The sequence below is a fragment of the Haloferax marisrubri genome, assembly GCF_001469875.2.
Classification (GTDB): Archaea; Halobacteriota; Halobacteria; order Halobacteriales; family Haloferacaceae; genus Haloferax; species Haloferax marisrubri.
This window is the reverse complement of sequence record NZ_LOPW02000005.1, coordinates 1-108,407: the sequence shown is the minus strand read 5'-3', so window position 1 is coordinate 108,407 and position 108,407 is coordinate 1. Positions and strand designations below refer to the sequence as shown.

Here is a 108,407-nt window from a genome sequence, read left to right as displayed (position 1 = left end):
AGCCCGGCGAGGACGTACGCGAGGTACGTCCCGAGGAGGACCAGCACGATGAGACCCGCGTCGCCGCCCGGGATGCGGGCGGTGAAGTCGTCGCGGACGCTCATGCGGTCGCCCTCCCGCTGAACAGCCCGGACGGTTTCACGAGGAGGATGACGATCATGACGACGAAGGCCGCGGCCCGCGAGAACGCCGAGGGAATCCACAGGACCGACATCGACGCCGTCAGCCCGATGACGAGGCCGCCGGCGATGGCCCCGTAGATGGAGCCGATGCCGCCGAGGATGACCGCGGCGAAGATGAGAAGCAACAGGAGCCACCCGTCGTTGAACCCGAGGGTCCCCTTCCAGAGAATGAACATGTACCCGGCGACCCCGGTCAGCCCGCCGCCGATAATCCACGTCGCGCGGACGACGCGCTCGGTCGAGATACCGGTGATGAGCGCGAGGTCCTTGTTGTCGGCCATCGCGCGCATCGCCTTGCCGAGTTTCGTCCGCTGTAAGAGCACGTGAACCCCGAGCATCAGCGCCGAGGCGACCACGAGGAGCGTGATGTCGTGCGCGTTGATGAAGACCGTGCCGTCGATGAAGTACAGCGATACCGAGGGCGGCTGAGCGGTCGTGCCGCGCACGTCAGAGCCGAAGACGAACTGCATCAGGTAGCGGAGCGCGAACGCGACCCCGATGCTCGTGATGAGGAGCGTGATGCCGTCCTCGTTCCGAATCGGTTTGAAGATGGTGCGGTCGACCGCCAGCGACAGCGCGATGGCGAACGCACCGGAGACGACGATGCCGGCGACGACCGCGAGCGGCGTCGAGAGCATCCCGATACCGAGCGTCCCGCCGTAGACCGACCCCCCGGCCCCGACGAGCAGGAGCGCGCCGATGTCGGCGCGTCCCAACCCGGCGATGAGGTACGTCGTCGCCCACCCCGAGAACGCCCCGGCCGTGATGTAGTCGCCGTGCGAGAAATTAGCGAAGTTTAGAATGCTGTACGTCATCGACAACCCGATGCCCGCGAGGCCGATTACGAGCCCCCGCATCAGACCATCCCAGACGAGCGTGCCAATGTCGGCAAACTGCGTCTGCCCTGTTGCTAACCCGCGAAGCAAGTCACCGAGAAGTACGACTACGATGACCGCCAAGACGAGCGCGAACGGACGCTCGATGGCGAACTGCCTGCCACGGGAGTAGGTTTCGGCAATACCCATTGATAACTATCCTCATGATATGTGCGGACGATAAACATAGATAAATCTTTCTTCATCGGTCGTCTTTACTGACCCCGCTTGGCACCCCGCAGGACCTCGATTACTCGAATTCGGCCCAAATCGGCGACACTTAAAAGCGGATAGAGCCACGACAGACCCCCATGCGCGTCAGTTCGGCGGCGTTTTCGGACCTCGACGACCTCGACGACCTGTGGGTCGAACTCGCCGCGGACCAGCGGGCGTTCGGGTCGCACCTCCGCGCCGACGCCAACCGAACACCGATTCGGGAGGCGCTGGCGCGACACGTCGCCGCCGACGGCGTGCTCGTCGCCCGAGAGGGACAGGAGAACGACGCGACCGGAGAGACCGGCAGAGACGGCGGAGGCGACAGAAGCGGCGCGGAAGGCGTGGAGGACGCGGAGGCGGGCGACATCCTCGGCTTCGTCATGTTCGACATCGAGGCGGGGGCGTACGAACAGGACGCGACACGGGGGATGATTCGGAACCTGTTCGTCCGTCCGGCGCACCGAGACGCCGGTGTGGGCACGCGACTGCTGACGGCCGCAGAGGCCGCGCTCGAGGACGCCGGAGCCGATACCGTCGCGCTGGACGTGCTTGCGGACAACGCCGCCGCCCGTCGGTTCTACCGGCGACACGGCTATCGACCGCACCGCGTCGAACTGGAGAAATCGATGCGAAACGATACACACTCAAAGGAGGACCGGTAATCGACAGACGCGCCAGGAGAGCATGGGCGGTTCATGCACTCGACTTGTAATCGAGACTTCGTGGGTTCAAATCCCACTCCTGGCTTCTCTCGCCGTTTCGCTCGGGTTCCTACTTCGCCTCGTCCGTCACGAGCCACAGTCGCACCGAGAGCCGCGCCGACGCGCCGTCAGTTCCGGCGGGCGGGCGACCGCACGCGGATGAGAAGGAGCGACCCCGGCACGCCGAGGACGAGCGCGCGGAACGGGTTATGCTTGATGATAATGTCGGGGTCGAGCGGCTCCGACTGGAGGTCGGTGATGCGGATGCACGAGTAGTAGACGGTGACGTGGGTCAGTACGTACGCGAACGCCGCGGGGACGACGACGGGGTACCGAATGCCGCTCATCGCCAGTCCTTCGAACGCGAATGCGGTGAGCGCTGAGATGAACAGGAGATTGCCCAGTTGGAGCGTGACGCCGGTTAACGCCGTTATCGCGGTGTCGAACAGCGACGCGCCGTAGGGCGTGTACGTGAGCGCGGTCACGACAGCCACGGCTCCGAGAAAGAGCCCGGCGAACAACCCAGACAGCGCGTACACGAACTCCATTGGAGGACCGTTACGGGACCGACGGAGGCGAGGAATTTAGTTCTACCCCCTCGTTATCGTGGGAGAAAATCAGAGAACGCCGTCCTGCGTGCCGGTTGACGGCCGTCGAGACGGAATTTTATCTTTACCCGGAACGTCCTGTTCGGTATGAACGCGACCGACCAGTTCATGCTCGCCGTGACGCTTCTCATCTTCGCGCTCCTCCTCGTCGGCTTGATTCTCGCACTCGGGTAGGGAGAAAACTTATGTGATATTCATGGAGGATACTAGTTACCATGCCGGAATGTCAGAACTGTGGTTCGTTCGTGACGCCCGCATACGCCCGAGTCTTCACCCCCGATGGCATGGAGAATCCGCGCGTCTGCCCGAACTGCGAGGATATGGTTCGCGACGGCGCACAGGTGCGAGCGGCGCGTTCACCGAGAAATCACTAACGGACCGGACCGTTACTGAGCGACGTGGTAGTGTTCGGCGTCCTGTCGGACGAAGCCGCGCTTCGAGAGCGTACTGAGAATGCTGTAGAGAGCGATTTTCTTCATCTCCAGCCCGTTTTGCAGGTCGGTGATGGACGCGCCGTCGTTCGTGGTGAGATAGAGGTACACGAGTTTGGCCGAGGGCGATTCGAGTTCGCCGGGGACTTCGATGGTCGGAACCGTCTGTTGCATGGTCGTTGTCATCCTCTTTGCTTCGACGATAATAAAACTCTCTTACAACAATCGTCGAAGAACAGAGGACGAGAGTGAGGCTTCGAACGTCCCGAATTCGGGAGAATCGTTGTATCCGTCACGAATATACATTGTATGAAATGCGGCGTTCGACGCCGCCGACTTCGACTGTCGTCGAACGAAGCGAGTCGCGGTCCACTCGGCGCGCTCGCGCCTCGACGGCCCGCGGTTTCGAGACGGAAGGGGCGGGAGTCGAACCACGCGAAGCCATTGAAAACCACCGGACCGACCGTGAGGGCCTGTGCCGGTGTGCTCTACCACTGAGCCACCCTTCCGGTCGGACGTAAGGGTCGAGCGGGCAAATAGCCGTTGGTGGACTCGGTCGCAGTCTCACGGTTTGACGGGGTGAGCGCCGTCGGTGCGCCGCTCTGCGTCGGGTCGTGTCGGCGTCGAAAGAGAAGGTCGTCCGCGACTCGGACGGGCCGAGGTCGGCTCAGTAGCTCCGAATCTTCGGCTCGTACGTCTTGTTCTCGCCTTCGAGGATGACCGGCTTGTACCAGAGTTCCGGGCGGCCGTCGTTCCACGAGAGCATCGTGTGCTTGAGCCACTCCTCGTCGCGGCGCTCTTGGTACTCCTTGCGCCAGTGGGCACCGCGGAACTCGTTGCGCGCGAGCGCGCCGAGCGTGATTGCCTCCGCGATGTCGAGGATGTTGCGCGTCTCCAGCGTCTGGAGGAGGTCCGTGTTGAACGTCCGCGACTTGTCGCCGACGAACACGTCCTGGTAGAGTTCACGCGCCTCGCGGATGTCGCGGAGCGCGTCCTTGAGCGCCGACTCCTCGCGGAAGACGTTCACGTTGCGCGTCATCGACTTCTGGACGCGCTCGCGAATCTCGGCCTGCTGGATGCCGTCTTCTCGCTCCAGGAGGGTGTCGATGGTCTCGCGCTCGTCTTCGACGGCGCGCTGGACGAGGTCGGCCCCGGAGGCGGACGCGCCGGCGTCTGCCGCCGTCCCGCCGTCCGCGACGGCGTCCTCGCCGATACCGGCTTCGCCGAGTTCGACCGGCGAGTCGACCTCGCCGAGTTCGTAGTCGCCGACCTTGCCGGTCGTGATTTCGGCTTCCTCCATGTCCTTGCCCGCGGCGTGGTGGCCGGCGCGCTTCCCGAAGACGATGAGTTCGGGGAGCGCGTTGCCGCCGAGGCGGTTGCCGCCGTGGACGGACGCGCAGGCGCACTCACCGGCCGCGTAGAGGCCGGAGATGCACGTCTCGCCGTTCTCGTCGGTCTCGATACCGCCCATCGCGTAGTGCTGGCCGGGCTTGACCGGCATCGGCGCTTCGAGGGGGTTGACGCCCTCGAAGTCCTCCGAGAGGTGGACGATGTTCTCGAGGCGGTCGATGATGCGCTCCTCACCGAGGTGGCGCATGTCGAGGTGGACGTACTCGTCTTCGATGCCGCGGCCCTCGTTGACCTCCGTGAGTTCGGCCCGGGAGACAACGTCGCGCGAGGCGAGTTCGCCGAGGTTGTTCGCGTAGCCGTACTCGAACATGAAGCGCTCGCCGTCCTCGTTGTAGAGGATACCGCCCTCGCCGCGGACACCCTCGGTGATGAGGACGCCCGTCGAGGGGAGCGTCGTCGGGTGGAACTGGATGAACTCCATGTCCTCCATCGGCGCGCCGGCGCGGTAGGCCATGGCGACGCCGTCGCCGGTGTTGGCGACCGCGTTCGTCGTGTGGTCGTAGACCTGTCCGAGACCGCCGGTGGCGAGGATGACGCCGTTGCGGGCGCGGAAGCCCTCAACCTGTCCGGTCTGCACGTCGTAGGCGACGATGCCGTGACAGTTTCGGTCCTCGGGCTTCTCCTCGTCGGAGACGGCCAGTCGGGTCACGTGCCACTCGTCGTAGACCTTGATGCCGCGCTTGACGAGCTGCTCGTACATCGTGTGGAGCAGCTGGTGGCCCGTCTCCGCGCCCGCGTAGGTGGTCCGCGGGAACGAGAGCCCACCGAACGGTCGCTGACTGACGCGGCCGTCGTCGTCACGGGAGAACGCCATCCCCCAGTGTTCGAGCTTGATGGTCTCTTTCGGGCTGTCCTTACAGAGGGTCTCGGCCGCCGGCGCGTCTGCCAGATAGTCCGAGCCCTTCATCGTGTCGTACGCGTGGTCCTCCCACGAGTCGCCTTCGCGGAGCGCGGCGTTGATGCCGCCCTCCGCCGCGCCCGTGTGACTTCGGACCGGGTGGAGCTTCGACACGATGGCCACGTCGGCCCCTTCCTCGTGTGCCGCAATCGCCGCGCGCAGGCCCGCCCCGCCCGCGCCGACTACGATAACGTCGTGTTCGTACATGGTGTGTTTGGGTGTGTCGTAGGGTTGGTCGAACTTCAGGGTTTCACCGGGAAGTTCACCAGAACTTCAGGTTGTTCTTAATCGCCTCGCGCTTGAGTTCCTGGATGTGCTCCGTGAGGGGGATGTCCTTCGGGCACACCTCGGTACAGGAGAACTGGGTCTGACAGCGCCAGACGCCGTGTTCCTGTTCGAGGATTTCGAGGCGGCGCTGTTTCATGTCCTCGCCCTCGCGTTCGTCCATGGCGAAGCGGTAGGCCTTGTTGATGGCCGCGGGACCGAGGTACTCGTTGTCGCCGGCGGCGATGTTACACGAGGACATACACGCGCTACACCAGATGCAGCGGGTGGACATCTTGACCTTCTCGCGGTTCTCGCGCGTCTGGCGCTGCTCGTCGAGTTCGCCGTCCGGAAGCGAGTTCGTCTGGAAGTACGGCTCGACCGACTCCATCTGGTCGTAGAAGTGCTCCATGTCGACGACGAGGTCTTTGACCACGTCGGCGTGCGGGAGCGGCTCGACCCGAATCGGCTCCGAGAGGTCCGACAGCTGGGTCTTACAGCCGAGTCGCTGCGAGCCGTTGACGAACAGCGCGTCGGACCCGCAGATGGCCTGCCGGCAGGAGTGCCGGAAGGTAAGCGAGGAGTCGTAGTGGTCCCGCGCCCACATGAGGGCGTCGAGGACCGTCATCCCCTGCTTGTACGGGACGTGGAAGTCGTCGAAGCGGGGCTCCTGTTTCTCCGGCACCTCGGGGTCGTAACGGAAGACCTTGAGGTGGAACGTGTCGTCCGCGGAGCGCGCCTTCTCGGCCGCCTCGGCCTCGCGCTGCTCTTGGACTCGCTCGGCGCGCTCGCGCTTTTTCGCGTCGCGCTTCTGCTTGCCGGCGGACGCCGTCTCCGTGGTCGATTCCTCTTCGACAGATTCGGGAACTTGCGTGCTCATTAGATGGGAACACCTCCGGCCCACGCGAGGGCCGTGCGGACGCCCTGCACGATGAGGAGGACGCTCGCGAGACCGAGAATCGCCTTGACCGCCGTCTTCCGGGTGCCGGAGAGGCCCTGGTTGACGAGGGCGTTGTAGACGCCGTTGACCCCGTGGAACGTCGCGGTGACGAGGAACAGGATCATCAGCGAGAAGTACGTCAACTGCTCCATGCGCGCCTGTGAGAGGGCGAACGTCACTTCGTCGGCGTGGTTGACGAAGTGGAGCAGGAAGAAGTGGAACGCCAGCACCACGACGAGGAAGGCGGCTGTCAGCCGCTGCCAGAGCCACCGCCGGCCGCCGGGTTCGAAGGACGTGTATCGTTCTGCCATTAGATGCTCACCCCCGAGAGGAACGTGGGAACGCTCGCGACGACGATGACACCCGTCAGGATGAGCGACGCGTAGAAGCTCTTGTCCTGCGCTTCCAGCCCGACGCCCAGGTCGACGAACAGCAGTCGCAGTCCGTTGAGGATGTGAAACACCGCTACCGCGAGCAGTCCGACTTCGAGAATACGCACGACTAGGAGGCTCTCCAGCGCCTGAATCGTGTTCGTGTACGCCGCCGCGCCCGAGAGGGCCGTCGACAACACGGCGATGTGGGTAAAGAGATAGCCCACAAGCACCCAGCCGGTGAACTTGTGGAATATCCAGGCCCACATGCCGGCCGAGAACTCCCGCCATCTGCTGAAGTCCTCGATGAGGCCCCGATTGTAAGACTGACTCATGCTCTTGTGAGTGTCGGGAAGGGGAGGGTATAGAACTTACGTGTATGGAGTTTCGTGAGGGTTGGCAAGAATCGCCGGACCCCGTGTGTCTCAGTTCGGAGCGGCCGGTCTCAGAGCGTCGTCTCGGGAGCGCCGGACTGCTCGCGCTCGACGACGCGCCGCACCTTGTCCTTCAGTTCGACGAGGTGGCAAAGCGGGTTCCCGGGGTAGACGACCGGGTTTTCGAGGACGCCGACGAGCAGGCCCGTGAAGGGGGCGACGACGGTGACGTTGTCGTCCTTGAACGGGTTCGTAATCGTGCAGATGCGGTCGCCCTCGTGGACGAGCGCGCCGCGGTCGTGGTGCATGTCGACGATGCCGCCCGCGTCGGCGCGGAGCCACGTCTTCTCGTTTTCGTCCGAGATGACGGTCCGCCAGCCCGGCCAGTTGACCGTCGAGGTCCCCCGGAGGCCGTACTCGGCGAAGACGCTCTCGACGCCCGCGAGCGCCTCGTCGATGAGTTCGCGCTGGAAGCGGTGTGCCTCGCCCATCTCGACGGTGATAGCCGGCGTCCCGCTCGCCGACGACTCGGTCCGGAGCATCCCGCTGGACCCGGAACTGTCGATGATGACGTGCGAGCCGAAGGCGTTGGCGAGACGCGCGACGGCTGGGTCGGACATGTCCGCGCGGACGTGGAGCATGTTGGTCCGCCCCCGCGTCGACGTGTGGAAGTCGATCCCGAGGTCGCAGGGCGCGATGAAGTTCTGGTAGATGCGGTGGGCCATCCGCTTGGCCCCCGTGGAGGTCTCGGAGCCCGGGAACGACCGATTCAGGTCGCGGTCGTAGATGGGGAGGTACCGCTGTTGGGCGAGGAACGCGGGGACGTTCATCACCGGCATGCAGACGAGCGTGCCCGCGAGGTCCGCGAGGTCCCACTCGTACGCCACCTCGCGGACGACCTCGATACCGTTCAGTTCGTCGCCGTGGGCGGCGGCGGAGAGGAACACGGTCGGCCCCGGCCGCTCCCCGTTGATGATGGTGACGGGGATGCGAACCGGGTCGCCGAGATACGTCTCGGAGATGCCGTACCGGATGTCCTGTGTCTCGCCCGGCTCGACCTTCCCGCCGTTGTAGGTGAAGGCCTCGTTGTCGGCCATGTGATGCGATGGGAGGGCCGGGGTTATAAACGGTCGCGACGGACCGCCCGACGCCGTCCTCGCGCCCGCGAACCCCGGGCGGCCGGCTCTCGACCGTCATGTCTTTGAAACCCGGACAATATCAACTGAGTATGTCCACCACAGACGACACCGTACGTGTCGGCGTGCTTTCTCTGCACAACAGCAAGGAGACGAAGGCAATCCTCAACGCGGTCGAAGACCTCGGTCACGAACCGGTGTGGCTCCGTCGGGAGAACGCGGCGGTCAGCATCGAAGACGGCGAGGTGACAGTCGAGCCTGAGGTGGACATCATCGCGAACCGACTGCTCCTGTCGAACACCGAAGAACCCGCCGAACTGCTCGGGCTGGCGACGACGTTCAACCGCATCCGACCGATGCTCAACGAGCCCGACGCGGTCCTCGCGGCCATCCACAAGTTCGCCACGGCCGCGACGCTCGCCAACTGGAACATCCAGGTGCCCGACGCGCTCCTCGCGCTCTCGAACGACCGACTCAACAAGGGCCGCGAGCGCTTCGGCGACGTCGGCGTCTACAAGTCCGCCATCGGGACCCACGGCGGCGGGACGTGGAAGGTCGACCTGACCGAGCCCGTCAACCCGAAGGTCGGCAACCGACAGGCGTTCCTCCAGAAGCTCATCGACCGCGACGGCGACCGCCACCGCGACCTGCGCGTCTACATCGTCGACGGCGAAATCGTCGGCGCGATGTACCGCTACGCCCCGGAGGGCGACTGGCGGACCAACGTCGCTCTCGGCGGCGACGTGCTCGACGCGACCGACGAGATGCCCGAGGAGGCCAAGGAGACGGCGCTCTACGCCGCCGAAGTGATGGAGATGGACTACGTCGGCGTCGACCTCGTGGAGGGCGACGACGGCTGGTTCGTCCTCGAAGCGAACCCGACGGCCGGCTTCAAGGGTCTCTACCAGGCGACGGGTAAGAGCCCCGCGCCGCACATCGCGAAGCTCGCAATCGAGCGCGCGGGCGGCGAGGTCGACGAGACGCGCGTCGAGGAACTGTCGGCGACGCTCGACGACTCCGTCCCCTCGTGCGCCCCCAACGAGTCGCCCATCATCGACGGCGAAGCGCCCCTCATCGGCTACATCGAGGAGGTCGTCGTCAACGGGACCAGCGGCTCCCAGCAGACCCTCGCGAAGTCCGACACCGGTGCGACCCGGACGAGCATCGACACGAGCCTCGCCGCCGAAATCGGCGCGGGGCCAATCAAGAGCATGACGCGCGTGAAGTCCGGGAGCCTCAAGAGCGGGAAGGCCCGCCCCGTGGTCGACCTCGTCATCGGTATCGGCGGCACCCAGCACACCGTGACCGCCAGCGTCGAGGACCGCTCGCACATGGACTACCCGCTGCTGCTCGGCCGCGACATCCTCGAACACTACCGCGTGGACGTGCGCCGCCGCGCCAACGCCGACCGCAACGACAGCGACGACGAGGAAGAAGAGCTCCTCGAAGAGTAAGTCGGCCGACGCCGCGCCCGCGACAGACGCGCCCGCTGCTGTCGCGTGCGCTCGCGACCGTTCCCGAGACACGCGCACTTTTCTCCCCGACGGCCCAACCACGAGTCGATGAGCGACGACGCCTACCGCGAACTCCGTTCGGACCCGCACCTCGGCGATGTGGTCGAAGAACACGGCCCGCTCTCGCTCGACCCCGCCGACGACCCCTTCGAGCGACTGGTCGTCTCGATTGTCAACCAACAGCTCTCGACGACCGCGGCGGCGACGATTCGGGACCGCCTGCTCGACCGCGTCGAGGTCACCCCCGAGGGGATACTCGCCGCCGACGAGAGCGTCCTGCGCGACTGCGGCCTCTCGAACCAGAAAGTGGGCTACGTCCGCAACGTCGCCGACGCGTTCCAAGACGGCCTCTCGGCCGAATCCCTCCAAGCGATGGACGACGACGAGGTCGTCGCGGCGCTCACCGAGATTCGCGGCGTCGGCGACTGGACCGCGAAGATGTTCCTCATCTCCGTGCTCGCCCGCGAGGACGTGTTTCCGGTCGAGGACCTCGGGATTCGACGCGGCATGGAACACGTCTTCGGGTTCGAACGCGACGCCGTCTCCCGCGGCGAGATGCGCGAGCGCGCCGAGCGATGGGCCCCCTATCGGAGCTACGCCAGTCACTATCTCTGGCGGTCCGTGGACTAACGCTGGAAAGGTGGAAAGTAACGGAGCCCCGAATAATCGACAGACTGCGTCGATGTCTTCTGTCGATTGAATAAACGCCTGTTTCGTTTATATTTCGCGCGAGGGAAACGTTGAAACCGCCGCGCACTATAACGTTCGTCCATGAACGTAGATGACGTCAACAGTATCACCGTTCTCGGAGCGGGCAACATGGGCCACGGCATCGCGGAGGTCGCGGCCCTCGCCGGCTACGACGTCGTACTGCGCGACATCAAAGACGAGTTCGTTCAGAAGGGCTACGACCAAATCGAGTGGTCGCTGAACAAACTCGCCGAGAAGGACCGACTGTCGCAGGACGACGCCGACGCCGCGCTCGCCCGCGTCTCGACCGCGGTGGACCTCGGCGAGGCCGTCACCGACGCCGACGTCGTCATCGAGGCCGTCCCCGAGAAGATGTCCATCAAAAAGGAGGTGTACACCGAATTAGAGGAACACGCTCCCGACCACACGGTGTTCGCCACCAACACCTCCAGTCTCTCCATCACCGAACTCTCCGAAGTGACGGAGCGACCCGAGCGCTTCTGCGGGATGCACTTTTTCAACCCGCCGGTCCGCATGGACCTCGTCGAAGTCATCTCGGGCGCACACACCGCCGACGAGACGCTCGAACTCGTCGAGGACCTCGCCGAGGCGATGGGCAAGACGCCCGTCCGCGTCCGCAAGGACAGCCCCGGCTTCATCGTGAACCGCATCCTCGTCCCCCTGATGAACGAGGCCGCGTGGATCGTCCACTCCGGCGACGCGACGATGGCCGAAGTCGACTCCACGACGAAGTACGACATGGGCCTCCCGATGGGGAGTTTCGAACTCGCCGACTACGTCGGCATCGACGTGGGCTACCACGTCCTCGAATACATGCACGAGGTGCTCGGCGACGCCTACGAACCCTGTCCGCTCCTCTCGGAGAAGGTCGAAGAAGGCGACCTCGGACAGAAGACCGGCAAGGGCTTCTACGACTACGAGGACGGCGAGGGCGCCGAGGTCCCCCACGACGAGGGGAGCGAAGCGGTCAAGAACCGCCTGCTCGGCGTCATGGCGAACGAGGTCGCCGGCCTCGTCGGGAACAACGTCGCCGACCCGGCCGCCATCGACCGCGCGGTCAAACTCGGCGGGCGCTTCCCGGACGGTCCGGCGAAGATGGCCGACAACGCAGGCATCGCCACCCTCGTCGACGCGCTCGACAAACACCACGACGAGACCGGTGCGGAGCGCTACGAGGCCGTCGAGTACCTCCGCGACCTCACCCAATCCGGCGAGGGCTTCTACGGCGGCGAGGAGGAATCTGACGACGCCCCCGCGTTCGACGACATATCCGTCGAGGTGCGCGACGGCATCGGCCACATCACCCTCGACCGCCCGCACCGCCTCAACACTATCAGCATCGAACTGATGGACGAACTCTCCGAGGCGCTCGACACACTCGCCGACGACGACGAGGTTCGCGCCGTGCTCCTCACGGGGGCCGGCGACCGCGCCTTCTCCGCCGGGGCCGACGTAACGAGCATCGCTGCGGGCGGCGGCGACGCCGTCTCGGGCGTCGAAATCTCTCGGAAGGGCCAACAGACGTTCGGAAAACTCGAGGAACTCGACAAGCCGGTCATCGCCGGCATCGACGGCTTCTGTCTCGGCGGCGGGATGGAACTCGCCATGTGCGCCGACCTCCGCATCGCGACGGAGCGCTCCGAACTCGGCCAACCCGAGCACGACCTCGGGCTCCTCCCCGGGTGGGGCGGCACGGTCCGCCTCCAGCGCATCGTCGGCACCGGCCGCGCGAAGGAGATTATCTTCAGCGCCGACCGCTACGACGCCGAGACGATGGCCGACTACGGCTTCATCAACGAGGTCGTCGAGAACGACGGCTTCGAAGAGCGGGCCTTCGAGTACGCAAAGCGGTTCGCACAGGGCCCGCCGGTCGCCCAGCGCTACACCAAGCGCGCCATGCACAACGGCTGGGAAGACACCGACTCCGGGCTGGAAGTCGAAGCACAGGCGTTCGGCCTGCTGTTTACCACCGCTGACCTGATGGAGGGCATCGCCGCCTTCACGAGCGACCGCGACCCCGAGTTCACGGGCGAGTAAGCCGCCGTCGTGGGTGGGTTCCTCTCACTCACCCACGATGGAACGCAACGCTTAAAATAGTCCAACGACCACTCGTGAATGCAGACGCTCGGTTGGTGTAGTCCGGCCAATCATCTTGGCCTTTCGAGCCGAGGACAGGGGTTCAAATCCCCTACCGAGCACTTCTCTGCTGAACTATCCTCCAAGCGACCGCTCCGCGTGTCGCTTGGACTGTGAAGCAGGAACTGAGAGCCAAGGGGATTTGAAGCAGGGAGCGAACAGAGTGAGCGACTGAGGTTCAAATCCCCTACCGAGCACTTCTGTCGAACACAAATCTCCGAGAGACCTCCGTGTCTCTCGGTCTTGTGAGACTGAATGCACGACGAGGGATTTGAACTAGCGAGCAAATCTCTGATTTGCGATTGAGGTTCAAGTTCCCTCCTGAGTCAAATGGGTTCGTGATACCGGAACTCCGATTTAGACTATCAAGGATAGACTCCAATTTGCACAGCAATCAGCCATTTGTCGAGTGAACAGTATTAATCAGACATCAGCGGCGGTTGTTTGAAGTCAAGAGATCGGATCTGAGTTGCTCCGTAAAACGCAGATCGGAATGATATTTAACTGGTGTAGAATGAATTGTCTGACAAATGTCACAGAGTTGGTTTACTGAAAAAGGTGCATCTGGAAGGATTAGTCTGGAAAGAACCGATGATGGATGGTTCGTTGTTGATCCAGGTGAGGTCGGCAAGACAAAGTGTGTCTTAGAAGGTAACGATGACCTCGGGCACCTAGACTCCATTCGGGATTTAGACATCACCATCTCAAACTTCCGCTGGGGTACGGGAAACAACGTCAACTATCTGTACGGCAGAGTTCAAAAAATACCTGTTCAGGAAAAGAGCCAGAAGAGACCGAACAAGCGGACAGAATCAGAGAGTAATCAGACAAAACGACAGCAGGCATCAACTAACGAACTCTGGGAGCTTGACGACTTTAGTGGATCAGGAAAGTACGTTGACGTCGAAGCGACGATTGACGCGATATTTTTTATAAAAAAGAACACGGGTGAGATCCCAGATATGAAAGGAGAACTCACAGATGACAGCGTATTTCGTCCAGTCACGTTCATTGTTGAAGATGGTGTCAAGCATCCATATCTTGGTGAGGGGAAGAAATTCCGGTTTGAGGGTGTAAAAGATCACTACTATAAGAAAGAACATGAGATTCAAGTGGTCATCAATAAGAATACAGATTTTGTTGAGTTGAATTAAACCAAGAATCTGCGCGTGCTCGCCGACGTAAATAGATCCACACAACAAGTAATATCAAATACTTCGGCCATTTGATTAGCTTACACGTTTTTAACGATAGCAATTAAAATATACTCGATAGCATGGAACACGGACGTTCGGGGGTTCGATGATGCTCGAAGAGTTCGTCGCGCAAATCGACCCCGTCGTGGTCCGCCTGTTCGTCGCGGCGGCGTTGGGGATGTTCCTCGGGTTGGAACGCGAGCGGTCGAAAAAGAGCGCCGGCGTGCGGACGTTCACGCTGACGAGTCTCCTCGGGGGCGTCGCCGTCGCCGTCGGGAGCGACGTCCTCCTCGCGGCCGGCGGGTTGCTGGTGGTCGTGCAGGCGGTGTTGCTCGGGAGTCGCGGACTGGTCGAACATCGGTCGAACGCCCGGAGCGCCGACCGCGAGACCGACCCGAACCACGATTCCGACGCGGACTTCGATGTCGATTCCGACACCGAGGCCGGCGACGCCCGACGCGACGACGCCGGAGCCGCGCGGTTGGACGACCTCGGCGTGAGCCTCTCGCTCACCACGTCCACGTCGCTGTTGGTCGCGTACGCGGTCGGCGCGGCCGTCGTGAGCGGCTTCGTCATCGAGGGGGTCGTCGTCGCGCTCACCTCGTCGCTCCTGTTGGTCCTGCGGCGCGAACTCCACGGGTTCGCCCGTCGGCTGACGACCGACGAGGTTCGGAGCGCCGTCGAGTTCGCCATCATCGCGTTCGTCGTCTACCCGCTACTTCCCGAGGGTCGCGTCGGGCCGTGGGACGCCGTCAGCCCCCGAACCGTCTGGTTGCTCGTCGTCGCGGTGAGCGCAATCGGCTTCGTCAACTACGTCATCATCCGGCGATACGGCGACCGCGGCATCGCCATCACGGGGTTTTTCGGCGGGCTGGTGAACTCGACCGCCGTCATCGGCGAGATAGCCGGGCGGACGAGTCGAAACCCGTCGATTCGGCCGCTCGCGGCCAGCGCGATTCTCATGGCCGACGCGGCGATGGCGCTCCGGAACCTCTCGCTCGTCGTCGTGTTCGTGCCGGAGCTGGCGGTCGAGGTAGGGGTTCCTCTCGGCCTCGTCGCGCTCGTCGGGGTGAGTTACGCGCTGCACTCCCGCGAGTGGGGCGTCGACCTCGACGTGTCGTTCGAGTCGCCGTTCAGCCTCGAAAGCGCACTCAGGTTCGGCGTGTTCTTCCTCCTCGTGTTGCTCGCCTCCGCGGCGGCACAGGAGTACTTCGGCGCGACCGGGTTCATCGTGACGAGCTTCATCGGCGGGTTAGTGTCGAGCGGGTCGGTCGTCACGACCGCCGTCACGCTCTACGGCGGCGGTACAATCGGTGGGACGACCGCCGTCGTCGGCGTCCTCGCCGGCACCGTCGCGAGTATCGCGGTCAAGGTCGCGCTCGCGGCGAGCGTCGACCGCGAACTCTTCGGACCAGTCGCTCGACGGAGCGCACTCCTCGTGGCCGCCGGCGTCGTCGGCGTCGTCATCGTCGCCTTTCGGCCGTGAGTCTCGCGGGACGGCCCGTCGGACGCGAAACCCCGCCTCGGCACAACATTGATAACACCATACCGCGGCAATCAAATCGCACTGGTTCGGTGCACATCCCGTGACCGAGCGACCCACGAAGATTCGCCCGTCGGTCGTCCCCTGACGGGCGGGGGTCACTCCGCGCATCCGACGCTTCTGAGCGACTGCGCTCGTCTGACTCGACCGTCGAGCCGATGCCTTGAGGTACACCGGCGTCTATCGTGGCTCCACGTCCAACAAGCGATGATACGCGACCCGACCCGACGAGACGGTGGCGAACCGCGCGCGGAGCGACAGCAGTCGGCCCCGGAGCCGACCCCGGCGAGAAACACCCTCGGGAGCGCCTGACCATGTCGGACACGACGCGCGCCGTGCTCGCCGCCGGAACCCTCGTCGCCCTCGCCGCGACGAGCGGGAGCCTCTACTTCAGCCTCGGCCTCGGACTGACGCCCTGCGACCTCTGTTGGTATCAGCGCATCCTGATGTACCCGCTCGTCGTGGTGCTCGGGGTCGCCGCGGTCGAGGACCGGCCCGGCGTCTGGAAGACGGTGCTTCCCCTCTCGGTGGGCGGGCTCGCACTCTCGGGCTACCACTCGTATCTGCAGGTCGCCCCGGGTGCGATTTGCACCGTCGGCGGCCCGTGTACGTCTATCCAGTACCCCATGCTCGGCGGTCTCCTGACGATTCCGCGACTCGCGTTCATCGGGTTCGCGCTCGTGACGCTCCTCGCGGTCGCCGCCGCCCGCCTCGGCGGGTCGGCCGACGACGCGTGGGGGATGTGACCGCGGTTACTCGCTCGAATCGTCGAGGTCGACCATCGGTTCGGGGTAGTCCACGCCCAATTCGACCCCGTAGGTCGCCTGTTCGTCCTCGCTGAGTTCCCACGGTTCGTGGGCGTACTCGGCGGGCAAGGCGTCGAGTTCGGGGAGCCACGTTTTCACGTACTCGGCGTCCTCGTCGTAGCGGTTCGCCTGCCAGCGCACGTCGAACGAGCGGTCCCGCGAGTCGTTGCCGACGCCCGCGATGTAGGCCCAGTTGCCGTAGTTCGACGCGGGGTCGTAATCGACGAGTCGCGTCTCGAAGTAGGCCGCGCCGCGTCGCCAGTCCAGTCTGAGGTCGTTGGCGAGGAACGACGCGGCGTTCTGCCGCCCGCGGTTCGACATGTAGCCGGTCGCGTTCAACTCTCGCATGTTCGCGTCGACGAAGGGGACGCCCGTTTCCCCCGCCGCCCAGCGCTCGAACTGCGCGTCGTCGCTTCGCCAGTCGATGTCGGTCCGCTCTCGGATGCCCTCGCGGCGGAAGAAGTCGCTCCCGTGTTTGGCGAACTGGAACTGGAAGAAGTCGCGCCAGCGGAGTTCGAAGACGAGCCAGTACGTCGAGTCGTTTGCGACCCGCCGGTCCTCGTAGCGGTCCACCTCGGCCTTGACGTACCGCGGGGAGAGACAGCCCTCGTTCAGCCACGGCGAGAGCTTCGAGGAGTAGTCGGCTCCGAGCAGTCCGTTTCGCGTCTCCTTGTACTCCCGGAGGTGGTCGCCCGCCCAGATGTACGACTCCACGCGGTCGAGCGCGGCCGTCTCGCCGCCGTCGAAGGGGAGGACACCGCGTTCGTCTGGGGCGCTCCGGGACTCGGCGACCGAGTTCCCGACGAGGTCGGAGACCGCGGGGAGGTCGCCCGCGGCGGGCGCGTCCCCGGGGAGCGGCGGGACAGTCGGTTCGGGAAGCGGGTCGCGACCGGCGGGGTCGCCGGCGTCCGTGGACTCGTCGCCCGCGCCTCCGTCGCTCTCGTCGGTGTCTTCGGCGGCCGATTCGACCGCCTTCCGGAACGTCGTGTACGTGTCCGGGAGTTCCGAGAGCGCCATCGGGAGGTCGTCGAGGTGGGTGAGCGTGTGGCCCCAGAAGCGCCGGAGTTCGACGCCGCCGTCTCCAAGCGCCCGCTCGACCGCCGCTTCGACGCTCGACTCCTCGGGCGTCGGGTGGGTGTGGACCGTCACGAAGTCGGCGTCGACGGCGTCGGCCACCTCGGGGAGGACGGACTCGGGACGGCCCTCGCGGACGACGAGGTCGCTCCCGCGGTCTCGGAGCGACGACCGCAGGTCGGACAGCGATTCGAGGCGGAAGCGAGCGCGGTGCGCGCCGGTCTTCTCGAAGTCGAAGGAGTCGGACCCGCCGAACGGTCGGTCGCCGTACTCGCGGGGGTCGAGACAGTAGACGGGAACCACGCGGTCGGCGTCGCAGGCGGCCGCGAGCGCCTCGTTGTCGTGCAGGCGGAGGTCGCGGCGGAACCACGCGAGCGAAGTTGGCTCGGACATCGTCGGCGGCGCTTAGGATGGGGGTGACTTGAGTCGAACGGCGGATTCGGTGCTGACACAATAGGGCGTCCCGCGGTTGCTCCGCCCGACCTACGTCCGGCTTCGCGTCTGCAAGCGGAGTTCCGCACCGGCGACGACGGCGACGACGGTGAGCGCGAGTCCGGCGACGAGTCGCGGGTCCACGCGGTCGATGACGGGGACGCCCATCCAGCCGGCGAAGAGGAGCGCGAGTCCGGCCAGACAGGTCGCGAGCGTCAGGAGTGCGAGGGGAGCCTGCGTCGGGTCGTCGTCGGCCAAGAAGTGGTCGAGTTCGGCGGCGCTCGACCCGAGCGAGACGGTCTTCGCCCGCGAGTCGTACGCGACGATACGGAGCGAATCGAGTTTGGGCAGGTGAGTCTGGTGCAGCGAGATGTAGACGCTCTGACGAACGTTCTTCGGGGGCGGCGACTCGCCGGACTCTATCTCGGCGATGTGCTCCGCGAGGTCACCGACCGACTCCGGCCCGTCCCTGTCGCGAAGTCGTTCGAGCGCGAGCCGCCGCCGCTCGTTTCTGAGCACGTCGTGGATGTCGGCCTCGTCGAGCGAGTCGTCGGCCGACCCCTCGGACACGGTCGGCGGGTCAGGTTCGGCCATCGCCCCGTTCAGAGCCAGTCATCGGGCTTCGTGTCGTAGTCGACCTCGCCGGCCGCGATGCGGGCTTCCAGTTCGGCGTCGAGGTCGTGTTCCTCGAACGACTCTCCGTCGTATCGAATCCGAATGGCTCGCTCTTCGGGCGTCGGCTCGCGGCCCCGCCGCCGGGCGACTTCGACCTCGTGTTCGTCGAACTCCTTCGTGATGGTCATCAGGTTCACCGGGCGGCCCCACAGGTGATAGACGCGCTCCAAGACGCCCTTGGCCTGCTTCATGTCGAGGATGACGCCGTTGTACTGGTGGCCCAAGAGGAGCTCCCCGCGGTTGTCGAAGTTCCCGTCGTACACCGCGATGGTCGGCTTTCCGAAGTTGGTGAACTGGAACAGGAGCTTCTTTTTCACGTCCCGGTACTCCGACGAGGAGACGCGGAACTGCTGGGACGACTGGGAGTACTCGTAGGCGAAGTAGTGGTTCGCGCGGACGAACTCCTCGGTGAGGAACGCGTCGAGGAACGTCACGTCGTTGTGGCTCTCGCGAATCTCGCGCATCCGGTCCCAGCCGGCGGTCTTGTCCACGTCGGCGACGGCCGCCTCGACGCTGTCGTACACCTCGTCGTCGAACATGTACCGCGAGAGCTGTTCGAGCTCGGAGCGCCGAATCCGGCTGAGGAACCCGCGGTTCTGCGCTTTGACGAGCGAGTAGTGTCGCTCGGCGAGCCCCTCGTAGGTGAGGAGCTTCCACGGGTACGCCTCGAGGTCGAGCGACTCGTCGCCCGACAGCGCCCTGTCGAGCGTCTCGTGGTCGACTCTGGGGTCGTCGGGGCCGAGTTCGGACAGTTCGTCGAGGGAGTCGGCGCTGACCCCGTCGATAGCGGGGTCCGCCCGGAGGAGTTCCTGTACCTCGTCGAAGTCGACCGTCTCGTGGAAGTTGCGCCACGTGACGCCCTTCACGCGCAGGAGTTTGTCGGCGACCTCCGCGCGGTTCGTCGAGTTCTCGATGTACTCCCACAGCTCCTTGCCGAGCTTGTAGGGGTTGAGCCCGGGCGACCCGAGGACGCGCGACTGGTGGTCGGCGTAGGTGATGAACTCGTCCGTGCCCGCGAAGCGCTCGTCGCCCATCATGAGCGACTCCCAGTAGGCCGCCCAGCCCTCGTTCATCACTTTCGTCATCTTCTGGGCGGCGAAGTAGTACGCCTCCTCGCGGAGCATGTCGAGGACGTCCTTCTGCCACGGCTCCATCTCTTCGGCCTTGCCCGTCTCCTCGTCGTACCGCATGCCGTGTTCGCGGACGTACGCGAGCACGTCCTTCCGGGGGTCCGTGAGCTTCGCGGCCTCGCGTTCGGCCTCCTCGACCTCTTCGAGCCACGCGTCGTCGAACACCTCGCGGCGCACGTCGTCGGAGATGTCGAGGCTGTCCAACTGGGCGCGGATGTCACTGGGGATGCGGCCGTCCTCGTCGGCGGCGGCCTCGCGGATGGTCCGGTGCTGGTCGATGGTGTCTTCCAGACAGAGGACCGCGTCGATGAACTTCTCCACGTCGTCCCGGCTGATTTCCGGGTTCTGCACGTACCGGTCGATGGTCTGGGCGTGGCGTTCGAGCATCGCGGCGGCCGCGAACTGCCCCTCGTCGGAGAACAGCCCGAACCACTGGTTGTTCTTGAAGAAGTCCGAGTGGGCCTCGACGTGCGTGATGACGGCCTTCTGGTCGGCCAGCGAGTTCGACTCCTGGAGGAAGGCGTTCGCCGGGTCGTCGTTGTTGACGATTTCGAACGCCTTGCCCATGCCGAACTGGTCGGTCTTCCGCTGGCGGTCGTAGGTCATCCCCCACCGCCAGTGCGGATATCGCTCTTGGAAGCCGCCGTAGGCGATGAGCTGGTTCATCTCGTCGTAGTTGACCACCCAGTAGTTCACCGGGTAGGGGTCGAGTCCGAGCTTCTTCGCGAGCGCGCCGGCCTCCCGGACGGGCTCGTCGAGTCTGGCGGCCTCGCGCTGTGCGTCTCTGCGGTGTCGTCTGAAACTCATTCTGCTGTCGCCTCCGTGCTGAGGATGGTGTAGATGGCGTCGATGACGTCGTCGGGCTCCGAGACGTACGCGACCACGACGTTACCCTGCTCGCCGAGGCTCCGTTCGACCTCCTCTGCGTGCGTGGCGTTGATGGCGGTCCCGCCGGGCTGGGTCTCCACGTAGGCGTGGAGGTTCGCGTCTATCTCCTGCATGAGCGGGACGACCCGCTCTTTGGTGTCGTTCGAGGAGTTCTCGGAGTCGCCCGCGGCGAAGACGTAGCGGTTCCACTCGCGCCACGGGTAGCGCTCGTCGAGGACCTCCTTCGCCAGTTCGTAGGCCGACGAGATGCGCGTCCCGCCGCCGGAGCGGATGCCGAAGAACTCGTCGCGTTCGACCTCCCACGCCTCCGCGTCGTGGGCGATGTAGACGAACTCGGCGTGGTCGTACTTGCCCGTGAGATACCAGTCGAGCGGGGTGAAGGTGCGCTCGACGAGTTCGCGTTTCGTCTCCCGCATCGACCCCGACACGTCGCGGATGTTGACGACCACGACGTTCGACTGCTTCTTTTCGATGACTTCGGGGTGGCGGTAGCGCTCGTCCTCGCGGCGGAACGGAATCTCGCGGAGCCCCTCGCGGCGGATGCGCTGGATGGCCGTCGTCCGGTCGACGCTCTCTTCCATCTCCTCGAAGGAGGCCCACGTCCCGCGTTCGTCGTCCGGGATGCGGTTCCACTCGTCTTCGATCCACGCCATCGAGACGAGGATGTTTTGCTCGCGGCACCACCGGAACACCTCGCGGGCCGAGGTGCCGTCGACTTTCATCGCCTCGCGGACGAACTCCTCGTCGAAGTCCATCGCGAGCTTTCGCTTCAGGCCCTCCTTGAACAGGCGCTCGAAGTCGAGGGTGCTGTGGGGGCCGCTCCGGGTGATGTCGGTGAAGTCGCCTTCGACCTCCTCGATGACCTCCTTACCCTTCGGTTCGAGTTCGAGGCCGAGTTCCTCGTCCAACGCCTCGGCGAACTGCTCGGGGTCCATCTCGTAGTACTCGTGTTCGGCCCCCTCCTCGCCGGGTTCGCCCTCTTCGCCCTCGCCGTCACCGGGCTGTGGCTGCCCGAGCGGCTGGCCCACGTCGGGCGTGCCGCCTTTGCCCTGTCCGACGCCGCCCATGTCGAGGCGGTCGTACTTGAACTCCGGCAGGTCCACGACCTTGATGGGTATCTTGATGTCTTTCGAGCCGGACGCGCCGAGGTCGCCGTAGGAGATGAACTCCTTGAGGTCTTCGCGGCGCTCTTCGCCCACTTCGCGGAATCGTTCGAGGTCGTCTCTCAGTCCCATGTGTGGCTCACCTCCTTCATCACGGCACGGCTGGTCAGTTCGGCCGACGCGGCGGTGTAACCGCGGTCGACCAGTTCGTCGATGGTGCGGGCTTTCACCCGCGCCGTCTCGGTGTTCGCCGGCGGGTCGTCCCACTGACGGGGGTCGAGGTCGGTGAACAGTCGGCGCACGTCCTCCCAGTCGTGGGTTTCGAGCACCGTCCGGATGACCGGAATCTCGGTGAGGTCCACGTCGGAGACGGTAAAGCCCTCGTCGCGGTTCTCCCACGCGTAGCGGTTGAGCGCGGTGATGACCTTCTCGTTGCGGAAGTTCTCGACCGACTCGGAGGGCTCGTTGCCCTCGTAGTCGTCCGGCGAGAAGCGGCCGAGGTGCTCGGTCTCGAACAGTTTCATGAGAAGCGGGTCGGGGTCGACCGGCCCGCGCTCGGTCTCTATCTGCCCGTCGGACGCCCACGCGTAGACGTGTTCGACGTACTCCTCGACCGTCTCGCGCTCGACGCCCTTGTCGGCGAGGAGCGCGTCGAGCACGTCCGCCTCCTGCTGGTCGAAGATGTACGCTTTGACGATTGCGATGCGGCCCTCGTACTCCGAGGACTCCGCCCGCGAGAACACGGGGGCGTCCGAGAGTTCGGCGACCATCTCGTCGAGCACGTCGGTCGGCATCACCACCGACGACACGTCGAGGTCGGGGTGTCTGCGGTCGATGCGGTCGTGAAGCAGGTCGGCGATGACGTCGCGGGTGAACGTCACGGGAATCCCGTGGGTCCCCTCGGAGTCGCCGATGAACTCGAACGCGGACACCTCGCGGCGCTGGTCGCCGACCTGCAGGTAGCCGCGGTCGAACAACAGCGCCTTGTCCACGAGGTTGAACTCGATGTCCGGGTCGCGCGGCACGTCGTCACCGTCGAGGCGGGTCACGACGCTGTAGAGCGCCGCGGCCTCGACCGCGTGGGGGGCGAGTTCGCGGGTGCGGACTTCGCCCGGCCCCTCGCGCACGTCCAACGAGATGGCCTCGGCGACGCGTTCGGCCATCGTCTCGGGGTCGTCCGTCCAGACGCTCGTCTCGTTGGTCAGCTCTCGGCGGATGAGTTCGGCCTCGAGCGAGAGGTTCGTCAGGTAGCGGAACTCGTGTTTGTTGAGCCGGCGCTTGAGCGCCTTCAGCGGGTCGCGGCCGTTCCTGTCGGCGTACTTGTCGAGTTCGGCGTCGAGGTCCGGGTTCGAGATGATGACGAGCTGGGTGTCGATGTCCATCCCGATTCCCTTGTCCAGTTTGACGTGCCCCTCGTCGGGGACGTTCAGGAGCTTCTGGAGCAGGTCGGCGTGCTGGGTGGCGTCCTCGACGATGGTGAGGAGGCCGTTGCCCTGCGACAGCACCCCGTCGTAGCTGAACGCCTGCGGGTTCTTCCGCCCGCGGGAGTTCAGTTCGCGGAGCATGCTCGGCATCCACGACCCGACCAGTCGCTCCTTGGGCGAGCCGTCGTCCTCCGAGTGGAGGACGCCGACGCCGCGGCCGACGTCGACGACGTAGTTCTTCACCCGGAGGTGTTTCGGGTCGGTGACGGCGCTGAAGAGGTCGCTTTTGCCTGCTCGGCGGAACTCCTCTTCGAGGTAGGTGTACGCCTCCAGACAGAACGGGTCGAGGTCCTCGTCGACGTCGACGGGGATGTGGTCGCCGTTCCTGCTGTTGAGGTCGGCGAGCAGTCGCTTGCGGACCTCCGCGGGGAACACCGAAAGCGGGTGCGACTGGACCGGACTCTCGTACCAGTCCTCGTCGGCGGCGTCGACCTCGCCGCCGTAGGACAGCCCGCGGGTGTCGTCGGCGTTGGCGACGTTCCACTCGACGGTGTAGCGCCGCCCCGCGTCGGTCTTCGAGTACTCCCGAAGGCCGTTGATGAGACAGCGTTTCAACTCGGATTTCCCGGTGGCCGTCGGGCCGTCGAACCAGACGATTTTCTCGGCCTTGCCGCGGTCGGCGGCGATGGTCCGCAGGTCGTCGACGAAGGCGTTCAGCACTTCCGTGTTGCCGAGGACCGCGTGCTCGCCGTCGTTGGCGGGGTCGTCGAAAAAGCGGTAGCGCTCTTTCTCCTCGCCCTGTTCGACCACCTGTCTGGTCCCCATCGACTCGATGGCTTCCAGGAGGTACTTCGACGCGTGGGAGGCGATAGACGGCGACTCGAACGCGGCATCGACGTACTCGCCGAGGCTCATCGGCTCCTCGTAGGTGCCGCGGAGCGCCTCGTCCGCCTCGCGGATGTAGTCTCGCATGGTCACCCTTCGAGTTCGGTCTTCGCCACCTCCGCACCGGCGAACTCGAGCACCTCCCGTGCGCCGTCGCGCGAGTAGCCCTGGTCGACGAGCGCGTCGATCCACGCGTTGCGTTCGTCGTCGTCAAGCTCGTTCGCGCTCACGAGCGCCGAGAAGTTGATGTTGTGTTTCTTGTCCTCCCAGAGCTTGCGTTCGAGGGCGCGGCGGAGGCGGTCGTTGTCCTGCGGGTTGAACGACGTGCCCTCGCGGGCGCGCCGGGAGACCCAGTTGGAGACCTCCTGTCGGAAGTCGTCCTTGCGGTCCTCGGGGATGTTGAGTTTCTCCTCGACCGCGCGGAGGAACTTCTCGTCGGGGTCCTGGTCGCGGCCCGTCAGTTCGTCTTCGACCGTCGCGTCGTCGATGTAGGCCATGACGTGGTCCATGTACTTCTCGCCCTGCCGGCGAATCTCGTCGATGTCGTAGGCGAGGGCGTGGCGCACGTCCTCGATGGCGCGCTCTTTGTACTCCTCGCGGACCATCTCGAGGTAGCGGTGGTAGCGTTCGAGGTTCTCCTCGGGAATCGACCCGTGGTTCTCGAGGTTCTCTTCGAGGTGGGTGAACGAGGACAGCGGCGAGAGGTAGCCGCGGCCGCGGTGGGTCGCGTCCATGATGGCCTCGGCGATTTCGTCGCCGATGAACCGGGCGGAGACGCCGTCCATGCCCTCTGCGATGTCCGCTTTCTTCTCGCCTTCCTCGCGGAGTTTGCGCACGTCCACGTCGTCGCCGTCGTCCAACTCGCCGTTGTAGGCCTTCGCCTTCTGGACGAGCGAGATGGTGTCGGAGTCGGGTTCGACGATACGCGTCAGGACGCCGAACAGCCCGGACATCTCCAGCGTGTGCGGCTCGACGTGGATGTCGGGCACGTCGGCGTTGCGGAGCATCTTCCGGTAGATTTCGGCCTCCTGTTCGTACTCGAGGACGTACGGGAAGTCGATGCGCTTGGTCCGGTCGTTGAACGCCTCCATCTTCTCGTCGCCCTTCTTCTCGCGGTATTCGGGCATGTTCGTCCGCCCGACGATGACCTGGTCGATGTCGATTCGGGGGTTGTTCTTCGGCTTGATTGTCTGTTCCTGCGAGGCGTGCAGGAAGTCGTAGAGGAACTCGCGCTGGAGCTTCAGCAGTTCCTCGCCGGAGAAGATGCCGCGGTTTGCGTTACAGAACGCGCCGGCGTAGTCGAACGCCCGCGGGTCGGACTCGCCGTACACCGCGAGTTTCGAGTAGTTGACGTCGCCGGTGAGTTCCGTCTCGTCTTGGTTCTTCTTGTCCTTCGGCTCGAACGTCTCGATGCACTGGCGTTTGTTCTCGGAGGCGACGAGCCGGATGATTTCGATGTGGTTCTCGACGACCTCCTCTAAGTCGTCGTCGTAGTGGGCGAGCAGTCGGTCCATGTAGAACTCCGAGGCGGGGTCTAACGCCTGGTCGTTCCGGATGGTGTAGGGCGCGTCGAGGTTCTCGTTCAACTGCTCGACGACCACGTCGCGCTGTTCCTGCGGGAGCAACACGAGCGGGTCCTGATTCATCGGCGATTGGACCACGTCGTCGGACGGGTCCTGGTCGCGGATGACGTCGCCGAGGTTCGTCCACCGGAAGGTGTACATCCGCCCCTCGTCGGACATGGTGTAGTCCTCGAAGTAGCGGCGGGAAATCCAGTCGAAGTGCGACTTCCCGGAGCCGACGGGGCCCAAGAGGAGTTTGATGCGTTTTTCGGGACCGAGGCCGCGGGCCCCCGATTTCACCTTGTTGACGAACTCGTGAATCGACTCGTGAACTTCGCGGCCGTAGAAGACGTTTTCACCGTCGTGAAGGGGGTCTTCGGAGGCCATGAGGTACTCCACGACGCCCGCGTCCTCGTCGTAACGGGTGCCGTAGAAGTCGAACATGTCCGCCACGCGTTGGTGGGCGTTGCGAGCGATCTTTGGGTGAGCGTAGACCTCTTCCAAGTACCACTCGAAGCTCTTCGCCTCGCGGAGGTCCGCGGGCACGGAGTCTTTGTAGTGCTTGCTCAGGTCTGCGAGTGTTTCAATTTCGCCGGTCATTGTTCGTGGAGCCTCGTCGGACCAGCCGTCCGGAGACGACCGAGGGCGACGCGCCCGCGTTCGCGGGTCGCAGACGACACACCACGAGCCACGGACCCGCGGCGACAGACCGCGGGCGGTGAGTCAAAGTGCGTCGCCGCCGCTGCGCGCTTACGACGGGTCGGCGACGGGCGACAGAATCGGCGATTTGCAGACGATGCGCGACGGCTCGCTCGGCCCGGGGACCGAGACTACCAATCAATGAGAGACGTTAACATATAACGCTTTCTGTGAAAGTAGTCAAATGACTGTCTCGAACGCCGACCAATCCAGATACGTACCACATCGTGTGACCCTCCAACTGGCCGACGTGTGTCGATTTAATCGGCGATTCATTCGGTTGACGGTCCCGTTAATCGGGTCGGCTGGGATTCATGTCGTCTGCGTCGGATCGCTTTCGAGGGGGAAACCAGCCCCTGTCGAGTCGGCGTCGCGGCGACCGACAGGAGCGGCGGAAGCGGGAAGGCTTAGGACGCGCGGCGGACTAGCACGCCCATGACCGACCTGCCCGACGGGTGGACCCTCTGGAACGACGAACACGAGGGGCGGCGCATCCTCGCGTTTCGCCCGGACGTGTTCAACGAGAGCGCCTTTCCCGCCGAGTGCATGCCGACCGTCTTCGTGTGGAACGGGTCGCGGGCGAAGCGACCGGGGGCGACGCAGATACGCACCGAGACGTGGCACGCCGTACTCTACCTCGAACCCGAAATCGAAGCCGTCGTCGAGGAGTTCGACTCCCGCGAGGCGGCCGTCGAGGGCGCGACCGACATCGCCGGGCGCTTTTCCGACGGCGAGATAGACTACCGGAGCGCCTACCAAGTCCCCCGCGAGGAGTACTTCGAGAAGCTCGACGAGCTGACCGGGCGGGAGCCTTAACCACCTCGCAGGAGAACCACCGCTATGACCTCCGTTACGCTCGTCGGTGCCCGCCTGACCGACCCCGGCACCGAGTTCGTCTACCACGGTGAATCGAGCGCCTGTGAGGGCTGTCCGTACCGCCGGCAGTGTCTCAACCTCACCGAGGGCGTCCGCTATCGGGTCCTCGACGTGCGCGAGAACACGCAGGTCCTCGACTGCGCCGTCCACGACGAGGGCGTCCGCGCCGTCGAGGTGGAACCGGCCCCGGTCACGGCGAACGTCCCCTCGAAGGGCGCGTACGCCGGGAGCAAGGCCAGCCTGCAGGGCCCCTGCCCGCACACCGAGTGCCCCAGCCACGAGTACTGCGTCCCCGAGGGCGCCGAGTTCGACCAGGAGTACCGCATCCACGACGTGCTCGGCGACCCGCCGCACGACCACTGCCACCTCGACCGGAACCTGACGCTCGTCGAGTTCGAACCCGCAGACGAGTAGGGGTTTTTGTGGTCCCCGGCCGCTGGCTGTGACATGACGACCGCCGTCTTCTTCGACCTCGACCTGACGCTCCTCCGCTACACCGCCGAGTTCGAGACCATCTTCGACCGGGCGGTTCCGGACGCTCCCGAAGGTGCCTACGACCGGTATCTCTCCGTCTTCTTCGACGCCTTCGAGGACCTCGCAGTTGACCCCTACGCGGTCGGCTTCGAGGCGCTCACCGACGAGTTCGACATCGACGACGACCCGGAGGCGCTCGTGGCGCGCTACGCGGCGGCCGAACTCGCCGCCACGACGGTTCCCGCGTCGGCCCGCGAGGCGCTCGTCCGCGTCGCCGACCGCCGACCGACCGGGATTCTCACGAACGGCGCGCCGGCGGTCCAGCGGGCGAAATTCGAACGTCACGACCTCACGGACGTCGTCGACGCCGTCGTCGTGTCGAACGACCCCGCGGTCGCCTCGCGGAAGCCCGATTCGGGCATCTTCGAGGCCGCGGAGACCGCCCTCCCGGCCGACGACTACGTCTACGTCGGCGACACCTACGACGAGGACGTGGTCGGGGCGAGAAACGCCGGGTGGGAGGCGTACCACGTCGGCGGCGAGGGGCCCGACGGCGACCCAACCGACGACGCCCCGGACGACCCGGCGTCGGTCGAATCGGTCGCCGACGCGGTGGCTCGAATCCTCGGTGAAGACGGCGCGTAGCGCGGGAGAAACGAGAGAGCCGACCGACTACGGGAGCGTGCCGACCTTCTCGCCGGCGTAGCCGAAGATGTCGGCGTAGCCGTACGCGGAGAGGAGAATGGGGTAGAAGTCGCGGTCGGCGACGAACTGCTCGGCGTCGGCGCGGGCGAACGTCTCGCCGGCGGCGACGGGTTCAAAGTTGGTCGCGTGGACCTCGTACTGGTCGGCCGGTGGCTTGGGAAGCCGTTCGAGCAGGCGGAACACGTCGAGGCTGTTCTCCTCGGGGATGCCGAGTTTCAGGCGGTCGTCCTCGGTCTGCGAGTCGGTTCCCTCGGGGTCGTCGGTCTGGCTTCCCCCGTCGCTCGCGACGGCCGGCGCGGGGAGGACGTTGGTCGCGGTGAGGAACGCCCGGATGAGCCAGTAGGCGTTGTCGGCGGCTTCGTCGGACTTCTGGAGGCCGGCTTCGACCTCGATGGTGTGGGCGTGCTCGATGAGGCGGCCCTCCGCGAAGTGGTTCGTCTCGACGGCCACGTCGACCGGGAGCCGGGGGAGAATCGACCGGGAGATGGCGTCGACGGAGTCAACGATGGCGAACGGTTCGGCGTACGACTGGGTGGAGTGAAGCGAGAAGGCGGTGGTCCCGCGGACCTCGCGGCCGAGGTCGTGGGCGAGGCGTCGCTCGTGGCTCTCGGCGTTGGGGTCACCGGGGAACGCCCGGTTGAGGTCCTCGTCGAGATAGCGCTCGTCCGCCGCCAGCGCCTCCTCGTTGGCGACGATGAGTTTCACCGGGCGCTCGACGTCGGGGTCCTCCGCGACGAACCGCTCGATGGCGCGAGCGCCGCACGGTTCGTCGCCGTGGATAGACCCGACGACCGACACGTCGGGCGTGCCGTCACCGAGTTCGTAGATTCGCATTGCCGGTTCCTAGAACTGGACGCTAAAGGACTTTTAGATTCTCCCGGTTCACGCTGCTTTCGCTGACGTGTCAGCGGGAACTACTGATTCGGAGGGCGGGGAACCGCGCCCCGACGCGGTTAGTGGTCGAGTCCCTCGACGTACTCGTAGTCGGCGGGGTAAGCGGTCGCGCGGTGGCCGTCGAGTTCGATTCGCCAGTCGTGGAGCGCCGTCGGGTCGTCCAGCGCCGCCCGGAGCGTCTCGCGCACGTCGTCCACGTCGACGCCGTAGAAGTCGCTCGGGACGCCGCGGATGTACTCCAGCGCCGTCTCGAACAGCGACCGCATCCCCGCGTCGTTCTCGAAGTCGAAGTGCTTGTACGCGCCGGCGGCGACCTGCACCATCCCGTGGAGGAAGGCGCTTTCGGCGGTCCCCGCGCCGTAGTTGTACCACTCGTCTTCGAAGCAGTCGTGGCTCTCGTGGAAGTCGCCGGCGTTGAACAGGCGGACGCCGTGTTCGACCGCCCGCCGGAGCGTCGCGTGCTCCCACATCCGCAGGTCGTCGTTCCACCCCGTGGGGTTGCCGAGCGGCGGGGCAACGCTCGGGTCGCGGGTGTGTTCGTCCATGTGAGTCAGGGCGACCGGAAGGCCGGTAACTCCATCGGTGGCGACACCCGTCGCGCGGCTTTTTCGCTCGGGCGCGCCAACAGTCAGACATGCCGGACACGATAGAGTCCACCCACTGCGGGAGCGACGTTCGGCGTCACGACCCCGTCTTCGTGGCGGAACTCGAAGCCGGCGAGCGCGTGCCGGCGGGCGCGTTCTGCAACTACGCGTGCCTCTCGTCGCACATCGACGCGGCGGGGCTGACGACCGGCGCGTCCTGCGAGTGGCGACCGGAGTAGGTCCCGTCCGGGTTCCGACTACCCGCCGCGACCCCTGACCTATTTACCCTGCTTGGTCCTTTCGAGCGTATGGCACTCGCATCAGCACTCGTGGCCGGCGGGGTCATCGGCGTCCGGCACGCGCTGGAAGCCGACCACCTCGCCGCCGTCGCGACGATGGTCGAAGACGACGACCGACCGAGCATCGTCGGCGCCTCGTGGGGCGTCGGACACTCGATTCCGATTGCCGTCGTCGGTCTCACCTTCGTCGCGCTCGGCGTCCGCCTGCCCGAGTCGGTGACGCACTTCTTCGAAGTCGTCGTCGGTGCGATTCTCGTCCTCCTCGGCGCGCGGATGCTCCTCCGGGCCGCCGGCGTGTCGGTGCCGACGCTCCGCGGCCACGACCACGACAGCGGCGTTCACCGGCACCTCTCGCTCGGAAGCGTCGCGTTCGGGACCAAGCACACGCACGTCCACGACGAGTCGTTCGGGGTCGGCGTCCTCCACGGCTTCGCCGGGAGTGGCGCGCTCGTCATCGCGATGGTCTCGACCGCGCCCGCGGTGGGGCAGGCCGTCGCGTTCCTCGCGGCGTTCAGCCTCCTCACTATCGCCACGATGGCGACCGTCTCGTTCCTCTGGGGCCGCTCGATGGCGGTCGGCGGCACGCGCGTCCTCCGCGCCGCGGCCGGCGTCGTCGGCATCGCCGTCGGCGGCCTCCTCGTCGTTGAGCAGTTCGGCGGCCTCGTCTGACGTTTCGCAACGTTTTAGCGGTCCCCCTGTCGTACTTGAGTACGCGCGAGGGTAGCTAAGTCAGGAAAAAGCGGCGGACTCAAGATCCGCTCCCGTAGGGGTCCGTGGGTTCAAATCCCTCCCCTCGCACTTGTCCCGAGAGACAACGTGACGAGTGGCACGTTCGTCCAGCGGGATTCGAGTCAGGGAGCGTAAGCGACCGCGATTCAGCCCTCCGTTCCGCGGGCGGGAAAACGGACGCCGAGACGGCACGCCATCCAATATAAACCCGACCGCGCTGTCGCCGATGCGCTCGCTTCTGGTCTCGTCGTGTTCTCTGTCGCACCGCCGCTTCAGCGCCGCGACACACATCCCGAACAATTCATCATGAACAGACCACGTTTCCGGTGAAAACCGCCGGATAGGTCCCGACCGAGGGCGACATTCGGCGACGGGCTCGACTCATCAGTCGGTCAAGTTGACTATCAGTCTTCCCGGACGGTCCAGAATTTATCAGAAACATTCATTATGTTATCGAGCCTACTGTAGTGTTGCCGGAAGCGCAAGGACGCACCGGATGACCAAACCGAATCTGTCGGGCGACGTGAAAGGCGTCGACGATGGTACGCATCGCAAGATGCGGAGGAATGGAATCGACACGAACACCGAGTCTTTCGTAACAGGAAGACGAGGTCAAAGTGCCGAAGAGGAACCGAAGCAGCCCCGTAACCGCTCTGCGAGCGAGCGGCGGGAAGACCAAGTACCGGACCACGAGGAATCGGAGTTCGGGAAGTCGGCGCAAGCCGAAAACGGTCGTGAGGGCTGTGGAAAACGTCTTCCGTCCGGGTTCTAATTGCGGGTTCTGGCTTTTCCGTTATTCGCCCTTCGAGCGGGCGGGCCGTCTCGTGCGGCGCAGTTCACGACGCGTCGAGTCCGGCTCGAACCGGCAACGACGCTATGGCCGGACCAACTGACTCATCAGCCGGAGGTACTCCGAGGCGACGAGCGGTTCGTCGGCCGCGGTCCGCTCGACGGCCGCCACGCCGTGTTTCAGTTTCTCCTTGAGCGGGCTCGGCGGCACCTTGTGGCCGAGCACGCGGGACGCCGTCTCGACGTGTTCCAGCGCGGTTTCGGCGTCGCCGGCTCTGACCGCCGCTCTGGCGTCGTCGAAGGACGCCGCGAGCGACTCGCGGACTCGCACCGGGAGGTCGATAGCGTCTGACACGCCACGAGGTAAACCGTCCATCGACATAAGCCACCGGGCCGCGTCGGCGTCGGGTCGGTGGATATAGGCACCTGCCGGTCCTGTCACGCCCATGAACGAACTCGACGCCCGGGCGGACCGGGCACAGCGCGCGGCCCGCGACGGCGGCGCAGTCGCGCGACGCGCCTTCAGAACCGGCATCGCCGTCGAGACGAAAGACGGGAAGACGGACGTGGTCACGCAGGCCGACAAGGACGCCCAGCGCCGCGTCGTCGAGCGAATCCGCGGGGCGTTTCCCGACGACCCCATCGTCGGCGAGGAGGAAGACGAACTCAAATCGGTGCCCGAGACGGGCCCGGCGTGGGTCGTCGACCCCATCGACGGGACGAACAACTTCGTCCGCAACGTGCCGGTGTGGGCGACCGCGGTCGCCGCCGTCCGCGACGGCGACCCGGTCGCGGCGGCCAACTACCTCCCCGCGCTCGACGACTGCTACGCGGCCGACGACGAGACGGCCTACCGAAACGGCGAGGAAATCTCGGTGAGCCAGCGCGACGACCCCGAGACGTGTACGGTCTGTCCGACGTTCTGGTGGGATTACGACGCCCGCGACGAGTACGCCGCCGCGGCCCGAGCCATCGTCACGCGCTTTGGCGACCTCCGTCGCTACGGGAGCATGCAGGTCGTGCTCTCGTACGTCGCCGACGGCTCGCTCGACGGCGTCATCACGAACAAGCGGGCGAACCCGTGGGACTCGGTCGCCGGCGTACACCTCATTCGGATGGCTGGCGGGACGGTCACAGACCTCGACGGCAACGAGTGGCGGCACGACTCGGAGGGTCTCGTCGCCTCGAACGGGCGCGTCCACGACGTCGTGCTGGAGGCGGCCCGCGAAATCGACGGACGGTAGAACCGAGATCCCGGCGTCGTCTGACGGTCGCGGGCGGGGCCGTCACTCCCTCGCGGACGCGGGCGCATCCCCATCCGCAAGTGCGAAGTTACCCCCCATCAGTAGGGATAGCATGGACCTCGACGCGACGGACCGGGCGATTCTCCGGATTCTGATGGAAGACGCGCGGACCCCGTTCAGCGAAATCGCTCGCAGAATCGATATGTCGAGTGCGACGGTTCACGACCGGGTCGGCCGGATGGAAGACGCCGGCGTCATCGAGGGCTACCACGCCCACGTCGACCCGCGGCAAGTCGGGCTGGGTACCTCCGCGCTGGTCGGCTTCCGAGTCAAGCAGGGCCGCGAGAAGGAGGCGCTCCAACAGCTCCGCGACATCGACGGCGTCCAAGAGATCAACCTCACCACCGGCGAGTGGGACGTGATGCTCCGGGTGTACGCCGAGGACACCGACGCCCTGCGCGAACTCATGTTCGACCACATCGCCGAACTCGACGGGTTCTCTCGGTCCCAGACGATGGTCATCCTCGGGACGGAGTACGACGACCCGGTGTTGCCGATTCGCGAGCCGGACGACGAGGACTGAGCCCGCCCGTCGCGGAACTGATTCGCCCCGCCGAGGCGTGCGCGGGGAGTGCGAGAGACCGGAACCCTAAACAGGCCCGCCGTCGGGGTATCGGCTATGGCAACGGTAGCAGAGCGAATGGGTCTCGACTCCGAGCGCCTCTGGGGGCTCGGCGTCGTGGCCATCCTCGTCGCCCTCGTCGGCGGGTCGCTCGCGTTCCCTCGCGTCGTCTACGACGGCTTCATCTGGCACTACTTCTGGGGCCCCGTCCAAGCCGACGCGAACTCGGCCGTCTGCGCGGTTCGGGCGAACGGCGTCACGCAGTATCTCGACACGGCGTCGGCCTGCGCCGCCGCGGCCGAACCCGTCGCGTACCCCGGCTACACGCTCGTCTCCGAGGTCGGGTACATGGTCACGCTCGTCATCGCCCTCTCGGGCGTCGTGTTCCTCCTCCGCCGTCTCGACATCGGCGAGAGCCCGCGGTTCTTCTACGCGCTCTTCCCGTTCATGTTGTTCGGCGGCGCGTTCCGCGTGGTCGAGGACGCTAACGACTCGCCCGGCGTCGCCGACGCGCTTATCAGCTACCCGCTGAACACGCTCGTCATCAGCCCGGTCATCTACGTGACCGTCTTCGCAATCACCCTCGTCGCCGTCGTCGGGAGCGTCCTCGCCGAGCGGCGGGGGCTCGTCGACGACTACGTGAAGCCGCTGTTCGGGGCCGGCCTCGCGGTGCTCGCGGTCACGCTCGGCTACCTCCTGTGGGCCGGCCTCACCGGCGCGCAGGGCGCGACGTTCTACCCGCAGGTGCTCGCCGTCATCCTCGTCGGCGCGACGCTCACCGCCGCGGCGACGTGGTGGCTCGTCGAGCGCTTCGCCCCCGAGGTCAACGAGGGGACCGGGTACATCGGCCTCGTCGTCATCTGGGGCCACGCCGTCGACGGCGTGGCGAACGTCATCGGCCTCGACTGGATGGTCGCGCTCGGCGCGGGGAACAACCTCGTCCCGAAGCACCCGGTGAACCAGGCCGTCGTCGACTTCACGGCCTCCACGCTCCCCGAGTCGGTGCTGGCCGTCACGGGCGACGCGTGGCCGTTCCTGCTCGTCAAGCTCGTGGCCGCGACGGCCGTCGTCTGGGTGTTCGACGAGCAGATATTCGAGGACAGCCCGCGCTACGCAATCTTGCTTCTCATCGCCGTTCTCGCGGTCGGGCTCGGACCGGGGAGCCGTGACATGCTCCGCGCGACGTTCGGCGTCTAACCGGCCCGCCGCCTCTTCCGCTCCGACCGCTTTTCAGGTCGCACTCCCGACGAAGCTTCAAGTACCGAGCCGCGGCCAACGCCGCTATTCTGTGACGCAGGCCGCGCGGCGGCTCGCGGGTGTCCGGCACACCGGCGCGCGGACTCGATTCGGCCCGCCTGCCACGCGGCCGCCCGTGCCGGCTGTCAGCCACGACGCCCACGAACCACGAGACACGCCAGCTACGGGAACGGGTGGAACTCGCGGTCCAGCCGCGGTTCGAAGCCGAGGTCCCGCGGCACCGACTCGGCGCGGTCGGCGAAGTACGGCTCGCCGATAAACAGCGGCTGGGCCTCCGGAACGACCACGCGGACCGCCTCGAAGCCGAGTCGCTCCACGTCGCGCGGGGTGGTCCGCGCCGCGTACGCGTCGAGGCCGGCGTCGGCGACCGCCGAGACGACCGCGTCGAGTTCGGCCGCGCCCTCTGGAGGCTCGTCGGGACCGACCGAGTCCGCGGGGATAGTCGCGTCCGGCGAGACGAACGTCCGTGCCGGCTTCGGGAAGTCGGCGTAGGTCGCAATCGCGCCGCCCTGCGTCGCGGCCTGTTCCGGTCCCATGGCGCGCAGTTCGGTCCAGTTCTGAAGCGCCTCGGCCAGCGCGGAGCGAGCGGCGCGGTTCGCGTCGAGGTCCGCGCCGGAGCCCATGGCGAACTTCGGCCACTCACCGTCGCGGTGGACGGCCACCGCCACGACCGGCACGTCCACGTCCTGCGTCACGAGGAGCGCAGTCACCTCTAGGGACTCAGAGCGGGCGCGGGCCGCCAGCGTCTCGAACGTCTCGTCGGTCACGTCCAGTCCGAGCGGGTCGAACGTCGAGTACCACGCGAGCATCGTCGCGTCGCGCTCGACGACCTCGTAGAGCCCCGAGAGAATCGCCTCGGTCCCTGAGTTGCCGAGACCGAGCCCGGTCGTAATCGACGGTTTGTGTCGCTCCGACGGCGGCGGGTAGTGGACGAACTCCGCCGGGAGCGAGACGGTCGCCCCGGTGGCGAGGTCCTCGCCTTCGACCCACTGAATCGGCTCTTCGGGGTCGGGGTCGCGGAACGAGTCGGGTCTGACGAAGCGACTCGGCGGCACCGCGGCCGGCCGGGACGCCGCGGGCGCGACGGCGAACTCGCTGGTTCGGTAGACGCCCGCCGAATAGCGTTCGAGCGCCTCGCCGAGCGCCTTCATGTAGGCCTCGTCCCAGCCGGCGGCCGCACCGCCGGCGAGTTCGGCCGCCCGAGCGTCGGCGTAGACCGTCGTGTCCGCCGTCTGCGCGACGTAGTACGGCAGCGGGAACGACTCGCGCTCGCCGACCTGCGTGACGATGCCGACGCGGTCGTCCACGGCCGACTCGGCCCGCGCGAGCGCGTCGTCTAACTCCACGGCGCGGAAGTCGCGGTCGAGGGTTCGGTCCCGCTCCGTCGGCGACGGCGCGGGGAGGAACGACCGTTCGGGCCCCGGAACTTCGACGACGGTCCCGGCCACGTCGTCGCCCGAGAGGAGCGCGATGCCGCGTCGCCCGGCCACCGCGCCGGCGAGTCGAACGGCGGCGCGGTCGCCGCCGGGGCGACCCTCCGACTCCGTGGTGGACGCGACGCGCGCTCGGAGGTCCGTGAAGTCGGCGCTGGCGGGGCCGAACGCCGACACGGCCGCGTCGAGGTCGGGGACGGCGTGTCCGCCGACACCGCCGATTTCGACCGCGAGCCATCGCGAGGCGGCGTCGTCGGCCGCTTCGAAGGCGTCGCTTCCGGCCGCGGCGACGACGAATCCGAGGTCGAACGAGCCGAGCGAGTCGGGGGCCGTCTCCGCGACCGTCGCGTCGATATCGGCGCACGCCGCGCGAATCGACTCGGCGGCGGGACCGCTCCCGACGAGTCCGATGTTCATGCGCGCGACGAAGAGAGGCGGAGGGAAAAAGCGAGGGGGTCGCGGTCGGTTACGCGTCGAGCAGTTTCTGGGCCTCGTCGGCCAGTTCGTCCGCGCTGGCGGCGACGAGTTCGTCCGCGCCGAGTTTCAGGCGGAGCCGCGGGCGGCCGACGTCGATGGGGACCTTCTCGGTGTCGATGAGGCCGAGTTCTTCGAGCTTCGTCTTCGTCCGGGAGAACGTCGCCTTGCTGGCGATGCCCACGTCCTCGCCCCACTTCGAGATATCGTAGAGGAGGACCTCGTTGCGGGCGGCGACGAGAAGCGAGATGGTCACCTCGTCGAGACCGTCGCCGTCGCCGCGAGCCGACGACAGCGAGGCGAGCACGGCGTCGAAGTCGGCGAGCGTCTCCTCGCCGATGTCCTCGCCGAGCGTCTCGCGGACACGCGAGAGCGGCGGGGTCCGAAGCTTGAACTCGGGGGCGTCCTCCCAGTGAGCCTGGTGGGCCTCGAACGCCGTCTCGACGAACGTCTCGTCGTCGGTGACGAGGCCGGCGACCTTGTCCCCGGCGGCGACGAGCGCGACGACCGAGTTCGGCGTGACGAACAGCGTGTTCTCGACTTCGTCGGCGGCGGTCCGCATCGAGAGCGCGCCGTCGGCGACGAGGTTCGCGGCGTTCGAGGCGACGATGAAGTCGTCGAGCACGTCCTTCAGGACGCCCTCGTCGGCGACGAGACGGATTTCCGGCAGGTCGCCGTCGATGTCTGTCGCCACGGCGACGAGCCCCTCGATGACCTCGGCTGTCGGGTTCGCGACCAACACCTCGTCTTCCGACGAGGAGAGCACGGACTCGATGATGTCTTCTACCCCCTCAGCGAGTAGATTAGAACGAATAGCCATAGCTTGAATATCGCCAGTAATATATTTAATATTAACGCAAGACGACCGGCAGAACGTATTCGAAATCGAGTTGTACCAACGCTGTATCGCGCGAATTGAGCATTACGTTTCAGAAATTTTACCGCTAGCGACGAGTGGGAAAATCGGTTGCGAACCGAGCGGCCCGCCCGTCCGGGAGTTGCCGGCCGCGAGAGTCGGCGTCGGCGGTCCGTTCGGCTCGGAGACACGTCGGAGGCGGTCGATACCGCGCGTTCGTGTATCTGTTCACGGTAGCACGCCACATGAATGTACACGGGCGTGCAACACAACACCGGCAGGCGTAGCCAAATGGGACACATTTATGCCGTAATTGGACCGGATACTACGTATGGACTACAGCCACGTCCGCGACGTCGACCCCGCCGTGGCAGACGCCCTCGACGGCGAGGTCGAACGCCAGCGCGACACGCTCGCGATGATCGCCTCGGAGAACCACGTCAGCGAAGCGGTCCTCGAAGCGCAGGGGAGCGCGCTGACGAACAAGTACGCCGAGGGCTACCCCGGCAAGCGCTACTACGCTGGCTGTGAGTACGCCGACGACGTGGAGAACCTCGCCGTCGAACGCGCCAAGGAACTCTGGGGCGCGGAGCACGTCAACGTCCAGCCCCACTCCGGCACGCAGGCCAACATGGGCGTCTACCTCGCCATGCTCGAACCCGGCGACAAGATTCTCTCTTTGGACCTGACCCACGGCGGCCACCTGAGCCACGGTCACCCCGCGAACTTCACGGGCAAGCTCTACGACGTCGAACAGTACGAAGTCGACGCCGAAAGCGGCTACATCGACTACGACCAGCTCGCCGAGAAGGCCGCGGAGTTCGAGCCGGACATCATCGTCTCCGGCTACTCCGCGTACCCGCGCGCCGTCGAGTGGGAGACGATTCAGGAGGTCGCCGACGACGTGGACGCGCTCCACCTCGCCGACATCGCCCACATCACGGGCCTCGTCGCCGCCGGCGTCCACCCCTCGCCGGTCGGCGTCGCCGACTTCGTCACCGGCTCGACCCACAAGACCATCCGCGCCGGCCGCGGCGGCATCATCATGTGCGACGAGGAGTACGCCTCCGACATCGACTCCGCCGTCTTCCCCGGCGCGCAGGGCGGTCCCCTCATGCACAACATCGCCGGCAAGGCGGTCGGCTTCAAAGAGGCGCTTCAGCCCGAGTTCGAGGAGTACGCCCAGCAGGTCGTCGACAACGCGAAGGTCCTCGCCGAGACGTTCCAGGACCACGGTCTCAGCGTCGTCTCCGGCGGCACCGACACGCACCTCGTGCTCGTCGACCTCCGCGACTCGCACCCCGACCTCACCGGCGGCACCGCCGAGGAGGCGCTCGAATCGACGGGCATCGTCCTCAACGCGAACACCGTCCCCGGCGAGACGCGCTCGGCGTTCAACCCGAGCGGTATCCGCGCCGGCACGCCCGGGCTCACCACCCGCGGCTTCGGCGAAGACGAGATTCGTGAAGTCGGCGAACTCATCGTGAAGGTCGTCGACGCTCCCGAGGACGACGACGTGCTCGCGGAAGTCTCCGAGCGCGTGCAGGAACTCTGCGACGCGAACCCGCTGTACGAGTAAGCGACGCTCGCGGGCGACCGCCGCGGCCCGAGTCGTCCGGTTTTTCGAACCCCTCTCCCAAGTAACACTATTAGCCGCGCCGCCGTATCGCCGTCCGATATGGCTCCGATTCGTCGGCTCGTTCTCGACGTGCTGAAACCGCACAGCCCCTCGACGGTGGAAGTCGCCCGCGAGGTCGCCGACGCGGCCGGCGTGGCCGGCGTGAACGCGACGCTCCTCGAAACCGACCGCGAGGTGCAGAACCTCAGACTCGTCGTGGAGGGCGAGGCCATCGACGCCGACGAGGTCGAGCGTCGCGTCCGCGACCTCGGCGGGACGGTCCACTCCGTCGACGAAGTCGTCGCCGGCGAGGAACTCGTGGAGTACCGGAACCAGCCGCAGGACCCGTCGGCCTCGTGATGTTCGGTCGGCTCGGCGCGCTCCTGCGCGACGACCGCGTCCGCGCCATCTCCCGCCGGTACTTCGTCTCGAACGGCTTCGACGGGGCGCTGACCTGCATCGGCCTCGTCATCGGCGCGTACCTCACCGGCGTCACGGAGGGGCTGACGGTCGTGAAAATCGGCGTCGGCGCGGCGGTGGGGCTGACCACCTCCGGCGTCTGGAGCGTCTGGGAGATAGAGCGCGCCGAGAAGCGGGCCGAACTGGGCCGCATCGAAGAGGCCATGCTGACCGACCTCGGCGGGACCGCGGTCGAACGCGACAAGGTCGCGGCGCGGGGAATCAACGCGGCCGCCAGCGGACTCGGCCCGTTGGTCGGCATCGTCGTCCCGCTGCTCCCGTTTCTCGCGGTCGGCGGACTGCTGTCGATGACGTGGGCGACGCTCGCCTCGGTCGGCCTCGGGACGGGCATCCTGTTTTCCTTCGGCGCGTACATGGGGTCGATATCGGACCAGCGGTGGTACGTCGCCGGCCTGCGGATGGCGCTCGCGGGCGTCGCGGTGGCCGCCGTGAACCTGCTGTTCGGGTGATTATTTTAGCCACATTCGTGCATATTTTGACCTCATTGAAGCCCAGAATACGCACGAATCCGAATCTTTGAAATGGTCGCGGCGCGCTGTCTGAGACAATGACGACCATCATCGACGGCAACGCCGTCGCCGAGGAGATTCGAGACGGGCTGGCCGACGCCATCGACGCTCTCGACGAAGCCGGCGTGAAACCGGGTCTCGCCACCGTGCTGATGAGCGACGACCCCGCCAGCGAGACGTACGTCTCGATGAAACAGCGCGACTGCGAGGAAGTCGGCATCGAGGCGTTCGACTACGAACTCGACCCCGAGACGCCCGCCGACGAACTATACTCGCTCGTCGACGACCTCAACGACGACGACGAGGTCCACGGCATCCTCGTCCAGATGCCCGTCCCCGACCACGTCGACGACCGGACGGTCCTCCGCCGCATCGACCCCGCCAAGGACGTCGACGGCTTCCACCCCGAGAACGTGGGTCGCCTCGTCGCCGGCGACGCCCGCTTCAAGCCCTGTACGCCCCACGGCGTCCAGAAGCTCCTCGACGCCGCCGACGTGGAGACCGAGGGCGCTGACGTGGTCGTCGTCGGCCGCTCGGACATCGTCGGCAAGCCGATGGCGAACCTGCTCATCCAGAAGGCCGAAGGCGGCAACGCCACGGTCACGGTCTGCCACTCGCGCACGGACGACCTCGCCGCGAAGACCCGCGAGGCCGACATCGTCGTCGCCGCCGCGGGCGTCCCCGAACTCGTCACCGGCGACATGCTCTCCGAGGGCGTCGTCGTCATCGACGTGGGCGTCAACCGCGTCGACGCGGACAACGAGAAGGGCTACGAACTCGTCGGCGACGTGGAGTTCGAGTCCGCAAAGGAGAAGGCCAGCGCCATCACGCCCGTCCCCGGCGGCGTCGGCCCGATGACCCGCGCGATGCTCCTCTGGAACACCGTGAAGGCCGCCGCCGAGGCCGAGGGCGTCGACGTGGACCTCCCCTGAGTCGGGTCGAAAACTGTGAGTCCCCCGCCAGACGCCGGTATCGACGGCGAGTGGGCGTACGACCCCGACGGCGTCATCCGGCGTCGCAACCGCCGCGACCTCGACGCCGAGGCGTTCGCCCGCGCGGTCGAGCGCATCGAAGACGGCCTCGACTGGGGCGTCGGCGCGCTCTGCGAGCGCGAACACGACGGCGCGGTGCTTCTCGTCCGACAGGACGGCGAGTGGGTCCTCCCCGGCGGCGGGGTCGAAGCCGGCGAGTCGAGACGCGAGGCGCTGGTCCGCGAGGTCGCCGAGGAGACCGGCCTCGACGCCGACGTGGGCACGCTCCGGGTCGTCACCGAACAGTCGTTTCACCACGGCGACGACGCCGCGAGCTTTCGGTTCGCGATTTACGAGGCGACCGTCGCGGGCGACCTCACGGACGACCCCGGCCTCGAAGACGAGTCCATCGCCGACGTGTCGTGGTTCGAGACGCTCCCCGAAGACACGCTGGACCGCGAACTGCTTCGGTTCCTCCTCGGGCGCTGACGCGCGTCCGACCGCCTTCTCTCACTCGTGAGTCGCCACGAGTAGCCGGTCACCGTCCCGCCGGACGCAAAAGCGGGTGCCGGCGTCCACGTCGAAACTGTGCGCAGTCCGGTCGGAGATGAGCAGTTGCGAGAAGTCGTCGCCGCAGGCCGGACAGGCCACGCCGTCGCGGTTTTCGATGAGCGTGGTCTCGCCGTCGTCGCGGAGCAGTTTCACCCGGTGGCGCACCTCGTGGATATCGAATCCGGCAGTCATCGTCGGCGAAGGGTGGCCGCGGGGCAAAAACGTTCGGTGGCGTCAGAACAGCGCCGCGAGGGTGTCGCGGGCCGACGCGAGCGCGTCGAGGTCGTCGTCGACGAGCGCGGTGTGAAGTTCGCGGGCGGCCTCGACGAGCGACTCTGATTCCGAAAGGGAGACGGCCCCGGCGAGCGCTTCGACGCGCTTGCGGTGGTTCGAGAGGGTTTCGAGCGTCGTTCTGACCTCGGGGTTCGGGTTGTCGTCGAGCCACGTCGAGAGGTCGCGGCAGTAGGCGTCGATGGCCTCGGCGTAGGCGAGGCCGCGGGCGTCAGTCATCGAGTCGGGCACGGCGTCGGTGTCGGGGCGCTCTCCCTCGTCGGCGCGGCGGAGCAGGGTGATGACGTAGAGCTGTTCGTCGTCCGTGGGTCGGTTCGACCGGGCGACCACGTCGACCGCGTGGAGGAGTTCGTGGGCCGCGAGCGGGGTGTCTTCGAGGGGGAGCAGTTCGCCCCCGCGGATGTAGCCCGTCTTCCGAATGTAGTCGCGGAGGTCGGACTTCAACGCCGGGGCGGCGTCCCGAATCGACCCGTCGCCGACTGCGGAGCGGTGCGCCGAGAGGTCGAGGTCGACCTGCATGGCGGTGTGGCGCGCTCTGTCGCCGACGCCGACGCTCCGGAGGCTCCCGCACTGCGGGCACGATACGCTTCCCGTCTCGTAGTACGACCATCGGTGGTCGCACTCCTTGCACTCGCGCTCGCCGCGTATCTCCATGCGACTGGGTTCGCCCCGACGGCGCAAAAGCACGGCGACCCGACGCGAGGGAGTCTGGCCCACGACGGGGTGACGCGCCAGCGAGCGGTCGCCAGCCGAGACGACCGCCGGGCTACATACGTTCGGCGACCCACCATCGACGCATGCGAAGCGAATCCGAGGTCCGAGAGCAGTACGAGTTCCTGAAGGACGAACTCGACTCCGAGGAGATGCGACACGAAGGGGTCAGAAAGCTCATGACGCACTACAAGCGGGCGCTCGGCTGGGTGCTGGAAGAGGAACACATGTGATTTACCTAACATAAATTGCAGAGTCGAGCGAAATCGCCGAGATTCCGGAATTCGGCGCGTGCATGCCACTCAGCCGGACTGTTTGCCGCGTTGTCAATGTTTGGCACGCGTCGTTATCTTTAAGTGAAACCGAACAGTAGCCGATAGTGACGCTTCGCTTTGGAGGGCCGAAGCGTCAGCGGGGACCAATTCAGGGCGGCATGCCGTGCCGGAGATTTCCGGCACGGCTTGCTTTCCTTCTGCGCGAATCTACGACCCGAGAGCGACAGGTTCGGCTACGTCGCGTTGGCGTCCCAACTGAGTTCTAACTGTACCCGCTGGCTATCGTCCGGACCGGTCGGTCTGTCGGCATCGCTGGCGTCGCTGTCGGCGTCGCCCCCGCGAGCGACGCGCACGGCGAGTTCGAGGTTCTCTGGAACCGGCAGCGAAACGTCCTCGTCCCCGTCCGAGAACTCCACCGTTCCGTTTTCGAGCCTGTCGGCGACGTTTCTGAGGAAGGCGGCGACACCGCCCCGGCCGTCTCTGATTTCCGTTTCGAACAACCAATCCATGCTCATTGATAACAATAACCACTCATCTCGCATAAACCACGCGAGTCGTCCAGTTGTGGACATATCCGGTCACCGAAACGGACACCTCGACAGATTAGTAATTTGAACAACATAACCGCGGCCGTGAGATTTCGGAGACAGGCGCGTTTTCGAGGGAGAATCGTCGGTCGAGGCCGATATGCTTATCTGAATTAGACAGTAACATACGAGTCGAATTTACCGATGTACGACCTGACAGGATTCCAGCGAGACCTGCTGTACGTCATCGCGGGTCTCGAAGAGCCGCACGGACTCGCCATCAAAGAAGAACTCGAAGCCTACTACGAAAAGGAGATTCACCACGGACGGCTCTACCCCAACCTCGACACGCTCGTCGAGAAGGGGCTGGTCGACAAGGGCCAGCGCGACCGCCGGACCAACTACTACACGCTCACCCGCCGCGGTCGCCGCGAAATCAAGGCCCGCGACGAGTGGGAAGCGGAGTACGTCCCCGAAGACTTCGAAGCGTGAACGAACGACTCGGGCTACCCGTCCACGCCGGCGTCGGACGGCGACCGTGAGTCTCGACTTGACCTCGTCTCGTCTCGGTCGGTAAACGTCTCCGGAACGTCCGATTCGCCCTCCGAGGACCGTTCGGTTTCGGCTGTTTCTCGCGGCGCGTCGTCCGCCTCGTCAGCGGTTAGCTCCTCGACCGGCGGACCGTCCACCAGGTGCGCCGGGTCCACCATGTACGGCCGAATCGGCTTGCCGGCCAGTAGCTCCGGCAGGACGAGCCGGACGAAGTTCACGAACAACACGAGTATCATCGGCATGAGGAAGATGCCGTACCAGCCGAACAGAAGCGGACCGAACGTGTAGGCGAGCATCACGGCCCCGACGTGGAGGCTCCGACCGGAGACGTACGGCCGGAGCACGAGGTCGGGAATCGTGTCCACGATGACGAACGAGACGGCGGCGAAGAGCAGGACGAACCAGAAGCCCGGCGGGTTGGCGACCGCGGCTTCGGCCCCCATGTAGAGTGCGACGGGGACGTAGACGAGCTTCATGCCGACGACGGGAATGAGGCTGGCGACGCCCGCGAGCAGGCCGATGAGCGCCGGCGCGGGGATGCGGACGCCCATCGGCGCGAGGACGTTCAAAAGCGAGTACGCGATGACGCCGATGGTGCCCGTGAGGATGGCGTTCAGGATGTTGCCGAAGAAGATGTTGTTGAAGTCGCGGTCCACGCCGCGCATGTAGGCTTCGAGGATGCCGTGGTCGTCGGCGAACATCGACTGGCCCCACCGGCGGAGTCGGTGGCCGTCGCGGAGGAGGTAGAACGCGAACGCGATCATGACGAACAGGTGAATCGCGCCGACGCCGAGGAAGGCGAAGGTGTTGGCGGCGACGCTCAGCGAGTCGAACACCGACCCGACCGCCTCGGGCGTCAGCACCGAGCGGAAGTCGTACTCCAACAGCGCCTGCGGGCTGGCGATTCCCTCCAGCAGGGTCGGGTCGATGCCGTAGGCCTCGAGGTCGATGGGCACCTCGTCGGAGGAGAGTTGGTCGGCGTACCGCAGGAACTCGCGGAGCGCGATGGTCGCGGCGTAGACGACGAGGCCGAGCACGGGCAGTGCGAGGGCGAAAAGCGCCACGGCGGCCGCGAGGCTCGGGGGCTTCACCCGGCGGCGAATCCGCCGGTAGATGGGCCGCGTGGCGTAGTAGATGAAGAGACCGAAGACGAACGTCCCGATGAAAGAGTAGACGACGTAGGTGAGCGCGCCCGCGAGGACCAACGCGAGCGCCCACCACATCGCCCGGGAGCGCTGAATGTCGGGGAGAGCCATACCCAACCACGGACGCGGAGGCGTCAAAAGCCTATCGCGGGAGCGACAGGTCACGACGCGCTACCGTCACGTTCGGCCGACGAACCCCTCCGTTCGCGGGGTAAAACCGACCGACTGGACCGCGGCCCGGCTGATATTGCACCATTAATAACGAATATCTTAACACACGGGTCTTCGTACCGAGCCGCATGGACCGAGAGACGGCGGTGCCACGCGTCGATTCGATGCCCGGCGAGAAAGCGCGCGAGTGGGTGGAGTACCACCACGAACACGCCGCGCCGAGCACGTACGTCTACGACTTCGTCTGGGACATCACGGCGGAGTCCGAAGGCCCCTTCTGCACCGACGTCGACGGCAACGTCCTCCTCGATTTCACGAGCCACGTCGCGGCCGCCCCGCTCGGCTACAACAACCCGAAGCTCATGGACCGCATGGCCGAGTTCGACCTCGTCGACCCGACGAAAATCGCCGGGCAGGACTTCTACGTCAGCGACGGCTCCGCGCCCGGCGAGGAGCGACTCCCCGGCCCCGCCGCGCTCATGGACAAACTGACCGACCTCACGAGTCACTACGGGATGGACACGGTGTTCCTGTCGAACTCCGGGGCCGAGGCCGTCGAGAACGCCATCAAAATCGCCTACGACCACGCCGACGGCGCGAAGTACGGCGTCACCTTCGAGGGCGCGTTCCACGGCCGCACCCTCGGCGCGCTCTCGCTCAACCGCTCGAAGTCCGTCTACCGCCGCAAGTTCCCCGAGATTTCGGGCGTCCTCGACGTGCCGTTCTGCGACGACCGGACCTGCTCGCCCGAGACGTGTTCCTGCGGCTTCTTCCCCGACGCCGACTCCGCCGTCTCCAAACTCCGGCAGAAGCTCCACCCCAAGAAGGGCCACATCGACGCCGACGAGGTCGCTTACGTCATCGTCGAACCGATACAGGGAGAGGGCGGCTACCGCTTCCCGTCGGACGCCTTCGCCGAGGAACTCGCCGCCGTCGTCGACGACTACGACCTGACGCTCATCGCCGACGAGATTCAGACCGGCGTCGGCCGCACCGGCGAGATGTGGGGCTCCGACCACTACCCGCTGGAACCCGACATCATCACCGGCGCGAAGGGCCTCCGCGTCGGCGCGACCGTCTCGAACGACGAGATATTCCCCGACGAGACCTCGCGGCTCTCCTCGACGTGGGGCGCTGGCGACATCGTCTCCTCGATGCAGGGCGTGTTCACGCTCGAAGCCATCGAGGAGTACGACCTGCTCGACAACGCCGTCGCCCGCGGCCGGCAGTTCACCGAGCGGATGCGCGACGACGCGCCCGACAGCGTCGTCGACGTGCGCGGCAAAGGTCTGCTTCTCGCCGTCGAGTTCGACACCAAAGAACGCCGCGACGCCGTGCAGGAAGCCGCCCTCAAACGCGGCCTGCTCACCCTCTCGTGCGGCTACAAGGTGCTTCGAATCCTCCCGCCGCTCGACGTGACCGACCGCGAAATTGACCTCGGCGCGACGATGCTGTTGGACGCCATCGAAGACGTGTCGTAGTCGAGGGGCTGCCACAAGCGGTCGTCTCGGCGTCACGTTCTCCGCCCGCGTGTGTCGCGTCAGAAGTCGTCGATAACCGTCCCGTACACCTCGTCGAGTTCGCGCATCTCGCCCTCGCCGACGAGGTAGTACGTCGTCGCGTCCACGCGGTTTCGCCACATCGGGAACGTTCCGTCAGCCAACTCGATGCCGACTTCGCCGGAGTAAATCAGGTTCGCCGCCTCCTGCGCGAGTACGCCCGCGAACGGCGAGTCGTATGTGTCTCTGACCGACCGGAACCGACGGACTGCGCTTCGCTTCGCTCGGAACGTCCGACCGGAGTCGTAGCCGGTCTCGCCGGGTGAGACGCCGAGTTCGTCGAGGGCGAACTCGTGGCCGCGCCTCCCGAGGAGGGCGATGGCCGCCTCGACGACCTGCTGGACGGTGTGGCCGTGTCGGTGCCCGTCGGGGCCGTAGTTGAGCCGGTAGTCGCTGTCGAAACATATCGTGAGAAGTTCCCAACGGGCCGCGCCGTACGGCGTCTGTCGGGCGGAGTCGTACTCGTCGCTGAGTCGGTCCCGCATCTCACTTGCCGTCGGAAACGTCGCTATCGACTCGGTGAGCGTCGTCAGCGCCGAGTCAAGGACGTCCGCGTACGAGCGCGTCTCGTCGCCGAGCCCATCGCGGTAGCGGTCGCGGTAGTATCGGGCGTTGGCGAGGCGCTGTTCGGCCTGCAGGTAGGACGCGTGCGCGTCCGCGACGGCGCTAGCGGTGAAGTCGTCGCTGGCGGTCGTCGTCTCGCCGGCGAACCGCTCTCGGTACCGCGAGTTGAACCGGGCGAACGCGAGTTCGCGCTCGACGAAATACAGATACGCGAGGTCGCGGGAGGGGTCCGAGACGGCGTAGTCGCCGACTGAGTCGAGGACGGCTCCGGCGCTCGACCGGATTGACCCCCCGCGTTCGGCCAGTCGTTCCGGGTCGGCCTCGTCGAGGAGGTACGTCGCGGCACCGACGGCCTCACCCGCGAAGGACATCCCCATAAGTGCGTACTGCACGCGCTTGTGCGGGTCGGACGCCGATTGGGCCGACTCAAGCCACCCGCCGGAAGGGTCGCGGTGGTTGAACGAAAACTCCAACTCCCGCGGAACCGAGTCGGTATCGACCCTCGGTTTGAGCGTCTGCGCCCGCTCGACGGTCCGTTCGAGTCGGGCGACCGCTTCGTCGGCGTGCGCGTCGGAGACTGTCGGCCGCCACACGTGTGCCGGCGGATTGGGATACAGCGTCGTCAGCCAGTCGGTAATCGGGTCGGGGAGCCACGTCGGCCTGAACCAGCCGATACTACCGACCGCGCCCGCGCCGCCGACGAGGCCGAGCAGTTGGCGACGCGAGAGCGAGGAGGGTTCGTCGGAGGGAGAATCGTCTGTGGGAGGGGCGTCGTCGGGGGACACACGCCGGAGTTCCGAACCAGTCCGTGTAAACGTGTCGGCGGATTGTTGTCTCGGTGCGAACGCGGCCTACGTCCAGCGGTCGAGACCGGTCTGCGTGACCGACTCCTCGATGCGCTCGAAGCCGCGGCGGATCTCCTCGGGGTCGACCTCCCACGTCTCGGTGACGAACTCGCGGGCGGCGGCCACGTCCGGGTCGATGTCCGTGTCGTAGTCGTAGTCGTCGGTGACCGGCGGGTCCAAGAAGAACTCCCGCACCCGGTCGGCGTTGGGGATGGTGTCGCCGCGGGCTTCGAGGACCGACCAGAGGTCGCCGTGTTCCGTGACGACTTTCACGGCCGTCTTCGGTCCGATTCCGGTGATGCCCTCGTTGAAGTCGGTCCCGCAGAGCATGGCGATGTCGACGAGTTGCTCGTAGGTGATGTCGTGTTTGTCGAGCGTCGCGTCGAGGTCCATCAGCTCGGGGTCGCCCTTGCTCGTGAGCTGTCGGAGCGTGTAGGGCGCGCCGAACAGGAGGGTGTCGTAGTCCTCGCTCCCCACGTAGTCGGCGTCGCCCTTGCGGGCCATGTAGGACGCCTGTGCCTCGCCCTCGGCGGGCGCTTCGACCACCGGCACGTCGAGCAGCGAGAGGAGTTCGCGGCTGGTGTCCTGAATCGTCTCGGTGAGCCGCTGGGTCCGGGCTTCCATCCGGGCGGCTTCGACCGCGTCGCCCGCCTCACGAGCCGCTTCGAGCCGCTCTTCGGCCTTCTCGCGCTGTTCGCGGCGCTTCGCCACCTCGTCGTCTTTCATCTCGGTGACGCCGCCGTCGAAGACGAAGACGGGCGTTAGGTCGTGTTCGAAGAACTTGGGGAGCCCCTGGACGATGCCGACGAGATTGGCGACCTCCTCGCCCTCGCTCGTCGTGTACTTCTCCGAACTCGTCCACTTGACTGTCGTCGTGAGATAGCGGTACAGCCAGTTGTGGGCGTCCACGGCGACGACGCTCCCGGCCACCTCGTCGAACGACACCTCGGAAAGCGCGGCGAGCGTCCGCAGGTCTGCGTTTCCCATTTGCTCGGCCTTCGGGGGCCGAGGGTTTCAATCGTCCGAGTGAACGCCGTCGGCTCCGGGCGGCTCCGCCCCCTCGCGCGCCGCGAGGAACGTCCGCTCTGGGTCGCCGAGGTCCCGGGCGCGGTAGCGGTCGAGTCCCGACTGGTACGTCTCGCGGGAGACCGCGGCGGGCGCGCCGGCGGGGCGCTCCAGCACCAACTCGGCGACGCCCGTCTCGCGGCCCGTGAAGCCGAACCCGGCCTTGTGGCACGCCTCGTAGGCGAAGGGGTTGTTCGCGGCGATGCGGACCGTCTCGTAGCCGCGGTCGGCGGCGGCCTCGCAGGTCCGGCGGAGGAGGTCGGGGCCGAGTCCGTCGCCCCGGCGGTCCCGCCGGACCGTGACGTACCGGAGCCAGAGCGTCGTCGGGTCCGTCCGGTCCTCGTTGAACGCGACCGCGGCGACCACGTCCTCGGCCAGCGACGGCAGGGAGTCGGGGCCGCCGGTCGGCGCGGGTCGGTCGTCGTCGAGGGGCGGCAGGGACTCGTCGGGGTCGCGGAGGACCGTCTTGCCCGTCGCCGCGGTGACGAACTTTCCCGCGTAGGCGAACCGCCGGTAGTCGAGGCGGAGCCGCGGCCCGTCTTCGGGCCACCCGAGCAGGTCGAACTCCATGGCCGAGATGGGACCGCCGCGCGCAAGAACCTTCCCCGGCGGGGGCGTGGAGTCGGATATGCACGGCGCAGGCGACGTTCGGTTCTTCGACCGCTTCGCACCCGTCTACGACCTCGTGATGCCGCCCGCCGACCCCGGCGCGCTCGGCACGGCTCTCGACCGCGCCAACCGGGATGTCGAGCGCGTCGTCGATATCGGCGGCGGGTCCGGGCGGGGGACCCTCGCGCTCGACGTTCCCGAGCGAATCGTCCTCGACCGCTCGGCCGGGATGCTCCGCCGGGCGCGCGAGCGGGGCCTCGACTGCGTCCGCGGCGACGCCCGGGAACTGCCCTTCGCCGACGACTCCCTCGACGCCGTGACCGTCGTGGACGCCTTCCACCACATGCCGAACCAGCGAGGCGTCGCCGAGGAGGTCTTCCGCGTCCTCGCGCCCGGCGGGGTCTTCGCCGTCAACGAGTTCGACCCCGAAACGCTCCTCGGGCGGGGGCTGGTCGCCGCCGAGCGGGTCGTCGGCTTCGGGTCGGCGTTCGCCGCGCCCGACGAACTCGTGCGCTTTCTCGAACGCGTCGGGTTCGAGGCCGACGTGGTCGAACGCGGCTTCGAGTACACGGTGGTCGGAAAAAAGCGGGAAAGCCATTAGGGGGGCGACGAATCCTCGCCTATGGCAACCTCGACTTCGTTCTTAGAGGAGCGACTCGATGCCGGCGCGTTACCCATCGCCGTGGGCGACGTGCTCGCCATCTTCCTCCTCGTCACCGTCGGCGTGGTTCAGCACAACGGGGTGTCGTACCTCTCGGCCGACCCGGTCGGGTGGGTACTCACCGCGGTCCCGTTCCTCATCGGATGGCTCGTCACCGCCCCGCTGTTGGGCGCGTACTCGCCCGGCGCGGCCGAGTCGGCGAAGTCGGCCGTCCCGCTCGGAATCCGCTCGTGGCTCGCGGCGACCGTCATCGGCATGGCGATTCGCTGGACGCCGCTTTTCGAAGGCGGCGTCGAACTCACGTTCGTCGCGGTCATGCTGGTGCTCGGCTCCGTCGCGCTCGGCGTCTGGCGGACGCTGTACTTCAAACTCGTCTGAGCGTCGAACACCGCCCCCCGCGAACCGAACCGAAGAACTGACCGAAACCGTATTTTCTGCCGCCGTCCGCGCCTGTCCCCGACCGTCCCGGAGTCAGGCGGGCGTCGGCCGCCGTCGCAACAGCGTCACGCCGAGGAGCGTCGCGGCCGCCGCGAACCCGGCGAGGACCACGAACAGCGCCGTCGAGTCGGCGACGGTGAGGATGTAGCCGGCGATGGCACCGCCGAGTGCGCCGACGCCGAACACGCCGAGATAGGTGAACCCGTACGAGAGCCCCCGTAGACCGGCGGGCGTGTACTCCGCGACGGTCGCCTGGTAGAACGGCTGGACCATGAACAGGAAGAAGCCGAGGAGCGCACAGATGGCGAGAAGCGGGACCACACCGAGGCTCGCCACGGGAAGGAACGCGACGGCGATGACGGCGAGCGCGCCGAAGCCGGCGACGATGCCGCGTTCGGTCCTGATGCGGTCTGTGAGTTTGCCGCCGACGTACTGCCCGAAGACGCCGACCGTCAGGAGGCCGGCGTAGACGAACAATTCCACGTCGAGCGTCGGCGCGCCCCCGGCCGACCCGGACGCGAGGGCGGCGGGGAGGAGCGCCGAGACCGGAATCGGCTCGATGCCGATGACCGAGCCGAGGAGGTCCGGCAGGAACGTCGTGACGCCGCGGTAGTAGAGCCCGGAGAACATCACGAGCGCGAAGACGAGCGCAAATCCGCCGGCGAAGAGGTGCTTCGACTGCGAGACCAGTTCCGCGAACGAGGAGACGCCCGCGCCGGCCTTGCTGTCGCCCCCGGCGTCACCGTCGTCGTCGGTGTCGCCCACCTCACCGCCGTCGGTCGCGGTGACCGCCGCCTGCTCTTCGAAGTTGGCGCGGGTGGCGAGCGCGGCCGCCGCGAGCGCCGGGAGCGCGAGCACGCCGGCGACGAGGTGCCAGTCGAAGAACAAGAGCAGGAGCGCGGTGAGGAAGGGCCCGAAACCGATGCCGAGGTTGCCGGCGATGCCGTGGTACGCGAAGCCGGTTCCGCGTTCCTCGACGCCGGTGCTGATGAGTCGGAGTCCAGCGGGGTGGTAGACGCTGGCCGCGGCACCCCAGACGACGAGCGCGAGGGCGACGACGACGAGGTTCGGCGACAGCGCGAGCAGGACGAACGACCCCGCCATCCCGAGGAGACAGGCGACGATGAGGCGCTTGGAGCCGACGCGGTCGACGAGGATGCCGCCGGGGAGCGCCCCGAGCCCGAACAGCGCGAAGCCGAGGCCGGTCATGACGCCCAGCGAGGCCGTCGTGACGGGAACCGTCGCGAGACCGAGGTCGATGCTCGCGAACTCCCCGAGCCAGATGGCCACGAAGATGGGGATGGACAGCTCGTACGTGTGGACCATCCCGTGGGCGAGCATCACCAGCGCGACGATGGAGCGGTCGTTACGGTTCACGTCTCCGGCCACGGCACCGACTCCCATAACCGTGTGGAGTTCCGGCAGACGACGCGAGCCCCGACCCGACTGTTCGAGCGGGAGGCACAACCCACAGTATCGGATTTGTGATGTTCTCAGCGACCGACGTACCCGATGCCGTCCAGCGGTTATCGACTCATAAGTTATGAGAACGTTATACAGAACCCACGAAAACAGTATCAGTCATCTATGGGAAAGAATTATACCACTTACGTCCGTAGTATGGTACATATTATGACCGGATATTACGACTACATTCTTGGGCTCATCCCGCTCGCACTCCTCGGCATCACCGGCACGCTTACCGTCGCCGGGTTGCAGTTGACCACGGCAGTGCCGATGGCCGCGGGCGTGGCCGCGCTCCTCACCGGCCACGCGCTCTTCGTGAACGGGCCCTCGTCGCCGTCCCCCTCTCGATTCGACGAACACGCCGGTCCCAACGCTGCTGACGCGCCTTCTCCGTCGGTCCTCGACGCCGACTAATCCCCATCGCACGCCCGCCTGGCCGGTTCGCCGGCCCGCAGGGTTTTGACCGCAGGTCTCGTTTTTCCGACCATGACAGCGACGTTGTTCCTCACGAGCGACGAGGTTAGCGGACTGGCGACGCCGGCCGAGTACGTCGAGGCCGTCCGCGAGGGCTACAGACAGCGCGGTGAGGGCGCGCCGGCCGAGCCGCGGACGAAGCTGTTCAACCGCGAGCCGCCGGGCATGCTCACCTCCTACGCGGCCGTGCTCCCCGAGACGGGCGCGATGGGCGGGTACATGTACTCCGCCGGCTTCGGCGCGGAGGACGCGTGGTTCATGACGCCGCTTTTCGACGCCGAGAGCGGCGAGCCGCTCGCGCTCCTCGACGGCGCGAGCATGAACCCCTTCAAGACCGGCGCGGCCGGGGGTGTCGCGGTCGACGCGCTCGCCCGGGAAGACGCCTCAACGCTCGCACTCATCGGGAGCGGCGCGCAGGCCCGCGGCCAGCTTCGAGCCGCCGCGACCGTCCGCGACCTCGACACGGTCTGGGTCTACTCGCCGACGAAAGAGAGCCGCGAGTCGTTCGCGGGCGAGATGGACCGCACGCTCGACGCCAGCGTCGCCGCCGTCGCCTCCAGCGCCGCGGCCGTCGAGGGCGCGGACATCGTCGTCACGGCCACGACCGCCACGGACCCGGTGTTCGACGGCGACCTGCTCGAACCCGGCACGCACGTCACCGCGATGGGCCAGTACCACCCCGAAAAGCGCGAACTCGACGAGACGACCATCGAGCGCGCGACGTACGTCCCCGACCTCCGCGAGCGCGCCACGATGGACGCCGGGTCGTTCCTCGCCGCCGTCGAGGCCGGCGTCGTGGACGAAGACCACATCCACGCCGAACTCGGCGAGGTCGTCGCCGGCGTCGCCGCCGGGCGCGAGGACGACGAGGAGATAACCGTCTTCGACAGCGGCGGCACGGGCATCGAGACGGTCGCCGCGGCGCACATGCTCTACGAGAAGGCGCGCGACGAGGGGCTCGGGACGACCATCGACTTCTCGCCGGCGAGCGAGTCGCTCACCGGCCAGTAAGCGTCCGCGCGCCCGTCAAATCGTCAGCCGCGCGACCCGCTCGGTCCCGACGAGGACGACCGGGACGAGCGCCAGCGCCCCGACGCCGACGACCGCCGGGACGACGACGCCCGGCCAGAACGACCCCAGTTCGGTCTGCGCGAACGCGCCGAGCAGGGCCGTGCCGCCGACGACGAGGCTGTAGTACGCCGAGCGAATCGGGAGCGTCGGCAGGTGGCCGGGCCGCGGCCACGACCCGGTTCGGACGTAGCCCCCGCGGAAGGTGCCGACGGCGACGGCGCTCGCCGCGAGAGCGGTGAGGCCGGACAGCGACACTTCGGCTCTCGGGGTCGCGAAAAGCAGGAACCAGAGGGTCGGAATCGCCAGTACCGACACCTCCCACGCGGCGAAAAACACCTGGTCGAGCCAGCGGTCGACCCGCTTTGTCGTCTCCGAGAGCACGCGTTTCCCTCGGTGAACTGTCGGTCTCTGGAAGCTAAACCGTTTCTCCGGCGGTGGCGGCGAAGGTGGTCTACTGCAGTCGGTACCGGAGGACCGCCGCGATGCCCCCGAGGTTCTTCAACTGCTCGCCGGGCTGGAACTCCGCGGAGAAGACGGTGACCTCGCCGCCTTTCTGTTCGACCGAGTCGATGATGTCGTTCACGTCCACGTCCCAGTCGCCGTCGCCCTGTCGCTCCGCGCGGAGCCGGGAGTCGAGGAGAAGCAGGTGTTCGACCGCGCCGAAGTCCGCGGCCTCCGCGACCTGTTCGACGCCGTAGGCCGCCTTCGCGCCCGTCGAGATGTTCTCCATCAGTTCGTCGATGAGGTTGGCCTCCTCGGCGATGCGGGTCTGTTTCTGCACGTCGTCGACCGCGCCGCGCTTGAGCACCTCGTGGACGCCGCGGTCGCCGACGCCGGCGGTGTCGACGGTCGTGACGATGGTCTCTGCGACCGCGGGGAAGTTGTTCTCGAAGTAGTCCATCGCGTCGTTCTTCGTGAAGCCCGGCCCGGCGAGGATGATGGCGTCCACCTCGAGGTGCGACAGCGCGGAGCCGAGTTCGTCGAACAGTTCGGACCGCGGGCGGGCGTACTCGCCCTTTCCGGTCGGCTTCGTGAGCGAGGCGTACTCCTCGGTGCCGTACTGGGCGACGGTGTGGATGTAGGCCGCGCCCTCCTCGACGGTCGCGATGGCCACGTCGGGGTTCTCGGCGGCCTGTTCGGCCGTCTCGATGCGGTCTATCTGGTCGGCCTTGAAGTGCTTCTCGATGGTTATCTCGGCGCGCTCCTCGACGTTGAGCGTGTGGTGGTGGCCGAGTTGGTCCTCGCGGGAACAGGAGACGATGACGCCGCCGACGCGGAGGCGGTTGGCGAAGCGGGCGAACTCCACGTCGTCGACCTCGATGGTGACGTTGAGGTGCTCGCGCTCGCCGCCGGTGTCCCGCATCTGCTCGTCGTCGCGCTGGATGCGGCGGGTGGTGTCGCCGGAGACGAGGTCACCCGGTTCGAGGACGTACGAGAGGTGCCAGAGGTCGTCGACGTTCTCGGGGACGAGCGTGATTCGCTCGCGCCCCTCCTCGCCGCGACCGCGGCTCGAAATGCGCATACACGTCCGGTCGTCGGGGAACGGAAAAGAGTCCTGCTATCGCGGTCCTCCGCAATCGCCGTCGACTTACCACCCAGTCGACTGCTGGCCCTTGCCGGTGGCGTCGGCGAAGCCGCGAGCCCACAGGTAGTACGTTATCACCTGCACGTAGAACAGGACGAAGAGCCCGACGACGATGACCGAAAGGAGACCCCCGATGAAGCCGAGCACGACCGCGACGACGAGCGCGAGCAACCACGCGACGGCGTACTCGCCGGTGAACGCGCCCGAGAGGATAGTGCGCACGTCGAAGCCGGCAGCGAGGTTCCCCTCGATGGCGAAGTTCGCCCCGGCGGCCGGCCCGAGGTAGGCCGCGAGTAAACTGAGTACGAACACGAGGAGACCGAGGACGACCGAGACGATACCGAGCCCGACGCCGCCCGCGGAGGACGCCGCCGCGCTCCCCGTCGCCGCCTCGGAGACGGTGAAGGTGCCGATGCCGATGATGACCGAGAGCAGCATCGACGGGACGATGGCCACCAACGCCCAGACGAACGTCACCACGAACAGTTTCAGGCCGTCGACGAACAGTCCGCCCCAGTCCGTGAACGAGGGCGCGGCCCGCTCGCCGTTCGCGGCCGCCTGCATCGCCCTGACGAAGTAGCCCTGCAGGATAATCCCCGGGAGTATCAGCACAGAGAGCAACGAGAGAACCCCGCCGATAATCGTCGTCGCAACCCAGTCGTCGCTTCGCTTGAGAAACCACAGCGCGTCGGAGAGCATACCGTTGGGGTGTCGCGCCGCTACCGGCTTAGATATTCCGTCGAAAATTCGAATTCTCGCTGATAGTTCAGACGGCGGGCTGTTCGCCCGGCGTCTCGCCTTCGTCCATCATCTCGATGTCGTGGAGTTCGCCCCACGTCTTGCCGATGATGTAGTAGGCGGCGACGGCCGCGTAGAACGTCACGAACGCCCCGACGACGAAGCCGAGAAGCGGGATGACGTTCAGGACGCCGACCACGATGGACGACGCGAACAGCACCGCGAAGGACATGAGCCACGCGGTGGCGTACTTACCCGAGGTCAGGATGGGCCGGAGCGTGCCGAAGTCGAACGCCGCGCCCATGCGGTCGGTCTCGGCGTAGTTCGACAGCGCCGCCGGGATGAGGTACGCGGCGAGCAGGCCGAGGACGAACGCGAGCAGGAGGCCCACGAGCGCCACGATGCCGCCGAGTGCGCCCGAGGCGTCGGAGCCGCCGGCCGCCGCGCCGAGGATGCCCGCGAAGCCGAACACCAGCGCGATGATGGCCGGGACGAGCGCGTACACGAACGCGATTGCGAAGCCTTTCACGCCGTCTACCGCCATGTCACCCCAGTCGTCGAACTCCGGGGGCACCTCGTCGCCCTTCATAGTCGCGCGAACGACCCGAAGGAGATAGCCGATGACGAGGAACGTCGGGACGATGAGGAAGCTCAACAGGCCGAGGACGCCGCCGATGAGGACCGTCTTTACCCAGTCCTCACCGTTTCGAAGGTAATTGAGTGATTCTGAAATCATGATGTTTCACCGAGCGCCACCACCCACCCACCGGCCGTCGGGCCGAGTGAGAACCGCGGGTTGACACGCGCGCTCGAAGCAACATTACGACGAGAAAGTATATAATCTTGTACCCGAAGCGCCCGAATAATTGAATATTAAGCCGTCTAGCGGCCGATTACCGCGGGACGGCGGCGACCTTCACTCGTCGACGATATCGCTCCCGCCCGGCGGGAGGAACTCCTGAATCTGGTCGGGTGATGCGATTTTTCTGACGAACGACTTGTCGGCGAAGCGCTCGCGGAGCCGGCGATAACACAGTTTCGCGGCGTCGTTCTGGGCGTACTGCCCCGGCGTGAGCGTCAGCGTCGTCTCCGCGCGCGTCTCGATTGCCGACGGCGGGCCGCCGATGACCCGCGTCTCGTCCTCGCATTGGATGCCGACCGCGACCTTCGCGGCCACGTCCTCGAAGTACTCGCGGTCGCCGCGGATGACGAAGCTCCCCTTTTCGATGTACTCGCCGGACTCGGGCGTCTTCGACACCTGCGAGGGCTCGACCATGTAGGCGTCGTCGGCGAAGCGGCCCTCCTTCCAGATGGAGGAGTACGAGACGGCGAACTGCGCGGCCTCGCGGAGCGTCTCGTCGGAGAAGTCGACCGCCTGCGCGGGTTCGCTCGGCCCCGTCGCCTTCAGGAGCGTGACCGGCCCCCCGTGGGCCTGCGTGTGGAAGAAGCGGTCGTGCTTGCTCATGTACTTCTTCACTAGCTCCTCGTTTTGGTCGGCGTTGCGCCCGCCGACGACGAGGTAGCCGCTGGAGGTGTGGAACCAGCGGAACCGCTCGAACCAGTGTTCCGTGGACTTGACGGGCACCGAGTCGAGCGCGAGCCAGTCTGTCTCCTCCGGCTCTTCGTCTTCGTCGTCCTCGTCGTCCTCGTCGTCGTCGGCCTCCCACTCGTCGCGGCGCTTCTTTACGGCCTCTAACTCCTCGCGGGTGTCTTCGATGGCCGCCAGCGCGCCCTCCTTTTTCTCCTGGATGCGCTTGGCCTCGGTGTAGAGGCGGTCGGCGTTCTTCTCGACACCCATCGACACGTCGAGGGTGACGGTCGCGTCGTCGAGTTCGATGGTGACCGTGCCGTTCGCGCCGTCGACGTTCGTGACGGCCTCGGCCTCGGGGATGCCCTGTTCGGCTCCCTCCTCCAGCGTCGTGGCGATGTCGTCCCACGGGACGCCCTCCTCGCGCGCGCCGCGGACGGTCGAGAGCACGTCGTCGACGAGGTCGTAGTTGGCGTACAGCAGTTCGGCGCGCTCGCGCTCGTCTTCGGCCTGCTGTTCGAAGCCCTCTATCGCGCCCTCCTGCTGGTCGATGATGCGCTGTTGTTTGGCGATTTGCTCCTCGAAGTCCGGGCGGTCAGAGGTCGCCTCCTGCTCGTCGGCGGTCAGGTCGAGCCGGAAGAAGTACTCGTCGAGCGCGTCGTTGAACGTGTCGTAGGCCTCCTCGTCCAGCCCGGCGTTCTGGTGTTCGCGCAGGGGGAAGGGCGTCACGTCCACGACCTCGCCGTCGTCGTCGAGGTAGAGCCGTGGGTCGAACTCCCCGGAGCGCACCTGCTGGCGGAGGTCGAAGATGGCGTCGTAGATGTCGTCGTAGTCGTCGGCGGTGGCGTCGGCGATGTCGAGCGTCTTCTCCACGCCGGCGCGGGTACACAGTTCCTCGGCGTAGAGGCCGCCGAGGTTCAACTGGGTGGCGAGCGTCCGCACCACGTCGGTGTCGGACTGCTCCATGTTCCGGCCGAGGGCGTCGCGGCTGACGGTGAGGGGGTCGAGCCGCGAGGCGGGGTACTCGTACTGCGACCCCGGCGCGACCGTCCGCGACTTGAGCCGCACCGTCTCCAGACTGCGGACGACTTCGCCCGTCTCGTCGAGCACCGCGATGTTGCCCTGTCCGAACAGCTCGACGACGATTTTCGTGTTCTCGTCGCCGCGTTCGAACGTGAACGTGAGGATGCGGTCGAACTCGTACTGCTCGACGCCCGCGAAGTCGGCCCCGTTGAGCCGGTTTCTGAGCATCATCGCGAAGTTCGGCGGCCGACCGGGGGCGTCCGGCACGTGCTCCTGTGCGGCGAGGTGCGCGCGCTTTATCTCGCCCACTTCGAGGAGGAGTTCGAGCCGCCCGCGGTCGAAGTCCCGCATCTTGAGGCGAAGCAGGTCGTCGCCGTAGAGGTACGCCTTGTCGACCTTCGCGCCCTCGTACCGGTTCAACTCGGTGACGAGGGCCGCGAGGTCGACGCTCGTGAGTTCCCGCTTCGGGTCCATGGACTCGCTTTTTGTCGGCGAACGAAAAGGGGTGTCGTTTCCGCGAATGCGACGCCCGCCCGAATCGGGGAGAAGATACTTATCAGCCAAACAGAATTTATTCGGTGAATGCGTCTCCGAGCCCTCGCTCTCGCCGCGCTCGCCCTCCTCGTCGCGTTTGCCGCGCTCCCCGCCGGGAGCGTCACCGCCGAAGGGCGACCCCCGCCCGAGGCCGTCTGCGGCGTCTGCGGCGAGACGTTCGAAGAAGCGGGAGACGACGCCGGCGTCCCGCTCACCGTCGAATCGAGCGCGCTCCGAGTCCGCGTCGGCGACGACGGCGTCGGCGCGTGGACTGCCCGCGTCGAACTCGACGGCGAGTCGGCCGCGACGTTCCGCGAGAACCCCGAACAACTCGACCGCGTCGTCCGCCGGACGTTCGACGACTACCGCGTGTTCACCGACGACCGCAGACGCCTCGAAACCCGGATGGACGGCGACACCGCGGTCGTGACCTTCGAGGTGCCCGAGATGGCGCATCGCGGCTACGGCGACGTGCTGGTCGTGGACTACTTCCACGACGACGGCGTCAGAGGCACCGTCTACGTCGACGCCGACCGATTCACCGTGACCGGCCCCGAGAGGTCGGCGCTCCTCACCGCGCCCCCCGGGATTCGGGCCAACGAGACGGCCGCCGTCTGGAGCGCCGACGACGGGGACGCGTCGAGCGTCGGGAGCCAGACGTACCTCACGTTCGGCCCCGACGCTGGACTGGCGACTACGGCCGCGGCCTACGCCAGCCTCGCCGCCGACTCGGGGCCCGGCGTCCTCACGAACGTCGCGTGGGTCGCGTTCGTCCCGACGCTCGTGCTCACCATCGGCGTCCTCCTCATCCGGCACTTCGACCGCCGGTTCGACGGCGACCGGGGCGCGCGGCGCTTCGGCCCCGTCGTCGCGGGACTCGGCGTCATGTGGGGCCTCTGTCTCCTCGTCGTCCGGGCGCTCTCCGGGAGCGTCGCCGCGATGGCGTGGCTCCTCGCCCTCCAACTGGTCGCGTTCGGCGTCGTCTCGGCGGTCCGGCCCGGGGCGCTCGGGTTCCGTCGCCTCGTCGCCGCGACCGTCGGGCCGCAGGTCGCGCTCGCGGTCGCCACCGCGATTGCGATGCCGGGGGCGAACCCGTGGTTCTCGCTCAGCGCGCTCGCGTTAGCGGGCGCAGTCGTGCTGTTTCTCCCCCTCGGCTACGCGGCCCGGCGCGACGGCGACACGCGCCCGCTGTCGCTCGCCATCGTCGCCGCGCCGGTGGTCTTCGCGCTTCCGCTGGTCCCCTTCGGCGGCTACGGTGTCCTGTTCGTCGGCCTGCTGCTCGTCGTCTGGGTGCTGGTGACGCTCGCGACCGGATCGCTCGTCTACCGACTCGGCTGGGCGCTCGGCGGCGAGGCGGCGCGGAGTCAGGCCGACGACAGTACGCGAGCGACGGTGTAGCACCCGCCGAAGCCGAGCGCGAAACGAGCGCGAAGCGAGCGCAAACCCGAGGCTCGCGAGTCCGACATGAGAAACTCGCTCCGCAATCGTCAGGTAGTCGCCCGCGGAACTGCCCTCATGAGCGAATCCGATGTCCGCGTGGCGGTCACCGAGGGCGAACGTGACGACGCCTTCGCCGTCCGAAAGGCCGTCTTCGTGGACGAACAGGGCGTCGACGAGGAACTGGAGTGGGACGAGCACGACGACCCCGACGCCGAGGCGGTCCACTTCGTCGCCTACCGCGACGGCGACCCGGTCGGCGCGGCCCGCCTGCGCGAGTACGAACCCGGCGTCGGCAAAGTCGAGCGCGTCGCCGTTCTCGACTCGGCCCGCGGCGAGGGCTGGGGGCGGCGACTCATGGACGCGCTCGAAACAGAGGCGCGCGAGCGCGGGTTCGACTCGCTTCTCCTCCACGGCCAAACTACGGCAGAAGGGTTCTACCACGGCCTCGACTACGAGACGACGAGCGACGAGTTCGACGAGGCCGGCATCCCGCACGTCGAGATGCGGAAGTCGCTGTAGCCGACGCCTAGTCCTCCGAGACCGACTTCTCCACCGGCCGACTGCGACGGTCCTCCCGCAACTGGAAGCCGTCGGCCTCCTCGCGGGCGAGCAGTTCGCGCTGGGGGTAGGGAATCTTGATTCCCTCGCGGTCGAACGCGAGTTTCACGCTCCGAAGCACCTCGGCTTTCGCCTGCGCCCGGCGCGGGGCCGAGGGGTTCGTAATCCAAAACCGGAGTTGGAGCCCGATTGACGAGTCGCCGAACGTCGTCGGCATCACCTGCGGTTTCGGCACCTCCTCGACGAACTGGAGACCGGAAAGCGCCTCCTCCGCCACCGACTCGGCGTGTTCGATGTCCGCCTCGTAGTCGATGCCCACGTCGAGGCGGAGCCGGAGACGGTTGCGCTTCGTCCGGTTGGTTATCTTCGCGTTCGTCACGCGGTCGTTGGGGAAGACGACCGTCTCACCGTCGGCGTTGCTCAGCCGGGTGTTGATGATGGTGATGTCGGTGACGATGCCCTCGGCGTCGTCTATCTCCACCCAGTCGCCGAGTTCGAACGGCCGAGAGAACATCAGCACGAAGCCCGCGATGAGCGACCCGAGGGTCTGTCTCGCGGCCATGCCGACCACGATGCCGAGGAATCCCGCGCCGACGAGCAGGCCGCCGATTCTGACCTGCCAGACCGTGAGCGCCGCCATCCCGACCGCGAGGAGGACGACCAGTTGGAGGACGCGGAAGACGATGCCCTGCTGGTGGGCGTTGATGTTGTCCGATGCGGTTGCGTAGGAGTCCAGTTTCTCTTCGAGGACGTTCGTCCCGACGAGCGCCCCCGCGAACAGCGCGACCGTAGCCCCGAGTTTCGCGGCGTTCGGCACCGCGACCGCGAGGACCTCGGTGAGGTCCGCGGCGAGGCCGGTGTACCCCCAGAGGAGCAACAGCGACAGCGTCGCGACGACGAACACGGCGAGTTGGAGCGTCCGAACGATGACCGTCGCGGGGAACAGCCACGCCGCGTCGGTGACGGCGTCCGGTACCCGCGGGTGGGCCAGCACCCGCGTTCGGAACTCGGCGGTCGCCCGCGAGACGAGCCGCGGCGCGAGAAAGACCGCGATACCGAGCGCGAGCGCCACGAGCGCCGCCGAGATGCCGAGTCGTTCTTCTGTCGAAACGAACTGTACGAGCGTCGAGCGGAGGTCCTGAAGCCACGTCGCCACCTGCCCCGAACCCGCCGCACCCCCCTGTGGTGCCATCCTACCGTGTGCGGTGGGCCAGAAAGTAAAAGCGTGACGGAGCGACACTCAGGAGTGAGAATCAGTCGACGGAGAATTCACGTCGGCTACAGCCGCTTCGAGACGTACGGCCCAGTCCCACCTTTTTCCGAGACTCGCTTCGCTCGTCTCGCAAAAATCTGTCTTCGGGAGCGACTGCGACCGAAGGCTCGTGAGGGTCAGCCTCACGGTGGACCAAAAATCCAACTATTCCTTACAGCCGCTTCGAGACGTACGGCCCGTCCTGATGGTAGCCGAGTTTCTGCTTGTAGTACTGCCGGACGCCGATACCCGAAATGACCGAAATCTTGTCGTAGCCGGCGTCTCGGGACAGTTCCTCGGCGTGCGCGAGGAGCTTCTTCCCGTAGCCCTTGTGCTGCCAGTCGCCGTCGGCACCGATGCCCGCCTCGGAGCCGTACACGTGGAGTTCGCGGACGAGCGCCGCGTCCTGAAGCTCGCGGCGGACCGGGTTGCCGGGGAAGCGGAGGCGACAGAAGCCGACCAGCAGGTCCTCGACGGGGTCCTCGAACGAGATGAAGTGCTCGGTCCCGCCGGCGACCTCGTAGGTCATCACGTCGAGTTCGATGCGCTCTGGGTCCGGGTCGGCCTCGTTCATGCCGACCTCGCGGGCGCGGATGTCCCGCTGGACGATGCCTCGTTCCTCGGCGCGCTGGGCGGCCAGTTGCCGGAGGTTCGACTTCCAGACGCCGGCGTCGATGAAGTCCGCGGGGATGTCCCGCTGGACGCGCTGGAGGCGGGTGTACTTCGGAATCATGCCCATGACCTCCGCGACGATGTCGGCGGCCTCCTCGTTGTTCAGCGGTTCGTACTCGTCGCGCCGCCACATGTCGTAGGTGATGGTGTCGCGGACGATGAGCGTCGGGTAGATTTTGAGGTAGTCGGGCCGCCAGTCGCTGTTTTCGAACAGCTGACGGAAGTCCTCCAGACACATCTCCTTGGTCATGCCCGGCTGGCCGGGCATCATGTGGAAGCCGACCTTGAACGCCGAGTCGCGGAGGCGGCGGTTGGCGTCGATGGAGGCCTGCACGCCGTGGCCACGGTGCATCTCGCGGTTGATGCGCTCGTAGGTGGTCTGGACGCCGACTTCGACCTTCGTCGCGCCCAAATCGAGCATCCGGTCTATCTGCTCGGGGTCGCACCAATCCGGCTTCGTCTCGAAGGTCGTCCCGATGTTGCGGATGTCGTTCGTCTCGTTTTCCGCGATGACGTCCTCGATGTACTTGAACTCGACATCCTCGGGGTCGGGCTTGAACGACCGGTCTTCGGCCGGTTCCGGTTCCTTGTCGAGGTCGTAGTCGTTCATGGCTTCGAGCGCCCGCTTGACGAACCACTCCTGGTAGTCGTGGCTCCGGGCGGTCATCGTTCCGCCCATCAAGATGAGTTCGACCTTGTCCACGGGGTGGCCGATGTGTCGAAGCTGTTCGAGGCGGAGCGTGACCTGCCCGTAGGGGTCGTAGTCGTTCTGGACGCCGCGGGCGGCCGCGGGCTCGTGACCCGTGTACGACTGCGACGAGGAGAACTCGCTGGCTGGCCCGCCGGGACAGTAGAGGCACTTCCCGTGGGGGCACATGTGCGGCGAGGTCATGATGGCGACCGGCGAGACGCCGGAAGCGGTGCGGACGGGCTTGCGCTGAACGACCTCTTTGACCTCCTCGCGGCGGTCCTCCGGGGCGTACTGCAGAATCTCGGCGTTCTTCGGGACTTTCGGCGAGGAGTGTTCCGAACAGGCGTCGAGCTTTGCCGATTCGAGGTCGTCGCGGTCGACGTCGCCCGCGAGGATGCGCTCAACGAGCGCCTCGCAGGTCCGTTCGAACGCCTCGGACTCCGTCTCGGTCTCGGCGCTCACGGACACACCTCCCGTTCGGCGACGTGGTGGCGGTTCATGGGCGCGAATCGGGTCGTTTCGTGGATAAGCGTGTCGCTCGGGAGGCTGGAATACAGCCCTCCGTCGAACCGCGCGAGGAGGAGTCTGGATTGCGGCTTAGAACTGCTCGGCGGCGGCGTCGAGGACGGCTTCGAGCGCCTCGTCGCGCGCGCCGGTCAGGAACTCGATACGACCTTCGCGGATGCCCGCGGCGGCAAGGCCGGCGGCGGGCGCTTTCTCGGCGGCCGATTCGACGACCGCGCGGAGGTCGAGGTCGCCCGTCGAGCGCAGGTAGAGTTCGTCCATGCCGAGCGCGACGGTCACGAAGGCGTCACCCTCGCGGGTGCGGCGGTGGAGTTCGTCCACGAGCAGGCCCGTCGGCGGGAAGTCGAAGCGGTGACTGTAGGCGTCGGAGTCGAGGACGGCCGCGGAGATGGCACCGACGTCGCGGCGTTCGAGGTTCGCCTGCGCCGTCTCGATTTCGTCTTCGAGCTTGATGCGGAACTGCTCGGAGACGTGGCCGGCGAGGCCCTCGTCGGCGTCGAACAGCAGGTCGGCGATGAGTTCGCGCTTGTCCTGATAGGATTGGTAGTAGGCTTCCAGCGCGACGGCCTCACGGAGTTCGCGGACGCGGTCGGCGTCGAAGCCGTGCGACTCGGCGAGGTCGAGGTACTGCTGCGGGCAGTTCTCCCAGTAGCTGACGGCGGGGAGGTGCGACACGTCGTCGCGGATGTCCTCGTTGACGGCGACGGAAAGCGTGGAGGCGAGCGCGCCGACCGAGAGGTCGCGGGCGTCGGCTCCCTCGCGGGCGGGGTTGACGAGCACGTCGACTTCCTCGGCGACCTCGTCGTCGGCGGGCGCGGCGTCGACGACGACGCGCTCGGAGCCGTAGACGCCGAGCAGGCCGAGACCGTCGAGGGACTCGGCGGTCGAGCCGGCACCGAGGAGAAGCACGAGCGGGAGCTTCTCGTCGTGGCGGTCGCGGTCTTCGAGCATCCGCGTCACGTCGTTCGTGGCGGCGTCCATACCGTAGACGGCCTCCTCGAGCGGGCGACGGGTGAAGTAGTGGTACTCGGCGTCGTCGCGGGGGTGCTCGGCGCGGATGAGCGGGAGCACGGCGCGCTCGACGGCGGCACCGGCGACGTAGCCGTCGGCGGTGGCCGTGTGGCGAACGACGATGGGGCGCGATTCGAGGACGGCGCGGCGGATGGCCTCCGCGGCGTCGAGCAGCGACTTGCCGACGGCGGCGACCGGCTCGTGGGCCGCGAGGGGCGCGACGGCGTCCGGACGGGCCTCGTCCGAGAGGGCGTCCGCGAGGCGCTGGGCCACGGTGTCGGCCTCGTCGCCGTCGAGAATCGTCAGCTCCTCGGTCTCTATCTGGAGTTCGCCGCGGCGGCGCTCGACCTCGCCGTCGATGCGGACGTAGTCGCCCACTTCGACTTCGGGGTACGCGCGGACGCCGGCCTCGACGAAGGCCGCGCAGTCGGCGATGGCCGTCTCGTCGCGGAGTTCGAACACCGTCGGGCCGCCGGTCTGGCGGACGCTTGCGATTTCGCCCTCGACGCGAATCACGTCGCCGACGCGGTCGTCGATGCTGGCGAGCGTCACGCGCTCTGCCTCGTCGTCCTCGGCGTCAGCTTCGGTCTCGACGTCCTGCTCGGCGTCGGTGTCGTCCTGTTCGGGCTCCGATTCGGGCTCGGCCTCGCTCTCCGGTTCCGCTTCCGCTTCGACGTCCTGCTCGGACTCGCCGTTGGCGGCGATGTCGTCGACGACGTCCCCGGCGGTCGGCGCGCGGTCTTCGTCTCCGGCGTCGGACTCGGACGCGGCGTCCTGCTCGGGTTCGGGTTCGGCTTCCTGTTCGGGCTCAGATTCGGCTTCCTGTTCGGGTTCGGACTCGGTCGTCTCGGACGACGTGCTCGCGCCGACGGGCTTCGTCGTCTTGCCCGTCTTCGGGCGCGTCTTGACCGTCGCCGGTCCGCTGCTCTCGGCTTCCTTCTCGACCGGCTGGCCGTCGGCGTCGCCGTCGGGGTCGTGGATGCGAGCGCCGCGGAACTCCGAGTCGGACTGGCGAATCGACCAGCCGAGGTCGATGTTGCCGTTGTCGCGGACGTTCTTCACCTGGACGAACACCTCGTCGCCCGGCTCCCATTCGAGGGATTCGAGGCGGCGGTCGAGTTCGCTGCGGTGCAGTAGTCCGGTCACGTTCGAAGCGAGGTCGACGAAGACACCGAAGTCGGCGTACCCGTCGACGGTGCCTTTGTAAAATCGGCCGGGGACGAGCTGGTGGGGGCTATTGCCCCGGAATTCGAACCAGACGTCCTCCTCGTGCGTAATCCAATCCATTGCGTTGAGCAAACAACCCCTAACTAAAACGATTGTCGAAAAACGCTCAGGCGAGATTGGCGCGTGCGCGGGCGGGAAAACGGCGCTCAGTCGGTCGAAACGGCGGAAATTCGGGTCGCGTTCGGCTCAGACGAGCGCGAGCGCCGCGGCGAGTTCCGAGAGTGCGCGGAAGCCGCCGAAGGCGTAGCCGAACACCACGCCGGCGGGGACGGCCGCGGCGAGCGCCGCCTTCGGAACCGTCGTCTGGTGGACCTCGCTGATGCCGACGACGAGGAGGACCGCGCCGTAGACGGCGCACAGCGCGCGGACGCCGGGAATCGGGAGGCTGGCGAAGGCGCACGGCGCGGCGGCGTAGGCGATGACCTGCACCGTCTCGCTCACCCCCGCGCGGCGGGACAGAAGCGGGATGAGAAGCGCCGTCTGGATGGCCGCCGTCAGGTGGAGGAGCGCCGGCGCGACGAACAGCGCGACGACGAGCAGGGCGACGAGCGCCGAGACGAGCGGGCCGCCCTCGATGGCCGGAATCGTCGCCGGCGCGAGGGCATACCCGAGGCCCTGATAGACGAGCGCCACCGCGATAGCGAACACGAGGCCGGGCGCTTGGTCGCCGGGAGCGACGCCATTGCGGAAGAACTGGCGGGGGCGAACGACCACGGCGACCCACGCGCGGAGGAGGCCGGTCAGCCCGCGGTCGCGGCCCTCCCGTGGGGTTTCGACCCAAGTAGTCACGCTAGCCTCTAGTCCCGCCGGAGGGTATGACAGTTCCGGCACCGCGCCTCGTAGGACTCCTCCGCGCCGACGAGGATGGTCGGGTCGTCGACGTGGGCCGGCTCACCGTCGATGAGTCGCTGGTTCCGGGTCGCCGGCTCGCCGCAGATGGTGCAGATAGCTTGGAGCTTGTCGACGTACTCGGCGAGCGCCATCAGTTGGGGGACTGGCTCGAACGGTTCGGCGCGGAACGTCTGGTCGGTTCCCGAGACGACGACGCGCTTGCCGTCGGCGGCCAGCGCCTCGCACACGTCGACCAACTCGGCCGAGAAGAAGTTCGCCTCGTCGATGGCGACCACGTCCTCGCCGTTGAGTTCCTCGGCGATTTGCCAGACGCCCTCGCCCTCGGAGGGGACGACGCTCGCCTCCCACGAGCGCCCGGCGTGGGAGCCGACCGTCGTCTCTCCGTAGCGGTCGTCGAGTTGGGGCTTGAACACCGAAATCTCCTGCCCGGCGATTTCGGCCCGGCGGAGGCGTCGGAGAAGCTCCTCCGTCTTCCCCGAGAACATCGACCCGGAGATGACCTCTATCCATCCGCTCTGCGTGATGGCGTGCATATCCTGACTGGGGGACGAGGAGCGTCAAAACGATTGTTCATCTGCCGCGACGGTCGGGCGTCGGGACGGGTCGGCTCCGCGGAACGTTGACGGGGTCGAGACGGCGCAGTCGGGGCGGCGCGCGACGGCGACTCAGTCGTCCGCGCCGACGTTCTCGCCGCTCTCGAACGTCGGTGGCTCCGGCTCGATGTTGGCGTAGACGACCGCGTCGCGTCCGAGTCGTTCGACCCGCTCGCGCAGGTCCGCGTCGGCGATGTCGTCGCCGTCGAACGACGAGGAGACGCGAGGCATGGCGACCTGATGGGGGAGCACCCACGAGTTCAGCGACCGGCAGACCGACCGGAGGTGTTCGAGGGCGGTCACGGGGAACGAACCGCCGGCGACGGCGAGCAGGCCGACGGTCTTCTCGCCGAACTCGTCGAAGCCGCAGTAGTCGAGAGCGTTCTTGAGGACGCCCGAGTAGGAGGCGTGGTAGACCGGCGTTCCGAGGATGACCGCGTCAGCGCCGTCGACGACGCGGCGGAGTTCCGCCGAGTCGCCCTGTTCGTCGTAATCGGCGTCGAGCGGCGGGAGGTCGTACTCGCGGAGGTCCACGAGTTCCGTCGTGCCGCCGGCGGCCGACGCGCCGGCGAGGGCGGATTCGAGCGCCAACCGGGTGTAGCTGTGGTCGCGGAGACTGCCGCAGATGGCGACCACGTGTGGCTGCGTCATATCCTGTGTCTCCGCGAGCGCCCTGAAAACCTCGTCGGCCGCACTCGGGCGTGGCTGGCGGGCGCAACACACACCACGCCAGGACGCGAACACCGTCCGTGAACGTCGTTTTCCACGTCTCCAGCGCCGACCTCGGCGACTGGCGACACGCCATCCGCAACGTCCGGAACCTGCTCGACGACGAGACGGTCGAGACTGGCGAGGTCACCCTCCTCGCCAACGGCGACGCGGCGCTCCTCTTTCTCGCCGACTCGCCCGTCCGCGACCGCCTCGACCCGCTGTTCGAGGCCGGCGTCCGCTGTTGCGTCTGCCAGAACTCTCTCGACGGCCGCGACATCGACACCGACCGACTGGCCGACGGCGTGGCGGTCGTTCCCTCTGGTGTCGGCGAACTCGTGACGCGACAGGCGGCGGGCGACGCCTATCTGAAGGTGCCGTAGGAACTGCCTGGGTGCGACGTTACTTCGCCAGCGAGACGCGGACGCCGTCGTCGCCCTCCGCGACATCGACCAACCCGTCGGATTCGAGGTCGTCTACGAGACCGCGGAGCCACTCCGCTCCCGTGTTGCCGCCGTAATCGACGCGGACTCGCGGCCCTAACTCCGAGAGGCCGAGTTCGTCGTACTCGCCGAGGATTCTGACGACCCGGCCGCGGAACTGCCGCCTGCTCCCCTCGAAACTCGGCTGGGTCGGCACGTCGGGCGCGGTGAAGTCGCCCGTCTCGTAGGCGTGACAGAACCGTCGCCACGGACAGCCGGACTCGTCGCAGGTGGGCGTCTTCCCGCAGGCGACCCCGCCGAGTTCCATGATGGCGTTGTTCCAGACGCGGGACTCGCCGTCGGGCATGAGTTCCGAGGCGGCGGCCTCGAACGCCGCGTCGTCGTCGGGGACCGCGAAGGCGCGGTGGAGGACCCGCTTGACGTTGGTATCGACCACCGCGTCGCCGTTGTTGAACGCGAAGGAGGCGACTGCGTTGGCGGTGTAGGGGCCGACGCCCATGAGTTCCGAGAGGCCGTCGGGCGTCCGGGGGAACTCGCCGCCGTGGTCCTCTTCGACCTGCCGGGCGGCCTCGTGGAGGTACTTCGCGCGGTTGTTGTAGCCCAGTCGGTGGTTCGTCCAGAAGCCCACCACGTCGGCGCGGTCGGCCGCCGCGAGGTCGGCCGTCGTCGGCCACTCGTCGAGGAACGCCTCCCACGCCTCGACCACGCGGCCGAGTTGGGTCTGCTGGCTCATCACCTCGGAGACGAGAATCTCGTAGGGGTCGTCGGTGCGCCGCCACGGGAAGTCCCGGTGGTCGGCCTCGTACCACTCGGTGAGTGCGGACTGGACTGCTTCGCGGTCGAGGTCTGCGGGGAGTTCGGACGGCGCGTCGCTCATCGCCCCGGCTTGGGACGGCCCGCGTTTAGCCGTGGCGATGCCGAGTGGTTATCAGACGACCGCGTTCATGAGCGTCACTTCGTACGTGGTCCCCTCGTACGCCACGAGTCGGGCACCGTAGCGGCCCCCGCTCCACCCGGGAGTCTCGTCAAGCCGGTCTTTGAGCGCGGCGAAATCGTCGGAAAGCGGTTCGCACTCGTCTATCTCTCCGTCGATTGCGCGCTCGAACACCGCGCGCTCGCCGTCGGAGAGGTCGTCGAGCGGAACGACGAGTTCCTCGTGAACGAACGCGACGAACGCCGCTCTGTCTTCGCCGACCTGTTCGAGCGTGTATCTGTCGGTCTGTTCTTCGACGGTTCGCGTCTCGCCCACGGCGACCTCGAACGGTCGCCCATCGTAGCGTACCCAGACGGTTCCGGCGTCGATGAGTCGAGAGTCGGCACCGTCGGGATAGACGTACGCGTATCCAGTTGCGAACCCTTGCGGGCCGTCGCCGTTCTCGAAATCTTTGCTCGGATACGCGGCGAGGAACGCCTCGCGGTCGGCCTTCGGGAGTTCATCGAAGTCGAAGACCGTCGCCCCGGTCGGCGGCGACTCGTTTCGGTCGTATTCGATTTCGACCTCGCGAGCGGTGCGTTCTCGCGTCTCGATTCGCTCGCGTTCGACGCGGTAGTACGCGCCGTCGTGTTCGACGTAGTCGCCCGAATCGAGCGGGAAGTGGTCGTACGTACTGTACGTGGCCTCGCCCTCGCTGGCCGCAGTTGCGACGAGGCGCGACACCGTCTCAGCGTGCTCGTGGAAGTCTTGGATGACGGTATCGACCAGTTCCGGGTCGGAGAGTGCCGTCGCTTCGAGCGAGTAGCTGGAGGTACAGCTATTGCCGGGGAGCCCGCCGAGACAGCCCGAGAGAAGGGTAGAACCGGCCACGAGGCCGCCGAGGAGGGAGCGTCGGGAGAGTTCCGGAGACATGCGCGGAAATTGCCGAATCACCAGTAAGTGTCTTCTGTCGGGGACCGCCGACCGAACGGCGGACACGCACAACGGACCGCTACCGCGGTCGAAACGCGTATCCCCGTGACGGCCCCATCGCCGGGCGATGACGCTCGACGAACTCACAGACGACGTTGACGCGGCCTACGGAGACCTCGGCGACAGCCTCGACGTGTCGCTCGACCGCGAGACGCGACACGAACTCGCCATGCTCGTCGCCCTGTTCGACCCCGACGACGCGGACGAACTCGTCCGCCGGGCGGTCCACGCGCTGTTCCAGTCGGAACTCGACCGCGGCCAACTCGACTTCCACCTCCGGCAGGGCTACGACGTGACCTACGACGAGTACCTCGCGGGGATGACCTACGAGGAGATGACCGGACAGTCGCAGGCCCCGCCGCGGGACGACGTGCGCCGCTACCAGATGTAACCGCGGGCGAGAGCGACCCGACTCAGACGATTTCGGCTTCGATTTCGACGCCGTCGATGCGGCGGTAGCGGTGGGAGCCGTCGTCGCCGTCGCGGACGACTTCGAACGCCCGGAGGAGCACCACCAGTCGCTCCTCGCCGAGGTTGGCGCGGAGGACGACGCCCTCGCCGGTGACGACCACGTACGGCGGAGACGCGACGGGCGGGGCGGCCATCGGTCGGCCGGTGGCCGTCACCGCGTCGGCGAGGGCCCGCGGCAGTCGGGAGAGCGCGCCGGAGCCGTCGAGCGCGCGCCTGAACGGCGGCATGACGCGGTCGCGGTCCGCCACCGAATCACCGTCCCACTCCGCGGCGACGGCGGTGGCGCATTGGCCGACGACGGTCAGCAGTCGCTCGTGTTCGTCGCGGAGCACGCGAGCGGCCTCCTCGGCGAGTCCGGCGTGAGATGTCACGTCAGTCACGAACCGAGGTGGGTCGCCACCGGATAAAAACCTCCGCGAGTGCGCCCGGTTCCCGGACGCTTTTTGCCGGCGCGGGCCGCCAGTACGCACATGGAACTCGCCGCCATCGAGGAACTCATCGAATCGCACATCGAGGACGCCGACGCGACGGTCTCGCGGCCGCGAACGGTCGACGAGAACCACGAGGACGACCACTACGCCGCCGTCGTCGTCTCGCCCGCCTTCGAGGGGAAGACGCTCGTCAAGCAGCACCAACTCGTCTACGACGCCCTCGGCGACCACATGACGACGGACATCCACGCGATGGAACTGAAGACGTACACGCCCGAGGAGTACGCGTCGCTGGAGGAGTGAGCACCGCCGCGACCGACGAACTGAGGAAAAGGGACCGGACCGAAAAGCGACCGGACCGAAAAGCGACCGACTGACTGAACCCGACCGAATCTGAACGGCCCGCTCAGAGGTTCGCTTCCGGCGCGTCGAGGTCGGCCGATTCTAACGACCGATTCTGGAGCGTCTCGCCGGTGGTCGCGTCGAACAGGTGAACCGCGTCCTCGGGGATGCGAGCGACGACGGACTCGCCGGCTTCGACCCGGCGCATGCCGCCGACGGTGGCGACGAAGCGACGCTCGCCACCGAGTTCGAGGTAGACCGCGTTCTCGTTACCCATCGGTTCGACCACGTCGACGGTCGTCTCGTAGGCGTGGTCCGCGGCCGCGTCGCCGATGACTTCGACGTCTTCGGGGCGGATGCCGAGCGTGACGCGCTCCGAACCCTCGACCGCCTCCGCGGACTTCGCGGAGAGGTCGTAGGAGAAGGCGTCGCCGACGAGTTCGTCGCCCTGCACGTCCATCTCGAAGAAGTTCATCGACGGCTCGCCGATGAAGCCCGCGACGAACCGGTTCGCCGGGCGGTGGTACGCCTCCAGCGGCGTGGCGACCTGCTGGAGTTCGCCGTCGTTGAGGATGGCGATACGGTCGCCCATCGTCATCGCCTCCGTCTGGTCGTGGGTGACGTAGACGGTGGTGACGCCGAGGTCCTCCTGCAGGCGCTGGAGTTCGGTCCGCATCTGCGAGCGGAGCTTGGCGTCGAGGTTGGACAGCGGTTCGTCCATCAGGAACACCTCGGGGTCGCGCACGATGGCGCGCCCGAGGGCGACCCGCTGTTGCTGGCCGCCGGAGAGTTCGCCGGGCTTGCGGTCGAGCAGGTCGGCGATACCGAGCATGGACGACGTCTCCTCGACGAGTTCGTCGATGTCGGCGTCGGCCATCTCGGTCGACTCCTCCAGTCCGAAGCGCATGTTCCCGCGGACGGTCATGTGCGGGTACAGCGCGTACGACTGGAACACCATCGCGATGTCCCGGTCGCGCGGCGGGCGGTTGTCCATTCGGTCGTCGCCGAGGCGAATCTCGCCCTCGGAGACGGTTTCTAACCCCGCAATCATGCGGAGCGTGGTCGATTTGCCGCACCCCGAGGGACCGACGAGGACGAGGAACTCGCCGTCCTCGATGGTCACGGAGGCGTCGTCGACGGCGACGACTTTGGAGCCGCCGTCGTCGAAGAACTTCGATACGTGGTCGAGCGTGAGGTCAGCCATGGGTCTGTGTGCGTGTCGTGGTGGTCGTCTGCGATGCGACGAGAGGGGTGCGACGGCGGCGGCGGCCGACCGCGACGCGTGCGAGTCGGTTCATGTGTTGCCTGCGACCCCCTTCGCGAACTTGTCCCCGAACAGAACGTAGACGAGCAACGTCGGCAGGGCGGCGACGAACGCGCCGGCCATCTGCGTGTTGAACGTCTGGATGATGCCGCCGGTGAGTTCGTTGAGCGCGATGGTCGCCACCGCCGCGGGGCCGGACCCCGAGGGGATGATGATGAGCGCGAACAGCAGGTCGTTCCAGACCTGCGTGAACTGGTAGATGAGCGTCACCGCGAACATCGGCATCGAAAGCGGGAGCACGATGCGGCGGTAGATGGTGAACGCGCTCGCGCCGTCGAGGCGAGCGGCCTCCAGCATCTCCGTCGAGAGCTTCTTGTAGTAGCCTCGGAACAACAGCGTCGTGATGGGAATCCCGTACGCCGTGTGGGTGATGATGAGGTTGATGATGCTCGCGTAGTGCGGGTGGGTGGCGAGTTCGACCGTCCCGAGGACGGGCACCTGCGCCGAGAACACCGTGATGTCGAGAACCGGCGCGAGCAACTCCTGGGTGTCCACGATGGCCCAGAGCCGCGACAGCGGGATGAGAACCGCCTGGTACGGGATGAAGATGCCCGCGATGAACAGCGCGACGACGCCGAGTTGGCCGCGCCACTCGAAGTTCGTGAGGCCGTAGGCGGCGAAACTGCCGAACAGCGCCGACAGCACCGTCGCCGGCACGGCCAGCATGATGCTGTTGAGGATGGCCGACGACAGCGTGTTGAGGGCGACGCCGAACGGTTCGAGCGTGAAGCCCTCGACCGTCGGCGGCACGAACGGCGGCGACGTGGCGAACTCGGCTTCGGTCTTCAGCGCGGTCATCAGCCCCGATTCGAGGGGCGACAGGTAGAACGCCACCAGCCCGACGAGCGTCGCGTAGAGGGCGACGCGCAGCGGGTCGATGGCTTCGAGGTCGACGCCGACTCGCTCTGCGAGGTCGTCGCGGACGCTCATAGTTCACCCCGCCGGTACTCGCCGTAGAGGTACGGCGCGACCACGGTCAGTGCCACGAGGAACAGGATTACGGCGATTGCGGAGCCGTAGGCCCACTGGTTGGCGGAGAACGCCTGTCGGTACATCATCGTCGAGAGGATGTCCGCCGTCGGTCCGGGGTTGCTCCCGAACAGGACGTACAGGAAGTCGAACGCCTTGAGCGCGAACACCATGAGGACGACCGCGGCGCTCACCGTCGAGGCGCGGAGTTGCGGCAGGATGACCCGCCGGTACATCCGCAGGATGGACGCGCCGTCGACCCGCGCGGCCTCGTACTGGTCGTTCGGAATCGCGCGGAGCCCCGCGAGGTAGACGACCATCGCGTAGCCGCTGAACTGCCAGAGCAGCGCGAAGATGACCGCGAACAGCTTGAAGTAGAACGTGTCGGGGACGAGCGGTATCGCCCCGAGCGCGCCCGTGTCGATGCTGCCGGTGAGCCACTTCGACGCGACGAAGTCGAGGCCGATGCTCCGCAGGAAGGCGTTGATGAGCCCCGAATCGAAGTTGTACATCCACCGCCAGAACACCGCCGTCACGACGAACGACAGGCTGAACGGCAGGAGGTAGATGGTACGGAACCAGTTTTCGAACCGGATGCCGCGGTCGACGAGGATGGCGAGGCCGAGCCCCCCGGCCAACGAGAGGCCGGTAAAGGAGATGAGGAGCACGAACGTGTTCCGGGTGGCGATCCAGAACTGGCCGTCAGAGAAGGCCCGCCGGTACATCTCCAGGTCGAACGTCGAGGGGTCGTACGTCGGCAGTTGAAGCCCGCCGAAGTCGGTAAAGGAGATGACGATGTTCCAGCTGATAGCGCCGTAGACGAAAAAGCCCATCAGCAGGAACGGCGGGAGCCAAAACGGCGCGGAGCGGACCGCGTCGCTCTCGCGGAGCGACGACAGCGTCGACCCGAGGTCGAAGCCGCTCCCGGCCGTTTCGCTCCCCGCGGCGGCCGTCCCGCCGTCGGTTCGAACCGGCTGGCCGTCGTCTCGCAGACGGTCCAGGAGTCGCTTGAGGATGTGTGGTGACATAATCGGAAATGGGGAAGTGCTCCCTTACTGGAACGCCGACTGGATGGCGCTGTAGGCCGCCTCCACGTCGTAGCTGGAGATGAACGAGGCCATCGCGTCCTCGAACGCGGTGAGCGCGTTGGGGGCGACGGCGAGGCCGTGCTGAATCGACAGCGGTTGGGCCTCGGAGTTGGAGAAGTCGTCCATCTGGTTCTGGAGGAACGGCCCGAAGGCGTCCTGCGGCACGTCGGTCCGCGGCGGGATGGAGCCCTTCTTCGGGTTGAACCGCTCTTGGGCGTCGACCGAGCCGACGTAGCGGAGGAACGCCTTCGTCGCCTCGGGCGACGGGTTGTTGGTCGGCATCGGGAACGAGTCCATGTTGAGCGAGTAGAGTCCCTCGGTGCCCGGGAACGCGACGTGGTCCCAGTTGGTCTCGTACTCGAAGTCGTCCTGTGCGCGGTACATTCCGGCCGCCCAGTCGCCCTGGTGGAAGAACGCCGCGTCGCCCGAGATAATCTTCGAGTTGGCGTCCTGCCACGAGATGGAACCGGCGTCGTTCGGGTAGTACTCGGAGTACTGCTTGACGATGTCGAGCGAGTCGCGGACGGCGTCCGCGTTGGCCTCGACGTTGCCGGCGGTCACGTCGGCGTACACGTCTGCGCCGTACTCGCCGAGGAGCACCTGCGCCCAGAGCTGGCCGGTCGACCACGCGGAGTTCGTCTGCTGAGCCATCCCGACGTAGCCCGCCTCTTCGACGGTCGCCATCGCGTCCACGAGGGCGCTCGGCGAGTCGATGCTCGCGGGGTCGACGCCCGCGTCCTCGACGACCTCGACGTTGTAAAAGAGGTTGTTGAGGCGGTGGATGTTCAGCGGGACCGAAACGTAGTTACCGGCCGGCTGAGCCGCCTCTTGGGGGCCGTCGAGGTAGGCGTTCTTCATGTCGTTGTGGCCCCAGACGGACTCCTCGATGTCCTCCAGTTTGTCGGCGTCCGTGAAGGGCTGAAGGTTCGCGCCGGGCCACGCCTGCCACGTGCTCGGCGGGTCGTTGTTCAGGATGCGCTTTTTGATGACTGCGCGGAGGTTCTGGCCAGCGCCGCCCGCGACGGGGTTTTCCGTGAGTTCGATGTCCGGGTACTGCTCGTTGAAGCCTTCGAGGAGCGCCTGCGCCGCCGCACCGCCGTCGCCGCCGGTCCACCAGTGCTGCACTTCGAGCGCGTTGTACTCCGTCGAGGAGTCGGAGTCGTCACCGCTCGTCTCCTCGGTGCTCTCGGAGTCGCCGGAACCGTCCGTGGACTCCGTCGTCGACTCTCCGCCGCCGCCGGTACAGCCTGCGAGGAAGGTCGCGGCTCCGGCACCGCCGGCGAGTTTGAGATACGTACGTCGAGAAACGTCGTCCGAATCAGGTGTGTCAGTCATGATTGTTGGTCCGTGACAAGTCCGGCCAATGAATTTTACACGATTTACTTAAGACTTTCCAAATCAACAATTCGAAATCGAGTAAATTTTTTAATCATCACAAAACTGTCTGGTCACAATCGCTAGACTGCGTTTGCATACGACGAAGATTAATAATAATTCAAACATGAGTAAATTTTCATGAACGAGAGTCGGACGCACGGACCAATGGATTTTACCCCCTGCCAAAACGACCCCCGAACCATGGGCGACGATGATTATCGAATCGAGCGGGACAGTCTCGGCGAGATGGAAGTTCCTGTCGACGCCTACTGGGGCGCACAGACCCAGCGGGCGGTCGAGAACTTCCCCATCTCCGGTATCACCTTCGGGCGGCGCTTCGTCCGCGCGCTCGGCGTGGTGAAGAAGGCCGCCGCGCAGGCCAACCGCGACCTCGGCATGATAGACGAGGACGTCGCGGCCGCCATCGTCGAGGCCGCCGACGAGGTCATCGCCGGCGAACTCGACGACCAGTTCCCCGTGGACGTGTTCCAGACCGGCTCCGGGACCTCCTCGAACATGAACGCCAACGAGGTCATCGCCAACCGCGCCGCGGAGATTATGGGCGAGGGCATCGGCGACCGCGTCGTCCACCCGAACGACCACGTCAACTTCGGCCAGTCCTCGAACGACGTGATTCCGACCGCCATGCACGTCGCCTCCCTCGAAGCCGTCGAGAAGGACCTCCTCCCCGCGCTGGAGACGCTCGCCGAGGCGCTCGGCGACAAGGAAGACGAGTTCGACGGCGTCGTCAAGACCGGTCGCACCCACCTGCAGGACGCCACGCCCGTCCGACTCGGACAGGAGTTCGGCGGCTACCGCACGCAGGTCGAAAAGGGAATCCGCCGCGTCGAGAACGTGCGCGAGCACCTCGGCGAACTCGCGCTCGGCGGCACCGCAGTCGGCACGGGGCTGAACACGCACCCCGAGTTCCCGGCGAAGGCCGCGGAGTACATGACCGAGGAAACCGGCGTCGAGTTCCGCGAGGCCGACAACCACTTCGAGGCGCAGGCGGCCCACGACGCGATGAGCGAGGCCCACGGCGCGCTCCGCACGGTCGCCGGCTCCCTCAATAAAATCGCCAACGACCTCCGTCTCTTGGCGTCCGGCCCGCGCAACGGCCTCGGCGAACTCGAACAGCCGGAGAACCAGCCCGGCTCCTCCATCATGCCCGGAAAAATCAACCCGGTCGTCGCGGAGGCGGTCAATCAGGTCCACAAGCAGGTCGTCGGCAACGACGCCGCCGTCTCCGCCGGTGCCGCCGAGGGCCAAATCGACCTCAACCTCTACAAGCCCGTCCTCGCGCACAACTTCCTCGAATCGGCGAAACTGCTGGCGAACTCCTCCGAGGTGTTCGCCGAGCGCTTCGTCGCCAAGCTCGAAGCCAACGAGGAACACTGCGAGACGCAGGTCGAACAGTCGATGGCGCTGGCGACGGCGCTCAACCCCGCAATCGGCTACGACAAGGCCTCGAAGGTCGCCAAGAAGGCGCTCGCGGAGGACAAGACCGTCCGACAGGTCGCCGTCGACGAGGGCTACCTCACCGAGGAGGAAGCCGACGCGGTGCTCGACCCCGAGAAGATGACCCATCGGGGCATCCTCGGCGACGACTGAGCAGGCCAAAAACAGTCCACTTTTTGATACGTCCGGTCGAGCGGGCGAACCGCCCGGTTCGAGTCGCGTTCGCGGCGGTTTCGGTCAGTTCAGTCGTTGAGACGGTTATATTTACTCGGCTCTCGGTAGCAATCGCACACCGGCTCCGCCGTGACAGACACTCCCGAGAGAGGAACTGTCACGAAATCTCTAAAATCGGTATTTTGAAGCTTGGTTTTGACGATTATACCAGTATGGCCGGACTGCAAAAGCAGCGGGCCCGCGGGCGAGACATGTTGGAGTGTCGAGGTTGTGGGGCCGTATTCCCGGAGGGACGAGCGACGAACGACGGGTGGACGTACGTCTGTCCCGAGTGTGAACAGGTGGAAGGTATCGGCGACGGTCTGCGCCGTCTCTGACGGCAGACTGAATCCTTTTTTACTCCCCCCGAACGCAGGGAGTACCAATGACCGAGTACGACTACGACTACGAGGACCTCGGCCTCGTGGCTGGGCTGGAGATTCACCAGCAACTCGACACCGAGACGAAGTTGTTCTGCGGGTGTCCGACCGACCTCCGCGAGCCTGACGAGGCGGCGCGCACGTTCACGCGCTTCCTCCACCCGACCAAGAGCGAACTGGGCGAACTCGACGACGCCGCGCTCGAAGAGAGCCGCGTCGAACGCGAGTTCGAGTACCTCGCCTACGACTCGACCTGTCTGGTCGAAGAGGACGACGAGCCGCCGCACCGCCTCGACCACGAGGCGCGCACGGTCGCCATGCAAATCGCCGAACTGCTCGACATGAACGTCGTCGACGAGGCGCACGTCATGCGCAAGCTCGTCATCGACGGCTCGAACACCTCGGGCTTCCAGCGCTCGTCGCTCATCGCGCAGGAAGGCGAGATTCAGACCAGCGACGGCCCCGTCTCCGTCGTGGACCTCATGCTCGAAGAGGAGTCCGCCCAGCGCGTCGAAGAGCGCGACGACGGCGTTCTCTACAGTATCGACCGCCTCGGCATCCCGCTCGTCGAAATCGGCACCGGGCCGGACATCTCCTCGCCCGAGCAGGCGCGCGAGGCGGCCCAGACCATCGGCATGCTCCTGCGCTCGACCGGGAAGGTCAAACGCGGCCTCGGCACCATCCGGCAGGACGTGAATGTCTCCATCGCGGACGGCGCGCGCGTCGAAATCAAGGGCGTGCAGGCGCTCGACCAAATCGACGAAATCGTCCGCTTCGAGGTCGGCCGACAGGCCGAACTCGTCGAGATTCGCGACGAACTCCAGTCGCGCGACGCGTCCGTCGGCGACGTGGCCGACGTGACCGGCGTGTTCGAGGACTCGGACTCCGGCGTCATCCGCGGCGCGCTGGACGCCGGCGGGAAGGTCACGGCCGTCCCGCTGTACGGCTTCGACGGCCTCGTCGGCCGCGAACTCCAGCCCGACCGCCGCCTCGGCACCGAACTCTCCGACCACGCCAAGCGCCACGGCGCGGGCGGCATCTTCCACACCGACGAGCTCCCGGCCTACGGCGTCACCGAGGCCGAGGTCGAGGCGCTCCGCGAGGCGGTCGACGCCGGTCCCGAGGACGCGGTCGCCATCGTCGCCGACGACCCCGAGACGGCCGACCTCGCCATCGACGCGGTCGCCGAGCGCGCCGAAGTCGCCATCGAGGAGGTCCCCGAGGAGACCCGCGGTGCCAACGACGACGGCACGACGCGCTACCTCCGTCCGCTCCCCGGCGCGGCCCGGATGTACCCCGAGACGGACGTGCTCACCGTCGACCTCGACCCGAGCGACGTGGAGACGCCCGAACTCCTGACCGAGAAGGTCGACCGCTACCAAGCCGAGTTCGGTCTCGACGCCGGCCTCGCAGAACAGGTCGCCTACGGCCGGAAGATGCCGCTGTTCGAGGAAGCCGTGGACGCCGGCATCGACGCGACGTTCGCGGCGGGCCTGCTCGAATCGACGCTGACCGAACTCCGCCGCGACGACGTGCCCGTCTCCGAACTCACCGACGACCACCTGCTCGCGGTCATGCATCTCGTCGAGGACGGCGACCTCGCCAAGGAAGGCGTCAACGACGTGCTCGCCACCATCGCCGAGGACCCGAGCCTCACGGCCGAGGAAGCCGTCGAGGAGGCCGGCCTCTCCGGCGTCTCCGAAGACGAGGTCCGCGAGGCCATCGCGGAAGTCGTCGAGCGCAACGCCGACCAGGTCGAAGAACAGGGCATGGGCGCGTTCTCGGCGCTCATGGGCGAGGCGATGGGCGCGCTCCGCGGCAAGGCCGACGGCGGCGTCGTCAGCGACGTGCTCCGCGAGGAGATTCAAAAACGGGCCTGAACGTCGAGCCTTCGGACCACATCCAGTTTTCTCTCCGTTCTCACGTCGTCGAGCGCCCGCCACCGCGGACGAACCGCCGCCAGCCCCACCGGCCCGCGTACTCGACGCCGGCCGCGACGAGGAGAAGAACCAACAGCGCCGGCCCGACGAAGAGGAACATCCCGAGCGCGTCCGTCTCGCCGCGGACGTGGAGGAACGCCCACCAGACGAGTTCCGTGACGCCGAACAGGCCGACGAGCGGCGCGACCAGCCCGCGGCGGGCGAACAGCAGGGCCGCGACGACGACGAACCCGGCGAGCAAGAGGAACGAAAACCCGAGGAAGCCAGCCGCGGCCAGCGGGTCCTCGACGAAGCCCGAGGGGAACGCGTCGGTGGCGAGTCGCGCCGCGGTCCAGACGGCGAGCGTGGCGAGGGCGTAGCCACCGCCGAGGAGCGCGGGCGTCAGGAAGCTTCGGGCGCTCCGAGCGCGGGTCGCGTAGACGACGCCGACGGTGACGAGGGCGGCGGCGACGGCGACGACGTGGGTGAGAAGCCAGTTACCGAGCACCGGGTCGGGCGAGCCGGGCATCTCACCGCACCTCGATTCGCGTCATCGACTCGTCGGCCATGGCGGCCAGTCGCTCGACGCGCTCGTCGGTCGAGGGATGGGTCGAAAGCAGGTCAGACACCGGGTCTTCGACCTCGACCTCGCCGTACACCCACAGCGGCGACAGGCCGAACCCCGGCCGGGCGGCCCGCTCTAACTTCCGCAGGGCCGACGCGAGCGCCATCGGCTTGCCCGTCACCTCGGCCGCCCGCGCGTCGGCAGCGAACTCCCGCTTTCGCGACTGCGACCGGACGAACACGGTGAGGCCGAAGCCGAACAGGCCGACGAACTCGTCCAGTCGGAGGCGAATCCGTCCGGCGAGCGTCTCGTGCCACGACCCCGGCCGGCCGCGCATCCACGCCGAACCGAGGGCGACGCCCGTCGTCAGGAACGTCACCGGCGAGACGAACAGGTAGCCGACGCCGACGACCGTCTGGAGGACGCTCGCCACCAGCGACTGGACCAGCCCGTCTTTCCGTTCGAGGTGTGCGAGTTCGTGCGCGAGGAGCGCCTCGAACTCGTCGGCGTCGAGGAGGCGGAACAGCGTGGCGTCGAGGACGACCACGTCGCGGCCCATCGGGTCCAGCGCCATCGCGTTCGGCGCGGAGAAACGCGCGAGCTTCAGCGTCGGCGGATCGAGGTCCATCCGCTCGGCGAGGCGGTCGCGCAGGCGGTGGACCGACGGCGACTCCGCGGGCGACATGTCCCGCGCGTCGAGTTGGCTGAGCAGTCGTACCGTGCCGAAGCGGAAGCTCAGGTAGCCGAGGACGACGGCGACCGCGACGCCGACGACGGCGGCGGTCACGGGGTCGGGGCGAAGCCGCCAGAGCGTCACCACCGCGAACGCGCTGAGCGCGCTGAGCGAGAGGTAGAACGCGAGGACGACGACGCCGACGACGACCATCGGGAGGCGGGAGCGGCGCGGGGGCGATGCCATCTCGCGTGAGGATACGGCGTCGGGTCGCAAAAGCGGTCTGGCGCGTCGGGGGAACGAACTCGTCGGGCGCGGCCGGGCGAGCGCGCCGCCCGGACCGCCGGCACCGCTACTTTCTCCACGGGGCCGGCCGAAGGGGGGCCATGCAGTTCTTCGAGGATTTCGCGGTCGGCGACACCCACGAGTTCGGCGAGTACGACGTGACCGAATCGGAGATTCTGGCGTTCGCCGAGCAGTACGACCCGCAGTGGTTCCACACCGACCCGGAGCGCGCCGAGTCCGAGTCGATGTACGGCGGCGTCATCGCCAGCGGCTGGCACACCACGTCGATGACGATGCGCCTGCTCGTGGACGGCTTCCTCGCCGATTCGGCGTCTCTCGGCGCGAAGGGCGTCGACGAACTTCGCTGGTGGAAGCCGGTGTACCCGGGCGACACGCTCGTCGTGGAAAACGAGGTGTTGGAGACGACCGCCGAGACCGACAGTCGCGGCCTCGTGGAGATTCGGACGACGACCCGCGCCGAGCGCGAGTCGGGCGAGGTAGAGAAGGTCTGTTCGTTCGTGAGCTACGTGATGTTCGCCCGGCGAGACGGCGACGGGGAGTAGCGCGGACGCGTCAGTTCTCGTCGTCGCGGAAGCGGTCCGGGTCGCGGACGGCCTCGGCGGCGCGGCGGAACACGCCGGTTAACGTCGCGGCCTCCCGCTCGGTCGGGTGGGCGCGACCGAGCAGTCGGCGCATCATCCGCGAGGTCTTGGTCCGCTTGTGCTCGCGGTAGTCCACGGCGTCCAGCAGTTCGTCGAAAAAGCGGTAGACGACCTCGATTTCGGCCTCGGAGGCGCGCTCGCGCTCCACGTCCGGGAGTTGCGTCTCCTCGACGGTGAACCGGCGAAGCTCGTACATGAGAATCGTCGCCGCCTGCCCGAGGTTGAGCACGGGGTAGCGGTCGTCGGCGGGGATGCAACAGACCTCGTCGAGCATGGCCAACTCCTCGTTGTCGAGGCCGGTCCCCTCGCGGCCGAAGACGAGCGCGGTCTTCGTCTCCACCGACTCCAGCGAGTCGGCGATTTCGACCGGCGTCTTGAACGGGTAGCGGATGTGCCGGGTGGAGTCCTCGTGGGAGACCGCGGTCGTCCCGATGGTGTGGAACTCCTCGACGACCTCCTCCAGGGTCGTCTCGGTGGCGTTCGGGAGCACGTCCTCGCGGGCGTGGCCGGCGAAGCCGTAGGCCTCGCCATCGGGGTCCAGCTCCGGCGGGTCGACGAGGCGGAGGTCGTACATGCCGAAGTTCTTCATCGCCCGCGCGATGGTCCCGACGTTGCCGGGCGTCTCGGGTTCGACGACGACGACGACGAACTCGCGGTCCCCGGCGGAACCGGCGTCTGGGTCGTCGCTCATTTCGTCGGGTAGTCCGTGTCGAGGTCGACACCGTCGAGGTCGTCTTCGGTCAGGGGCGTCGCGTCCTCGTCGTCCGCGTCGGGGCCGTAGTCGCGGAGGTTGATGCGCTCGCCCTCGACGAAGTTCTCCTCCAGCCGGCGCTGAATCTCGTTCGCGTCCGGCGGCGACGGCAGTTCGTCGGGTTCGGTGTCGACGTACTCCAGTCCGCCGTAGCCGTCGGGTGCCCGGCCGCCGGCGGCGAACCACTCGTGGAAGGCGTCGGCGAACACCGCGTCGCCGACGAGGTCGCGGCCGTCCTCCTCGCGGAACCAGTAGAGGAAGTCCGGTTCGTGCTGCTCGCAGAGGAGCACCTCCTCGCGGGGCTCGCCGTAGACGATGGACGCCTGTCGGCAGTTCTGAATCTCCTCGTCGCCGTGGACCAGATAGCAGGCGTCGCACGGCTCCTCGACGAGCGAGACGAGGCGCATGAGTCGCTCCCGGGGGTCCTCGGGAATCTCGTCGAGCGGTTTGAACTCGCCCTCGTCGGTGAATATCTCGGACTCTTCGAACCGCCATCCGCGGAGTCCGACGCTGACCTTCGCCATGGTCCGAGGTAGCCGAGCGGCGGATAAAAATGGCGTGATGCCGGTCAGCCGTCCGCGAGAGACGGCGAGCCGCCACCGCGGGGCGACTCGACGCGTCTTCCGCGACCGGTCGGCATATGTTCGTGTGGTCCAACCGGCGGGTATGCGAACCGTCGATGCGGCAGGACTCGAAATCGGCGACGACCACCCGCCGCGAATCATGGGTGTGCTGAACGTCTCCAAGGAGTCCCCGTACAAGCCGAGCGTGTTCAACGACCCGAGCGAGGCCGCCGAGTACGTCGACCGCGAACTCATCGACGAGGGAGCCGACATCGTCGACGTCGGCCTCGAATCGGCGAACAAGCGCCTCGACGTGCTGTCTGCTGAAGACGAACTCGACCGGCTCGACACCGCGCTTTCGGTCCTCGACAGCGTCTCCGGCGACGCCGTCTTCTCCATCGAGACGCGATACCACGAGGTCGCCGAAGCGGCGCTCGACGGCGGCTTCGACATGGTCAACGACATCTGCGGCTTCGCCGACCCGGAGATGCCCCGCGTCTGCGAGGAGTTCGACGCCGCCGTCGCCAAGATGGCCAGTCCCCCGGACCTCACCCGCCCCGGCGCAATAGAGGAAGTCGACGACATCTACGACGCCCTCGAACTGAACGGCTTCACCGACAAGACCATCCTCGACCCCGCCTTCGGCGGCTGGTCGGAGGCGAAGACGCTCGAACACGACCGCGAGACGTTCGACCGCCTGCGGGAGTTCCGCGGCTACGGCTACCCCATCTTGGTCTCCATCAACCGCAAGAACTTCCTCCGGGACGTGGCCGGCCGCTCGACCGAGGAGGCCCTGCCCGTCAGCCTCGCCGCCACCTCGATGGCGGTCGAACGCGGCGTGCACATCGTCCGGACCCACGACGTGAAAGAGACCCGTGACGCCGCCCTCATCGGCCACGAGTTCAAGCGCCGCCGCGTCCGCGAACCCGGCGACGTATCGGTCGAAGAACTCGACGTGACGACGCCCGGCGAGGCCGCCAGACACCTCGACCGCGTCGGTGCGAACCGCGATGTCGCCGCCGAGAGCGTCACGCGCGTCTTCGAACTGGAGGGGCTCGGGGCCGACGACCGAGAGGCTCTCGCCGCGGCGGCCGGCGATGCGGGAGCCGTCCTCGCCGCTGGTGACACCGGCGCGCTTCTGGTCGGGAGTCCCGCCGCGCTCGCCCGGGTTTCGACCCTCGTCACGGACGCCTCCGACGCCCTCGAAGCCGCCTTAGAGACGGTCGAGCGGGCGACGAACTGACTGGTACGGTATCGCGTACCAGACCCGTCTATTCGTCTGACGTTCGGCAGACGTTGACCGTTCTACTAAGAGAAAACTTATACCATCCGACTCTAAAACGGTCCTGTGGACGCCGGAAGGGCACGCGGGTAGGGGTACACGAGTGCCATTCCGGCCCATACAGTTACATTCTGAGCGACAGCTACACCATGGATTTCACCACGTGGGAACCCGTCTACGAACGGATTCTCGACGATTTCGGCTTCGACCGAACCGGCGATGAACGCGCCAGAGACGCGCTCGCGGACCTCGTGAGCCCCTTCGACCGCGACCGACTGGACTGGGCGGGCGCGACCGTCGCCGTCTGCGGGGCGGCCCCGACGCTCGACGGCGAACTGGACCGACTCGACGACCCCGACGTGGACGTGGTCGTCGCCGCCTCCACCGCCGCCGACGCGGTCCGAGACGCCGGATTCGACCTCGATTTGATGGTGACCGACCTCGACAAGAACCCCGAGACGGCGGTCGAACTGACCGAGTCCGGGGTCCCCGTCGCGGCCCACGCCCACGGCGACAACCTCCCCGCGGTCCGCGAGTGGGTGCCGCGGTTCGACGCCGACCACGTCCTCGGGACGACGCAGGCGGCCCCGGTCGGCCCCGTCGTCAACTGGGGCGGCTTCACCGACGGCGACCGTGCGGCCTTCATCGCCGACGAACTCGGTGCGAAACGGCTCGTCTTCGCCGGGTGGGACTTCGACGACCCGGCCGTGGACGCGATGAAAGCACAGAAACTCCGGTGGGCAGAGCGCCTGCTCCGGTGGCTCGAACGACGCCGCGGAGAGCGTTTTTCGGTTCTCGATGGTCGGCGCGACGGCATCGACTCGCTCCCCTGAGAGTCCCGTTCTCACGCCCGCTCGTCGGTGTGGTCCCGCCTGTCGGTGCGGCGTTCCTCGCGCTCGCGCCTCGCTTACCGCGTGTTCTGCGGGTGCACGCCGGCACCCTCGTCGGACCCGGACTGTTCGGCCGCCGACTGCTCGACCACGCCGTCGAACAGCGAGGCGTCGCACCCGCGGCAGGTCGCCGAGACGCGCCGTTTCGTCCCGTCGCGCTCGGAAGACCCCACCTGCTCGGTCTCGACCGTGACCGCGCCGTCGCAGGTCGGACACGTGCGGAGACACAGCCGAAGGGCACCGAGGACCCGGTTTCGGTCCGCCGTCGAGAGCCGCCACCACTCGGGGTAGTACCGGCGGAACGTCGCGACCGCCGTGAGGTCGGCGACGAACGCGGCGCGGGAGGCCCACTGGCCGACGGTTCCGCGGTCGAGTCGTGCGAACAGCCCCCGCTCGTTCCACCCCATCTCGACTCTGTCCGGGTCGACACCGAGGAGCCCCGCAAGCGCCTCGCGGTCGCGGCTTCTGCCCTCGGTTTCGAGCATGCGGGTGCGCCAGTCGTCGGCGAACTGCGGCGACAGCGAGAGGCTGTCGTCCGCGTCGGTCGCGAAGACGCCCGCGCCGTGCAGCGCGGCGGTGAGGTCGACGCGGCCGTCGAGCGAGAGCGGCGGCGACGGGCGCGCCGACGGGAGCATCGGCGGCGACGACGAGGTAGACGAGAGTTCGACGAACGCGACGCCGAAGACGACGACCGGTGGGAGCACGCCGAGGAACACGCCGTACGGCACCCAGACGAGCCACCCGAGCGTTCCGCAGACGAACGTCAAGAGGAGAAGCGGAAACACGAGCGGGGAGCGGAGACGCGGCTTTCGGACCGCGGAGTCAGGAAGGAAGCGATGCCCGGACATACCAGAACCGTGGGCACGACGCGGTATAGGTATGAACTGGGTACACCAGATAGCAAGAACGTAAACGTACTCCCGTGCCGGACTTCGGTCGATAACATCACATTACCCGAGACAGTCGCGTCGCCGCGAGGGTCGACTATCGTACCATATTCATGCCAGCAGGCGTCCGAAAACGGCCGAACGACCGCCGTTGGGCACGGTAGGTAGCCATTTCCAGCGTCTCCGGGCGATTAAGCTCGCTCGAACGGACGGGTCGACCGATTTCAGTCGCACGTCGGGGCCGGACTGCCGCTACATTGACATAGCCGCCGTCCTGAGGCGCGGCTATGCAACTGCACTGGCACCGCCGGGACCTGCGAGTCGCGGACAACCGCGGCCTCGCGACGGCCGCCGAGACGGGCCCCGTCGCCCCGCTTTTCGTCTTCGACCGGGACGTGCTCGACCACGCCGGCGCGCCCCGCGTCAGGTACTTGCTCGACGCGCTCGCCGAACTCCGCGACGCGTACCGAGAGCGCGGGAGCGACCTGCTCGTCGCCCGCGGCGACCCGCGGACCGTCGTGCCGGCGGTGGCGGCGGCGCTCGACGCCGAGCGGGCCACGTGGGGTATCGACTACTCCGGGCTCGCCCGCGAGCGCGACGCAGACGTGCGCCTCGCCCTCGACGACGCCGGCGTCGCGCGCGAACCGGTCCACGACGCCATCTTCCACCCGCCGGGGAGCATCACGACCAACGCGGGCGACACCTACTCCGTCTACACCTACTTCTGGAAGAAGTGGCGCGACCGCGACAAGCCCGACCCGTATCCGGAACCGGAGGCCGACGACCTCGCCGACGCGGCCACGCTCGAAACAGCGGCCGAGGGCTTCGCTGACGACGAGTTCGACGTCGCCGTCGGCGACCTGCCGACTATCTCGGACCTCGGCTTCGAGGAGCCGTCGGCATCGGTCCAGTCGGCGGGGACCGAGGCGGCCCGCGAGCGCCTGTCGGCGTTCTGCGCGGACGCCATCTACCGCTACGCCGACGACCGCGACTACCCGACGCGGGACGCCACGTCCCGGCTCTCGACGGACCTCAAGTTCGGAACCATCGGCATCCGCGAGGTGTACGCGGCGACCGCCGCGGCCCGCGAGGGCGTCGGCGGCGAGAGAGACGAGTCGGTCGAGGAGTTCCAGTCGCAGTTGGCGTGGCGGGAGTTCTACGCCCACGTCCTCCGGGAGCACCCGAACGTCGTCACGGAGAACTACAAGGAGTACGAGGAGGACATCGCGTGGCGCGACGACGCCGAGGAACTCGCGGCGTGGAAGGAGGGCAAAACCGGCTATCCCATCGTCGACGCCGGGATGCGACAGCTTCGCGAGGAGGCGTACATGCACAACCGCGTCCGGATGATTGTCGCGTCGTTCCTCACGAAGGACCTCCTGTGCGACTGGCGACACGGCTACGCGCACTTCCGCGAGCACCTCGCGGACCACGACACCGCGAACGACAACGGCGGCTGGCAGTGGGCCGCTTCCACCGGGACCGACGCGCAGCCGTACTTCCGCATCTTCAACCCGATGACGCAGGGCGAGCGCTACGACCCCGACGGAGAGTACATCAAGCGGTACGTCCCCGAGCTCTCGGACGTGACGGCCAACACCATCCACGAGTGGCACGAACTGACCGACCTCGAACGCGAGCGTCTCGCGCCCGACTACCCGGAGCCAATCGTGGACCACTCCGAGCGCCGCGAGCGGGCGATTTCGATGTTCGAGGCCGCCCGCGGCGACGACTGAGCGACGACTGACCCCGCCTGCTGTTTTTTTTGACCTCGGTCGCCGCGGCACGAACGACTTTCTCCTCGGGAGCCGACTCCGAATCCATGCACGTCGCCATCATCCTCTACGACGGCTTCGACGAACTCGACGCCGTCGCGCCGTTCGAGGTGTTCCAGAACGCCGGCGCGGCCGGGGCCGACTGCGAGGCCGAACTCGTCGCGCTCGACGACCGCGAGTTCGTGACCGCGAGCCACGGGATGCGCGTCGGCGTCGACGGCGTCCTTGACCCCGAGACCGACCGCCCGGACCTCCTCGTCGTCCCCGGTGGCGGCTGGAACTCCCGCGCCGACCAGAGCGCGTGGGCGGAGGCCGAGAAAGGCGAGATTCCAGACGCCATCGCGGCGCTCCACGAGGCCGGAACCACCGTCGCCGGCGTCTGTACCGGCGGCATGCTCCTCGCACGCGCCGGCATCCTCGACGGTCGCCCCGCGGTCACTCACGGCGGCGCGCTCTCTGACCTCCGCGAGACGGCCGCCGAAGTCGTCGAAGCGCGCGTCGTCGACGACGGCGACGTGCTCACCGCGGGCGGCGTCACCTCCGGACTCGACCTCTCGTTACACCTCGTCGAACGGGAGTTCGGAGCCGAAATCGCCGACGCCGTCTCGACCGAAATCGAGTACGAGCGCCGGACGAAGCCGTTCGACGGCTGACACGCTCGCGCGAACCGGAGTTTCTCGAAGCGGAGAAATCGACCGATAGCGACCCGTTGGCCGTGGTTTATGCTAGCATACCACTCCTCAAGTTTTAACAGGATTCCGACCGACCCATGATACGGAGGTTACACATTATGAGCTACGAACTCGACCCGCTTCCGTACGAGTACGACGCCCTTGAACCGCACATCTCCGAGCAGGTGCTGACGTGGCATCACGACACCCACCACCAGGGCTACGTCAACGGCTGGAACGCGGCCGAGGAGACCCTCGCCGAGAACCGCGACGCAGGCGAGTTCAGCTCGTCCGCCGGCGCGCTCCGCAACGTCACCCACAACGGCTCCGGCCACATTCTGCACGACCTGTTCTGGCAGAACATGTCGCCGGAAGGCGGCGACGAGCCCGAGGGTGCGCTCGCAGACCGCATCGCGGAGGACTTCGGTTCCTACGAAGCCTGGAAGGGCGAATTCGAAGCGGCGGCCGGCGCGGCCGGCGGCTGGGCGCTTCTCGTGTACGACTCGTTCTCGAACCAGCTTCGGAACGTCGTCGTCGACAAGCACGACCAGGGCGCACTCTGGGGCTCCCACCCGATTCTCGCGCTGGACGTCTGGGAACACTCCTACTACCACGACTACGGCCCGGCCCGCGGCGACTTCGTCTCCGCGTTCTTCGAGGTCGTCGACTGGGACGAACCTGCCGCCCGCTACGACCAGGCCGTCGAACTCTTCGAGTAAACCCGGTACATCCCGACTTTTCTTTCGGACGCGACGTTGCCAGCGGCGGCGCTCTTGGCACCGAAGTGAGTGTTGAGAGCCGTCAGAGCCGTCTCTCGCGAATGCGGCCCGCCGCTCAGGGCTGGCGGTCGCGAGCAGTCGGATCGCTGAACAGTTCCGCCCCGTCGAACTCGTCGTTCAGCGCGCGGACCCGGTCGTTCAGCGCGGCGAAGTCGCGGCCGTCCGTCCCGCGGTCGAAGCTGGCGAGGACGCCGGTCGGGCGGTCACCGACGAAGGTCCGGAACTGCTCGAAGGAGTCGAATCCGCGGATCGTGTAGCCGTAGTCCGCGTAGTACAGCGTCTCGTAGGTGTCTCTCGTGACGTACCCGAATCGCTCGTTGTCGATGAAGCGGGAGATGTCGAGGCATTCGAGCGCGTCCGAGACGTCCGCCCGGAGATAGAGGTGCTCGTAGCCGTGGTGGTCGAAGACCCAGAGGTCTCGGAGGTCGTCCCCACCGAAGTCTCGGAAGGTCTCGACGAGTCGTGCGGCGGCGTCGCTCATCGTTTCGGGTCTCGCGTCGCCCCAGATAAGCCTGCTCATCAGGCCGTCGAGGCCCGTACGGGCGCTCGGAGAGCGGGCGCGGGGCCGCGGGTCGCCGCCCCCGCCGCCCCCGCCGCCCGCGGTCGTCGGGGTTTTGCCCGTCGGCCGAGAAGCCTCTGGTATGCCCAAGCCGAAAGACGAGTTCGACACCCTCTACGGGTACCTCCTGTACGAACCCGCCGACATCCTCGACCCAGACTACATGTACACCGTGGGCGAAATCGCCCGCCTGATGCAGGGACTGTCGCCGCAGGACGACCTCGCAGAGGAGACCGAAGACCGCATCGTCCAGTGGACGATTCCGTGGATCGTCGCCAACCAAGAGGACTTCGTCATCAACGACCCCCGGAGCGACGAACCGGGCTACTTCGGCCTCCATCCCGACGCCGTCCCCGAAGAAGTCGAAGAGTAACCACGGTCACGCCCTCCTTCGCACGGTTCGCCGTCCGCGACGTTCTTCCGACGTGAGAGTCGCACGAACGGTTATCTGTCAAGTAGTTGTATTCTCTATCGTACTATGACTCAATTCGACACCGAAGTCGCAGTCGTAACTGGTGCTGGCTCGGGAATCGGTCGCGCGACGGCGGAGGCGTTCGCCGCAGAGGGCGCGCGGGTCGTCGTCTCCGACGTGAACGTGGAGGGCGGCGAGGAGACCGTCGCGCGCATCGAGGAGGCCGGCGGGACGGCGACGTTCGTCGAGACGGACGTGACAGACGGCGATGCCGTCGCCGCGATGGTCGAGACGGCGGTCTCCGAGTACGGCCGACTCGACTTCGCCTGCAACAACGCGGGCGTCGGCGGCGCGCAGAAACCGGCCGCCGACCTCTCGTTCGACGAGTGGCAACAGGTCATCGACGTGAACCTCAACGGCGTCTGGCGGTCGATGCGACACGAGATTCCCGCGATGCTCGACGGCGACGGCGGCGTCGTCGTCAACATGGCGTCGATTCTCGGGAAAGTCGGCTTCGCGAACGCGAGCGCCTACGTCGCCGCGAAGCACGGCGTCCTCGGACTGACGAAGACCGCGGCCATCGAGTACGCCGAACAGGGCGTCCGCGTCAACGCGGTGTGTCCGGGCTTCGTCGATACGCCGTTGCTCGGCGAGGGCGGCCTCGACGACCCCGAAGCCCGGAAGGGAATCGAGTCGCTCCACCCCATGAACCGCCTCGGCGACGTGGACGAAATCGCCTCCGCGGTCGTCTGGCTCTGTTCCGACGGCGCGTCGTTCACGACGGGCGAGGCGCTCACCGTCGACGGCGGCTACACGAGCCGATAGAACGAGAACGAGTTGGCGAGGCGTCGATGCGGTCGATGCGGTCGATGCCGTCGGCGAGGTCGGTGAGGTCGGTGAGGCCGGTGCGGCGAGCGGCGAGTCCGACGCGGCGACTCACCTCGTCCGCGCTGCACGCGCCGCGAGTTCGAGGTCCTCGCTCGGGCGAGTCGTGACGCTCGGCCCGTGGCCGGTGTGGAGTTCGGTCAAGCCGTCGCCGACGACCTCGCGCAGGCGGTCGATGCTCTCGACGAGCGCGCCGCGGTCTCCTTCGGGGAGGTCGGTCCGACCGAACCCGCCGTTGGCGAAAACGAGGTCACCTGCGAAACAGACGCCCGACCCGCGGGAGAAAAAGCACAGGTGGTCGTCCTTGTGACCCGGCGTGTGGACCGCCTCGAACACGTCGTCGCCGATTTGGACGCGTTCGCCGTCGTCGATGCGCTTGTCCACGGCGAGGTTGCCGGTGTCGTAACCCCACGTCTGCACGTCGAACGCCTCGCGGACGGCGTCCACGTTCCCGATGTGGTCGGGATGGGTGTGCGTGAGGTACACCGCGTCGAGCGAATCCGTGAACTCGCGGACCTTCGGCACCACGTCGAAGTTCGCCCCGGCGTCCACGAGCGCGGTGGTCTCGCCGTCGACGAGGAATGCGTTGCTCGTGAAGACTCGGATTCCCTGCGCGAGATTGCGAATCATGGGCACAGGTACGAAAAGCGGGCTATTCCGTGTTGTGGGCGCTGCGGAAATCCGGGCCGAGGACGGTAGGATTTAGAGGGACCGACGATGACCAACAGCCAATCAGGGCACCTCTCATGCGCCAATATCTCGACCTCGTCACAGACGTTCTCGGCACCGGGCGACACAAACCGAACCGAACGGGCGTCGACACCATCTCGGGCTTCTCGAAGCACTACACCGTCGACCTCCAGGAGGGCTTCCCGCTTCTCACGACCAAGGACCTCTCGGGCTTCCGCTGGAACTCCCTCATCCACGAACTGCTGTGGTACCTCTCCGGCGAGGAGCACATCCGCACCCTCCGCGAGGAGACGGGTATCTGGGACGCGTGGGCCGACGAGGAGGGCCACCTCGACACGGCCTACGGCCGATTCTGGCGGCGCTACCCCGTCCCCGAGGAAGGGCTCTCGGGTGAGGCGTGGCCCGAGGACGACCACCGCTGGATGAACGACGAGGGGACGTTCGACCAGCTCGCGTACGTCCTCGACACGCTCGCAGAGAACCCGAACTCCCGCCGGATGGTCATCAACGCGTGGCACCCCGCCAACGCCGCCGTCTCGACGCTCCCGCCGTGTCACTACACGTTCGTCTTCAACGTGCAGGGTGACGAACTCAACCTCCACTTGACCCAGCGCTCGGGCGACATCGCGCTCGGCGTCCCGTTCAACCTCGCGGCGTACGCCATCCTCGCGCAGGTCGTCGCCCAGCGCGCCGGCTTCGAACTCGGGTCGTTCGCCCACACCATCGTCGACGCCCACGTCTACTGCGGCACCGGCCAGCGCGGCGCGTGGTACGGCGACCACCTCGACGAACTCCAGTCCCGCCTCGCCGACGTGGACTCCCCCGAAGGATATCTCGACGTGCGCGAGTGGCTCCTCGACGCGGCACCCGAGGAGGCCGAGGGCGAGGAGGACTACGACCACGTCCCCGGTCTGCTCCTGCAGGCCTCGCGCGAACCCCGCGAGCGCCCCACGCTGGACGTGGCCGACGTGCCCCTCGAAGACCTCTCGTTCGAGGATATCGTCCTCCGCGACTACGACCCGGCCGACGGGATTCGCTTCGCGGTGGCCGAATGAACGGCGAGGAGTCTGCCGGGTCCGAAACCGAGGGCGACGCCGCGGTCCGGTTCGTCCTCGTCGCCGCCGTCGCCGACAACCGCGTCATCGGCCGCGACGGCGACATGCCGTGGCACCTCCCCGAGGACCTGAAGCACTTCAAGCGGACGACGACCGGCCATCCGGTCGTGATGGGCCGCAAGACCTACGAGAGCATCGCCCGCCAGCTCGACGGCCCGCTTCCGGACCGCCACAGCGTCGTCCTGACGACCCGCGACCTCGACCTCCCCGAGGGCGCGGAGGCGGTCGATTCCGTCGAAGCCGCGGTCGCCGCCGCCGAGGACGCGGCCGCCGAGATGGGCGTCGAGACGGTGTACGTCGTCGGCGGCGCGACCGTCTACGAGCAGTTCCTCGACCGCGCCGCGGGACTGGTTCTCACCGAACTCGACGCGGCTCACGAGGGCGACACGCGGTTCCCCGAGTGGGACCGCGAGGCGTGGGTCGAGACCGACCGCGACGACCGAGACGGCTTCTCGTTCGTCACGTACGAGCGTCGTGAGGTGCAATCGTGAGCGACGCTGGAAGTCGCTGGGAGTACAAAATCGTCCGCACGGCCGACGGCGGCCTGTTCAGCGGCGACACCTCTCCGATGGAAGACGCCCTTAACTCCCTCGGCGGCGACGGCTGGGAACTCGTGGACACGATTTCCGACTCGCGCGGCGCCGGCGCGAACAGCGGGCAGACGGCGCTCGTGTTCAAGCGACCGAAGCGCTGAGATTCGTCGTTCCCCGTTTTCACCCGCTCGTCTTCAGCCTTCGAGCGTCCGGAACAGCGGCGAGGAGTCGCCGCCTTCGAACCGGACTAGCTCCTCGCCGTCGAACGTGACCGCGACCGAGTCGTAGTCGCTCGGGACGGAAACGACGGCGTCGAGTCTCGTGCGCGGCACGCAGTCGTCGGACGGCGCTTTTTGCTCGTCTTCGTCGGGGGCGGTCGTGATTCGGTAGACGTAGACGCCGTCCTCGGACGAATCGAGTTCGCCGCTGACGGCGAGGCTCGGAGCGTCGTGCGCGAAGGTCCGGTTGAACGCGACGGTCGCCCGGTCGCCGGCGGGCACCCGCCCGACCCACGAACTGGGCGCGGTCTCGTCCGGGAGGAGACAGCCGGTCGCGGTGGTCATCGAGGCGGTCGGCGGAGTCGTCGTCTCCGTCGGAATGGAGTAGGCGACGACGGCGGAACCGGCGACGAGACCGACGAAAAACACCGCGAGGAGGGCGATAGCGGGGTACGATGCCATAGTCGATAGACGCGCCGCGGAGCGATAAACGGGGCGTGAGGCGTGCTATCGGAAGGGCCGTCGAAGACCGCCACGCGTCGTCTGCGGGCCGTATTCGAGTTATCTGTGAGTCCGTCTGTGAGCCCGTCCGTGTGTTCGTCTGCGAGTCGTCCGTCGGTCCGGCGGGACATCCGCGTCGCGGAGCATCCGTGAGGTTCGCGTCAGGTGACGGGTAGGTTTATTGACGGGTGAGCCCTCATAACAGGGAACGTAGTTTCCCTCGCTATGACCGCCTCGACACTTACAGACCGACTCCGCCAGCCCGAGTACACCGGCGAAAACCGGTGTACGCCGTGTACCATCGTGAACGTCGTCATCGCCGCCGCGCTCAGCCTGTTGCTCGGCGTCGCGTGGCCGCCCCTCGCGCTCGTCTCGTTCGCCCTCTTCGCGGGGGCCATCTACTTCCGCGGCTACCTGATTCCCGGCACGCCGACGCTCACGAAGACGTACTTCCCCGACCGAGTCCTCCGCTGGTTCGACAAGGAGCCGACGCCGACCCGCGTCGGGTCCGCGGAGGCCGGCGCGAAGACCGGGGGCGACGCCGGTGCCGAGTCGCCGAGCGACGAGGTCGAGGCGGGCCAGTTAGACGAGGGCGGCGAGGCTGCCGAGGAGTTAGATGTGGAGCGGGCGCTCCTGAACGCCGGCGCGCTCGACTGGGACGAGACCGGCGACGAGCTTCGACTCGACCCCGACTTCGAGGCGACGTGGAACGACAAAGTCGCGCGCACCGACGACTCGGCGATTCGCCGGCGACTCGCCGCCCTCACCGGACTCGACGCGGACGACATCTCGCTGGAATCCCGGTCTCGGAACCGGTGGTTCGTCGCGGTCGTCGACGGCACCACCATCGGCACGTGGGAGTCGCGCGCCGCGCTCGTCGCCGACGTGGCCGCCGACGCCGCCCTCGACGGTCGCCTCGACGACTGGGACCGGCTGACGGGCGAACAGCGGAGCGCGCTGGCGAGAGGGCTCCGCATCTACCTCGACCGCTGTCCCGCCTGCGGGGGCGACGTCAGGTTCGGCTCGGAGACGGCCGAGTCGTGCTGCCGGTCGTGGGAGGTGTTCGTCGTCCGCTGCGACGACTGCGAGGAGCGACTGCTGGAAGTCGACGCCGACGCCCTCGAACCCGAGGCGGCGTAGGTCGGTTTCGGGGGCACGGTCCGACGCCGGAGAGTACACTTTTCTTCGCTGACAACAGTTCTCCTGATATGAGCAAGGCGCACTTCGAAGTGTTCGTCGACGCGGCGGACGACTACCGGTGGCGACTCGTCCACGACAACGGGAACATCCTCGCCGACTCCGGCGAGGGCTACGCGTCGAAACAGAAGGCGAAGCAGGGAATCGAGAGCGTGAAGCGGAACGCCCCCGACGCGGACGTCGTCGAGGAGTAATCACGGGGTTTCAGGCCGGCTATTCGTCGGAAATCGGCGTCGCGTCCGGCGGTTCGAGCGTGAACCCCACACCGATGCCGGGTGTGGAGGCTTTTTCCGCCTCCGGAACTGACCGAAGAGTAATGACGAACGTCGCCGACACGAGCGAGGAGGTCGCACGATGAACCGAAACGACAAGCAGGCCTACGACCGCGGTACGTCGCTTTTCTCCCCTGACGGACGCATCTATCAGGTCGAGTACGCCCGCGAGGCCGTCAAGCGCGGCGCGCCGGTCCTCGGCGTGCGCACCGCCGACGGCGTCGTTCTGGCGGCGCTCCGGTCGACCCCGTCGGAACTCATGGAAGCGGAAAGCATCGAGAAACTGCACAAACTCGACGACGCGCTCGGCGCGGCCACGGCCGGCCACGTCGCCGACGCGCGGAAGCTCGTGGACTTCGCGCGGACGACCGCCCAGCGCGAGCACCTGCGCTACGGCGAGCCCATCGGCGTCGAGACGCTCACGAAGACCATCACCGACAACATCCAAGAGAGCACGCAGTCCGGCGGCACTCGCCCGTACGGCGCGTCGCTTCTCATCGGCGGCGTCGAAAACGGCTCGGGTCGCCTCTTCGCGACCGACCCGTCCGGGACGCCCCAAGAGTGGAAGGCGGTCGCCATCGGCGGCCACCGCGAGGACGTGCAGGCCGCCCTCGAAGACGGGTACGCCGAGAACCTGTCGCTCGAAGACGGCCTCGCGCTCGCCGTCGAGGCGCTCGTCGCGGCCGACGACGAAATCGAGAGCGACGAGCTGAACCTCGTCACCGTCTCCGAGGCGGGCTACGAAATCGTCGACGAGGAGACCATCGCCGAGCTGTTCGCCGACGCGACCGCGGACGACGAGTCCGACGAGACGGACGAAAGCGAGGAGTAGATGACAGACGGGAGCCCGACCGGCGATAACACCTCAGCGACGACCGAGGCGGGGACGACAGCGGCCGCGGCCGCCGGCGCGGCGGCCGTGACGCTCGACCGCATCGCGGTCTACCCCGTGAAGTCGCTCGACGCCGAGTTCGTCGCCGCCGCCGACATCGTCGAGAACGGCGGGCTCCGCGGCGACCGCGAGTACGCGATTTTCGACGAGGACGGCGAGTACGTCAACGGAAAGCGTGAGCGTGCGGTCCACCGAATCCGGAGTTCCGTCTCGCTCGCCGACGGGACGGTCGAACTCTCGGCCCCCGAGATGGACGACTACGACGGCCCGATAGCCGAGGCCGACGACTGGCTCTCGGCGTACTTCGGCTACCCGGTCGAACTCCGGCGCGACCCCGCCGGCGGGTTCCCCGACGACACCGAGGCCAGCGGCCCGACGGTCATCTCGACGGGGACGCTCGACGCGGTCGCCTCGTGGTTCGACGGCATCGACGCCGACGAGATGCGCCGCCGCCTCCGGCCGAACCTCGTCCTAGACGCGACCGAACCCTTCTGGGAGGACCACCTGTTCGACCGGCGCGGAACGGTCGTCGAGTTCACCGTCGGCGAGGCGGCCTTCGAGGGCGTCAACCCCTGCCAGCGCTGTGTCGTCCCGAGCCGCGACCCCGACACGGGCGAGGAGACGGCGGACTTCCGGACGACGCTCGTGAGGAAGCGCCGCGAGACGCTCCCCGAGTGGTCCGGCGGCGACTGGTTCGACCACGACTTCCGACTCATGGTCAACACCGCCGTGCCGGAGTCGTCGTGGGGCGAGACGCTGTCGGTCGGTGACGCGGTCACCGTCGGCGACATCGTCTCCGAGTGAGTCGGTTCTTTTCGTCGCGTTCGAACCTCCGCAGTCGTGCGGTTCCACCTCGCCGACATCCGCGGCTTTACGTCGTCTCCCCCGATTGAGAGAGCCATGTTCACGCTTACCGATGTGCGGGTCGTCGACGCCGACGGGGCCCGCGAGGCGAACGTGGTGATAGACGAGTCGACCGGGCGCATCGCGTCCGTCGGCGACGAGACAGCAGGCGAGACGCGGAGTCTTTCGGGCGCGGTCGTCGCGCCGGGCCTCGTCGACGCCCACGTCCACCTCATGATGGACGGTCGCCCCGACGTGGCCGCCTACCAGTCCGAACCGGTCGAACGCGCCTGCTATCGCGCGGCGGCCAACCTCCGGAAGACGTTGGAGGCAGGGGTCACGACCGTCCGCGACCTCGGGAGTTCCGGTGACCTCGCGACGAGCGCGAAGGACGCGGTCGCCGACGGCGAACTCGACGGGCCGCGCGTCCTCGCCGCCGGGGAGAACATCACCATGACCGGCGGCCACGGCCACTGGTTCGGCCGGGAGGCCGACGGTCCGAACGAGGTTCGCAAGGCCGCCCGAGAGCAACTGAAGCGCGGCGCGGACGTGGTGAAGTGCATGGCGACCGGCGGCGTCCTCACGTCCGGCGCGGTCACGGGCGCGCCCGAGTTCACGGAAGCGGAGATTCGCGCCCTCGTGGAGGCCGCGAGCGCGAAGGGCGTCCCGACCGCGGCCCACGCCCACGGCGAGGAAGGTATCAAAAACGCCGCCCGCGCGGGGATTTCGAGCGTCGAACACGGGATGTTCATGGACGAGGAGGCCGCCGACCTCATGGTCGACCACGGCACGTACTGGGTACCGACGGCCTCGGCCGTCCGCGAAATCGTCGAGGCGGGCGTCGAGGCCGGCATCCCGCCGGAGGCGGTCGAAAAGGCTGCGGACGCCGCCGAGCGCTTCGAAACCGCATGGGAACACGCGCTCGACGCCGGCGTGAAAATCGCCATGGGGACCGACGCGGGCACGCCGTTCAACGACCACGGCGAGAACGCGCTCCGCGAGATGGAACTGCTCGTCGAGTACGGCCTGTCGCCCGCGGCGGCCCTCGAAGCCGCGACCGTCGGCGGCGCGGACCTCCTCGGACTGGACGACGTGGGGAAGGTCGCCGAGGGCTACGTCGCGGACCTCGTCGTCCTCGATGCCGACCCGAGCGAGGACGCCGGCGCGTGGCGGACGGTCCAGCAGGTGTACCGCGAGGGCGAGCGGGTCGTCTAATCGCAACACGGCAGTCGGTATCACACCCGATTTGAAGCGACAACCTTTTACAATCACGAGCAATACGAAAGGATGTACCAACGTGCTCTGTTGGTGTAGTCCGGCCAATCATATCACCCTCTCACGGTGATGACCAGGGTTCGAATCCCTGACGGAGCACTTCTCTCAACTCCCGAACCGCGAGCGACAGCGAGCGTGTTCTGGCCCGAGATGCAACAGAAGGGTTCGAGCAGCGAGCAACGCAGCGCGTTGCGAGTGAGTTCGAATCCCTGACGGAGCACTTCTCTCAATTCCCGAACCGCGAGCGACAGCGAGCGTTCGAGTCCGAAATACGACTGCGACGCCTGACTTGACCGACGAGCGTGTGCGCTATCGCTGGTCCGTCGTCGCGTGCGGGTTCGAGCCGACGTCTCCGAGCGTTGTCCTCCGGCTACGCCTCCGGGTCGCCGAGTTGCGACATCACGAGGTCCTCGGCGGTTCGCAGTCGGTACTGAACCGTCGAGCGCGGCACGTCGAGCACTTCGCTGAGGTCCTCGACGGTCACCTTGCGCGGGCGCTCGTAGTAGCCGTGTTCGACGGCGGTTTCGAGCGCCTCCCAGTGGGCCGACGAGAGGTCGGCCGCGATGCGCGACTCGGCGTCCCAGTTACCGGCGCTCGAAAGGTGCTCGACGTCCAACTGCAGACCCTCTCTGAGTTGCGCTTCGATGGTCTCGTACAGTTCGCCGAGCGGGTGGTCGCCGGGGTAGAGGATGCGCCAGCGGTACGCGCCCGCGCGGCGAGACGACTCGAAGATGACGCCCGGTCCCACGTGTTCGAGCACGTAGCGCGGAATCGAGTGGCAGTTGCTCACCTCCTCGCGGTAGGTGTAGACGGTCATCGAGTTGTCCGACCGGTCGAGGACGTGGTAGTTGCGGTGGGTGTGGCAGTCGGGGGCGTCGAGACACTCGTTGCACCGCGTCTCGTCGAGGAACACCTCCTCGAACGCCGACAGCGCCTCCGGCGTGCCGACGACGTGGTCGACCCGCCACATCACGTCCTCCGTGGACGAACAGACCGACGACCGGGAGCGCAGACTCGGATACTCGTAAAACAGGTCCATCAGCTCGTCGGTGCCCTCGGAAAAGCGAACGACGAATTCGAACTCACGCATTCATCGGTTACTCTGTCGCGGAGGAACTTAGCATGTACTAATTTATCACCTGCTTCGTTTGGGGCTCACCTGGAACTAGAATCGGCTTTCGTCCGTTACTCCTGAGTGAGTTAGCAGGTGCTAACGTAACGATGAGGGTCGTCGGGCACGGAGTGAGAATCGCGACGGACGGACACCGACGCGGCGCGTGACCCGTCAGGCGTGGTTTCCACTCGCTCTTTCGAACACGCGTTCGCGTCCCGCAGGTCCGTTCGTCCACGGGGTCCGGTTCCGACCAACCCCAACCCCACCACCGACCGCACCCGATCACTCCAACCAACCTCGGACGGCGGCCGGGTCACCACCTATTTTACGCCCGGTCGTCTACCCGCACAAGAATGTTACTCGCGGGAACGGTGGTCATCGACGCGTCCACCATCATCGAAGAGGGGGCCGTCGTCGTCGACGGCGACCGAATCGTCGCGGTCGGAGCGCGCTCGGGCCTGACAGAGCGGTATCCAGACCACGAGCGACGCGAGTTCGGTATCGTCGCGCCGGGGCTGGTCGGCGGGCACGTCCACTCGGTGCAGTCGCTCGGCCGCGGCATCGCCGACGACACCGAACTGCTGGACTGGCTGTTCGACCACGTGCTCCCGATGGAGGCGGGTCTCGACGCCGAGGGGATGCGCGTCGCCGCCGAACTCGGCTATCTCGAATGCATCGAGTCCGGGACGACGACAGTCGTCGACCACCTCTCGGTCCGACACGCCGAGCAGGCGTTCGAGGCCGCGGGCGAGATGGGCATCCGCGGACGCATCGGCAAGGTGCTCATGGACACGAACGCGCCCGAGGGGTTACAGGAAGACACCGACGCGGGCCTCGCCGAGTCCGAGCGCCTCATCGAGCGCTACCACGACGGCTTCGGCGGCCGCATCCAGTACGCCGTCACGCCCCGGTTCGCCGTCACCTGCTCCGAAGCGTGTCTGCGGGGCGTCCGCGAACTCGCAGACCGGTACGAGGGCGTCCGCATCCACACGCACGCGAGCGAGAACCGCGACGAAATCGCCACCGTCGAGGCGGAGACGGGCATGCGCAACATCCATTGGCTCGACGAAGTCGGTATCACCGGCGACGACGTGGTACTGGCCCACTGCGTCCACACCGACGAGTCAGAGCGTGAGGTCCTCGCCGAGACCGGCACGCACGTCACCTACTGCCCGTCGTCGAATATGAAACTCGCGTCGGGCATCGCGCCGATTCCCGACTACCTCGACCGCGGTATCAACGTCGCGCTCGGCAACGACGGCCCGCCGTGCAACAACACGCTCGACCCCTTCACCGAGATGCGGCAGGCCAGTCTCCTCCAGAAGGTCGACGCGCTCGACCCGACGAGCACGCCCGCCGCGACCGTCTTCCAGATGGCGACGCGAAACGGCGCGAAGGCCGCCGGCTTCGACCGCGTCGGCGAACTCCGCGAGGGGTGGAAAGCCGACATCGTCGGTATCGACACCGACCTCACCCGCGCGACGCCGATACACGACGTGCTTTCGCACCTCGTGTTCTCCGCCCACGGCGACGACGTGGTGTTCACCATGGTCGACGGCGACGTGCTCTACGACGGAGGCGAACACGTCCGCGCGGACGCCGACGACATCCGCGAGCGGGCGCAGGCGGTCGCCGACGGCCTCGACGCGGCACCGACGGGCGACTGAGGGAACCCCACTCACGAGACCGCCTCGCGAGACCAACCTCGTACGCGACGGCCGCACCCGCGAGGCCCGCCGCCATCGTCGCATCTTTCTCTCCGCGCGACCCCACCTGAGTCATGACTGTCCGCCTCCGCGCGGCGACGGCGTCCGACCTCCCCGCGATTCGGGAGATTTACGCGCCGTTCGTCGAGGACACCGCGATTTCGTTCGCCTACGACCCGCCGAGCGTCGCGGACCTCGAAGCGAAACTGGAGAAGAAGACCGGCTACCCGTGGCTCGTCTGCGAACTCGACGGCGAGGTGGCCGGCTACGCCTACGCCGGAGCGATTCGAGAGCGTATCGCCTACCAGTGGGCCGTCGAGACCTCGATTTACGTCCACCCGGACTTCCAGCGCCGCGGCGTCGCCCGCGGCCTCTACACGGCGCTTTTAGCCCTGCTCGAACGGCAGGGCTACGTCTCGGCCGTCGCCGTCATCACGACGCCGAACCCCGCGAGCATCGCCTTCCACGAGTCGTTCGGCTTCGAGCGCGTCGGCCGCTTCGAGCGCGTCGGCTACAAACACGACGCGTGGCACGACGTGGAGTGGTGGAGCCTCGACCTGGGCGACCGGCCCGAAGAACCCGACGCGCCGCTGTCCGTGGCCGACGCTCGCGACTGCGACTGGTGGGACGACGCGCTCGCCCGCGGTGCGGCGCTCGTCGACGACACCGAACAGAACAACTCCGCCTGAACCGAGTCCCCTTCCCGTCGTCCGGCTCAGCGCCCGCGCCCGCGTTCAGACGCCGGCTTCGAGGGAGTCTTCGGTCTCGGCCTCCGCCGAGTCGCTCCCCTCGACCGCCTCGAGTTCGTCGGCGGCCGTGTCGCCGGTGCCCGCCTGTTCGAGCACGTAGCGCTCGACGCCGGCGGAGAGCATCGCCTGCCAGTCGTCGAACTCGGTGTTCGCGTCGACGTACCGGTCCAACTCGTGGGTCGGTATCGACTCGAACGACTCCTGGTCTGCGACCGCGAAACCGCTCTCTTCGAGGAATTCACTAATCGATGCCGCCTGACAATGTGACTCGACCCACGACGACGGGAACAAGTCGGCCAGCGTCACTTCGCCGCCGAGACCCCCAATCTCGACGTCAAGTGTCGCGGCCGTCGTTTCGGCCTCACCCATACCCGGGTCCTACAGCCACGGATATAACGGTGTTGCGGTTGGCGTCCGAGAGAGTCAGTTCGTCGAGACGATTTCGACCACGTCACGGTGTGTGAGTTCGTGGTCCGACCCGATTTGGCGCTTCGAGTGGCAGTCGATACCGTGGAGGAGACCGTCGCCGATGTCGGAGTGTAGGTGGTACGCGAAGTCCTCGGTGGTCGAGCCCTCGGGGAGGATAAAGCAGTCGCGGAAGACGCCCTGCGAGTCGCTCTTACCGTTCGCGCTCCCGGGGAAGATGGCGATGGCGCCCATCACGTCGAACAGCGCGTTCTCGAGCGACTGCTGGACGCCCGTGCCGCCGAACTCGGTGACGAACTCGCGTATCTGTTCGAGACCCGCCTCCTGTTCGTCGCTCACGTCGCCGACGATGTCGAAGTCGTCGTCGCCGGGGCGGTAGTCGACGACGCCGCCCTCGTCGGCCTTCTTCAGCGCCTTCTCGGCGTGCGCCGAGGTGGGGACGAACGTCAGGTGCTCGTAGTCGGGGTCCGCCGTGATTTCCTCGTAGTTCTCCTGAGAGACCGGCTTGTCCATCTTGTTCGCCGCGATGATGATCGGCTTCGTGCGCTTTCGAATCTCGCGGGCGAGCGACTCCTTGTCCGCGTCGTCCCACTCGTCGGGGTCGAGTTCCAGACCGAGAGAAAGGATTATCTGCTTGATTTCGTCCTTGTTCGTCTTGAACGCGGACATCTGCTCCGCGAGGTCGACTTCGATGTCCTTGTCCTCGCCGTGATAGCCCGAGCGGTAGCGGTCGATACCCTTCTCGAGGACGTCGAGATACCACATGTCCAGTTCGTTTTCGAGGAAGTCGATGTCCTCGCGGGGGTCGTGGCCCTCCGTCGCCTCACCTTCGATGTCCGTCTCACCGGAGAAGTCCACGACGTGGACGAGCACGTCCGCCTCGTTGAGGTCGGTGAGGAACTGGTTCCCGAGGCCCTTGCCTTCGTGCGCGCCGGGGATGAGCCCCGCCACGTCCACGAGTTTGACGGGGACGAACCGCATGCCGTGGTCGCAGTAGCCGACCGAGGGCGTACACGACTCGTCGAACTCCGGGGCCGCACACTCGACGCGGACGTACGCCTCGCCGATGGAGGGGTCGATAGTCGTAAACGGATACGCGCCCTCGGGCACGTCGTTCATCGTCGCCGCGTTGAAGAAACTCGACTTCCCGACGGACGGTTTTCCGACGAGACCGATCTTGTAACTCATTCGTTGGTCGGACTGGTGTCTCGAACGCTAATAACCGTTCGACGTTCGTCTCGCTGTGCGTGAAATTCACACGCTATCGGGGTCGAGGAGGGTGATTATCCACGCTCGACCCCCGGGGTCGAGCGTGGGAGAACCGACTCCGTCGGCGGGTTCGTGGCGGGCAGGGACCGGGTCGCACTCACAAACCGACGGTGTTCCGTGGCTGGCGTCGTTCCTTCGTGTCCGGTGCATCTTTGTCTTCACGTCCCCGACTGCCGGGCATGACCGACCCCGACGAGACGGCGAGCGAAACCGCACCCGCGTCGAACGCGACCGACGACGCGGCCGCCACCGAGCCCTCGCCGGACGACGCGACCGACGCCGACACGTTCCGCGTCGGCATCCACGTCACCGAGACCGAACTCCGATTCGTGGTCAACGTCCCGTCCGACATCGACTCGGGGTGGACCGACCCCGACGCGTTCCAGCGCCTCGTCGAGCGCGTCACGTGGGAACAACTCGACCAGCGGGAGACGCTTCAGACCGTCGCGACCGACGCCGCCGAGGGCGAGACGGTGTTCCTCGGGACGGTGACGCTCCGGCCGGACGAAACCGTCGTCGACCACACGCTTCGCGTGCCACCGCTCGACGGGGCCTGAACCGCTCAGCGTCACCGATGACCGACCCGACGACGGAGACCGCGATTCGAGAGATTCAGGACGCCGCGCTCGCACGCGCGCTCACCGACGACGACCACGCGAGGCAGTCGCTCGCGGTCGCCGGCGCGCTCGAAACGGCCAGAGCGGAAGCGACCGACGCGGCGTTCGACGACGGCGGTGTCACGCTCGCGGCGTCGCTCGCGTTCGTCTCGACGCTGTTCGCGCACCGTCGCCTCCGGGAGTCGCTTCGGTCGAGCGTCAGCGCGTCCGACGACTCGGCGTGGTATCCGAGCGGCGCGCCCGCCCGCGTCGACGACGACCTCGTGGTCGCGGGCGCACGGCTCGCGGTTCGACGGTTCGACGTCGAGCCGGCGCTCGTCGGCGCGCTCGGTGACGTTTCGATAGAAAAAGTCGCGTCGGGCGAGTGAGTCGTCCGACCGTCAGTCTCTGACAACGACGGCCGGGGCGTATGTGGATGTGGGGGTGCCTCTGAACCACAGTATCCGCCCGGACGCGGACGAAGGGTGAAACCCAAGACCCACGCGCGCTGCGTGGAAACCCGTGTTCGAGTCGTTAGTCGTTGTTGGCGTGTTCCGGCGGGCCACCACCGTTGCCGTTACCGTTCGACTCGTCGTCGTCTTCTGACTCGTCGTCAGCGTCGTCGTCGGTCTCGGTATCCTCGGTGTCGGCCTGCTCGGTCTCGGCGGTCTCCTCGTCGTCTTCGTCGCTCGCCTTGTCGTTGTTGGCGTGTTCCGGCGGGCCGCCCGCGTTACCGTTCTTGGCCTTGCCGGAGTTTCCGGGTGCGTCCTCCTCGCCGTCAGCTCCGTCGCTGCTGTTCTTCGGGCCGGCGTGGTCCGGACGCTTGTCGTCGGCGTTACCCGGGTTGTTCTCGGTCACGAAGTCGGAGACGGCCTGTCCGAGGGGACCGTCAGTACCCGTGTCCTTGAGTCGCTCAACGAAGCTGCTGACGAGCTGCCCGAAGGGATCGTCCGCGGCGACCTCGCCCTGCAGGGTTGCGGTCGTCTCCGCGGAGAGACCGTCGTACTCAGCGGTCACATCGACCGTGACGGTCTGCAGGGGCGCGATGAGTTCGACGGTACCGTTGGCGTCCGTCTCGTACTCGCCCGCGTCCGTGTAGTTCCCGTCGACCGCGACCGAGGCGTTCTCGACGGCCTCGCCGTCTTCGGTCACGGTGATGGTGACCGACTCGTTTTCGTCCTGCGAGACGGCGATGGAGAGGTCGTCAGCGTCGACAGCGACCGTCGTCTCGGCGGTGAGGCCGTCGGTCGTCGCGACGAACGTCAGATTCGTCGTGGTCGTCGGTTCGGCGACCTCGACGGTGCCGTTGGCGTCCGTTTCGTACGTTCCGTTGTCGTACGCGCTCCCGTTGACCACGACGGACGCGCCCTTGACGGCCTCACCGTACTGGGTGACGGTGGCGGTGAGCGTGTCGTTCGCGTCGTCAGCCTCGACGGCGATGTCGAGCGACTCGTCGAGCGGGACGAGGACGACGGACGTGCTGGTCGTGTTGTTCCCCTCGGTGACGGTGAACGTCGCGTTCACGCGCTCCTGCGGATTGGGGAGGTCGACGGTTCCGTTCGCGCCCGTCGCGTACGTTCCGTTCCCGGAGTAGTTACCGCTCGATTCGACGACGACCGTCGCGTTCTCGACGGCCGTCTCGTTCCGCGTCACGGTCACTGTCGCGTCGCCCGTGTCGGCGTCCTGTGTGACGCCGACCTGGAGGGCATCGGTGCTCGCTGCACCGACGGTCCCGGGGACCATCGCGACGGCGAGCATCGCAACGACCATGACTACGGTGAGGTGTTTGCTGCCGCGCATGCAACCCTCCCTTCTAACCCTGATACGGTAAAAGGGGAGAATCGTAACCCCGGTTTTCGCTGAATTTCATCCCAATCAACGCGTTCGAAATCGGGCCTTCGTCTGTCGATTTCGCCGACTTTCGCGCCGAACGACTGACCGAGCCACGTCGAAACACTCTCGCAGTCGAACGCGAGCGAGTGTCCGTGGATTCGGGGCAAACTGAGAGCGTTGCCACTCTCGGACGAGAGGAGAGACGCGACCGAAACGCGGTCGCTGTTAGTGTAGGGAGTCGAGCGGACGTGCGTGCCGCTCGCTGTAAATGAAAAAAGCCCACTAGACCGAAGTCTAGTGGGCTTT

General features: G+C 67.0%; 115 protein-coding genes and 5 tRNA genes (1 of these 120 running past the window's edge). 60 read left to right on the top strand and 60 right to left on the bottom strand.

All coding sequences use genetic code 11. From position 1 onward, the window contains the following. Nucleotides 1-104 carry the 5' end (the start) of a branched-chain amino acid ABC transporter permease gene (locus AUR65_RS04965; protein ID WP_058568986.1) on the bottom strand. 1,264 nt of this gene lie to the left of the window's left edge, so the window shows 104 of its 1,368 coding nt (coding positions 1-104); it begins with the start codon at nucleotides 102-104; its stop codon lies beyond the left edge, outside the window. Beyond that, entirely contained in the window at nucleotides 101-1,039 is a 939-nt protein-coding gene (locus AUR65_RS04960; RefSeq protein WP_172795825.1) for a branched-chain amino acid ABC transporter permease, read from the bottom strand. Before AUR65_RS04960 ends, AUR65_RS04965 begins: the two co-directional genes overlap by 4 nt. 329 nt (nucleotides 1,040-1,368) lie before the next feature. Here AUR65_RS04960 and AUR65_RS04955 point away from each other — a divergent pair, with 329 nt between their 5' ends. After that, nucleotides 1,369-1,935, top strand: coding sequence for a GNAT family N-acetyltransferase (locus AUR65_RS04955; protein WP_058568984.1), 567 nt, complete (start codon nucleotides 1,369-1,371; stop codon nucleotides 1,933-1,935). 11 nt (nucleotides 1,936-1,946) lie between these two features. Continuing rightward, nucleotides 1,947-2,020, top strand: a tRNA-Thr gene (locus AUR65_RS04950). Between the two features lie 82 nt (nucleotides 2,021-2,102). On the opposite strand, the gene AUR65_RS04945 is transcribed toward AUR65_RS04950, so the two are convergent. Beyond that, on the bottom strand, nucleotides 2,103-2,522 hold the full coding sequence (locus tag AUR65_RS04945) for a hypothetical protein (RefSeq protein ID WP_058568983.1): 420 nt from the start codon (nucleotides 2,520-2,522) through the stop codon (nucleotides 2,103-2,105). A 275-nt stretch (nucleotides 2,523-2,797) separates the two neighbouring features. Between AUR65_RS04945 and AUR65_RS20585 the strand changes: the two genes are divergently transcribed. Continuing rightward, on the top strand, nucleotides 2,798-2,956 hold the full coding sequence (locus AUR65_RS20585; protein WP_013035319.1) for a DUF7563 family protein: 159 nt from the start codon (nucleotides 2,798-2,800) through the stop codon (nucleotides 2,954-2,956). Between the two features lie 12 nt (nucleotides 2,957-2,968). Here AUR65_RS20585 and AUR65_RS04940 read toward each other — a convergent pair whose 3' ends face one another. From AUR65_RS04940 to AUR65_RS04915, 7 genes are all read right to left on the bottom strand, one after another. After that, nucleotides 2,969-3,187: a helix-turn-helix domain-containing protein gene (locus AUR65_RS04940; RefSeq protein WP_058568982.1), complete on the bottom strand. Its 219-nt coding sequence runs from the start codon at nucleotides 3,185-3,187 to the stop codon at nucleotides 2,969-2,971. Nucleotides 3,188-3,424: 237 nt separating this feature from the next. Further along, a tRNA-OTHER gene (locus tag AUR65_RS19680) sits at nucleotides 3,425-3,522 on the bottom strand. Between the two features lie 158 nt (nucleotides 3,523-3,680). Next, the gene (locus tag AUR65_RS04935; protein WP_058568981.1) at nucleotides 3,681-5,528 is read right to left on the bottom strand and encodes an FAD-binding protein; all 1,848 of its coding nucleotides are present in this window, start codon (nucleotides 5,526-5,528) and stop codon (nucleotides 3,681-3,683) included. Nucleotides 5,529-5,583: 55 nt separating this feature from the next. Then, nucleotides 5,584-6,465, bottom strand: a complete 882-nt coding sequence (locus AUR65_RS04930) for a succinate dehydrogenase/fumarate reductase iron-sulfur subunit (RefSeq protein ID WP_058568980.1) — start codon at nucleotides 6,463-6,465, stop codon at nucleotides 5,584-5,586. Beyond that, nucleotides 6,465-6,836, bottom strand: a complete 372-nt coding sequence (locus tag AUR65_RS04925) for a succinate dehydrogenase hydrophobic membrane anchor subunit (protein ID WP_008094908.1) — start codon at nucleotides 6,834-6,836, stop codon at nucleotides 6,465-6,467. The genes AUR65_RS04930 and AUR65_RS04925 overlap by 1 nt, the downstream gene beginning before the upstream one ends. Then, on the bottom strand, nucleotides 6,836-7,231 hold the full coding sequence (gene sdhC, locus AUR65_RS04920; protein WP_004974453.1) for a succinate dehydrogenase, cytochrome b556 subunit: 396 nt from the start codon (nucleotides 7,229-7,231) through the stop codon (nucleotides 6,836-6,838). Before sdhC ends, AUR65_RS04925 begins: the two co-directional genes overlap by 1 nt. A 110-nt stretch (nucleotides 7,232-7,341) precedes the next feature. Continuing rightward, on the bottom strand, nucleotides 7,342-8,367 hold the full coding sequence (locus tag AUR65_RS04915; protein ID WP_058568979.1) for a succinylglutamate desuccinylase/aspartoacylase family protein: 1,026 nt from the start codon (nucleotides 8,365-8,367) through the stop codon (nucleotides 7,342-7,344). Between the two features lie 131 nt (nucleotides 8,368-8,498). On the opposite strand from AUR65_RS04915, the gene AUR65_RS04910 reads away from it, so the two are divergent. From AUR65_RS04910 to AUR65_RS04880, 7 genes are all read left to right on the top strand, one after another. After that, nucleotides 8,499-9,860 carry a putative ATP-dependent zinc protease gene (locus AUR65_RS04910; RefSeq protein WP_058568978.1) on the top strand — a complete coding sequence of 454 codons (1,362 nt, stop codon included), beginning with the start codon at nucleotides 8,499-8,501 and terminating at the stop codon, nucleotides 9,858-9,860. 108 nt (nucleotides 9,861-9,968) lie between these two features. Continuing rightward, the gene (locus tag AUR65_RS04905) at nucleotides 9,969-10,550 is read left to right on the top strand and encodes a DNA-3-methyladenine glycosylase family protein (protein ID WP_058568977.1); all 582 of its coding nucleotides are present in this window, start codon (nucleotides 9,969-9,971) and stop codon (nucleotides 10,548-10,550) included. A 141-nt stretch (nucleotides 10,551-10,691) separates the two neighbouring features. Then, complete coding sequence (locus tag AUR65_RS04900; protein ID WP_058568976.1) at nucleotides 10,692-12,668, top strand: 3-hydroxyacyl-CoA dehydrogenase/enoyl-CoA hydratase family protein; 1,977 nt, start codon at nucleotides 10,692-10,694, stop codon at nucleotides 12,666-12,668. A gap of 86 nt (nucleotides 12,669-12,754) precedes the next feature. Continuing rightward, a tRNA-Glu gene (locus AUR65_RS04895) sits at nucleotides 12,755-12,829 on the top strand. A 468-nt stretch (nucleotides 12,830-13,297) separates the two neighbouring features. Further along, a complete protein-coding gene (locus tag AUR65_RS19455; protein WP_146047385.1) occupies nucleotides 13,298-13,921 on the top strand; it encodes a hypothetical protein in 624 nt (207 codons plus the stop codon). A gap of 151 nt (nucleotides 13,922-14,072) precedes the next feature. After that, complete coding sequence (locus AUR65_RS04885) at nucleotides 14,073-15,449, top strand: MgtC/SapB family protein (protein ID WP_058569136.1); 1,377 nt, start codon at nucleotides 14,073-14,075, stop codon at nucleotides 15,447-15,449. A gap of 371 nt (nucleotides 15,450-15,820) precedes the next feature. Further along, nucleotides 15,821-16,252 (top strand): disulfide bond formation protein B, encoded by a 432-nt coding sequence (locus tag AUR65_RS04880; RefSeq protein ID WP_058568974.1) that lies wholly within the window; start codon nucleotides 15,821-15,823, stop codon nucleotides 16,250-16,252. Between the two features lie 6 nt (nucleotides 16,253-16,258). On the opposite strand, the gene AUR65_RS04875 is transcribed toward AUR65_RS04880, so the two are convergent. From AUR65_RS04875 to AUR65_RS04850, 6 genes are all read right to left on the bottom strand, one after another. After that, complete coding sequence (locus AUR65_RS04875) at nucleotides 16,259-17,779, bottom strand: DASH family cryptochrome (RefSeq protein ID WP_058568973.1); 1,521 nt, start codon at nucleotides 17,777-17,779, stop codon at nucleotides 16,259-16,261. A gap of 90 nt (nucleotides 17,780-17,869) precedes the next feature. Next, nucleotides 17,870-18,412 carry a DUF7344 domain-containing protein gene (locus tag AUR65_RS04870; RefSeq protein WP_058568972.1) on the bottom strand — a complete coding sequence of 181 codons (543 nt, stop codon included), beginning with the start codon at nucleotides 18,410-18,412 and terminating at the stop codon, nucleotides 17,870-17,872. Nucleotides 18,413-18,420: 8 nt separating this feature from the next. Further along, complete coding sequence (locus tag AUR65_RS04865; protein WP_058568971.1) at nucleotides 18,421-20,430, bottom strand: SpoVR family protein; 2,010 nt, start codon at nucleotides 20,428-20,430, stop codon at nucleotides 18,421-18,423. Then, on the bottom strand, nucleotides 20,427-21,746 hold the full coding sequence (locus AUR65_RS04860) for a YeaH/YhbH family protein (RefSeq protein ID WP_058568970.1): 1,320 nt from the start codon (nucleotides 21,744-21,746) through the stop codon (nucleotides 20,427-20,429). The genes AUR65_RS04865 and AUR65_RS04860 overlap by 4 nt, the downstream gene beginning before the upstream one ends. Then, nucleotides 21,737-24,016, bottom strand: coding sequence for a PrkA family serine protein kinase (locus tag AUR65_RS04855; RefSeq protein ID WP_394337334.1), 2,280 nt, complete (start codon nucleotides 24,014-24,016; stop codon nucleotides 21,737-21,739). The genes AUR65_RS04860 and AUR65_RS04855 overlap by 10 nt, the downstream gene beginning before the upstream one ends. After that, the gene (locus tag AUR65_RS04850; protein WP_058568968.1) at nucleotides 24,013-26,085 is read right to left on the bottom strand and encodes a PrkA family serine protein kinase; all 2,073 of its coding nucleotides are present in this window, start codon (nucleotides 26,083-26,085) and stop codon (nucleotides 24,013-24,015) included. Before AUR65_RS04850 ends, AUR65_RS04855 begins: the two co-directional genes overlap by 4 nt. A 534-nt stretch (nucleotides 26,086-26,619) precedes the next feature. Here AUR65_RS04850 and AUR65_RS04845 point away from each other — a divergent pair. Genes AUR65_RS04845 through AUR65_RS04835 form a run of 3 tightly spaced genes read left to right on the top strand, consistent with a single transcriptional unit; the run spans nucleotide 26,620 to nucleotide 28,179 of the window. Further along, a complete protein-coding gene (locus AUR65_RS04845; RefSeq protein ID WP_058568967.1) occupies nucleotides 26,620-27,000 on the top strand; it encodes a DUF5820 family protein in 381 nt (126 codons plus the stop codon). Between the two features lie 24 nt (nucleotides 27,001-27,024). After that, nucleotides 27,025-27,474, top strand: coding sequence for a UPF0179 family protein (locus tag AUR65_RS04840; RefSeq protein ID WP_004061267.1), 450 nt, complete (start codon nucleotides 27,025-27,027; stop codon nucleotides 27,472-27,474). Nucleotides 27,475-27,507: 33 nt separating this feature from the next. Next, nucleotides 27,508-28,179, top strand: coding sequence for an HAD family hydrolase (locus AUR65_RS04835; protein ID WP_058568966.1), 672 nt, complete (start codon nucleotides 27,508-27,510; stop codon nucleotides 28,177-28,179). A gap of 27 nt (nucleotides 28,180-28,206) precedes the next feature. Here the strand turns inward: AUR65_RS04835 and AUR65_RS04830 are convergent, their stop codons facing one another. Both AUR65_RS04830 and AUR65_RS04825 read right to left on the bottom strand, forming a co-directional pair. Continuing rightward, on the bottom strand, nucleotides 28,207-29,073 hold the full coding sequence (locus AUR65_RS04830) for a M14 family metallopeptidase (RefSeq protein ID WP_058568965.1): 867 nt from the start codon (nucleotides 29,071-29,073) through the stop codon (nucleotides 28,207-28,209). 119 nt (nucleotides 29,074-29,192) lie between these two features. Continuing rightward, the gene (locus AUR65_RS04825; protein WP_058568964.1) at nucleotides 29,193-29,678 is read right to left on the bottom strand and encodes a DUF309 domain-containing protein; all 486 of its coding nucleotides are present in this window, start codon (nucleotides 29,676-29,678) and stop codon (nucleotides 29,193-29,195) included. Nucleotides 29,679-29,767: 89 nt separating this feature from the next. Here AUR65_RS04825 and AUR65_RS04820 point away from each other — a divergent pair, with 89 nt between their 5' ends. The 3 genes from AUR65_RS04820 to AUR65_RS04810 all read left to right on the top strand — a co-directional run bounded on the left by AUR65_RS04820 (nucleotide 29,768) and on the right by AUR65_RS04810 (nucleotide 30,814). Further along, complete coding sequence (locus AUR65_RS04820) at nucleotides 29,768-29,956, top strand: hypothetical protein (protein ID WP_058568963.1); 189 nt, start codon at nucleotides 29,768-29,770, stop codon at nucleotides 29,954-29,956. 69 nt (nucleotides 29,957-30,025) lie between these two features. Then, on the top strand, nucleotides 30,026-30,685 hold the full coding sequence (locus AUR65_RS04815) for a sulfite exporter TauE/SafE family protein (protein WP_058568962.1): 660 nt from the start codon (nucleotides 30,026-30,028) through the stop codon (nucleotides 30,683-30,685). Nucleotides 30,686-30,730: 45 nt separating this feature from the next. After that, a tRNA-Leu gene (locus AUR65_RS04810) sits at nucleotides 30,731-30,814 on the top strand. Between the two features lie 805 nt (nucleotides 30,815-31,619). Here the strand turns inward: AUR65_RS04810 and AUR65_RS04805 are convergent. Beyond that, nucleotides 31,620-31,889 carry a hypothetical protein gene (locus AUR65_RS04805; protein ID WP_058568961.1) on the bottom strand — a complete coding sequence of 90 codons (270 nt, stop codon included), beginning with the start codon at nucleotides 31,887-31,889 and terminating at the stop codon, nucleotides 31,620-31,622. A gap of 91 nt (nucleotides 31,890-31,980) precedes the next feature. Between AUR65_RS04805 and AUR65_RS04800 the strand changes: the two genes are divergently transcribed. The 3 genes from AUR65_RS04800 (at nucleotide 31,981) to AUR65_RS04790 (ending at nucleotide 34,597) form a co-directional block, all read left to right on the top strand. Beyond that, a complete protein-coding gene (locus AUR65_RS04800) occupies nucleotides 31,981-32,778 on the top strand; it encodes an inositol monophosphatase family protein (protein WP_058568960.1) in 798 nt (265 codons plus the stop codon). Between the two features lie 112 nt (nucleotides 32,779-32,890). Continuing rightward, nucleotides 32,891-33,361, top strand: coding sequence for an Lrp/AsnC family transcriptional regulator (locus AUR65_RS04795; protein ID WP_004044674.1), 471 nt, complete (start codon nucleotides 32,891-32,893; stop codon nucleotides 33,359-33,361). A gap of 117 nt (nucleotides 33,362-33,478) precedes the next feature. After that, nucleotides 33,479-34,597 carry a DUF63 family protein gene (locus tag AUR65_RS04790; protein WP_199180569.1) on the top strand — a complete coding sequence of 373 codons (1,119 nt, stop codon included), beginning with the start codon at nucleotides 33,479-33,481 and terminating at the stop codon, nucleotides 34,595-34,597. 221 nt (nucleotides 34,598-34,818) lie between these two features. On the opposite strand, the gene AUR65_RS04785 is transcribed toward AUR65_RS04790, so the two are convergent. Both AUR65_RS04785 and tbsP read right to left on the bottom strand, forming a co-directional pair. Then, nucleotides 34,819-36,507, bottom strand: a complete 1,689-nt coding sequence (locus tag AUR65_RS04785) for a YcaO-like family protein (protein ID WP_058568958.1) — start codon at nucleotides 36,505-36,507, stop codon at nucleotides 34,819-34,821. Between the two features lie 49 nt (nucleotides 36,508-36,556). Then, complete coding sequence (gene tbsP, locus AUR65_RS04780) at nucleotides 36,557-37,384, bottom strand: transcriptional regulator TbsP (protein ID WP_058568957.1); 828 nt, start codon at nucleotides 37,382-37,384, stop codon at nucleotides 36,557-36,559. Between the two features lie 367 nt (nucleotides 37,385-37,751). Between tbsP and glyA the strand changes: the two genes are divergently transcribed. The 5 genes from glyA (at nucleotide 37,752) to AUR65_RS04755 (ending at nucleotide 41,487) form a co-directional block, all read left to right on the top strand. After that, nucleotides 37,752-38,999, top strand: coding sequence for a serine hydroxymethyltransferase (gene glyA, locus AUR65_RS04775; RefSeq protein WP_058568956.1), 1,248 nt, complete (start codon nucleotides 37,752-37,754; stop codon nucleotides 38,997-38,999). Nucleotides 39,000-39,098: 99 nt separating this feature from the next. Then, a complete protein-coding gene (locus AUR65_RS04770) occupies nucleotides 39,099-39,398 on the top strand; it encodes a DUF211 domain-containing protein (protein WP_058568955.1) in 300 nt (99 codons plus the stop codon). Continuing rightward, on the top strand, nucleotides 39,398-39,967 hold the full coding sequence (locus tag AUR65_RS04765) for a VIT1/CCC1 transporter family protein (protein WP_058568954.1): 570 nt from the start codon (nucleotides 39,398-39,400) through the stop codon (nucleotides 39,965-39,967). The genes AUR65_RS04770 and AUR65_RS04765 overlap by 1 nt, the downstream gene beginning before the upstream one ends. Before the next feature lie 98 nt (nucleotides 39,968-40,065). Further along, the gene (gene folD / locus AUR65_RS04760; protein ID WP_058568953.1) at nucleotides 40,066-40,959 is read left to right on the top strand and encodes a bifunctional methylenetetrahydrofolate dehydrogenase/methenyltetrahydrofolate cyclohydrolase FolD; all 894 of its coding nucleotides are present in this window, start codon (nucleotides 40,066-40,068) and stop codon (nucleotides 40,957-40,959) included. 15 nt (nucleotides 40,960-40,974) lie between these two features. Next, on the top strand, nucleotides 40,975-41,487 hold the full coding sequence (locus AUR65_RS04755; protein WP_058568952.1) for an NUDIX hydrolase: 513 nt from the start codon (nucleotides 40,975-40,977) through the stop codon (nucleotides 41,485-41,487). A 21-nt stretch (nucleotides 41,488-41,508) separates the two neighbouring features. On the opposite strand, the gene AUR65_RS04750 is transcribed toward AUR65_RS04755, so the two are convergent. Then, the gene (locus AUR65_RS04750; protein WP_058568951.1) at nucleotides 41,509-41,742 is read right to left on the bottom strand and encodes a DUF7385 family protein; all 234 of its coding nucleotides are present in this window, start codon (nucleotides 41,740-41,742) and stop codon (nucleotides 41,509-41,511) included. 42 nt (nucleotides 41,743-41,784) lie between these two features. After that, nucleotides 41,785-42,495 (bottom strand): DUF7117 family protein, encoded by a 711-nt coding sequence (locus AUR65_RS04745; protein WP_058568950.1) that lies wholly within the window; start codon nucleotides 42,493-42,495, stop codon nucleotides 41,785-41,787. Nucleotides 42,496-42,638: 143 nt separating this feature from the next. Here AUR65_RS04745 and AUR65_RS19875 point away from each other — a divergent pair, with 143 nt between their 5' ends. Further along, the gene (locus AUR65_RS19875; protein WP_004061251.1) at nucleotides 42,639-42,785 is read left to right on the top strand and encodes a hypothetical protein; all 147 of its coding nucleotides are present in this window, start codon (nucleotides 42,639-42,641) and stop codon (nucleotides 42,783-42,785) included. A gap of 275 nt (nucleotides 42,786-43,060) precedes the next feature. Here AUR65_RS19875 and AUR65_RS04740 read toward each other — a convergent pair whose 3' ends face one another. Then, nucleotides 43,061-43,342, bottom strand: a complete 282-nt coding sequence (locus tag AUR65_RS04740) for an amphi-Trp domain-containing protein (protein WP_058568949.1) — start codon at nucleotides 43,340-43,342, stop codon at nucleotides 43,061-43,063. 216 nt (nucleotides 43,343-43,558) lie between these two features. Between AUR65_RS04740 and AUR65_RS04735 the strand changes: the two genes are divergently transcribed. Beyond that, nucleotides 43,559-43,846, top strand: a complete 288-nt coding sequence (locus AUR65_RS04735; RefSeq protein ID WP_004044685.1) for a PadR family transcriptional regulator — start codon at nucleotides 43,559-43,561, stop codon at nucleotides 43,844-43,846. A 14-nt stretch (nucleotides 43,847-43,860) separates the two neighbouring features. On the opposite strand, the gene AUR65_RS04730 is transcribed toward AUR65_RS04735, so the two are convergent. Further along, entirely contained in the window at nucleotides 43,861-45,129 is a 1,269-nt protein-coding gene (locus AUR65_RS04730) for an AI-2E family transporter (protein ID WP_058569135.1), read from the bottom strand. Nucleotides 45,130-45,350: 221 nt separating this feature from the next. Here AUR65_RS04730 and AUR65_RS04725 point away from each other — a divergent pair, with 221 nt between their 5' ends. Next, the gene (locus AUR65_RS04725) at nucleotides 45,351-46,703 is read left to right on the top strand and encodes a class-III pyridoxal-phosphate-dependent aminotransferase (RefSeq protein WP_058568948.1); all 1,353 of its coding nucleotides are present in this window, start codon (nucleotides 45,351-45,353) and stop codon (nucleotides 46,701-46,703) included. 59 nt (nucleotides 46,704-46,762) lie between these two features. Here the strand turns inward: AUR65_RS04725 and AUR65_RS04720 are convergent, their stop codons facing one another. The 3 genes from AUR65_RS04720 to AUR65_RS04710 form a co-directional block, all read right to left on the bottom strand. Continuing rightward, entirely contained in the window at nucleotides 46,763-48,130 is a 1,368-nt protein-coding gene (locus tag AUR65_RS04720) for a hypothetical protein (protein WP_058568947.1), read from the bottom strand. Nucleotides 48,131-48,196: 66 nt separating this feature from the next. After that, nucleotides 48,197-49,177 carry a flap endonuclease-1 gene (gene fen, locus AUR65_RS04715; RefSeq protein ID WP_058568946.1) on the bottom strand — a complete coding sequence of 327 codons (981 nt, stop codon included), beginning with the start codon at nucleotides 49,175-49,177 and terminating at the stop codon, nucleotides 48,197-48,199. Between the two features lie 27 nt (nucleotides 49,178-49,204). Beyond that, nucleotides 49,205-49,825, bottom strand: coding sequence for a GNAT family N-acetyltransferase (locus AUR65_RS04710; protein ID WP_058568945.1), 621 nt, complete (start codon nucleotides 49,823-49,825; stop codon nucleotides 49,205-49,207). Between the two features lie 58 nt (nucleotides 49,826-49,883). Between AUR65_RS04710 and AUR65_RS04705 the strand changes: the two genes are divergently transcribed. Both AUR65_RS04705 and AUR65_RS04700 read left to right on the top strand, forming a co-directional pair. After that, nucleotides 49,884-50,465 (top strand): class I SAM-dependent methyltransferase, encoded by a 582-nt coding sequence (locus AUR65_RS04705; RefSeq protein ID WP_058569134.1) that lies wholly within the window; start codon nucleotides 49,884-49,886, stop codon nucleotides 50,463-50,465. A gap of 21 nt (nucleotides 50,466-50,486) precedes the next feature. After that, nucleotides 50,487-50,903 (top strand): DUF3054 domain-containing protein, encoded by a 417-nt coding sequence (locus tag AUR65_RS04700; RefSeq protein ID WP_058568944.1) that lies wholly within the window; start codon nucleotides 50,487-50,489, stop codon nucleotides 50,901-50,903. 93 nt (nucleotides 50,904-50,996) lie between these two features. On the opposite strand, the gene AUR65_RS04695 is transcribed toward AUR65_RS04700, so the two are convergent. After that, a complete protein-coding gene (locus AUR65_RS04695) occupies nucleotides 50,997-52,367 on the bottom strand; it encodes an MFS transporter (protein WP_058568943.1) in 1,371 nt (456 codons plus the stop codon). Between the two features lie 228 nt (nucleotides 52,368-52,595). On the opposite strand from AUR65_RS04695, the gene AUR65_RS04690 reads away from it, so the two are divergent. Together AUR65_RS04690 and AUR65_RS04685 are read left to right on the top strand one after the other, a co-directional pair. Then, on the top strand, nucleotides 52,596-52,844 hold the full coding sequence (locus tag AUR65_RS04690) for a hypothetical protein (protein WP_007273297.1): 249 nt from the start codon (nucleotides 52,596-52,598) through the stop codon (nucleotides 52,842-52,844). Nucleotides 52,845-52,916: 72 nt separating this feature from the next. Continuing rightward, the gene (locus AUR65_RS04685; protein WP_058568942.1) at nucleotides 52,917-53,915 is read left to right on the top strand and encodes an ornithine cyclodeaminase family protein; all 999 of its coding nucleotides are present in this window, start codon (nucleotides 52,917-52,919) and stop codon (nucleotides 53,913-53,915) included. 15 nt (nucleotides 53,916-53,930) lie between these two features. On the opposite strand, the gene AUR65_RS04680 is transcribed toward AUR65_RS04685, so the two are convergent. From AUR65_RS04680 to rqcH, 5 genes are all read right to left on the bottom strand, one after another. Further along, nucleotides 53,931-54,356: a hypothetical protein gene (locus AUR65_RS04680; RefSeq protein WP_058568941.1), complete on the bottom strand. Its 426-nt coding sequence runs from the start codon at nucleotides 54,354-54,356 to the stop codon at nucleotides 53,931-53,933. A 70-nt stretch (nucleotides 54,357-54,426) separates the two neighbouring features. Further along, a complete protein-coding gene (locus AUR65_RS04675) occupies nucleotides 54,427-55,497 on the bottom strand; it encodes an mRNA surveillance protein pelota (protein WP_058568940.1) in 1,071 nt (356 codons plus the stop codon). Nucleotides 55,498-55,563: 66 nt separating this feature from the next. Next, complete coding sequence (locus AUR65_RS04670) at nucleotides 55,564-56,259, bottom strand: DUF4013 domain-containing protein (protein ID WP_058568939.1); 696 nt, start codon at nucleotides 56,257-56,259, stop codon at nucleotides 55,564-55,566. Nucleotides 56,260-56,326: 67 nt separating this feature from the next. Then, nucleotides 56,327-57,034, bottom strand: a complete 708-nt coding sequence (locus tag AUR65_RS04665; protein ID WP_058568938.1) for a DUF4013 domain-containing protein — start codon at nucleotides 57,032-57,034, stop codon at nucleotides 56,327-56,329. Between the two features lie 180 nt (nucleotides 57,035-57,214). Next, complete coding sequence (rqcH, locus tag AUR65_RS04660) at nucleotides 57,215-59,323, bottom strand: ribosome rescue protein RqcH (RefSeq protein ID WP_058568937.1); 2,109 nt, start codon at nucleotides 59,321-59,323, stop codon at nucleotides 57,215-57,217. A 108-nt stretch (nucleotides 59,324-59,431) separates the two neighbouring features. Here rqcH and AUR65_RS04655 point away from each other — a divergent pair, with 108 nt between their 5' ends. Further along, nucleotides 59,432-60,781 carry a DUF2339 domain-containing protein gene (locus AUR65_RS04655; RefSeq protein ID WP_058568936.1) on the top strand — a complete coding sequence of 450 codons (1,350 nt, stop codon included), beginning with the start codon at nucleotides 59,432-59,434 and terminating at the stop codon, nucleotides 60,779-60,781. Nucleotides 60,782-60,898: 117 nt separating this feature from the next. Continuing rightward, nucleotides 60,899-61,342 carry a GNAT family N-acetyltransferase gene (locus tag AUR65_RS04650; RefSeq protein WP_058568935.1) on the top strand — a complete coding sequence of 148 codons (444 nt, stop codon included), beginning with the start codon at nucleotides 60,899-60,901 and terminating at the stop codon, nucleotides 61,340-61,342. Between the two features lie 7 nt (nucleotides 61,343-61,349). Here the strand turns inward: AUR65_RS04650 and AUR65_RS04645 are convergent, their stop codons facing one another. The 6 genes from AUR65_RS04645 to AUR65_RS04620 all read right to left on the bottom strand — a co-directional run bounded on the left by AUR65_RS04645 (nucleotide 61,350) and on the right by AUR65_RS04620 (nucleotide 68,855). Then, the gene (locus AUR65_RS04645; RefSeq protein WP_058568934.1) at nucleotides 61,350-62,573 is read right to left on the bottom strand and encodes a mechanosensitive ion channel family protein; all 1,224 of its coding nucleotides are present in this window, start codon (nucleotides 62,571-62,573) and stop codon (nucleotides 61,350-61,352) included. Nucleotides 62,574-62,805: 232 nt separating this feature from the next. Further along, a complete protein-coding gene (locus AUR65_RS04640; protein ID WP_058568933.1) occupies nucleotides 62,806-64,464 on the bottom strand; it encodes a tRNA uridine(34) 5-carboxymethylaminomethyl modification radical SAM/GNAT enzyme Elp3 in 1,659 nt (552 codons plus the stop codon). Between the two features lie 129 nt (nucleotides 64,465-64,593). Beyond that, entirely contained in the window at nucleotides 64,594-66,819 is a 2,226-nt protein-coding gene (locus AUR65_RS04635) for a DHH family phosphoesterase (protein WP_058568932.1), read from the bottom strand. 126 nt (nucleotides 66,820-66,945) lie between these two features. Continuing rightward, the gene (locus AUR65_RS04630; protein WP_084816547.1) at nucleotides 66,946-67,473 is read right to left on the bottom strand and encodes a YIP1 family protein; all 528 of its coding nucleotides are present in this window, start codon (nucleotides 67,471-67,473) and stop codon (nucleotides 66,946-66,948) included. 83 nt (nucleotides 67,474-67,556) lie between these two features. Next, on the bottom strand, nucleotides 67,557-68,144 hold the full coding sequence (locus AUR65_RS04625) for a thymidine kinase (protein WP_058568930.1): 588 nt from the start codon (nucleotides 68,142-68,144) through the stop codon (nucleotides 67,557-67,559). A gap of 132 nt (nucleotides 68,145-68,276) precedes the next feature. Further along, a complete protein-coding gene (locus AUR65_RS04620) occupies nucleotides 68,277-68,855 on the bottom strand; it encodes an NADPH-dependent FMN reductase (RefSeq protein ID WP_058568929.1) in 579 nt (192 codons plus the stop codon). A gap of 98 nt (nucleotides 68,856-68,953) precedes the next feature. Here AUR65_RS04620 and AUR65_RS04615 point away from each other — a divergent pair, with 98 nt between their 5' ends. Next, complete coding sequence (locus tag AUR65_RS04615; RefSeq protein WP_058568928.1) at nucleotides 68,954-69,295, top strand: DsrE family protein; 342 nt, start codon at nucleotides 68,954-68,956, stop codon at nucleotides 69,293-69,295. 19 nt (nucleotides 69,296-69,314) lie between these two features. Here AUR65_RS04615 and AUR65_RS04610 read toward each other — a convergent pair whose 3' ends face one another. Together AUR65_RS04610 and AUR65_RS04605 are read right to left on the bottom strand one after the other, a co-directional pair. Beyond that, nucleotides 69,315-70,232, bottom strand: a complete 918-nt coding sequence (locus AUR65_RS04610; RefSeq protein ID WP_058568927.1) for an HhH-GPD family protein — start codon at nucleotides 70,230-70,232, stop codon at nucleotides 69,315-69,317. Nucleotides 70,233-70,283: 51 nt separating this feature from the next. Then, nucleotides 70,284-71,201 carry a hypothetical protein gene (locus AUR65_RS04605; RefSeq protein ID WP_058568926.1) on the bottom strand — a complete coding sequence of 306 codons (918 nt, stop codon included), beginning with the start codon at nucleotides 71,199-71,201 and terminating at the stop codon, nucleotides 70,284-70,286. 127 nt (nucleotides 71,202-71,328) lie between these two features. Here AUR65_RS04605 and AUR65_RS04600 point away from each other — a divergent pair, with 127 nt between their 5' ends. After that, nucleotides 71,329-71,652: a hypothetical protein gene (locus tag AUR65_RS04600; protein ID WP_004969267.1), complete on the top strand. Its 324-nt coding sequence runs from the start codon at nucleotides 71,329-71,331 to the stop codon at nucleotides 71,650-71,652. Nucleotides 71,653-71,674: 22 nt separating this feature from the next. Here the strand turns inward: AUR65_RS04600 and AUR65_RS04595 are convergent, their stop codons facing one another. After that, nucleotides 71,675-72,112 carry a hypothetical protein gene (locus AUR65_RS04595; protein WP_058568925.1) on the bottom strand — a complete coding sequence of 146 codons (438 nt, stop codon included), beginning with the start codon at nucleotides 72,110-72,112 and terminating at the stop codon, nucleotides 71,675-71,677. Between the two features lie 90 nt (nucleotides 72,113-72,202). Between AUR65_RS04595 and AUR65_RS04590 the strand changes: the two genes are divergently transcribed. Next, entirely contained in the window at nucleotides 72,203-72,466 is a 264-nt protein-coding gene (locus AUR65_RS04590; protein WP_058568924.1) for a BolA family protein, read from the top strand. A 103-nt stretch (nucleotides 72,467-72,569) separates the two neighbouring features. Here the strand turns inward: AUR65_RS04590 and AUR65_RS04585 are convergent, their stop codons facing one another. The 4 genes from AUR65_RS04585 to AUR65_RS04570 all read right to left on the bottom strand — a co-directional run bounded on the left by AUR65_RS04585 (nucleotide 72,570) and on the right by AUR65_RS04570 (nucleotide 77,221). After that, complete coding sequence (locus tag AUR65_RS04585) at nucleotides 72,570-73,709, bottom strand: ABC transporter ATP-binding protein (protein ID WP_058568923.1); 1,140 nt, start codon at nucleotides 73,707-73,709, stop codon at nucleotides 72,570-72,572. Between the two features lie 90 nt (nucleotides 73,710-73,799). After that, on the bottom strand, nucleotides 73,800-74,759 hold the full coding sequence (locus AUR65_RS04580; protein WP_058568922.1) for a carbohydrate ABC transporter permease: 960 nt from the start codon (nucleotides 74,757-74,759) through the stop codon (nucleotides 73,800-73,802). Continuing rightward, a complete protein-coding gene (locus AUR65_RS04575; protein ID WP_058568921.1) occupies nucleotides 74,756-75,826 on the bottom strand; it encodes a carbohydrate ABC transporter permease in 1,071 nt (356 codons plus the stop codon). Before AUR65_RS04575 ends, AUR65_RS04580 begins: the two co-directional genes overlap by 4 nt. A 24-nt stretch (nucleotides 75,827-75,850) precedes the next feature. Then, nucleotides 75,851-77,221, bottom strand: coding sequence for an ABC transporter substrate-binding protein (locus tag AUR65_RS04570; protein WP_058568920.1), 1,371 nt, complete (start codon nucleotides 77,219-77,221; stop codon nucleotides 75,851-75,853). Nucleotides 77,222-77,464: 243 nt separating this feature from the next. Between AUR65_RS04570 and AUR65_RS04565 the strand changes: the two genes are divergently transcribed. The 3 genes from AUR65_RS04565 (at nucleotide 77,465) to gatE (ending at nucleotide 81,194) form a co-directional block, all read left to right on the top strand. Continuing rightward, nucleotides 77,465-78,874 (top strand): class II fumarate hydratase, encoded by a 1,410-nt coding sequence (locus tag AUR65_RS04565; protein ID WP_058568919.1) that lies wholly within the window; start codon nucleotides 77,465-77,467, stop codon nucleotides 78,872-78,874. A gap of 233 nt (nucleotides 78,875-79,107) precedes the next feature. Further along, nucleotides 79,108-79,272 carry an HVO_2901 family zinc finger protein gene (locus AUR65_RS20500; RefSeq protein ID WP_332888737.1) on the top strand — a complete coding sequence of 55 codons (165 nt, stop codon included), beginning with the start codon at nucleotides 79,108-79,110 and terminating at the stop codon, nucleotides 79,270-79,272. Between the two features lie 47 nt (nucleotides 79,273-79,319). Beyond that, entirely contained in the window at nucleotides 79,320-81,194 is a 1,875-nt protein-coding gene (gatE, locus tag AUR65_RS04560; RefSeq protein ID WP_058568918.1) for a Glu-tRNA(Gln) amidotransferase subunit GatE, read from the top strand. A 40-nt stretch (nucleotides 81,195-81,234) separates the two neighbouring features. Here the strand turns inward: gatE and AUR65_RS04555 are convergent, their stop codons facing one another. Continuing rightward, nucleotides 81,235-81,762, bottom strand: coding sequence for a hypothetical protein (locus AUR65_RS04555; protein WP_058568917.1), 528 nt, complete (start codon nucleotides 81,760-81,762; stop codon nucleotides 81,235-81,237). A gap of 1 nt (nucleotide 81,763) precedes the next feature. Continuing rightward, nucleotides 81,764-82,684, bottom strand: coding sequence for a M48 family metallopeptidase (locus tag AUR65_RS04550; protein ID WP_058569133.1), 921 nt, complete (start codon nucleotides 82,682-82,684; stop codon nucleotides 81,764-81,766). A 173-nt stretch (nucleotides 82,685-82,857) separates the two neighbouring features. Here AUR65_RS04550 and AUR65_RS04545 point away from each other — a divergent pair, with 173 nt between their 5' ends. Beyond that, entirely contained in the window at nucleotides 82,858-83,319 is a 462-nt protein-coding gene (locus tag AUR65_RS04545) for a MaoC family dehydratase (protein ID WP_058568916.1), read from the top strand. Between the two features lie 10 nt (nucleotides 83,320-83,329). Here AUR65_RS04545 and AUR65_RS04540 read toward each other — a convergent pair whose 3' ends face one another. Together AUR65_RS04540 and AUR65_RS04535 are read right to left on the bottom strand one after the other, a co-directional pair. Next, entirely contained in the window at nucleotides 83,330-84,109 is a 780-nt protein-coding gene (locus AUR65_RS04540) for an RNA methyltransferase (protein WP_058568915.1), read from the bottom strand. Beyond that, nucleotides 84,106-84,693: a hypothetical protein gene (locus tag AUR65_RS04535; RefSeq protein WP_058568914.1), complete on the bottom strand. Its 588-nt coding sequence runs from the start codon at nucleotides 84,691-84,693 to the stop codon at nucleotides 84,106-84,108. Before AUR65_RS04535 ends, AUR65_RS04540 begins: the two co-directional genes overlap by 4 nt. A 142-nt stretch (nucleotides 84,694-84,835) precedes the next feature. Here AUR65_RS04535 and folP point away from each other — a divergent pair, with 142 nt between their 5' ends. After that, the gene (gene folP, locus AUR65_RS04530; protein WP_058568913.1) at nucleotides 84,836-85,975 is read left to right on the top strand and encodes a dihydropteroate synthase; all 1,140 of its coding nucleotides are present in this window, start codon (nucleotides 84,836-84,838) and stop codon (nucleotides 85,973-85,975) included. Between the two features lie 188 nt (nucleotides 85,976-86,163). Then, nucleotides 86,164-86,847 (top strand): 6-hydroxymethylpterin diphosphokinase MptE-like protein, encoded by a 684-nt coding sequence (locus AUR65_RS04525; protein ID WP_058568912.1) that lies wholly within the window; start codon nucleotides 86,164-86,166, stop codon nucleotides 86,845-86,847. Nucleotides 86,848-86,921: 74 nt separating this feature from the next. Here AUR65_RS04525 and AUR65_RS04520 read toward each other — a convergent pair whose 3' ends face one another. Next, nucleotides 86,922-87,689, bottom strand: a complete 768-nt coding sequence (locus AUR65_RS04520) for a hypothetical protein (RefSeq protein WP_084816546.1) — start codon at nucleotides 87,687-87,689, stop codon at nucleotides 86,922-86,924. Between the two features lie 389 nt (nucleotides 87,690-88,078). Between AUR65_RS04520 and AUR65_RS04515 the strand changes: the two genes are divergently transcribed. The 3 genes from AUR65_RS04515 to sod all read left to right on the top strand — a co-directional run bounded on the left by AUR65_RS04515 (nucleotide 88,079) and on the right by sod (nucleotide 90,956). Beyond that, nucleotides 88,079-89,527, top strand: coding sequence for a cryptochrome/photolyase family protein (locus AUR65_RS04515; protein WP_058568910.1), 1,449 nt, complete (start codon nucleotides 88,079-88,081; stop codon nucleotides 89,525-89,527). An 86-nt stretch (nucleotides 89,528-89,613) separates the two neighbouring features. Next, nucleotides 89,614-90,219, top strand: coding sequence for a DJ-1/PfpI family protein (locus AUR65_RS04510; protein WP_058568909.1), 606 nt, complete (start codon nucleotides 89,614-89,616; stop codon nucleotides 90,217-90,219). Nucleotides 90,220-90,356: 137 nt separating this feature from the next. Next, complete coding sequence (sod, locus tag AUR65_RS04505) at nucleotides 90,357-90,956, top strand: superoxide dismutase (RefSeq protein WP_058568908.1); 600 nt, start codon at nucleotides 90,357-90,359, stop codon at nucleotides 90,954-90,956. Between the two features lie 115 nt (nucleotides 90,957-91,071). On the opposite strand, the gene AUR65_RS04500 is transcribed toward sod, so the two are convergent. After that, nucleotides 91,072-91,497 carry a DUF7522 family protein gene (locus tag AUR65_RS04500; RefSeq protein ID WP_058568907.1) on the bottom strand — a complete coding sequence of 142 codons (426 nt, stop codon included), beginning with the start codon at nucleotides 91,495-91,497 and terminating at the stop codon, nucleotides 91,072-91,074. Nucleotides 91,498-91,657: 160 nt separating this feature from the next. On the opposite strand from AUR65_RS04500, the gene AUR65_RS04495 reads away from it, so the two are divergent. Both AUR65_RS04495 and AUR65_RS04490 read left to right on the top strand, forming a co-directional pair. Then, entirely contained in the window at nucleotides 91,658-91,948 is a 291-nt protein-coding gene (locus tag AUR65_RS04495) for a DUF5827 family protein (RefSeq protein ID WP_058568906.1), read from the top strand. A gap of 105 nt (nucleotides 91,949-92,053) precedes the next feature. Next, nucleotides 92,054-92,812: an SDR family oxidoreductase gene (locus tag AUR65_RS04490; protein ID WP_058568905.1), complete on the top strand. Its 759-nt coding sequence runs from the start codon at nucleotides 92,054-92,056 to the stop codon at nucleotides 92,810-92,812. Here the strand turns inward: AUR65_RS04490 and AUR65_RS19675 are convergent. Then, complete coding sequence (locus AUR65_RS19675; protein WP_158250820.1) at nucleotides 92,781-92,927, bottom strand: hypothetical protein; 147 nt, start codon at nucleotides 92,925-92,927, stop codon at nucleotides 92,781-92,783. The genes AUR65_RS04490 and AUR65_RS19675 overlap by 32 nt on opposite strands. Continuing rightward, the gene (locus tag AUR65_RS04485; protein WP_058568904.1) at nucleotides 92,924-93,502 is read right to left on the bottom strand and encodes an MBL fold metallo-hydrolase; all 579 of its coding nucleotides are present in this window, start codon (nucleotides 93,500-93,502) and stop codon (nucleotides 92,924-92,926) included. Before AUR65_RS04485 ends, AUR65_RS19675 begins: the two co-directional genes overlap by 4 nt. A 116-nt stretch (nucleotides 93,503-93,618) precedes the next feature. Here AUR65_RS04485 and thyA point away from each other — a divergent pair, with 116 nt between their 5' ends. The 3 genes from thyA to AUR65_RS04470 are packed head-to-tail and all read left to right on the top strand — an operon-like array spanning nucleotide 93,619 to nucleotide 95,371. Next, nucleotides 93,619-94,617, top strand: a complete 999-nt coding sequence (thyA, locus tag AUR65_RS04480; RefSeq protein ID WP_058568903.1) for a thymidylate synthase — start codon at nucleotides 93,619-93,621, stop codon at nucleotides 94,615-94,617. Then, nucleotides 94,614-95,168, top strand: a complete 555-nt coding sequence (locus AUR65_RS04475; protein WP_058568902.1) for a dihydrofolate reductase — start codon at nucleotides 94,614-94,616, stop codon at nucleotides 95,166-95,168. Before thyA ends, AUR65_RS04475 begins: the two co-directional genes overlap by 4 nt. Next, on the top strand, nucleotides 95,165-95,371 hold the full coding sequence (locus tag AUR65_RS04470; protein WP_058568901.1) for a DUF4177 domain-containing protein: 207 nt from the start codon (nucleotides 95,165-95,167) through the stop codon (nucleotides 95,369-95,371). The genes AUR65_RS04475 and AUR65_RS04470 overlap by 4 nt, the downstream gene beginning before the upstream one ends. Before the next feature lie 33 nt (nucleotides 95,372-95,404). On the opposite strand, the gene AUR65_RS04465 is transcribed toward AUR65_RS04470, so the two are convergent. Then, entirely contained in the window at nucleotides 95,405-95,890 is a 486-nt protein-coding gene (locus AUR65_RS04465; RefSeq protein WP_058568900.1) for a hypothetical protein, read from the bottom strand. 264 nt (nucleotides 95,891-96,154) lie between these two features. On the opposite strand from AUR65_RS04465, the gene AUR65_RS04460 reads away from it, so the two are divergent. The 6 genes from AUR65_RS04460 (at nucleotide 96,155) to AUR65_RS04435 (ending at nucleotide 100,507) form a co-directional block, all read left to right on the top strand. Then, nucleotides 96,155-97,069 (top strand): hypothetical protein, encoded by a 915-nt coding sequence (locus AUR65_RS04460; RefSeq protein WP_058568899.1) that lies wholly within the window; start codon nucleotides 96,155-96,157, stop codon nucleotides 97,067-97,069. A gap of 68 nt (nucleotides 97,070-97,137) precedes the next feature. Continuing rightward, nucleotides 97,138-97,320 (top strand): HVO_2922 family protein, encoded by a 183-nt coding sequence (locus AUR65_RS04455; protein ID WP_058568898.1) that lies wholly within the window; start codon nucleotides 97,138-97,140, stop codon nucleotides 97,318-97,320. Between the two features lie 160 nt (nucleotides 97,321-97,480). After that, nucleotides 97,481-98,230 carry a proteasome subunit alpha gene (gene psmA2 / locus AUR65_RS04450; RefSeq protein WP_058568897.1) on the top strand — a complete coding sequence of 250 codons (750 nt, stop codon included), beginning with the start codon at nucleotides 97,481-97,483 and terminating at the stop codon, nucleotides 98,228-98,230. Beyond that, nucleotides 98,231-99,094 (top strand): MOSC domain-containing protein, encoded by an 864-nt coding sequence (locus AUR65_RS04445; protein ID WP_058568896.1) that lies wholly within the window; start codon nucleotides 98,231-98,233, stop codon nucleotides 99,092-99,094. It begins immediately after the preceding gene. A 96-nt stretch (nucleotides 99,095-99,190) separates the two neighbouring features. Next, on the top strand, nucleotides 99,191-100,348 hold the full coding sequence (locus AUR65_RS04440; protein ID WP_058569132.1) for a metal-dependent hydrolase family protein: 1,158 nt from the start codon (nucleotides 99,191-99,193) through the stop codon (nucleotides 100,346-100,348). A gap of 84 nt (nucleotides 100,349-100,432) precedes the next feature. Further along, nucleotides 100,433-100,507, top strand: a tRNA-Glu gene (locus AUR65_RS04435). 271 nt (nucleotides 100,508-100,778) lie between these two features. Here the strand turns inward: AUR65_RS04435 and AUR65_RS04430 are convergent. Continuing rightward, nucleotides 100,779-101,498 carry a helix-turn-helix domain-containing protein gene (locus tag AUR65_RS04430; RefSeq protein WP_058568895.1) on the bottom strand — a complete coding sequence of 240 codons (720 nt, stop codon included), beginning with the start codon at nucleotides 101,496-101,498 and terminating at the stop codon, nucleotides 100,779-100,781. A gap of 377 nt (nucleotides 101,499-101,875) precedes the next feature. On the opposite strand from AUR65_RS04430, the gene AUR65_RS04425 reads away from it, so the two are divergent. Together AUR65_RS04425 and AUR65_RS04420 are read left to right on the top strand one after the other, a co-directional pair. Next, complete coding sequence (locus tag AUR65_RS04425; RefSeq protein WP_058568894.1) at nucleotides 101,876-103,189, top strand: 5'-deoxyadenosine deaminase; 1,314 nt, start codon at nucleotides 101,876-101,878, stop codon at nucleotides 103,187-103,189. A gap of 113 nt (nucleotides 103,190-103,302) precedes the next feature. After that, entirely contained in the window at nucleotides 103,303-103,917 is a 615-nt protein-coding gene (locus tag AUR65_RS04420) for a GNAT family N-acetyltransferase (protein ID WP_058568893.1), read from the top strand. 45 nt (nucleotides 103,918-103,962) lie between these two features. Here AUR65_RS04420 and AUR65_RS04415 read toward each other — a convergent pair whose 3' ends face one another. Together AUR65_RS04415 and AUR65_RS04410 are read right to left on the bottom strand one after the other, a co-directional pair. Further along, a complete protein-coding gene (locus tag AUR65_RS04415; RefSeq protein WP_058568892.1) occupies nucleotides 103,963-104,346 on the bottom strand; it encodes a hypothetical protein in 384 nt (127 codons plus the stop codon). A 54-nt stretch (nucleotides 104,347-104,400) separates the two neighbouring features. Further along, nucleotides 104,401-105,591, bottom strand: a complete 1,191-nt coding sequence (locus tag AUR65_RS04410; RefSeq protein ID WP_058568891.1) for a redox-regulated ATPase YchF — start codon at nucleotides 105,589-105,591, stop codon at nucleotides 104,401-104,403. Between the two features lie 260 nt (nucleotides 105,592-105,851). Here AUR65_RS04410 and AUR65_RS04405 point away from each other — a divergent pair, with 260 nt between their 5' ends. Beyond that, entirely contained in the window at nucleotides 105,852-106,229 is a 378-nt protein-coding gene (locus AUR65_RS04405) for a hypothetical protein (RefSeq protein ID WP_058568890.1), read from the top strand. Between the two features lie 17 nt (nucleotides 106,230-106,246). Further along, nucleotides 106,247-106,657 (top strand): hypothetical protein, encoded by a 411-nt coding sequence (locus tag AUR65_RS04400; RefSeq protein ID WP_058568889.1) that lies wholly within the window; start codon nucleotides 106,247-106,249, stop codon nucleotides 106,655-106,657. Nucleotides 106,658-106,802: 145 nt separating this feature from the next. On the opposite strand, the gene AUR65_RS04395 is transcribed toward AUR65_RS04400, so the two are convergent. Beyond that, entirely contained in the window at nucleotides 106,803-108,068 is a 1,266-nt protein-coding gene (locus tag AUR65_RS04395) for a hypothetical protein (protein ID WP_058568888.1), read from the bottom strand. Nucleotides 108,069-108,407 lie beyond the last annotated feature (339 nt).

Bases quoted from the DNA above. Each gene is read 5' to 3' on its own strand.
- AUR65_RS04960 (WP_172795825.1), bottom strand. From the start codon at position 1,039: ATGCGGGGGCTCGTAATCGGCCTCGCGGGCATCGGGTTGTCGATGACG.
- AUR65_RS04955 (WP_058568984.1), top strand. From the start codon at position 1,369: ATGCGCGTCAGTTCGGCGGCGTTTTCGGACCTCGACGACCTCGACGAC.
- AUR65_RS04945 (WP_058568983.1), bottom strand. From the start codon at position 2,522: ATGGAGTTCGTGTACGCGCTGTCTGGGTTGTTCGCCGGGCTCTTTCTC.
- AUR65_RS20585 (WP_013035319.1), top strand. From the start codon at position 2,798: ATGCCGGAATGTCAGAACTGTGGTTCGTTCGTGACGCCCGCATACGCC.
- AUR65_RS04940 (WP_058568982.1), bottom strand. From the start codon at position 3,187: ATGCAACAGACGGTTCCGACCATCGAAGTCCCCGGCGAACTCGAATCG.
- AUR65_RS04935 (WP_058568981.1), bottom strand. From the start codon at position 5,528: ATGTACGAACACGACGTTATCGTAGTCGGCGCGGGCGGGGCGGGCCTG.
- AUR65_RS04930 (WP_058568980.1), bottom strand. From the start codon at position 6,465: ATGAGCACGCAAGTTCCCGAATCTGTCGAAGAGGAATCGACCACGGAG.
- AUR65_RS04925 (WP_008094908.1), bottom strand. From the start codon at position 6,836: ATGGCAGAACGATACACGTCCTTCGAACCCGGCGGCCGGCGGTGGCTC.
- sdhC (WP_004974453.1), bottom strand. From the start codon at position 7,231: ATGAGTCAGTCTTACAATCGGGGCCTCATCGAGGACTTCAGCAGATGG.
- AUR65_RS04915 (WP_058568979.1), bottom strand. From the start codon at position 8,367: ATGGCCGACAACGAGGCCTTCACCTACAACGGCGGGAAGGTCGAGCCG.
- AUR65_RS04910 (WP_058568978.1), top strand. From the start codon at position 8,499: ATGTCCACCACAGACGACACCGTACGTGTCGGCGTGCTTTCTCTGCAC.
- AUR65_RS04905 (WP_058568977.1), top strand. From the start codon at position 9,969: ATGAGCGACGACGCCTACCGCGAACTCCGTTCGGACCCGCACCTCGGC.
- AUR65_RS04900 (WP_058568976.1), top strand. From the start codon at position 10,692: ATGAACGTAGATGACGTCAACAGTATCACCGTTCTCGGAGCGGGCAAC.
- AUR65_RS19455 (WP_146047385.1), top strand. From the start codon at position 13,298: ATGTCACAGAGTTGGTTTACTGAAAAAGGTGCATCTGGAAGGATTAGT.
- AUR65_RS04885 (WP_058569136.1), top strand. From the start codon at position 14,073: ATGCTCGAAGAGTTCGTCGCGCAAATCGACCCCGTCGTGGTCCGCCTG.
- AUR65_RS04880 (WP_058568974.1), top strand. From the start codon at position 15,821: ATGTCGGACACGACGCGCGCCGTGCTCGCCGCCGGAACCCTCGTCGCC.
- AUR65_RS04875 (WP_058568973.1), bottom strand. From the start codon at position 17,779: ATGTCCGAGCCAACTTCGCTCGCGTGGTTCCGCCGCGACCTCCGCCTG.
- AUR65_RS04870 (WP_058568972.1), bottom strand. From the start codon at position 18,412: ATGGCCGAACCTGACCCGCCGACCGTGTCCGAGGGGTCGGCCGACGAC.
- AUR65_RS04865 (WP_058568971.1), bottom strand. From the start codon at position 20,430: ATGAGTTTCAGACGACACCGCAGAGACGCACAGCGCGAGGCCGCCAGA.
- AUR65_RS04860 (WP_058568970.1), bottom strand. From the start codon at position 21,746: ATGGGACTGAGAGACGACCTCGAACGATTCCGCGAAGTGGGCGAAGAG.
- AUR65_RS04850 (WP_058568968.1), bottom strand. From the start codon at position 26,085: ATGACCGGCGAAATTGAAACACTCGCAGACCTGAGCAAGCACTACAAA.
- AUR65_RS04845 (WP_058568967.1), top strand. From the start codon at position 26,620: ATGACCGACCTGCCCGACGGGTGGACCCTCTGGAACGACGAACACGAG.
- AUR65_RS04840 (WP_004061267.1), top strand. From the start codon at position 27,025: ATGACCTCCGTTACGCTCGTCGGTGCCCGCCTGACCGACCCCGGCACC.
- AUR65_RS04835 (WP_058568966.1), top strand. From the start codon at position 27,508: ATGACGACCGCCGTCTTCTTCGACCTCGACCTGACGCTCCTCCGCTAC.
- AUR65_RS04830 (WP_058568965.1), bottom strand. From the start codon at position 29,073: ATGCGAATCTACGAACTCGGTGACGGCACGCCCGACGTGTCGGTCGTC.
- AUR65_RS04825 (WP_058568964.1), bottom strand. From the start codon at position 29,678: ATGGACGAACACACCCGCGACCCGAGCGTTGCCCCGCCGCTCGGCAAC.
- AUR65_RS04820 (WP_058568963.1), top strand. From the start codon at position 29,768: ATGCCGGACACGATAGAGTCCACCCACTGCGGGAGCGACGTTCGGCGT.
- AUR65_RS04815 (WP_058568962.1), top strand. From the start codon at position 30,026: ATGGCACTCGCATCAGCACTCGTGGCCGGCGGGGTCATCGGCGTCCGG.
- AUR65_RS04800 (WP_058568960.1), top strand. From the start codon at position 31,981: ATGAACGAACTCGACGCCCGGGCGGACCGGGCACAGCGCGCGGCCCGC.
- AUR65_RS04795 (WP_004044674.1), top strand. From the start codon at position 32,891: ATGGACCTCGACGCGACGGACCGGGCGATTCTCCGGATTCTGATGGAA.
- AUR65_RS04790 (WP_199180569.1), top strand. From the start codon at position 33,479: ATGGGTCTCGACTCCGAGCGCCTCTGGGGGCTCGGCGTCGTGGCCATC.
- AUR65_RS04785 (WP_058568958.1), bottom strand. From the start codon at position 36,507: ATGAACATCGGACTCGTCGGGAGCGGTCCCGCCGCCGAGTCGATTCGC.
- tbsP (WP_058568957.1), bottom strand. From the start codon at position 37,384: ATGGCTATTCGTTCTAATCTACTCGCTGAGGGGGTAGAAGACATCATC.
- glyA (WP_058568956.1), top strand. From the start codon at position 37,752: ATGGACTACAGCCACGTCCGCGACGTCGACCCCGCCGTGGCAGACGCC.
- AUR65_RS04770 (WP_058568955.1), top strand. From the start codon at position 39,099: ATGGCTCCGATTCGTCGGCTCGTTCTCGACGTGCTGAAACCGCACAGC.
- AUR65_RS04765 (WP_058568954.1), top strand. From the start codon at position 39,398: ATGTTCGGTCGGCTCGGCGCGCTCCTGCGCGACGACCGCGTCCGCGCC.
- folD (WP_058568953.1), top strand. From the start codon at position 40,066: ATGACGACCATCATCGACGGCAACGCCGTCGCCGAGGAGATTCGAGAC.
- AUR65_RS04750 (WP_058568951.1), bottom strand. From the start codon at position 41,742: ATGACTGCCGGATTCGATATCCACGAGGTGCGCCACCGGGTGAAACTG.
- AUR65_RS04745 (WP_058568950.1), bottom strand. From the start codon at position 42,495: ATGGAGATACGCGGCGAGCGCGAGTGCAAGGAGTGCGACCACCGATGG.
- AUR65_RS19875 (WP_004061251.1), top strand. From the start codon at position 42,639: ATGCGAAGCGAATCCGAGGTCCGAGAGCAGTACGAGTTCCTGAAGGAC.
- AUR65_RS04740 (WP_058568949.1), bottom strand. From the start codon at position 43,342: ATGAGCATGGATTGGTTGTTCGAAACGGAAATCAGAGACGGCCGGGGC.
- AUR65_RS04735 (WP_004044685.1), top strand. From the start codon at position 43,559: ATGTACGACCTGACAGGATTCCAGCGAGACCTGCTGTACGTCATCGCG.
- AUR65_RS04730 (WP_058569135.1), bottom strand. From the start codon at position 45,129: ATGTGGTGGGCGCTCGCGTTGGTCCTCGCGGGCGCGCTCACCTACGTC.
- AUR65_RS04725 (WP_058568948.1), top strand. From the start codon at position 45,351: ATGGACCGAGAGACGGCGGTGCCACGCGTCGATTCGATGCCCGGCGAG.
- fen (WP_058568946.1), bottom strand. From the start codon at position 49,177: ATGGGAAACGCAGACCTGCGGACGCTCGCCGCGCTTTCCGAGGTGTCG.
- AUR65_RS04710 (WP_058568945.1), bottom strand. From the start codon at position 49,825: ATGGAGTTCGACCTGCTCGGGTGGCCCGAAGACGGGCCGCGGCTCCGC.
- AUR65_RS04705 (WP_058569134.1), top strand. From the start codon at position 49,884: ATGCACGGCGCAGGCGACGTTCGGTTCTTCGACCGCTTCGCACCCGTC.
- AUR65_RS04700 (WP_058568944.1), top strand. From the start codon at position 50,487: ATGGCAACCTCGACTTCGTTCTTAGAGGAGCGACTCGATGCCGGCGCG.
- AUR65_RS04695 (WP_058568943.1), bottom strand. From the start codon at position 52,367: ATGGGAGTCGGTGCCGTGGCCGGAGACGTGAACCGTAACGACCGCTCC.
- AUR65_RS04690 (WP_007273297.1), top strand. From the start codon at position 52,596: ATGACCGGATATTACGACTACATTCTTGGGCTCATCCCGCTCGCACTC.
- AUR65_RS04685 (WP_058568942.1), top strand. From the start codon at position 52,917: ATGACAGCGACGTTGTTCCTCACGAGCGACGAGGTTAGCGGACTGGCG.
- AUR65_RS04675 (WP_058568940.1), bottom strand. From the start codon at position 55,497: ATGCGCATTTCGAGCCGCGGTCGCGGCGAGGAGGGGCGCGAGCGAATC.
- AUR65_RS04670 (WP_058568939.1), bottom strand. From the start codon at position 56,259: ATGCTCTCCGACGCGCTGTGGTTTCTCAAGCGAAGCGACGACTGGGTT.
- AUR65_RS04665 (WP_058568938.1), bottom strand. From the start codon at position 57,034: ATGATTTCAGAATCACTCAATTACCTTCGAAACGGTGAGGACTGGGTA.
- rqcH (WP_058568937.1), bottom strand. From the start codon at position 59,323: ATGGACCCGAAGCGGGAACTCACGAGCGTCGACCTCGCGGCCCTCGTC.
- AUR65_RS04655 (WP_058568936.1), top strand. From the start codon at position 59,432: ATGCGTCTCCGAGCCCTCGCTCTCGCCGCGCTCGCCCTCCTCGTCGCG.
- AUR65_RS04650 (WP_058568935.1), top strand. From the start codon at position 60,899: ATGAGCGAATCCGATGTCCGCGTGGCGGTCACCGAGGGCGAACGTGAC.
- AUR65_RS04645 (WP_058568934.1), bottom strand. From the start codon at position 62,573: ATGGCACCACAGGGGGGTGCGGCGGGTTCGGGGCAGGTGGCGACGTGG.
- AUR65_RS04635 (WP_058568932.1), bottom strand. From the start codon at position 66,819: ATGGATTGGATTACGCACGAGGAGGACGTCTGGTTCGAATTCCGGGGC.
- AUR65_RS04625 (WP_058568930.1), bottom strand. From the start codon at position 68,144: ATGCACGCCATCACGCAGAGCGGATGGATAGAGGTCATCTCCGGGTCG.
- AUR65_RS04620 (WP_058568929.1), bottom strand. From the start codon at position 68,855: ATGACGCAGCCACACGTGGTCGCCATCTGCGGCAGTCTCCGCGACCAC.
- AUR65_RS04610 (WP_058568927.1), bottom strand. From the start codon at position 70,232: ATGAGCGACGCGCCGTCCGAACTCCCCGCAGACCTCGACCGCGAAGCA.
- AUR65_RS04605 (WP_058568926.1), bottom strand. From the start codon at position 71,201: ATGTCTCCGGAACTCTCCCGACGCTCCCTCCTCGGCGGCCTCGTGGCC.
- AUR65_RS04600 (WP_004969267.1), top strand. From the start codon at position 71,329: ATGACGCTCGACGAACTCACAGACGACGTTGACGCGGCCTACGGAGAC.
- AUR65_RS04590 (WP_058568924.1), top strand. From the start codon at position 72,203: ATGGAACTCGCCGCCATCGAGGAACTCATCGAATCGCACATCGAGGAC.
- AUR65_RS04585 (WP_058568923.1), bottom strand. From the start codon at position 73,709: ATGGCTGACCTCACGCTCGACCACGTATCGAAGTTCTTCGACGACGGC.
- AUR65_RS04580 (WP_058568922.1), bottom strand. From the start codon at position 74,759: ATGAGCGTCCGCGACGACCTCGCAGAGCGAGTCGGCGTCGACCTCGAA.
- AUR65_RS04575 (WP_058568921.1), bottom strand. From the start codon at position 75,826: ATGTCACCACACATCCTCAAGCGACTCCTGGACCGTCTGCGAGACGAC.
- AUR65_RS04570 (WP_058568920.1), bottom strand. From the start codon at position 77,221: ATGACTGACACACCTGATTCGGACGACGTTTCTCGACGTACGTATCTC.
- AUR65_RS04565 (WP_058568919.1), top strand. From the start codon at position 77,465: ATGGGCGACGATGATTATCGAATCGAGCGGGACAGTCTCGGCGAGATG.
- AUR65_RS20500 (WP_332888737.1), top strand. From the start codon at position 79,108: ATGGCCGGACTGCAAAAGCAGCGGGCCCGCGGGCGAGACATGTTGGAG.
- gatE (WP_058568918.1), top strand. From the start codon at position 79,320: ATGACCGAGTACGACTACGACTACGAGGACCTCGGCCTCGTGGCTGGG.
- AUR65_RS04555 (WP_058568917.1), bottom strand. From the start codon at position 81,762: ATGCCCGGCTCGCCCGACCCGGTGCTCGGTAACTGGCTTCTCACCCAC.
- AUR65_RS04550 (WP_058569133.1), bottom strand. From the start codon at position 82,684: ATGGTCGTCGTCGGCGTCGTCGTCCTCGCGTTCTACCTCTCGCTCAGC.
- AUR65_RS04545 (WP_058568916.1), top strand. From the start codon at position 82,858: ATGCAGTTCTTCGAGGATTTCGCGGTCGGCGACACCCACGAGTTCGGC.
- AUR65_RS04540 (WP_058568915.1), bottom strand. From the start codon at position 84,109: ATGAGCGACGACCCAGACGCCGGTTCCGCCGGGGACCGCGAGTTCGTC.
- AUR65_RS04535 (WP_058568914.1), bottom strand. From the start codon at position 84,693: ATGGCGAAGGTCAGCGTCGGACTCCGCGGATGGCGGTTCGAAGAGTCC.
- folP (WP_058568913.1), top strand. From the start codon at position 84,836: ATGCGAACCGTCGATGCGGCAGGACTCGAAATCGGCGACGACCACCCG.
- AUR65_RS04525 (WP_058568912.1), top strand. From the start codon at position 86,164: ATGGATTTCACCACGTGGGAACCCGTCTACGAACGGATTCTCGACGAT.
- AUR65_RS04515 (WP_058568910.1), top strand. From the start codon at position 88,079: ATGCAACTGCACTGGCACCGCCGGGACCTGCGAGTCGCGGACAACCGC.
- AUR65_RS04510 (WP_058568909.1), top strand. From the start codon at position 89,614: ATGCACGTCGCCATCATCCTCTACGACGGCTTCGACGAACTCGACGCC.
- sod (WP_058568908.1), top strand. From the start codon at position 90,357: ATGAGCTACGAACTCGACCCGCTTCCGTACGAGTACGACGCCCTTGAA.
- AUR65_RS04500 (WP_058568907.1), bottom strand. From the start codon at position 91,497: ATGAGCGACGCCGCCGCACGACTCGTCGAGACCTTCCGAGACTTCGGT.
- AUR65_RS04495 (WP_058568906.1), top strand. From the start codon at position 91,658: ATGCCCAAGCCGAAAGACGAGTTCGACACCCTCTACGGGTACCTCCTG.
- AUR65_RS04490 (WP_058568905.1), top strand. From the start codon at position 92,054: ATGACTCAATTCGACACCGAAGTCGCAGTCGTAACTGGTGCTGGCTCG.
- AUR65_RS04485 (WP_058568904.1), bottom strand. From the start codon at position 93,502: ATGATTCGCAATCTCGCGCAGGGAATCCGAGTCTTCACGAGCAACGCA.
- thyA (WP_058568903.1), top strand. From the start codon at position 93,619: ATGCGCCAATATCTCGACCTCGTCACAGACGTTCTCGGCACCGGGCGA.
- AUR65_RS04475 (WP_058568902.1), top strand. From the start codon at position 94,614: ATGAACGGCGAGGAGTCTGCCGGGTCCGAAACCGAGGGCGACGCCGCG.
- AUR65_RS04465 (WP_058568900.1), bottom strand. From the start codon at position 95,890: ATGGCATCGTACCCCGCTATCGCCCTCCTCGCGGTGTTTTTCGTCGGT.
- AUR65_RS04460 (WP_058568899.1), top strand. From the start codon at position 96,155: ATGACCGCCTCGACACTTACAGACCGACTCCGCCAGCCCGAGTACACC.
- AUR65_RS04455 (WP_058568898.1), top strand. From the start codon at position 97,138: ATGAGCAAGGCGCACTTCGAAGTGTTCGTCGACGCGGCGGACGACTAC.
- psmA2 (WP_058568897.1), top strand. From the start codon at position 97,481: ATGAACCGAAACGACAAGCAGGCCTACGACCGCGGTACGTCGCTTTTC.
- AUR65_RS04445 (WP_058568896.1), top strand. From the start codon at position 98,231: ATGACAGACGGGAGCCCGACCGGCGATAACACCTCAGCGACGACCGAG.
- AUR65_RS04440 (WP_058569132.1), top strand. From the start codon at position 99,191: ATGTTCACGCTTACCGATGTGCGGGTCGTCGACGCCGACGGGGCCCGC.
- AUR65_RS04430 (WP_058568895.1), bottom strand. From the start codon at position 101,498: ATGCGTGAGTTCGAATTCGTCGTTCGCTTTTCCGAGGGCACCGACGAG.
- AUR65_RS04425 (WP_058568894.1), top strand. From the start codon at position 101,876: ATGTTACTCGCGGGAACGGTGGTCATCGACGCGTCCACCATCATCGAA.
- AUR65_RS04420 (WP_058568893.1), top strand. From the start codon at position 103,303: ATGACTGTCCGCCTCCGCGCGGCGACGGCGTCCGACCTCCCCGCGATT.
- AUR65_RS04415 (WP_058568892.1), bottom strand. From the start codon at position 104,346: ATGGGTGAGGCCGAAACGACGGCCGCGACACTTGACGTCGAGATTGGG.
- AUR65_RS04410 (WP_058568891.1), bottom strand. From the start codon at position 105,591: ATGAGTTACAAGATCGGTCTCGTCGGAAAACCGTCCGTCGGGAAGTCG.
- AUR65_RS04405 (WP_058568890.1), top strand. From the start codon at position 105,852: ATGACCGACCCCGACGAGACGGCGAGCGAAACCGCACCCGCGTCGAAC.
- AUR65_RS04400 (WP_058568889.1), top strand. From the start codon at position 106,247: ATGACCGACCCGACGACGGAGACCGCGATTCGAGAGATTCAGGACGCC.
- AUR65_RS04395 (WP_058568888.1), bottom strand. From the start codon at position 108,068: ATGCGCGGCAGCAAACACCTCACCGTAGTCATGGTCGTTGCGATGCTC.